The sequence below is a fragment of the Domibacillus indicus genome (assembly GCF_000970685.1).
Classification (GTDB): domain Bacteria; phylum Bacillota; class Bacilli; order Bacillales; family Domibacillaceae; genus Domibacillus; species Domibacillus indicus.
This window is the reverse complement of sequence record NZ_LAJB01000003.1, coordinates 230,687-346,029: the sequence shown is the minus strand read 5'-3', so window position 1 is coordinate 346,029 and position 115,343 is coordinate 230,687. Positions and strand designations below refer to the sequence as shown.

Below are 115,343 nucleotides of genomic sequence, written 5' to 3'. Positions count from 1 at the left end.
GCTCTTTTGGCATAATGGGAATGAAGGAACGTATTGACCTGCTGAATGGGGATATTACCATTCATTCAAAACCAAATAACGGGACCGCTGTTTTAATCAGTGTTCCGATAATCGAGCAGCCATTGACTTAGAGGAGGAAAGATAATGACAACGAAAATTATTATTATTGATGACCACCAGCTATTTCGTGAAGGGGTAAAACGCATTCTCGATTTTGAAGAAACGTTTGAAGTGCTGGCAGAAGGAGACGATGGCTCAGAAGCGCTTTCGCTTGTTGAAGAGTATAGCCCTGATGTTGTCATTATGGACATTAACATGCCGGATGTGAACGGTGTTGAAGCAACGCGCAAGCTTGTAGACAAGTATCCGGATACAAAAGTAATCATTTTATCTATTCATGATGATGAAAACTACGTGACACACGCATTGCAGTCCGGTGCTCTCGGGTACCTGCTGAAAGAAATGGATGCCGAGGAATTAGTAGAAGCAGTGAAAGTAGTGGCAGACGGAGGATCTTACCTGCATCCGCGCGTGACACATAACTTAATCGCTGATTACCGCCGCCTTTCCAGTGATGACGGAAAAGGAAAAGGGTTCCAGCAAACAGAGGTTGTCCGCCCGCTTCACTTGCTGACACGCCGTGAGTGTGAAGTGCTTCAGCTGCTGGCTGACGGAAAAAGCAACCGGGGTATCGGTGAAGCATTATATATTAGTGAAAAAACCGTTAAAAACCACGTAAGTAATATCTTGCAAAAAATGAACGTAAACGACCGCACGCAGGCTGTTGTTACCGCTATTAAAAAAGGCTGGGTAGAAGTTCGTTAAAAAAAAGCCCCTTTAGGGGGCTTTTTTTTATGAAGATGACCAGCACAGCGATAAATAAGCGGACGAAAAATGATTTCTCACCCTGTCTTCTTTCAGTGCATACACTACAGCGAAAGGAGAGATGTGTATGAGTCCGGTATACCCGCGTCCATATTATCCGTACCGACCTTATCGTCCATATTATCCGCCTCGGCCTCCTTACTTTTACGGCGGCTATCCAGGCCCGGGCCCGTTTTTGGGCGGATTTCTTGGCGGCCTGACAGGCGGTCTGCTGACCCCCATTTTTTACGGCCGTCCGCCTTACTATGGCTACTATTGAAAAAACGGTCCGTGCCGGTTGAGCGCGGACCATTTTTCTTTTACAATAAAAGCATATCCGAAAAAAGGACGTGCACATATTTTGACATATAAATGGGTATCTGCTTTTCTTATAACGAGCCTGTTATTGGCCGCTTGCAGTGAAGAGAAAAATAACGGAGCAGTGAACTCCGCATCAGACGGCGAACCGCAAAGCGCTGCTCAGGAAACGCATACCGCAGAAGAACGGGCAGCGGCAGTCAAAGCGCCGATCGAGGAAGCGGCGAATATACCGGCGGCAGAAAAAGAGGCAATTCTTGCTGTATTGGACAAGCAAATCCAGTCATTTAACGAGAAAAATCTGGAAACATATATGTCCACTATTTCCAAAAATCCTGAATCATTTGATTACGAGGAGGAAAAGGCTTACATCCAAAAAGTATTTCAAGCATTTGATGCTACAATGAAGCCGGTGAACGCTACCGTCATCCAGTATGATGAAAGCAAAATGACAGCCAATGTATTTATGAATATGGAATCTACCTCAAAAGATGTAAGCACAGGCAAGGAAGTAAGCCAGACAACGCGCCAGATTATGGTGTTCCAAAAAGAAGAAGACGGCTGGAAGCAAGTTTCCCTTTTTGCGATGGAATGATATAGTAAAAAGAAAAGAGGTTTTCAAAAATGACAAAAGAAATGAATGTAGAAAGCTTTAATTTAGATCACACAAAAGTAAAAGCACCCTATGTCCGCCTGGCGGGAATAAAAGAAGGACAGAACGGCGATAAAATTTTAAAATATGATATCCGTTTCTGCCAGCCGAATAAAGAACATATGGAGATGCCGGCGCTTCACTCACTGGAGCACATGATGGCGGAATTCAGCCGCAATCATTCCGATAAAATCGTCGACATCAGCCCGATGGGGTGCCAGACCGGTTATTACATCGCGGTGATCAACCATGAAGATTACGAGGATATTTTAAACATCATAGAAAAAACACTGCAGGATGTCCTGGAAGCAACAGAAGTGCCGGCATGCAACGAGGTACAATGCGGCTGGGCGGCAAGCCACAGCTTAGAAGGCGCGAAAGAAATTGCGCGCGATATGCTGGCCAAAAGAGACGAATGGACAGAAGTATTTGCCGGTTAAGCCATACGCCGACAAGCGGATAAAAGCACTCGCCTTTTATCCGTTTTTTTATTAGGAAAGAAAGTACAAGTCTAATCGCAGAAAATATCCGGGTTCAGATGCCTTGCGCTATTCTAATAAAAGGAGGCTTTTTTGTGATGAGTGAAACGGTGAAGCGTGATGTATGGCAGCGGTTTGTCAGGGAAGGGGTATTGGATGAAGCGCGTCTCCAAAAACGCATTGAGGAATCCTGGTACATATGCCAGAGAAAAGGCGTAAATCCGTATGACGGCAAAGGCAGCGACATTTTAACAGCTGAACAGCTGCGCCAGCGGCTTGAGAAAAATGACCGGCTGACATCGATTGCTGAACCGATTATGGAAAAAGTGATCAAGTCAATCCGCCAGGCTAATACAATAATTCTGCTCATTGATAACGAAGGCTATATATTAGCTGCGCGCGGCCCGGGCCAGACATTGAAAAGAGCGTCGGAAATTAACTTCGTGGAAGGCTCCAGATGGACAGAAGACGTCGTTGGCACAAATGCAGTTGGAACCGCTCTCAGAACAGGCGAAGCCATTACCGTTATTGGAACAGAGCACTATTCAGTCGCCTCTCAGCATTTTTCCTGCTCCGCGGCCCCGATCCATGCGCCGGATGGCACGCTTCTTGGTGTTCTCGATATGACAAGTGCGCTCGCCGATTCGCGCCATGAGCATATGCTGGCCGCTGTGTGTGCTGCCGCTTTTGCGATTGAACAGCAATGGGCCTCCATGGAGAAAATGGATGAGCAGTCTCTTATTATGGCGGCTTCTTTTTACCGCCAGCATCCGGTTCCAATGGCGGCTGTTTCCGCATCGGATTCGGTTGTGTGGATGAATGATGCAATGAAAGAGCAATGCCGGATGACTATCCCGTTTCCGCTGCAGGAGCTGCCGTCAAACGCCTGGAAGCAGGATGTGATGCGTGATGTTTTTAATGAAGCCGGTTCTTTTCAAATCGGCCGGCTTATCCAGTTTGTGCCTGTGAAAAAAACGCCGTCTTTAAATGGCTGGATCGACAGGTTTCATTACAATGGAGTGATCGGCACGGCGGAATCATTCCGGCACGCGCTCTGGCAGGCGGAGCGCGTGGCCAAAACAGATGCAGCTGTCCATATTTATGGTGAAACCGGTACTGGAAAAGAAATCCTGGCACGGGCTATTCATGAAAACAGCAGCCGGAAAAGAGGTCCGTTTATAGCGGTGAACTGCGGGGCCATTCCGGCGTCGCTGATGGAAAGTGAGCTGTTTGGCTATACAGCGGGCGCGTTTACCGGGGCGAGCCGGAGCGGCTATCAGGGGAAAATTCGTGATGCGGACGGAGGAACCCTGTTTTTAGATGAAATTGGCGACATCCCGGAGCAAATGCAAATCTCACTGCTGCGTGTTTTGCAGGAGCAGGAAGTGATGCCGGTCGGAGCGTCCAGGCCGGTTCCGATTAACATCCGCATTATTACGGCGACTCACCGCAATTTGCTTGAACTGGTCAACACCCGCAAGGTGCGGGAGGATTTATTTTACCGAATTTACGTATTTCCCATCCAGCTGCCTCCCCTCCGCCAGCGGCTTTGCGATATGGAAGAGTTTATTGCGGACTACAAAAAAAGAACCCACTGGAACGGCAGGCTGCCAGAATCATTGATTCATGTGTTTAAGCAGCACACATTCCCTGGCAATTTCCGTGAGCTGTTTAATATTTTGGACCGGGTCCGTATTTTATACGGTGACCATGTGCCGAAAGATCTCGCGCCGTCTGACTGCATGATTTCACTGGAGCAGGAAAGCGGCAGACAGTGGACAACCCGGCAGGAGCTGGAGCGGGAGGAGCTGATACGGGCTATGAAAGAAGCAAAAGGACATGCGCCGACCGCTGCCAGAAAAATGGGCATTCCGCGCAGCACCTTCTACCGTAAATTGAAACAATATGAGATGAATTGAGACATAACTGGGACAAACTCAGAAAGAAAAGAAAAAGAGAACGAAACCTTCCTGATTCCGCTTTCTTTTCAAGTTGGCACGCTGATTGCATTGTAAACATTGAAAGCGTTTACTAAATTACCAGCTGTGAAAAGGAGCGGATTATAATGTCACAAACGCAAACAAACCAGGCGGCTGTTTCAAAGAAAGAAGCAGAATGGATGTTTCAAAAAATGCTTGAGATTCGCCACTTTGAAGACCGGGTTCATGAGATTTTTGGGACAGGAATCCTGCCCGGCTTTGTGCATTTGTATGCAGGTGAAGAAGCGATTGCTGTAGGTCTTTGCACACATCTTAATGATCAGGATTATATTACGAGCACGCACCGTGGCCACGGGCATTGTATTGCCAAAGGCTGCGACCTGGACGGGATGATGGCGGAAATTTACGGAAGAGCGACCGGTCTTTGCAAGGGCAAAGGCGGCTCGATGCATATTGCCGATGTAGAAAAAGGCATGCTCGGGGCGAATGGGATTGTCGGCGGCGGTTTCCCGCTTGCGGTCGGAGCCGGGCTTACACACAAGCTCAAGAAAACAGGGGGCGTAGCGGTGTGCTTTTTCGGAGACGGAGCCAACAACCATGGCACCTTCCATGAAGGCATCAATATGGCGGCGATCTGGAAACTGCCGGTTATTTTCGTCGCGGAAAACAACGGCTTTGCGGAAGCAACTCCCTTCCATTATGCATCCAGCTGCAAATCAATAGCGGACCGGGCAATCGGCTACGATATTCCGGGAGAAAAAGTGGATGGAAAAGATGTTATAGCCGTCCGGGAAGCGGCAAAACGGGCCGTGGAGCGGGCACGGAATGGAGAAGGGCCGACTTTGATTGAATGTGTCACATACCGCAATTACGGCCACTTTGAAGGAGATGCCCAGACGTACAAAGGGGAAGAAAAAGTAAAGCATTTAAATGATCTTGATGCTATCAAGAAATTTTACACGTATTTAACCGGGCAGGGCATTATGACAGAGGAAGAACTCGACAAAATGGATGAAGAGGTACGGAGCGCGGTTGACCGGGCAGTGGAATTTGCCGAAAAAAGCCCGCACCCGCTTCCGGAGCAGCTGCTTGAAGATGTGTATGTTTCCTACAAAACAGATGGAGGTGCGGCATCATGACCCGTCAAATCACCTTTTCGCAGGCGATAAACGAAGCAATGGCTGTTTCAATGAGAGAGGACCAGGATGTTATTTTGCTTGGGGAAGATGTAGCGGGCGGCGCAGCGGTCGATCATCTGCGGGATGAAGAAGCATGGGGCGGCGTTATGGGTGTAACAAAAGGGCTCGTGCAGGAATTCGGAAGGGACCGGGTGATTGATACACCGATTGCGGAAGCCGGCTATGTCGGAGCCGCCGTTACAGCTGCCGCAACAGGCATGCGGCCGATTGCAGAACTCATGTTTAATGACTTTATCGGCAGCTGCCTGGACGAGGTCATGAACCAGGGAGCCAAGCTGCGGTATATGTTTGGCGGGAAAGCAAAAGTGCCGCTCACCATCCGGACGATGCACGGGGCCGGCTTCCGCGCGGCTGCCCAGCATTCTCAAAGCCTGTATTCATTTTTTACCCATATACCGGGCATCAAAGTCGTTATCCCATCAACGCCATACGATGCAAAAGGACTTTTGCTCCAGTCTATTTTTGACGATGACCTTGTTGTGTTCTTTGAAGACAAAACGCTTTACACAATGAAAGGCGAAGTGCCGGAAGGGTCGTACCGTATTCCGTTTGGCAAGGCGGATATTAAGCGAAGCGGTGAAGACGTAACCATTGTGGCGATCGGAAAAATGGTTCACACGGCAATGAAAGCAGCCGGAGAGCTTTCGAAAAATGGAGTGGAAGCAGAAATTATCGATCCGCGCACGCTGTCACCGCTTGATGAAGATACCATTTTAACCTCTGTGGAGAAAACAGGGCGTTTAGTTGTCGTCGATGAAGCGAATCCGCGCTGCAGCGCCGCCACGGATATTGCTGCGCTCGTGGCTGATAAAGGCTTTGACTACCTGGATGCGCCGGTAAAACTGGTGACGGCGCCGCATACGCCGGTTCCGTTTGCACCGTCGCTGGAAGATATTTATTTGCCGACACCGGAGAAAATCATGAAAGCTGTTCAGGAAATGACCGGCAGCGAACTTGTCATTTAAGGGGGGAGTTACAATGGCTGTAAAAGTGATTATGCCAAAGCTCGGTATGGGGATGGAAGAAGGAACGGTCGTCGAGTGGCTGAAGCAGGAAGGTGACGAAGTAAAAAAAGGAGATTCCGTTGCCGTAATCAGCTCCGACAAAATTGAAAAAGATGTAGAGGCGCCGGCAGACGGGGTGCTGCTGAAAATTCAGGCGTCTTCAGATGAAGTCGTAAAAGTAGGCGAAGCCATCGGGTTGGTCGGAGCGGCCGGGGAAGAGCCGGACGCAGTTCATGCGCCGCAGGCCGGGCTTCACGAAGAAGCGCCGGATATGCCCGCAGAAACACCGGCTTCCATTCAAAAAACGCTGGAGCCGGCTGCGGTAAAAGTTGAGAAAAACGGCGGCAGAACCCGCGTTTCGCCGGCTGCCCGCAAGCTGGCAAGAGAGCATAGTATTGACGTGACCGGAATACCGGGTACGGGACCAAATGGACGGATTACCCGGTCTGACGTGGAGCGCCATATCCAGCATAACGAGCAGCCGGCCGCTGCAGCCATATCGAGTCCGGCTCCGGAAGCAGATACGGAGCCGATGTCTTCCCGTTCATCCGCTTCTGGAAAGCCGCTTGCCGGCATGCGAAAAGTGATTGCAGAGCGCATGTATGACAGTCTGCAGAAAACGGCCCAGCTGACAATTACGATGAAGGCGGATGTGACCGATTTACTGGCCATCCGAAAACAACTGAACGAATCTCTTCAGGAAGACGGCGTGAAGCTGACACTAACGGATCTGGTCGCAAAAGCGGTGATTGTGTCCCTGAAAAAACATCCGATGATGAATGCGACACTTGAAGACGGCCGGCTCGCGCTGCATGACCGGGTTCACCTGGGCATAGCCGTGGCACTTGACGGCGGGCTTATGGTGCCGGTTATCAATGACGCGTGCCGCCTGCCGCTGAAAGGCCTGTCGGAACGGATCCGCTCAAGCGCCGATGATGTCCGGAGCGGCCGGGTACAGGCCGAGTCATTAAAAGGTTCAACCTTCACGATTACAAACCTGGGCAGCTATGAAATCGAATATTTCACGCCGGTTCTCAATCCGCCTGAAATCGGGATTCTCGGTCTTGGCCGGGCCATGCCGGAAGCGGTGTTTATCGGAGATGACCTCCAAAAGCGGATGATCCAGCCGCTCAGCCTGACCTTTGACCACAGGGCCATTGACGGCGCTCCGGCGGCCGAATTTTTGCAGACCGTAAAAACCATGCTTGAACAGCCATACCGGATGCTGGCTGAATAACAAAAAGAACCTCCTGCCTGCTGCAGGAGGTTTCGTGCTGTAAATAAATTATACTTATACTGGGTGACCGTGCACATAAAGAGGCCAAATTGACGGCGTCCGGGCAGCTCCGCTTTTCGTGGGGCAGGCCGCTAAGCCCGACTGCGCCTTACAGCTCCATCATCGGTCTCGGCTGCCCGCTAGTCCCACAGGAGTCTACGCTGCCCTCCCGCCGCCCAGGTAGCTTGCGCCAAGCGTGTGTAAGGACTAGCGCATTTTCTTTTTAAAGAGAAGAAAATAGTCATTTTATCTTTGCTTATTCATGTTCAAAACCACCTGCCTGCCAGTCCAGTCGAAGTCTGCGCTCCGCACCTGACGTCCTGCTAGGGAGGAATTTCAATCGGTAACACCCGGTTCGTATTTTTTCTGATGAGAAAGAGAAGAACAAATATGCTTTTTCGTGCCGTTTTTTTAGAAGCACAACGGGCGAAGGGCTGCCGGCGAAGACTCCCGCAGGACGAGCGGACGAGCTGAAACGGGCAGCGCGGAGCGATGACTGGTTCAGCGTTCGCCCTGCAGGAAAGCGCAGCCGGCAGACCGCAGCCCCTAATCTGCTTTTAGGAGAAAATAGCCCGTTTCTAACTGAAAAAAAGAAGGCGGATTTAGCTCAAAAACGAAGTCTCTTCTTGACGACCCTCTTTTTTAACACTAAGAGAACCTCCTGCGGTGTAAGCAGAAGGTTCACGTTGTACTTAGGAAGAAGCCTTAGCCCGCCGCTCGATTGTGAATAAAACGGCACCTAAAATACAGACAATTCCGGCGAGCTGCCAGCCGGTTAAGTGATCGCCAAAAACGAACACGCCGATCAAAATCGCAACAACCGGCTCGGCTGTTGCGAGAATCGAGGCGCGGCCGGACTCCATTTTTGCCAGGCCCGCCGTGTAAAAAACATAAGCCAAAACCGTGGACAGCAGGACAAGGCCGGCGCCGTTTACAAAAACATTCCAGTCAGCCAGCCGATCTGCTTTTTCAAACAGCCCGGACAGCGGTACGATGACGAGAGCCGCCATCAGCATTGAATAAGCGGTGATGGTGGCCGAATGGTACCGGTGCGCAACAAATTTGCCGAAAATAGAGTACAGGGCATAGAAAAAGCCGGACAGAAGCCCGATAAAAACCGTGTCCGCAGCGAGACCTGCACCACCTGACGGAAGGAGGCCGACCGTGAGTATGCAGCCGATCAGCGTCAAAAAAAGAGCGGTTATTTTGCCGCCCGTCAGCGGTTCTTTAAAAAACAGGCGTGACAGCAGCACGACGAACACAGGCCCTGTATACAGCAAAACCACCGCCAGCGAATTGGACGACCGCTCAATAACCGTAAAAAAGCATAAATTAAAAAAAGCGATGCTGGCAATGCCGCAGCCCGCAAAAAACGGCAGATCCTTCAGCCTGACAACAAGCAGATGCCGCTTAAAAGCAGCCAGAAAAAGAAACAGCACACAGGCCGAACCGAATGCCCGTATGGCAGTCACGTCAATCGGCGTAAAGGTGTGCTGATAAAGTCCCTGTACAAATAAGCCGATCATCCCCCATAACGAGGCGCCGATCAGCACAAGCAATGGAGCTTTCACGTTGATTCCCCCTATATTCCTCCATTTTATCCGAAAAATGATGCAAAACAACCTTTCTTCCGATAAAATGGAGAAAGTATAAATAAAAAAAAGGCAGGTATTTGAAGATGAAGACGGCCATATTGACTGACAGCACGGCTTATCTTCCGAAAGAGCTGCGCGACGAATTGGACATTTTTATGATCCCGCTCAGTGTTATTTTTGGCGAGGATGCATACCGTGAAGAACTGGATATTACGATGAAAGAGTTTTATGAAAAAGTCAACGAAGGCGGAAAACTCCCAACAACATCGCAGCCGGTTATCGGTCATTTCGTGGAAATGTACGAGCAGATTGCAAAGGATTATGATGCGGTTATCGGCATTTATTTATCGAGCGGACTCAGCGGCACATACCAGTCTTCGACAACAGCGGCGGGTATGGTGGAAGGGCTCAAGGTGTATTCCTTTGACACAGAAATAAGCTGTGCTCCGCAGGCTTTTTATGTGCTTCGCGCAGTAGAAATGGCCAGGGAGGGCAAGCACCCGGACGAAATTCTCGAAGTGCTGACGGAAATGAGAGAATGGACGAAAGCATACTTTATGGTGGATGACTTGAATCATTTAAAACGCGGCGGCCGTTTAAGCGGTGCGCAGGCATTCATCGGCGGGCTTCTGCAGGTCAAGCCGCTTCTGCGCATTGAGGACAAAATCATTACGCCATTCGAGAAAATCCGCACAAGCAAAAAAGCATTGAAGCGGATTGGGGATATCTTTGAAGAGGACTACAATAAAGGCGGCCAGTTTCAGGTATCCATCATTCATGCGAACCGGGAAGAGAATGCCCGGGCATGGATGGCTGACCTGAAAGAACGGTTCCCAAATGCAGAATTCGGCATTTCGAGCTTCGGTCCCGTTATTGCCACCCATTTGGGCGAAGGCGCACTCGCCATGGGCTGGACGAAAAAAATATAAAAAGGCTACGAATAGCCCAAAAAGCGCTCCGATACAGCCGGAGCGCTTTTTATTTCCATTTTATCTCAGGTGGTATATAATGGTCCCGAAAGGATGTGGCTTATGACAAATGCTTTCTTTTTCTCCGGACGAGAACTCACGGATGAAGAAATACTAAAACCTCTTGATCTCCACCATTTCACCGTCCGTCCCGGATTATCCGAAACCCCACAATGCCAGCGCTGCGGCAATACAACGAATTTTTCTTCCCATCCATGCGCCCGCTGCGGCAAAATCTGCACCTACTGCCGAAACTGCATCGAAATGGGCAAAATCTCCTCCTGCACAAAGCTTTACCGCTGGAATGGGCCTGAGCCGGCGCATTCCGAAAAAGCCGGCCGGCTCAATTGGTCCGGCACCCTGTCAGCCGGGCAGCACACTGCTTCCGAAAATGTCCTGCGCGCAATTCAAAATGGCAGTGAGCATACGGTCTGGGCAGTGGCCGGGGCAGGCAAAACAGAAGTGCTGTTTAAAGGAATGGCTGCTGCTTTGTCGGGAGGAAAACGTGTCTGCCTGGCTGCGCCGAGGGCGGATGTTGTACGGGAGCTTGCGCCGCGCCTGTCAGCCGTTTTTCCGGATACACCGCCTCCCGCTCTTTACGGAGGAAGCCCGGACCGCCATGTATACAGTCCGCTCATTGTTTCCACCACCCATCAGCTGTTCCGCTTTACGGAGGCTTTTGACGTGATGATTGTTGATGAAGTCGACGCTTTTCCGTACACCTTTGACCTATCCCTTCAGTACGCTGTTCAAAAAGCGCGCAAAAAGAAGTCTGCGCTTATTTATTTGACTGCCACTCCTGAACCCTCCTGGAAAGAAGATATCAAGTCCGGCAAAAGAGAAGCTACCCTTATTCCCGCCCGCTATCACCGCCATCCGCTTCCGGTGCCGAAAATGAGCTGGTGCGGCAACTGGAAAAAAACCATTGTGCCGGACCCTGTTCAAAAGTGGGTAAAAGAAAAACAGAAAGCTCTTTTGTTTTATCCGCATATTGAAACAATGGAAAAAGCCCTGTCCAGATTAAAAGAAGTGGATGAGCGCATTGAAAGCGTTCATGCGGGCGATCCGCTGCGAAAGGAAAAAGTGGAAGCGATGCGCCGGGGGAGCATTCCTGTGCTATTAACGACCACAATCCTTGAGAGAGGCGTTACATTCCCGGGTGTTGATGTAGCGGTTGTCGGCGCGGAAGACCGGGTCTTTACGGAAAGTGCACTCGTTCAAATCGCCGGACGCGCCGGACGGAGTGCAGCGTGCCCAACAGGTGATGTTGTTCTTTTCCACTACGGCAAAACAGAAGCGATGGTGCGTGCGGTCGAGCAAATCAAGCAAATGAACAGGCTTGGCAGAGACCGGGGGCTTTTAGACGGATGAGCCGCTGTCTTTTATGCGAAAACAGCACGGAAATCGACTCATGGCGCGCGTTTTTCGGTGCCAAACCGCCGCCTCTTTGCGAAGCCTGCCTGAGCACCCTGAAAAAAATAAGCGGACCCTCATGTAAAATATGTGCAAGGCCGATGGAAAAAGAAGCGGTCTGTCCGGATTGCCTGGCTTGGAGAAAAAGCACTTTTGTGACGAATGCTTCGCTGTATCACTACAATGATGCCATGCAGGCGCTAATTGCCCGGTTTAAATACCGGGGCGACTATGCGCTCGCCGATATTTTTGCGCAAGACATCCGCACAGCAGCCCAAAAAGCAGCCTGCGATCTCGTCTGCGCTGTGCCGCTCGCGCCATCGCGTCTGGCAGAACGACGGTTTAACCAGTCGGAGGCATTAATTGAACGGGCAGGGCTAACAGGCATGCCGCTGCTTGCACGAAAAGAATCGGACAAGCAATCGAAAAAATCGAGAAAAGAGCGGGTTGGCTCGAGGCAAACGTTTTATCCGATCGGAGATGCTGCGGGCAAGTCGGTGCTCCTTATTGACGACATTTACACAACGGGCGCAACGATCCGCCTGGCAGCCGATGCGCTTGAAGAGGCGGGGGCGCACTCCGTCAAAAGTATTACCGTTGCGCGAAGCGGTTCTTGACTTTTTTTCTATGCGCACTGAGAATGGATTTAAGAGAATGAGAGGCAAGGTGAAAAGCATGAACGAGATTGTAAACTGTCCCCGCTGCAATGAATTATATGCGAAAAATGCTTTCCGTGATGTTTGTCCAAAATGTTCGCGCTCGGAAGAAGAGCTTTATCAAAAAGCATATACATTTTTGCGCAAGCGGGAAAACCGCGCAGCAACGATGGAGCGGCTTGTAGAAGTAACGGGCGCTACCGAGGGAATGATTCATAACTGGATAAGAAAAGGCCGCCTGCAGCCAGCTCAATTTCCGAATCTTGGCTATCCATGCGACCGGTGCGGCACCATTATTCAAAAGGGCAAGCTGTGTGCAAGCTGTGTTGAGGAAATCGAAAAGGGACTGCAAAAGCATGAACGCGAGCAGGCTTTTTCCCAGGTGCGTGAAGAGCAGCACCAGCAGACATATTTGGGCAGGCGGAAGGATTAAACCCGCCAAAGGGCGGGTTTTTGTCTTAGAAAAAACACGCAAAATTACCCGTTAAACATTTTGGTTTTGGGGACGATATAATAAGTACATATAAAAAACAAGAAAGCGAGGATACGGACATGAAAATCAATCAGACACCAGGAGTGAATGGAATCAATCCGTATCAGAAGCAGCTGAAAAAAGTGGACACGGCCAAAGCAGCCAGCCCGACAACCGGCGACAAGCTTGAAATTTCAAGCGCCGCCAAAGAGATGCAGGACTCATCAAGAATACTAGCTGAACGCCGCGAAAAAATCGCGCTTCTGAAAGAAAAAATTGCCGATGGAACATACAAGCCGGATGCGAATGCAACGGCCAAAGCCATGCTTGACTTTTACGGAAAACTGTAACCGTAACCGGATCGCCCACGAGACTTCTCCGGGCGATTTTTCTTTATGTAAATAAAAAAAGAAAGGAGCCCGATTGATGAAAATCCAGTCACAAGCCTCGCCTGCTGCACCGATGCAGACCGCCGTCCTGCCCGCACAGGGAGAAACGGCCGCGCCTCTTGCTGAATCAGCCCTCCAAACGGCGACAAAAACAGAAAAGCAGCCGGCAGAACTCGCAGTGTTTTCCCAAAAAGGCCTCACGCTCACGAAAGAAGCCGCGCAGGCGGTGAAAACATTTATGGAAACCACTCCGGGAACAGAAGCGGAAAAGCTTGCCACAGTAAAGGTGCTCGCTGACAAAGGAATTATGCCCTCGGAAGCATCTTTAAAAGCCGTTCATGCTGCCCTGACAGGAACGCCGTTCGGGAAGCAGGCGGCTGAGTGGCTGGCTCAGTCGGGAATCGACTTTCCAGAAAATACACAGGCTGCGATTGAAAAAGCGCTGCAGCTTGGAAAAACACAGGAAGCCCTGCAGCTCATGAAAAGCAATGATCTTTTTAAAGCTGTTGAAGCACTGGTGAAGCAGCAAATGCCCCCTGCCCAGTCAACAGAAATAATGAAGGCACTCGAGCCGGTTTTAAAACAGGCAGACAGGCTGTCCCAGCAGGAGCTTCAAAGAGCTATTGAATCGGCTTTAAAGCCTTTTTCGGGAGGAGCGGAGCTGGCGAAAAGGATTCAGGAGCTCACCGAAGCACCCTCCATTTCGCAGGCCGAGAAATTATTAAAGACAGCGGCCAGCAAGCTGAGCAGCGCTGTTCAAGACTTGCTCAAGCAGCAGCCGGACGATCCGCTTTTGCAGGAATTAAGCCGCGGCATTCAAAACGGAGAGCCGGTTGAGAGAATGATCAAGGCTGTCCGGACCCTGTTTACGGGCGACAGAGCAGCCGTCTTAAAGCCGCTCGCCGAAGCTCTTCAGCTGGCGGATATGGCACAGGCAAAGACGTCCGCGCTGCTTCAGCCATCAGGCATTATCATGCCGGAAACCGAAGAAACCGAACCATCACTGCCGCAAAAAGCAGCCGCCATGATTCAAAAAGAACCGTCATTTGAGCGGATTGCATCGTTTATAAAAGAAACAATGCCTGAGTTAACGGAGGCAGTCGGAAAAGCAGAGGCTCTTATCGCATCCGGCAAAGAACTCGCGGCCCGAAGCGAGTTGATGAAAGCGATCGAGCCGCTCGTCCAGACACAGTCCTCAAGCAGTGAGCCGGTGATTCCGGATGAGTTGTTTGCCCATGTGCCGCCGGCTTCAAAAAATGTCATTATGACAACCATTACCGAAAAAATGTCGCAGTCCGCGATTGACTTTAAGCAGTTTAAGAGAGACATTCTGCGCAATCTGCAGACGGCGGAGTTTGTCATCAAAACGCCGCAGCAGGCAAAGCCGGTAGTTGAAACAGCCATTAAAACGCTCGACAATGCCATTTTAAAAGGCGACTTTATGCTGTACACGGATATGAAAACGGAAAAGCAGCTGATGCAGGCGTCCCAGCAGCTGGCGGATGCCCGCCGGTTTCTGGCGAAAGGAGACACGCAGGCAGCGGCCCGCATCGTAAAAGAGGTCCAGACGCTGATCGACAAAGTCACCTTTCAACCATCCGATTCAAAAGTGATGCATATGGTCACGAAGGAACTGGCTGAAACACCGCAGCGCCAGCTCGCCAGCGCCATGGCCGGCCTTTATGAAACGCCGGGTGCCCGCAACGCATTTGAACTGGTGAGAGCAGCCGGGCTCAACTACGAGCATGAGCAGGCCGCCTCTCTTTTAAAAGGAAAAGCGGAAGTGCCGAACGCCGTCAAGCAGGCACTGCTTGCATCAATGGGACAGCAGTCAGGAAACTCCGGTGAACAGGCGGCTGCCAATTTAACCGGTCAGCAGCTGTTAAGCAAGCCGGAATCCGGCCTGCAGTCGATGATGATGTCACTGCCATTTTTGCTCGGCGGCCAGGCGGAAAACGTCAACGTGTTTATCCGCTCGAAAAATGGCGGCCAGCAGGTGGACTGGGAAAACTGCTCGCTTCACTTTTTATTTGAAACGAAAAAACTCGGCCCGGTCGGGATGACGATTTCCTCTGCAGACCGCAACCTTTCCGTGAAAATCCAAAACGACCGGGAAGACTTTGCCCAAAAAATGGAGCCGCTGACCGTGGTGCTGAAAGAACGCCTGTCAGATGTCGGCTACCGTGTCGGTGCTGTACAATTCGGCACATTTGCCAGAAAAGACGAGCAGTCTGAAGCAAAAGCTGCAATGAATTCAACTTCATCATCGAAAGGGTTCGATTTTACAATATGAGCTATTACAACCAAATCAACCGCCGGAAGGTCAATGGGCCGTCCGCAGCCGTCATTCGTTACGAAGAAGGAAGCGCACCGACTGTGGTCGCTCAGGGAAAGGGCGCACTGGCGGCGAAAATTTTGGAGCTTGCCGGCCAGCACGGCATTCCGATGGAGAACGACTCCTCCCTTCTATCCGAGCTGCTCGATATTGATCTGGGCGATTCGATTCCGCCTCAATTGTATTCGGTGATCGCGGAAATGCTGATTTTAATCGAAGAAATGGAATCTTCGTATTAAAACCTGGCACATTCTGCCGATACAATCAAATGAGGTGACAAATATGATCACAAAAGAAATGATTTACCAAAAAACGCCGCAGCAAATTACGGCTCTTTTATATGAGGCCGGGCTCAATCAATTTGACCGGGCCAGTAAATGTTTACAAGAAGGCAATTTCGCAGAAGCCAATCAGTCCATGCAGAAAATCAATGATATTACCGAACGGCTCGGCGCCGGTTTAAATTATGATGCCGGCATTATCGCCGACCAGCTCGACCACGTATACAACTTCATTGCTGATACGGTGATCGAAGCGAATCTTTACAAAGACGCCAAACGGCTTGCCAATGCGCAGCAACTGTTCCAGATGATTGCGGATGCATGGAATGAAGCCATGAAAAACGCGCCCCAAAAGCCGATTTCACGCCGGAAAAACGCCTATGAGCAGAGTATTTTCATCGAAGACCAGCCGAAAAACACATTGGAAATGGGGAAATAAGAAATGAGAATCAATCATAACATCCAGGCATTGAATGCTTACCGCAACCTGGGCAACACAAATAATGCGACATCCAAAAGTCTGGAGAAGCTTTCTTCAGGTCTTCGGATTAACCGTGCAGCAGATGATGCGGCCGGTCTTGCTATCTCTGAAAAAATGCGCTCGCAGATCCGCGGTCTGGATATGGCGGAGCGCAACTCATTGGATGCAATCTCACTTATTCAAACAGCCGAAGGGGCACTTGCTTCAACACATGATATTCTGCAGCGGATGCGCGAATTGTCAGTACAAGCTGCAAATGGCACTCTTCAAAATGAAGATAGGGACGCAATTAAAGATGAGATTGATGAACTTACAAAAGAAATTGACAGAATAGCAAAAACTACGCAGTTTAACAACAAGGAATTATTAGATGGATCCCTTTCTAGTGGAGTCAATTTTCAAATCGGAGCAAATACCAGTCAAATGCTTTCAGTAACTATTGGGAATATGAAAGCTTCAAGTATCTTTCCTGCGACTCTGGACTATACATCCGCTTTAGGGTCAACTGTTACTATATCAGTAATTGACTCAGCGATTTTGACAGTGTCCCAGCAAAGAAGCAAGCTAGGAGCAATTCAAAACCGTCTTGAGCACACTGTAACAAATTTACAGACATCAAATGAAAATCTAACAGCAGCGGAATCACGCATCCGTGACCTCGATATGGCGGAGGAAATGACCCAGTTTACGAGAAACAATATTTTGAACCAGGCGGGCCAGGCGATGCTTGCACAGGCGAATCAGCTTCCGCAGGGTGTCCTGCAGCTTCTTCAATAAGCAAACGGAGTGAATCAGCATGGAAATACAGCGCGTAAATAAAGTTTCTACGTCCCGAACCGAGCGGAAGGAAGAAACAGCAAAAGCCTCTGTCTCTTTTACAGATGTGATTGCAAATAAGCGTCAAAACGCTGCTCTGGAAAAACTGAACGGCATGATGAAAGACATCGAAACGCAGGGCGAAAAACTCGCCGAACACCGGACGATTGATGATCTGCGGAAATATAAGAAAATGGTCAAGGAGTTTATGGAAGAAGCGGTCAACAGCGGTCTTCAGCTTGAGGAACAGCGCGGCTTTAACCGCCGCGGCCGGACAAAAGTCTATAAAATTGTAAAAGAAGTCGACAGCCGCTTAACCCAGCTGGCTAATGACGTCATCAATAGAGAAAAATCACAGCTTGATATTTTGGACAAAGTCGGCGAAATTCAAGGCTTATTAATTAATATTTATACGTAAGGAGAGTGGAGCGTCATGCTTATCGAAACGCTCGAAAAACAGCTGGCGCTTCATAAAAGCCTGCTGAGCCTGGCACATGCCAAAAAAGAGTCAATTAAAGAAAATAAAATGGACGAATTGAACCGGATTGTCCGCGAAGAGCAAAAGCATGTCAGTGCTATTACCATACTGGAAAAAAAACGGGCTGACCATTCTGATCAGCCATTGACAGAGCTTTTGCCATCTCTTGCACCAGAAGAACAAGAAAAAGCCGGCTTGCTTCGTGAACAGTTAGTAGAAACTCTGCAGCAACTACAGCAGGTAAACCGGTTAAATGAAGAGCTGCTGGACCAGTCGCTTCAATTCGTTCACTTGCAGCTAGATCTGCTTGCCCCGCCGGAAGCGGGAAATTATGCGCCGGACGGCGATTCGGAACGGCCGCCGTCAGCCGGACCTATTTTTGATTCGAAAGCATAGGAGAGGAAATAAATGAGATCAACATTTATGGGGCTTGAAACGGCCAAGCGAGGCATGTTTACACAGCAAAGTGCCCTTTATACAACAGGACATAATATTTCAAATGCAAACACACCTGGTTATTCACGACAACGTGTAAATTTCCAAACAACAATTCCTTATCCAGCTGTTGGCTTGAATCGGCCGAATATCCCTGGTCAGATAGGAACCGGTGTGGAGGCAGGATCTATTCAGCGCGTCCGAGATGCATTTATCGATGTACAGTACCGGAACGAAAATAATAAGCTCGGCTATTGGAGTGAGCGAGCGGATGCTTTCACCAAAGTGGAGGATATTGTAAATGAACCGTCTGAACAAGGCCTTGCTAAGACGTTTAACGAACTTTGGGATGCTTTGCAAGTTTTAGGTGCTTCACCAACAAACGACGGGGCTCGAAATGTTGTGATAGAACGACTTCAAGCCGTTACAGAAACTTTCAATTATATGAACGATTCCCTTCAAGCGATGAAAGATGACTATGGGAATCAGTTAGATGTAACAACTGAAGCTGTAAATTCAATTTTGTATCAAATTAATGATGTGAATCAGCAAATTAAAGAAATTGAGCCAAACGGTTATCTGCCAAATGATCTCTATGATAAACGCGATACTCTTATAGATGAGCTTTCCCAGTATATGAATATTTCTATAGAACGAGTTGATAATGGTGGTAATTCACTTCAAATTGCTGAAGGAACTTATAAGATTTCCATTTTAGATGAGCAAGGGATAAGCTATGAAATCTTGAATGGCGATGGGTATGTTCAACTAGCAGTAGAGAAAAATTTAGGTCAAGCAGTGCGAGTGAATTTTCAATCAGTTGATAAATATGGAACCAGAAATCCAGTTAATGGAATAACAATATCTTCCATTGATGCCGCCGATTTCTCAAGAGGAGAAATTAAGGCGCTAATTGAAGCGTATGGTTATAGTGATGCAGGGGGCAAAAAAGGTATTTATACAGAAATGATAAACGATCTAAATTTATTAGCTGAATCATTTAAAGATGAGTTTAATAGAGTAAATAGACAAGGATACAAATTTGATTCAAATGGAAGTATAGTTACAGGTAAAGATCTTTTGGCAGGGACAGGTGCAGGGGGTATTAGCTTAATAAATGGCATAACAGGAGCAGACATTGAAACATCGGCAGTAAACGGTGAACCAGGTGATGGATCCAACGCTTATAACTTAGGTAATGTATTTACAGCTAATATTATTACCACATCTTCTGGAGGTACAACTTCTATTAATAAATACTTTGAATCGGTTATAGGCAAACTAGGCGTAGATTCAAAGCAGGCAAGCAGGACCGCGTTGAATGTTGAAGTATTGCGGACATCGGTGGAAACAAACCGCAAAGCCGTTTCTTCGGTGTCACTCGATGAAGAAATGACAAATTTAATTCAATATCAGCATGCATATAATGGTGCTGCACGTATGATCACTGTAGTAGATGAAATGCTTGATAAAATTATCAATGGGATGGGTGTAGTAGGAAGATAAGAGAGGAAAGATAAATGATGCGTGTAACCCAATCAATGTTGTCTGGGAATTCTTTGAAAAATTTACAATCAAGTTTATTGCGTCTTGATAAATTAAATACACAGGTATCAACACAAAAGAAAATTACAAAACCTTCGGATGATCCAGTAGTAGCAATGAAAGGTATAGTTTACCGCCGCAGCCTTTCGGAAGTAGAACAATACCAGCGTAATTTTAGTGAAGCATATAACTGGATAGAAAATTCAGATTCTGCTTTGGACAAAGCAAAACTCGCACTAGACCGGATTCGCGAATTAACTGTTGAAGTGTCAAATGATACTTATGACGCTGAACAGCGTGCTGCAGCCAGTGCGGAAATTAATCAATTAAAAGAACACCTGGTAGGTATTTCTAATACAAAGTTTAACGATCAGTACTTATTTAACGGAACGAAAACAATAACGCAGCCATTTACGAGTACAGGTGCAATAAATGGGACCTTAAGCACAGGAAAAGTGGAGATTGAACTTTCAAATGGAGTAATGGTTCAGGTAAATACCGATGTAAGCAGTGTGTTCGGTGACAGAAATAGCATTGGAGGTACAGGGGAATCTGTATTTAAAACAATCGATGATCTTATTAATACATTGGAAGATGACCAAAAGGCAGGAATTGACATTACAAGCTACCTAGATAAATTGGATATCCACATTTCGGCCAATACAACTGCTCGTGCAGAAATTGGTGCCCGATTTAACCGGATCGAATTAATGGAAGCGCGTATAGCAGAACAAAAGATTGTATCATCGCGCATTATGTCGGAGAATGAAGATGTGGACTTTGAACAGGTTGTAACAGAGCTAACGACACAAGAAACAGTCCATAAAGCAGCTTTGTCTGTTGCTTCCCGTATTATTCAGCCAACATTAATAGACTATCTTCGTTGATAAGAGGAATAGGCAATGAAAATTACAACGCTGGACTATACGATTACAAATGCAAAAATCAGTATGAATACCTCTTCCGGAAAACTATCGATTCAGCAGCCGGGTGCTTCGGTGGATATTCGGCAGCCTAAAGCGGAAATGAGTATCCAGACAACACCGGGTAGGCTGCACATTGACCAGTCACAGGCATTTGCGGAGGCGGGACGGAAAGATGTGTTTCAGCTGACGCGTGAAAACGCAGCCACAGCGAGGCAAAAAGCGCTCGAAGGCACCGGCCGCCGCGCTATGGAAGGACGAGAGCTTGCGGACATCCATAAAGGAACAAATGCCATCCAGCAGCAGGCCCAGCGTGCCTCCATGCGCAATTTCGAAACAGGAATTGCCTGGATTCCTTCATACGGCAGTGTTAAAATTGATTATCAGGTGGGCGATGTTGCCATCAACGTGCAGACACACCAGGTTGAAAATAATACAAAAGCGAACAAGCCAATTATTCACTACCAGCCAAGCGATGTGAGCATTCAGATGAACCAGTATCCATCCGTCCGCTTTCAAGCGGTCAACAAAACGATTTAACAAAGGATGATCAACGTGAAAATCCAAACAAAATACCATGGTGAGAAAGAAATCGCGCAGGAAGATATCATTTCTTTCGCAAACGGTATCCCCGGCTTTGAAAGCGAAAAAGAATTTGTTCTGCTGGGTTTTCCTGACAATAATGTCTTTTTTGCGCTTCAATCGGTTTCAACACCTGATTTAAGCTTTGTTGTCACCGATCCTTTTTCCTTTTTTATCGACTACAATGTAAAAATTGATGACGCAACGATTGAAGCTCTGTCTATTGAAAAGGAAGAAGATGTAACCCTTTTAAATATCCTGACGGTGCGCGATCCGTTTGAAGAAACAACCGCCAACCTTCAGGCACCCCTCGTGATTAACAAAAAAACACACAGCGGCCGCCAGGTCATCTTAACCGGCACGCCGTATGAAACACGCCACAACCTGTTCCAGGCAAAGGAGGCGTAAACTGATGCTCGTTCTTACACGAAAACCAGGGGAATCATTAATGATTGGCGATGACATCGAAATTACAGTCGTTGCCGTTTCCGGTGACCAGGTGAAGCTGGGAATTAATGCGCCGAAGCATATTGACATCCATAGAAAAGAAATTTACGTACAGATCGGCAACGAAAACAAATCCGCTTCCACCGGTGTAACCGATTTGTCCGGTCTCTTTAAACTCCCTCCAACAAACTAATGGACGGGAGTTTTTTTCTTAAATCGGACTGTAGGCAGGCAAATTCCTATTAATCCATATTAAAAAAATTTAATTGTTGAAGAAAAAAACGAGAGGGGAGAGAACCAAGGATGTTTGTTAATTTTGGTCTTGTCGCTATGAATGCCTATCGAAATTACCAATCCGCACTCAGCCGGCAGGCGACCGCAATGGAACGCCTTTCATCCGGCCTTCGTATCAACCGGGCCGCCGACGATCCGGCGGGTCTTGCGATTTCCGAAAAAATGCGTGCGCAAATCCGCGGGCTGAATCAGGCGTCCCGCAATGCACAGGATGCCATTTCTATGATCCAGACCGGTGAAGGCGCACTGAATGAAACGCACTCCATTCTGCAGCGCATGCGTGAGCTGGCTGTTCAGGCTGCAAACGACACAAATACTGACAGCGACCGCCAGGCAATTCAGGAAGAAATCAATCAGCTCACCGAAGAAATTACCCGCATTGGCAACGATACCGAATTTAACACAATGAAGCTGCTCGATGGCTCCAAAACATCATTTCAAATTCAAATCGGAGCAAACACAGGCCAGACAATAACCATTGAAACGAGCGATATGCGTGCCGCCGCACTTGGTATTACGGGTATTGATGTAACAACGCAAAGCGGTGCCTCAAGTGCAATCGACTTATTCGATGATGCGATTGAAACCGTATCCCAACAACGATCTAAATTTGGTGCTTACTCTAACCGGTTGGAACACACCATTAATAATCTTGAAAACACAGCCGGAAACCTCACAGCAGCCGAGTCACGTATTCGTGATGCCGATATGGCAAAAGAGATGATGGAGCAAACAAAAGCATCGATTCTCGCCCAAGTCGCCATGGCGATGATGATACAGGCCAATCAGTCACAGCAGAATATTTTACAGCTGCTTAAATAAAAACACTCCTTTAACAATTCTTGCAAAAAAATATTAAAAAAAGAAAAAAATCTATTAAATATTTTTGAACCAGGACGATAATAGTAGTGTAAGCAAAAAGGAACAGGGCGGCCGACCTGGAACGGATTGCTGAACAAAAAGAAATCTGTTCACACGGATGTGAACAGCTATACTCAAGGAGGAAAATGAAATGATTATCAATCATAATATCGCAGCAATGAATACTCACCGTCAAATGGGAGCTGCTAATACTGGTCAAATGAAGTCAATGGAAAAACTGTCATCTGGGCTTCGTATTAACAAAGCAGGAGACGATGCAGCTGGTCTTGCTATTTCAGAAAAAATGCGTGGACAAATCCGCGGTTTAGACATGGCGTCTAAAAACTCTCAAGATGCTATTTCATTAATTCAAACGGCTGAAGGTGCATTGAATGAAACACATTCAATCCTACAGCGTATGCGTGAATTATCTGTTCAAGGTGCCAATGATACAAACACTGCAGAAGACCGTTTAGAAATTCAAAAAGAAGTAGATCAGCTTGTATCTGAAGTAGATCGTATTGCAAACACAACAGAATTCAATACACAAAAGTTGTTGAGTGGTGGTATTAGTAACACAATTTTCCAAGTGGGTGCAAACACTAGCCAAACAATTACACTTGAAATTAATGCTATGGATTCGGGTTCTCTTGGTGTTGATGCCTTGACAATTGATTCAAATGCAAATGCAAATACGGCTATTTCTAAAATTGATGCTGCTATTAGTTCTGTTTCCGCTGAACGTTCTAAACTTGGTGCTCTTCAAAACCGTTTAGAACACACAATTAACAACCTTGGTACATCTTCTGAAAACCTGTCTGCAGCCGAGTCTCGCATTCGTGACGTTGATATGGCGAAGGAAATGATGAATCAAACTAAGAATTCTATTCTTTCTCAAGCGGCACAGGCCATGCTTTCACAAGCAAACCAAGCTCCTCAAAACGTTCTTCAATTATTACGTTAAGAGGCTTTATGAGTAAAATAGATAACCGCTTGTCGGTTATCTATTTTTTATTATGGGGGGACTTTATTATGATATATGTAAATGGGCAACTCGTGACTACTTCAAAGAATAAAATAGAACGGAACGATAACTTAAAAACTTTTTTATATAAAGAAAAATTAGTGATTATTGATGATACAAACGTGCCTGTAAGTAGCAGTGGTATTAATGCTATTTGTGATAATTCAGAAGAAATATATCACTTAAAAGCTATTAAAACGAATAGCATACTAAGAGACTTCAAAGAAGAACTGGCTGTATATATTAATAAAGTAACTCATTTCGTTGATGAGACAAGAGAAACAGAAAACTATTCTTCTGTTCCAAATGCTTTTATTCAGGTTGCAGAGGCGTTAATTGAATTTAATAAAGTAGCTGACTATCTTCAAAAAGAACTAATTGATATTAACTCTTTAAACAATTTATCTGAGAAAGCTTTGATACAAACAGAATCTGGAAATATTGAATATGTTTTAGACTTGATTGAATACGAACTGCTGCCTATTCTGGAAGTTCTTTTAAAAGAAACAAATGAGGAAATATAAATGGACTATAAAATTTTATTGGAAACTTCTGATGAAGGAAAACCCATCTATATTTATGAAGACTCATATGGCAAAATTCCGCTTAATTCACTCTACTCTCCTCGCAAGGAAGCGGAGCGTTTTATAAGAAAAGTTGAAACAACTCAAAAAAAACTTCTTATAATAATTGGAGCAGGAAATGGTGAAGTAATTAAAACGATTTTAGACAAAAGATTTGAAAATTCACAAGCAGCTATCTATTTTATAGAGCCTCTTCAAAATATAAAGATAGATAAAGAGTTATCAAAGAGAATTTCAGATAATAATAAAGTAAGTTTATTTTATTTAGAAAATTTAAATTCACCTAGACTTTCTAAGGTGTTTTCTTCTTTTTCTGGTGTTCCAACAGAGATCTTAATTCATCCTAACTATAATAAGATCAATCAATCGTATATTAAAGAAACACTAGCGCTTATCAATGAATCTTTAATAACAAAACAAATTATGGCTAATACAGAGACTAAATTTGCCATTGACTGGCTGGTAGAACCGCTTCTTAATTTTAAAAACATTATTCAGTCAAACAATTTAGTAAACTTGAAAGGTAAATTTTCAGGAGAACGGGCGATCTTAATTGCCGCAGGTCCGTCTTTAAAAGAAAATGTGCCATTTCTAAAAGAAAGACAAACAGATTCATATTTGTTCTCCGTAGGATCAGCTTTAAAGTTTTTATTGTCTAACGATATCTCGCCAGATTATGTATTGAGTCTGGATACCAGTGAAACAAATTATGAGGCTCATTTCAGTGGAACTGAATTTGAAGGGTCATTAATTTATGAGACAATGTCTAATTCAAAGATACAAAATACACATAAAGGAAACTTGATTGTTTCCAGATCGTTAGATGATTTTATAACAAACAAGTATTATCCGGAACTGATCGCTTTTAGATATTCTTCTCCATCTGTTGCTGTGTATACGCTGCAAGTTATCGCTTATCTTGGATTCAAAGAAATCTATTTAGTTGGCCAAGACCTGGCACTTGTAGGAGGACGCTATTATGCAAAAGGAGTAACGGAGCATACAGGGTCTCAAGGTCTTCAAGATGAGTTGTTTGTGGAAGACAACAGCGGGGGAAAAGTAGGGACAACACGTCCTTTAAAGATTTTTTTGGATTCTTTTGAATCACTAATTGAATTTCTGTCGGAGGATATCGTTATTTACAACATTTCCGCAAAAGGAGCCAAAATTAAAGGGACTCATTTTATTGAAACTAGAGATATTAAAAGTTGGAAAAGAAATGAAGTGTGTATTGAAGAAAGAAAGGTAAGCGGCCGTTTAATGCCTGATGAAGCAATAGACTCATTTATTAATGACCTTAAAAAGTTAAAAAATGATGTCGAAAAAGCCAAATCTAAGTTAGAGACCTTAATATTAGTTAATGCTATGAATAAAAATGATATGGTTAAAGTAGTAAAAGAATTTCGGAAAGTATCGAAGAATTCTATTTTAGAAGAGGTAATCATGTCAAGAATGACTTTTGCCTTTGATCAGGTTATAAACAAATTTAAATATCTAGAAGAAAAAGATGCTTATAAAAGTGATGATTTATTAGCTATGTGTAGAGATTTAATGGATTTCTATTCTCTTATTTACTCTCTAGTTGAAAAAGTCTTAACTGATCAAAGAATCTCGGGTAATTAAAAAGGCGTGCCTTTTAAAGACACGCCTTTTTAATATAATTAATAGTAAGTATACATAATGGAACCTGTAGACCCATCTCGATCAACTTGAATAATTGCATCTCCTGGCGCTGAAGCAGCAGGCATTGCTATTCTAATACGGTTTGTCGCGAGATACGTGTAAGGAACTTTATTTCCATTAACTGTGACAGTCATCGCGTTGTTGAAATTTGTTCCATAAATGTAAACAAGATTGCCACCCTTAGTAGCACCACTGTAAACGGAAAGTTTCGTTACAGTAATTTTAAGCCCTTCATAAAAATAGCCGTCCGTTATTATTGTTTCCTGAAGATCAGGATTTACAACCCGGACTTCTGTTGAACCGGCATTCAAGCCTACAGGTGTATTAGCAACAATTTCGGTATCACTAATAGATGAAATGGCTGCTGTTCGTGTACCAATATAAACTTTTGCTCCCGACTGAAAGTTTTGGCCTGTAATAGTTATTGTTTCTCCGCCATTAATAGAGCCGATGGCAGGAGATATAGACGCAATTACAGGAGCAGGAAGTTTTACAGGTTCCGTATACGAAAAGCCGCCAGCCAAAGTTGCTTGTTGGCCATCTGGATTTGTCAATGTTACATCTTCAACAGATGGTGTGCTTGAAACCGGCACTTTTACTCTAATTTTACTGGCAGTAACAAATTCAATAGGTGCTTCCTGGCTGCCAATAAAGACTTTAGAAGAAGGTGAAATATTAGAACCAAATAAATAAATTGTTTTCGCTTCTCCTATTAAAACACTGTTTTCTGATAAATAACTAATAGAAGGAGCTGGAAGCGGTGGTGGTGTTAAATATTCATAAGCATTAACCAGTTCTGATACACTTCCATCCGGGTTTTCAGCTTTAACTGTTACAAATCCAGCTGTAGTAGCAGACGGAACCGTTACGCGTATTTTGCTGGAAGTTGCATAATAGTTTACGGGAGCCTGGACGTCCCCAAAATAAATTTTTACATCTTTGTGGAAATTGCTTCCGAATAAATAGATGGATTCTCCACCTGCTATTTGACCGGAAGAAGTTCCAAGACTAGTTAATTCAACTTTTGGTGGCGGTGCAGGTTGAGTATAGGTATATGCGTCTGTTTTTTCAGTTTCGGTTAAATCGGGATTGATTACTTTGACAGCGATAGGACCACTCGATGATGAAGAGGGGACGATAGCATAAAGTTTACTTGATGTTGAAAAAGTTGTTGAAGCTTCAATGCCATTAAAATAAACTTTTGCACCTCTCATAAAATTAGATCCAATAACTGACACATTATTTCCTCCTGCTATATCTCCCTGATTAGGAGTGACATAGCTTATTTCCGGGATTGCATAATAGTTGAAAGTTCCGCTAGCAAATTGATTATCTGGATTCACTACTTTTACAGCAGCTTCTCCTTGTGAACCAATGGGAGAGGTAACAATTATTTGTGAATCGGTTAACGATTGTACGGCAGCTTCATAGCTTCCAAAATAAACTTTTGCACCCGCTATAAAATTCTGTCCTGTAATCGTGACTTTTTCACCGCCAGTAGTTAATCCTTTGTTCGCTTCGATATTTGTGATCGAAGGAGGGAGGTTCTCTATAGTAATTATTGGGTTAGCACTGATAAAATTATAAGTAGATTGATTATAGTCTTCATAATCAACAACTGTTTTTCCCAGTGCATGTTTTCCAGCAGAAGCATCTGTTTTAGCTTTCACCTTATAGGTAAGCACTAAAGTTTTTGCTTTTAATTCCTCAATCTCCCAGATCAGATTGTTTCCACTTACCGTAGGAGGAGGAATATTATTATCATAAGAACCCGGTACAATTTCAAATTGTGGAGAAATTTCATCCGTTATTTTCACTTTATAAGCACTTGCCTGTCCGATTTCTTCTACTATTTTTTTGTAAACATCGGAAAGCCCCACTGAACCTAATACAAAATGGTGGTGTTCTGCGGATGTGGACATTTGTTTTAATAAGTCATTAGGAGCGCTAGTGTCCGGGTTTTCATTGGCTCCAAGCAGTGCAATTGAGTAAAATGTGATACCGGCATTCTTAGCAGCAGCAGCGCTGTTTAAAGCATCAGCAGTATCATTTGCTGCCCCATCAGTTAGGATAACGATAGTGGGCTGGGCTTCAGGCCGGTGATTGGACAGCATAGAAGTTGCTTGGCGGATAGCTGCTCCTGTGTTAGTGCTCCCGGCTAATTGGATCGTATCTACATATGCTTTAGCAGCAGAGGCATCATTCGTTAAAGGAAAAGATGAAACATACGAATCAAAGTCTACAATTCCAACCCTATGTTTAGATAAATCCATTAAATCAATAAATTCTTTTGTGGCTTCCTTTGCAGCGTTTAAACGATTATCAGTCCCCATACTACCTGATTTATCCACTATAAGAATAACATCATTAGGCTTCACATTAGTGGTATCTTGGGGTGTCCCGGTAACAGAAAGTGTAACGTCAATCACGTCACCTTTTATGACAGAAGATGAACTGACGGTCTTGTTTACTGAAACAAGAGAGTTAGCTAAGGCTTCTGAAAATGAAGCCATAGATATAAGTGAAAAAACAATTAGAATAATGAATCTTGAAAAAAAAGTCTTTTTGCTCAAATAGGTCTCCTCCATTCTAGGTGTTATGGTAATATGGTATCATAAGAGAGCCTTTTTTAATAGGTATATTGAGCACAAAGTATGAAAAAATATTAAATTTTCTATAAACTTTATTCTGATATAAAATAGAATTAAAGAAAGGTGGGTTTTGATTAAATGGCTTTAAAAATACTAGTTACGGGTGCAGACGGTTTTATTGGTTCACACTTAGCTGAAGAACTTATGCGCCAAGGGTATAATGTGCGGGCTTTCGTCTATTATAATTCATTCAATTCGTGGGGATGGCTTGATTCCGCACCGTCTGATGTTAAAGAAAATATAGAGGTCTTTTCCGGGGACATTCGAGATCCCCATGGCGTCAAACAAGCGGTAAAGGGATGTGATATTATCTTGCATCTTGCATCATTAATTGCAATTCCTTATTCGTATCATTCACCTGATACATATATAGATACAAATATAAAAGGAACGTTAAATATACTGCAGGCGGCACGCGAACTTGGTGTCTCAAAAGTAGTTCACACATCAACAAGCGAAGTGTACGGCACAGCGTTATATGTGCCGATTAATGAAGCTCATCCGTTGCAAGGACAGTCGCCTTATTCGGCTTCCAAAATTGGTGCGGACCAAATGGCGCTGTCGTTTTACCGTTCATTTGAAACACCGGTATCGATTATCCGCCCATTTAATACATATGGACCGCGCCAGTCTGCACGTGCCGTCATTCCAACAATCATTACACAATTGGCATCTGGCAAAGAAAAAATTAAACTTGGTGCTTTAAGCCCGACAAGAGACTTTAATTATGTAAAAGATACAGTCAACGGCTTTATCTCAATGATGAACAGTGAAAAAGCTGTTGGTGAAGTCATTAATATCGGAAGTAATTATGAAATCTCCATTGGTGATACTGCAAAAGTGATCGCAGAAGTAATGGGCAAGAAAATTGAAATTGAAACAGATGAAGTACGTTTTCGTCCAGAAAAAAGCGAAGTAGAACGCCTTTGGGCAGATAATGAAAAAGCAAGAAAACTGCTTGGCTGGGAGCCGTCATATGGTGGCATTGAAGGGTTTAAGCAGGGCATGAAAGAAACAGCTGAATGGTTTTCTAATCCGGTGAATTTATCGCTATATAAGGCAGATGTGTATAATATATGAGTGCAGATTGGAAAGACATTGCGCAAAAAATCAAAAAAATTCATAAGAATAAAGATTTCGTGCCGCTTCATGAGCCTTCTTTTACAGAGACCGAAGTAGAGTACGTGACTGACTGCATCCGGAGCGGCTGGGTATCTTCTGTTGGTAAGTATGTAGACCAGTTTGAGCGTGATTTGGCAGATTATACGGGTGTAAAAAGGGCGGTAGCGGTTGTAAATGGGACAGCTGCCTTGCATATTTCATTGAAAATTGCTGGCGTACAGGCAGGAGATGAGGTCATTATGCCAGCGCTCACATTTATCGCAACAGCTAATGCTGTTTCTTATTTAAATGCGGTACCACACTTTGCAGATGTATCAGAAACAACGCTTGGACTCGATCCGATTAAGCTTGAAACGTATCTGACTGAAATCGGTACAATGAAAAATGGAGTACTTGTTAACAAGCAAACGGACCGCATAATTCGAGCGGTAGTTCCAATGCATACATTTGGCCATCCCGTTGATCTTGACCCGCTTGTAGAACTGTGCGCGCGTTTCAACTTGGCATTAGTTGAAGATGCCGCTGAATCTCTTGGGTCGTTCTACAAGGGAAAACATACAGGTGGATTCGGCATTGCAGGCGCCCTAAGCTTTAATGGCAATAAAATTATAACAACGGGTGGCGGAGGAGTAATTTTGACGAATGATGACCAGTTCGCTGATTATGCAAAGCATATAACGACTACTGCTAAAATTCCGCATCCGTGGGAATACCGGCATGATGAAGTTGGCTATAATTACCGGATGCCGAATATTAATGCTGCGCTTGGCTGTGCACAGCTTGAAAAAATGGATTTGTTTTTGAATTCCAAACGGAAGACAACCGTAAAATATGCTGAGCTACTTGAACAGTTGGATGGGGTTAAGCTTTTTCAAGAACCGTCTTTTGCCCGTAGCAATTACTGGCTTCAGACAATGGTACTCGATGAAAAGTTTCACAATCGTAATTATGTTTTAGAGCAATTAAATGAAAAAGGTGCAATGGCTAGACCGATCTGGACACCAATAAATAGGTTGGAGCCATATAAAGACTGTCAGGCAATGGATTTAACTATAACAAATAACTTTAATGAACGTATTGTTAATATACCTTCTACCCCGTTGAAAGGAGACCCGCATGAATAAGCGGAAAATTTGCATTGTTACTGGTACGCGCGCAGAATACGGCCTTCTTTACTGGCTGATGAAAGAAATTCAAGCTGATAATGAATTAGAGTTGCAGGTTGTCGCAACTGGCATGCACTTGTCTCCAGAGTTCGGTCTGACCTATAAACAGATTGAAGCCGATGGCTTTGTGATTGATGAGAAGGTGGAGATATTATTGTCATCCGATACAGCAGTGGGTGTAGCTAAATCAATAGGTTTAGCGACAATTGGATTTGCTGATACCTTTGAGCGGTTAGAACCGGATTTATTGATCATACTAGGTGATCGATTTGAAATGCTCGCAGCCGCTCAGACAGCTTTGGTTCAGCAAATCCCCATCGCTCATATTCACGGCGGTGAATTAACACACGGTGCTTTTGATGATGCGATCCGACATTCCATCACAAAAATGGCGACTTGGCATTTTACTAGCACAGAAGAATACAGAAATCGTATTATCCAACTCGGTGAGTCTCCTGAACACGTCTGGAATGTTGGAGCGCTTGGGATTGAAAATATTTTAAAATTGCCACTTCTATCAAGGAAAGAATTGAATCTTGAACTGTCACTTCATCCGGCTTGGCCGATTTTTTTAATTACATATCATCCGGAAACAAATGGAGATCCCGATGGAATTTATCCTTTGTTACAAACACTGAAAAATTACCAAAAAGTCAATCTTGTTTTTACGAAATCCAATGCAGACAATGGTGGACGTCTTATTAATGAAGAGATTTATCAATTTACGCAACAACATGTTAATGCTCAATTATTTGATTCTTTAGGGCAGATTCGTTATTTAAGTACAGTTAAAGAATCTGCTATAGTTATTGGGAATTCATCCAGTGGGCTAATTGAAGTTCCGTACTTGCATACCCCAACGGTCAATTATGGGCGTCGGCAATCCGGAAGAATACGTCCGAATTCTGTTTTTGATAGCGACTTAACGGAAAATGCAATTGAAAAGGCGATTTCACAGGCTCAAGCTTTTTCTGCCCCCTTTGAACAACTATTTGGAGATGGGAAGGTCTCGGAAAAAGTTTTGATGATTTTGAAATCGATTCCTGTTTACTCTGTTCGAAAGGAGTTTCATGACTTATGAGTGCCCACACATATATTATTGCTGAAGCAGGTGTCAATCATAATGGTTCTTTTGAATTGGCACGTGTGTTAGTGGACGCAGCAAAAGCAGCTGGTGCAGATGCGGTTAAATTCCAAACGTTTAAGGCTGAAAACCTTGTGACAAAACAAGCAAGACAAGCTGAATACCAAGTAGCGAATATAGGCGAAGAAACATCACAGTTTTATATGCTGAAAAGGTTGGAACTGTCATTTAATGAATTTGTCCAACTGAAGAATTATTGCGACCAACGGGAAATTGAATTTTTATCGACACCTTTTGACAAGGAAAGTGTCGATTTTTTATTAGATGAACTGAAAATTCAAACGGTAAAGATTCCATCCGGTGAGTTGACAAATGTTCCATTCATTCATTATATAGCCACAAAACAAAAACCGATGATTCTTTCCACTGGAATGGCGGATATGGAAGATATTCATTCAGCACTTGCTTTTATAGCGTATGGACTTGTTTTTCCTGAAAAAGAAGTGAATGTAACAGAAGTTCAGACATTTTATAACGAAGAAGAAGCAAAAAGAATATTAAAGAAGTATGTCACTGTGCTTCACTGCACAACGGAATACCCTGTACCAATTGAAGAGGTGAATTTGCGGGCGATGGATTATTTGCAGCACGAACTGCAGGTGGATATTGGACTTTCTGATCATTCTGAAGGTATTTACGTGCCAATTTCTGCAACAGCAAGAGGAGCAAAAGTCATCGAGAAGCACTTTACGATCAGCCGGATGCTCCCGGGTCCTGATCACCAAGCTTCACTGGAGCCGCACGAACTGACAGAAATGGTAAAAGCGATCCGTGCGGCTGAGCAATCACTTGGTCAGGCGGAAAAAAAACCGACAAAAAGTGAACAGAAAAACCGGGTTGCTGCACGAAAGAGTTTGACGGCTGCCTGCTCGATTAAAAAAGGTGAATTCTTTTCAAAAGAGAATCTTGTCATCAAGCGTCCTGGCAGTGGAATGGCACCAGCTTTTTATTGGTCACTGCTCGGCACAGAAGCATCAAAAGACTACGAAGCTGAAGATTTAATCGATGAATAAGCCAATCATTTTACTTGGTAATGGAGGACATGCTTCTGTATTAACAGACATATTGCTTCAACAAAGGCGAGAGATAATCGGATTTACTGCACCAGTAGAAGAACCAAATCACTTTAATCTTTCCTATCTTGGTACAGATGAAGAAATTGATTCGTACTCTTCGGATGAAGTTAAACTTGTTCTTGCAATAGGTTCAATTCGTGTCTCACCAATAAGAGCAATGATCTTTCAGAAAATGAAGGAAAAAGGCTATTTGTTTGCCTCGGTTATTCATCCATCAGCCATTATTTCCTCTTATGCAGAAATTGGTGAAGGTGTTCAAATAATGGCAGGTACTGTTGTTCAAGCTTTTGCGAAAATTGCCGATAATACAATTGTAAATACTTCTTCAGTTATCGAACATGACTGCGAAATTGGCGAACATTGTCACATTGCGCCAGGGGTAACACTATCAGGAAATGTGAGAGTAGGAAGAGGAACACATATTGGTATAGGGACGTCTGTTATTCAGAACACGAGAATTGGCAGCAATGCGCTAGTTGGTGCTGGTTCAATCGTATTGAAGGAAGTTAAAGAGAATCAAACAGTGTATGGCGTCCCGGCAAAGGAAGTGACGAAATGGAACGATGGAAACAGATTTTAATTTCTCCAGATTCATCTATTCTTGAAACGATGAGAATCATTGATAAATCAACTCTGCAATTTGCGGCTGTAGTAGATGAATCTAAGAATCTTTTAGGAACTGTAACAGATGGCGATATTCGGCGAGGAATTTTAAAAGGCACATCTCTTGAAAGCCAGATCACAAGTGTAATGAATACAAAACCCGTCTTTGAAAAAGAAGGAAAAAAGGCTTTTTATTATAAACAAGTAATGAGAAAAAGAAAGCTCAAGCAATTACCTATTATAAATGAACAGCATAAAGTAGTCCGTATTCTGTTTAGTGATGATGTTGATCAGGCACTACAGAAAGAAAATGTTGTCATCTTAATGGCAGGCGGGCTTGGAACCAGACTACGTCCGTTAACGGATAATATTCCAAAACCAATGTTAAAAGTCGGTGACAAGCCGATTTTGGAAACGATTATTGAAAGCTTCAAAAACTTCGGTTTTTCTAACTTTATTTTATGTGTCAATTATAAGAAAGAATTGATTCAAGATTATTTTCAAGAGGGTACAGCTCTAGGAGTTAACATTACATATGTGGAAGAGACGAAACGTCTTGGTACAGCAGGTGCTCTTTCACTATTGAAAGAGAAACCGAAAGTACCTTTTTTTGTGATGAACGGCGACCTTTTGACGAAAATTAATTTTGAACAGCTGCTTGATTTTCATCTTGAATCGAACGCTCAGGCAACAATGTGCGTGAGAGAATACGAATACCAAATTCCATATGGGGTTATTGAAACAGATCATCGCAAGCTGCTTTCTATTGTCGAAAAACCAGTTCACAAAAGTTTTGTCAATGCGGGCATTTATATGCTAAATCCAGATACGCTAAATCATGTGCCGGCAGGTGAATTTTTTGATATGCCGGATTTGTTCAAAAAAGTAATGGAAACAGAAAAAGCAGCTGCGTTTCCTTTGAGAGAGTATTGGCTTGATATTGGTCGTATAGCCGATTATGAAAAAGCGAATGGTGATTTTAGAGGAGTATTTTTATGATTGAAAACAAAAAGATACTGGCAATCATTCCGGCACGTGGAGGCTCTAAAGGAGTCCCACGCAAAAATATCCGTGAGTTGGCTGGCAAGCCGCTGATTGCATGGACAATAGAAGCAGCGAAACAGTCAGTCTATATCGACCGCTGTATCATATCTTCAGATGATGAAGAAATTATCGAGATTGCAAGGCAATATGAGTGTGAAGTACCGTTTGTACGTCCCGCTGCTTTAGCACAAGATGATACGCCGGGTATTGAACCGATTCTTCACGCGCTGTCTGAATTAGCAGGCTATGACATCGTTATGCTGCTACAGCCGACATCCCCGCTCCGGACAACAGAAGATATCGACCGTTGTATTGAAACGATGATCATAAATGAAGCATCAGTTTGTGTTAGTGTAACGGAGCCGGATAAGTCTCCTTTCTGGATGTATACCACGACAGACGATAATCAAATGAGGCCGCTGATTCCGCAAGAAAATCCGGCTGTAAGAAGACAAGACTTGTCGGCTGTTTATGTCTTAAACGGAGCTGTCTATGTAGCGGAAACAGACTGGTTAATCAAAACAAAATCTTTTTTAACTGATGAGACAACAGCATATCTCATGCCGAAGCAGCGTTCTTTTGATATTGACACAGATGAAGATTTTTTGCTCTGTGAGTTTATGATAAACAGAAACTAATGTATATAGCATAAAAGTCTTAATAATAGGCTGAGCATATAAGAGACACAATGCTAAAATCTTCGTTTTAAGGTCAAAGTTGAAATTTAGTATGGAAGTTATAAAAATGCTGGCTAAGAATTCCGAATACTTCATGCGCTTTTTTCGTTGTTTGCTGAGAGGGAAAGCTTAAATTTACGCTCCAGTTCATGCGGTTTATCGCAATTACTTACACCAATCTGTCCATTTCACTCTCCGCTCTCAGCCAGTGCTGCTGGACATGTGCCCGACAGTTGGGAAACGGGGGACCGTCAAGTTTATCATGCATTACTTTGACCAGTATGCGAGGGTTGTGTGGATATGGCCAAGGAAGTTATGAATATGACGCGTCTGCAAATTCTTACTCAAGCGCAGCAGGCAATGGCATTATAGGGCAGGCAGTCAAGAGAGCAGGTATTAAAATTATTGCAAACGTAAATTAACTGGCTGAATAAGGACAAGACCGCTATTTGTTTGAAGTGGTCTTGTCCTTTTATTTTTTCACTCTTGTTCCTTGAAATACAGCTGTCACTAGCAATGAAACAAGCAAAAACAGTTCAAAAAGATTTGTCACCGCTCCGCTCTCCACAGGAAGCTGCACCGCACTTCCTATAATCATCACAAGCGAGCCAACAAAAAACCAGATCCATTTCTGCTTCCGCCAGATCACAACCGACGCAGCAAGCAGCACAGCGGAAACAACCAATACCATGATCGGAGGCCCGCTTTGAGGCTCGGCACTGCTGTAGCTCAGCACGCCATATTCCCGTTCTGGCTCAAGTGTCAGACCGAAAACTTCAGTGAAAAGCTCCAGCAGAATAAGAGCGAGTGTAAGCAGGAAAGCAGTCAGGTGACACCATGACTGCTGCGCCCAGTGAACACGGGCCTGCTTTAATGTCACCCAGGCATATAACACAAGGAGCGGCGTGAACAAAGTATGCAGCCAGAAGCGGGCATAATTAAGGTTTTCTAAAAGCGGACCTTCTCCGATAAAACGGCCGGCTGCCAGGATGCTGTTATCGTAAACTAACCCCGCGATTACCGGAAGCAGGAATAAGGCACTCGGGATGCGCTGATTTTGGAATAGCCGAATGGCAAGTATAAATAAAACAAAATAAGCGAGAGCAAATAAGCTAAAAAGAATGGTATCCATGATGGCTCCTTTCATTCGTTTCTTTCCTTTACCCTTACCCTATTTATTCATTTTTGAACTATTTGTGAAATGTTGAGCAAAGTGTAGTCAATTCGAAGAAATCAGTGTATGATAAGAGTATAAATTAAATGTGAATTATTTCACAAATGGAGTTCAGTAAATGATTTGAAGTGAAGTGGTTCACAAAAATCAAAGGAGTGTTCGAAATGAACAGCAAAATGATGGCGGCGGTATGGACTGTGCTTCGGGTATGGCTCGGTGTTCAATGGATTCAGGCGGGCTGGCATAAGGTGGCGGACGGGTTTGATGCATCAGGCTTCTTATACGGAGCGATTGAAAAAGCATCCGGCGATATGCCGGCGGTCAGCGGGTGGTATGCAGGCTTTTTGGAAAATGCGGCGCTGCCAAATGTAAGTATCATTAATGTCCTTGTTCCGTGGGGTGAATTGCTTGTCGGAATTGCGCTGATCGCCGGGGTATTCACAGTGCCGGCACTTATCGCCGGAGCGTTTATGAACCTGAACTTCTTATGGGCCGGCACAGTCAGCACAAACCCGACATTGCTTCTAGCAGCGGTAGTTCTGCTGTTTGCGGCTAAAGGAGCGATGTATTACGGCGGAGACCGGTTCTTACTTCCGGTGCTGGCGAAAAAAATGAACGAGTGGAAGAACAATCATCCACGTAAGCACATACCGAAAAGTGCTTAATGAGAAAAGAGTCCGTTCAGGGCTCTTTTTCTATTGCATTTTTAGTGATTATACACAATGACATTCCTTTATTTACCGATTATACTTCTTTTAATTGAATGTAATGAATAGTTACATAAGTGGATGGAGGAATGGACATGTATGATTTCATTATTCGAAATGGCACGGTTGTTACTTCCCATGCAGAACGAAAAGCCGATATTGGTGTGCGGAACGGTGTGATAAAAGAAGTATCGGCATCTATCGGAGTAAGTGCGGAAAAAGAGATCGATGCATCGGGACTGCACGTGTTTCCAGGTGCGGTGGATATCCATGTTCATTTCAGCGAGCCGGGCCGTGCGGAGTGGGAGGGGTTCCGGACCGGTTCACGAATGCTTGCATCAGGCGGTATTACCACGTTTGCGGATATGCCGCTCAATGGAATTCCATCAACGGTAGATGAAGCAGCACTTCTTCAAAAAGCGAGGGTTGGCGAGGGAAAATCCATTGTTGACTTTGCGCTCTGGGGCGGGCTTGTGCCCGGGAACTTGCGGGAGCTTGACAGCCTGGCGAAAGCGGGTGCCATGGCGTTTAAAGCGTTTATGTCGCCGTCCGGCAATCCGGAATTTGAAGCGGTCGGTGATTTGGATCTGCTGGAAGGGATGAAGCGGATTGCGGAAACGGGCAAGGTGCTGGCGCTGCATGCGGAAAGCGGCCCGGTGACAACCTTCCTGGCAGAACAAAAGCGGCTTGCCGGACGTGTAGGAGCAGACGACTATCTGTCGACCCGGCCGGTTTCGGTGGAAGTGGAAGCGGTGGAACGGGCGCTTTATTATGCGGCGCTGACCGGCTGCCCGCTTCATTTTGTTCATATCAGCAGTGCGGAAGCTGTGGCGGTGATTCAAGACGCGCGTGCCGCCGGGATCAACGTGACGCTTGAGACATGCCCGCATTATTTATTGTTTTCACATGAAACATTAAAAGAAAAAGGGGCAGTGGCAAAATGTGCCCCGCCGCTCCGGGAAAAGCCGGATCAGGAAAAGCTCCGGAAAGCCATGGAACTGGGCAGAATTGACTTTTTGGCCTCGGACCATTCACCCTGCACACCCGACCTGAAAGAAATGAAAAAAGGGAACGTTTTGGATGCGTGGGGCGGAATCAGCGGCGGGGGGATGACCCTTCTGGCGGCGCTTCGCTTTGCGCAGGAAGAAGAAATTCCGCTGACCGAAGCCGTAAAATGGACTGCGGAAAAGCCGGCGGAGCGGTTCGGACTGGCGCACCGGAAAGGGCGGATTGAGCCGGGAATGGATGCCGATCTGGCGATTTTATCACTGAATCAGCCTCATAGGGTAACACCGGAAAATTTCTATGCGAAGCATCCGGTCAGTGTGTATATGGACGAGAGCTTTCCAGCTTCCGTCCAGGCTGTATATGTTCGCGGAAAAGAAGTGTTTACGAAAGAAGCGGGACCGGTTGAAGGCCAGAGCGGAAAGTGGCTATCCGAAAATGTCAGTCCTCCGGTGATTTAGTGAGGCATCATATGGTATGCTTTTTGAAAAAAGGAGTTTTTCAATATGATTTACCTTGTCCGGCACGGAGAATCGGAATGGAATGCGCTCGGACGCCTCCAGGGCCAGATGGATATCGGGCTGAGCGAGGAAGGGCGCAAGCAGGCAGCATTGCTTGGGGCGTATTTTGAAAAGCAGGGCATTTCTTTTGACTATGTTTTTTCCAGTGACCTGGACCGAGCCTTTCAAACCGCCAAGCGTGCGACTGCCTGGATGCCGGTGGAAACAATTACCGCAAGCCGGCTGCTCCGTGAACGGTTTTACGGCGAGCTGCAGGGACAGCTGCTGGCGGAAATTATCCAGAACGTGCCGAATTATGCAGAAAATTTTGGTTTGACGATGACGCATGGAATGGAATCTCTTGAAGAAATGCAGGAGCGGATGGTTAAAGTGCTTACGTCGATCTCTAAGGAAACAAACGGGGCACCGGCACTGGTAGTCACACACGGCGGGGCTGTAAATGCGCTACTCCATAAACTGTCGAACGGCCAGGCTGGCACAGGAAACGGAAAAATCGACAACACGTCGATTACCCGTTTAGCGTGGGATGGAGACAAACTGACGATCGTGTCTATCAACGAAACGCCGCATTTACAAAATATAAAAGATACGTTTGAAGGATAAAAGGCTGCCATATGTAATAGAAAAGCGTTCAAGGAAACAGCTTCCCTGAACGCTTTTCTATTAAGCTCTCGCCCATTCAGCAATCGTCTGGATATCTGATGGCTTCGTGCGGCAGCAGCCGCCAATCAGCCGGGCGCCGCATTCGTGCCAGTAGCGGGTATGCCGGCTGTACGCCTCCATATCGGGCGCGCCGGACCATGCTTTCGTTTCGGCAGCCGAGGTTTGGGTACACGATCACTGGCTTTGCGGTTTCGCGCTTTGTTTCCTGAATCCTGCAGGAAGCCGTTGACCGCTTTCGCTTATAACACAAAAAAGGCTGCCATCTGTGTGAGGGCAGCCTTTTTGTATTCAATTCCTGTTTTATGAGCCAATTGAATGGTCAGCGCGGATTCTTTCGAGCAGCGCTTCGCAGCCGTCTTTCACCAGATCGTAAGTTTCCTGGAAATCACCTGTGTAATAAGGGTCCGGTACGTCTTTTTGATGAGGCGTCAGGTCAAGAAAACGCATAATTTTTGAATGGTCGGGCTGGCCGAGCATCTCACGGATATTGGCGATATTGCTTCGGTCCATGCCAATAATATAATCAAACTTTTCAAAGTCGGCCCCGTCCAGCTGGCGCCCTGACAGCCCTTCGGAAGAAATATTATATTCCTTCAGTTTAGCCAGTGTGCCTTTATGCGGCGGCGAGCCGATATGCCAGGAGCTTGTAGCGGCGGAATCCACCTCGATGTGGCCGATCAGGCTTTCTTTTTCGATTAAATCACGGAACATGGCTTCGGCCATAGGTGACCGGCAAATATTGCCGAGGCAGACAAATAAAACGTGAATCATCTTTTCATCTCCTTTCGACCCTCATTATAGCATCAATGCCAGTTCCTTTTCATAAGCTGCAAATCAATATAAAGCTGGCAGCGTGCATGAAAATCACACTAACGAGAGGGTTTTTTCAAGCGGCCGGGTTAAATCCATGATGGACTTCCTTATTTTGATTCGTTTAACGTGCGTTCAAATTCATCAAAGCGCTGAGCTGTTCCTTCAGACGGTTTTGTCAGCAGGCTGACCACAACAATCGCGAGTAAGCTTGCGGCAAAACCAGGAATCATTTCGTAAACTGTATCCGCCCAAGGGGTTTTCGTCCAAACGATCACCGTGACGGCGCCGGCGATCATGCCGGCAAGCGCTCCCCAGTGTGTCATCCGTTTCCAGTACAGGCTGAGCAGAATCGTCGGGCCGAATGAAGATCCAAATCCTGCCCATGCATAGCCGACGAGCGCCAGAATGGTCTTGTTTTGTTCCCATGACAGGAGCAGGGCGACAATTGAGACAATTAAAACAGCCAGGCGTCCTAAGAATACAAGCTCGCGGTCCGAAGCGTCGCGGCGGAAAAACGTTTTATATAAATCTTCTGTCAGCGAACTTGACGTAACAAGCAGCTGTGACGAAATCGTACTCATGATCGCGGCCAAAATAGCGGAAATCAGGAAGCCGGTAATGATCGGGTGAAACAAAATATCACCCAGTTCAATGAAAATTGTTTCCGGATCGCCAATTTTCATATTGTTGCTTGTATAATAAGCGAGTCCTACAAAACCGGTTACCATAGCGCCGACAACGGAGAATATCATCCAGCTCATGCCGATGCGGCGTGCTTTTTTAATTTCTTTCACTGATGTAATCGCCATAAAGCGGACGATAATGTGCGGCTGGCCGAAGTAGCCAAGCCCCCAGGCAAAAAGAGATATGATGCCGATAAAGCTTGTCCCTGTAAAAATGTTTAAAAGAGCCGGGTCCACCGAACGAACCGTGTCAAGAGACGGGCCGATCCCGCCGACATGCATAATGGTTACAATCGGAACGAGTACAAGTGCCAGCACCATAATAATCCCCTGTACAAAGTCGGTCCAGCTCACCGCTAAAAATCCGCCGAACAGTGTGTAAGCAATGACAACACCGGCAACAATCCACAGGCCGATATGGTAATCAAGGCCGAAAGTGCTCTCGAATAAAACGCCGCCGGACACCATACCTGATGAAATGTAAAACGTGAAAAAGATGATAATCACAAGACTGGAAACAAGACGGATAACTCTAGAACGGTCTTGAAACCGGTTTTCAAGATATGATGGAATCGTAATAGAGTCTTCAGCAATTTCCGTGTACATGCGCAGGCGGGGTGCCACGTACAGCCAGTTTGCCCAGGCGCCGAGCGTTAAACCGATCGCAATCCACGAAGCGCTGAACCCGCTTACGTACATGGCACCAGGCAGTCCCATCATCAGCCAGCCGCTCATGTCAGAAGCGCCGGCAGAAAGGGCTGTAACCGCAGGGCCGAGTCCGCGTCCTCCGAGCATATAATCAGATAAATTCGATGTTCGTTTGTATGCATACCAGCCGATCAAAAGCATACCGGTCATGTAGATAACAATAGAGACAATTAAGGAAGTGTCGACCAAATAAATCCCTTCTTTCAAATGGTAATAGTAAAAAAGCGAATAATGTTGCAATAATCAACAAAAGTGGCGCGTTTTCCGGCCGGAATGGCGCGATTTGGACTTTATCGCGCCATAGCGGCTGGAAAACACGCCGAAATGCAGGAAATCGCGCCGCTTTTATATAAAAACGCGCCGTCCATTTAAACAAGAGGCGCCCTTTAAGCCGGGTGATTCGGCTTAAAGGACCGCCTCCTTTTAAAGCATTTCTGATGTTGTTTTTGCCTGCATGTGAAGCTGAAGGTAATCGGGACCGCCGGCTTTTGAATCGGTACCGGACATATTAAAGCCGCCAAATGGCTGGTAGCCGACAATGGCGCCGGTGCAGCCGCGGTTAAAGTACAGGTTGCCGACATGGAAATCCTCACGCGCTTTTTCCATGTTAAACCGGTTCGTTGTAATGACAGCGCCGGTTAAGCCGTAATCGGTGTTGTTGGCAATCTCAATCGCTTCCTCGAAATCCTTCGCTTTTGAAAAGGCAACAACCGGACCGAAAATTTCTTCCTGCATCAAACGGGCATCCGGCGCAACATCAGCAACGATGGTCGGCTGAATAAAATAGCCGGTTGTGCTGTCGCCCGTTCCTCCAGTCACAATGCGTCCTTCTTCCTCTCCGATTTTAACATAATTCATGATTTTTTGATACGCTGCTTCATCAATAACGGGGCCGACGAAGTGGTTGTCAGCCGGGTTGCCCACCGTTACATTCTTCGTTAAAGCAATGGCTTTTTCAAGTACCCGGTCATACACATCTTCCACAATGACCGCACGTGAGCAGGCCGAGCATTTTTGGCCGGCAAAACCAAAGGCGGACTGAACGATCGACTCGGCAGCGAGATCCAAATCCGCTTCTTTATCCACAACAATCGTATCCTTGCCGCCCATTTCTGCGATCAGCCGCTTCATCCATTTCTGGCCAACGTGAACTTTTGATGCCCGTTCAAAAATACGCAGGCCGACATCGCGCGAGCCGGTAAAGGTGATAAAGCGTGTTTGCGGATGGTCCACCAGGTAGTCGCCGACTTCCGCGCCGCTGCCCGGAATAAAATTCACAACCCCTGGCGGAAGGCCCGCTTCTTCCAGTACCCCGACAAAGCGTGCCGCGACAACCGGCGTTGTAGAAGCCGGCTTCAATAAAACGGTATTGCCGGTCACAATGGAAGCTACTGTTGTGCCGGCCATAATCGCAAACGGGAAGTTCCATGGTGAAATCACGATGCCGACACCGAGCGGAATGTAGCTGTACCGGTTAAATTCGCCCGGGCGGCTCAGTAACGGTGCGCCTTTTTTTAATTCGAGCATTTGCCGTGCGTAATACTCCATAAAGTCAATCGCTTCTGCTGTATCAATATCCGCTTCCCGCCACGGCTTGCCGGCTTCCTTTGTCAGCAGGGCGGAAAATTCATGGCGGCGCCTGCGGACAATGGCAGCTGCTTTAAACAGCACATCGGCGCGAATGTCCGGCGATACTTTTTTCCATGTTTGAAAGGCTTCGAGTGCAGCCTGCATCGCTTTTTCGGCCAGCACCCGGTCCGCTTTTGAAACAGAGCCGATCACCTGCTGCTTATCCGCCGGGTTATAAGAAATGATTTTTTCTTCCGTTGAAATGCGTTCACCGCCAATAACAAGCGGATAATGCCCGCCAAGCCCGCTTTCCACTTTTTTTAGGGCTTTTTGATAAGCGGCCTGATTGGCTTCTTTCGAAAAGTCAGTAAAAGGTTCATGCTTGTATGGGATCATGAAAAACACTCCTCGTTTTGTTATTTTTGGGTGAAGCCTTTGAACGCAAAGGAAATATTCGCCGGCCGTTCTGCGAGCCGCCTCATAAAGTAACCGTACCAGTCCCGGCCGTAAGGAACATATACACGGACCCGGTAGCCCTGCTTGACGAGTTCCTGCTGCAAATTGGTGCGCATTCCGTAGAGCATTTGAAATTCAAATTGGTTCATGGAAATAAGATGCTTTCGCTGGACCGCTTTGGCAAATTCAATAATATTTTCATCATGGGTGGCAATGCCGGTATAATTGCCGGCCAGCAGGCTTTGTTCAATCAGCTTCATGTAATTGGTATCCACGTCTGCTTTATTGTGGAATGCATGCCTGGCGCTTTCCTTGTAAGCCCCTTTAACAAGCCGGAGAAACGGCTTCATTTTGCTCAGCCGGGCGAGATCCTGCTCTGTCCGGTATAAATAAGCCTGAAGCACGGTACTGACATGTTCGAATTGTTCCTTAAACTGCTTGAACAGCTCAAGTGTTGCCTGGCAACGGGTGAAGTCTTCCATATCAATCGTAACCATAATGCCGTACTGGTCGGCTTTCTCGAGAATCCGCGTCATGTTTTCAACGACGAGCTCCCGGTCAATATCAAGTCCGAGTGACGTCAGCTTTAGTGAAACATGTGAATCGAGCCCTTCATCGTGAATTGTTTTAATTGTTTCGATGCATTCCTCGGTCCGTTCGGCTGCGATCGCGGGAGAGTCAACAAATTCACCGAGGTGGTCGACCGTAACAGACAGGCCCTGCGCATTTAATGCTTTGATACAGGCAATCGAACTGCGGAAATCCATACCGCCAATAATTTTGCCGGCCGCAAAGCCGCTGCCCCTGGTTCTGGCCAGCTGGTTCAATCGCCTGCTGTTAGAAAGAAACAAAAAGAAACCTTTTGTAATCGCTTCCATAAACTGTCCCTCCCAATGCAATGATTATCTTATTCATAGTGTATGCCGGCCGCCTTTTATTCACAATGTCTCCAAAAACCGAAAATGTAAGCGTTTTATTTATGGTGAGCAACAATACCTTGGATTGGCTTCTTCGTTTTTCGATCATATGTGCTACAATGAAAGAAAAAAACAGAGAGGTGTTTGCATGCTGGATCAGGCACGCGGCTTTTTGCAGTCGCATTTCGGCTATGATTCATTCCGGACGGGCCAGGAGCAGGCAATTTCGCAGGTACTCAGCGGCGAAAACACGATTTGTGTCATGCCGACAGGCGGCGGAAAGTCGATTTGTTATCAAATTCCGGCGCTTGTTTTAGAAGGAACAACGATCGTGGTTTCACCGCTTATTTCTTTGATGAAAGACCAGGTTGATACATTGCTTGAAGCGGGAATTCCAGCGGCCTACATTAACAGCTCACTGAGCGGAGCAGAAATGTATGAAACGATGAGATCAGCGCGGAATGGCGAGTTTAAGCTGCTGTATATTGCGCCGGAGCGACTTGAATCGTATTCATTTGTCGAGCAGCTGAAGCAGCTGTCCGTGCCGCTTATTGCTGTTGATGAGGCTCACTGCATTTCCCAGTGGGGACATGATTTCCGGCCGAGCTACCGCCATATTCAGCGCATGACGGAGCTGTTTCCGGGAAGCCCGGCCATACTGGCTTTAACCGCAACCGCTACCCCGCACGTACGCGAAGACATTTGCCGCCTTCTTTCCATTGATGAAAAAAATACGATTATTACCGGATTTGAACGGAAAAATTTATCTTTCTCTGTTATTCAGGGTCAGGACCGCCAGAGCTTTTTAAAGGAATACTTGAAGAAAAATCAAAAAGAATCCGGCATTATTTATGCCGCCACCCGCAAAACGGTCGATCAGTTATATGAACGTCTGCAAAAAGCCGGCATTTCTGCAGCACGCTATCACGGAGGCATGGGGGATGCTGACCGGGTTCGTGAGCAGGACCGGTTTTTAACCGATGAAGCGACGGTAATGGTGGCGACGAATGCCTTTGGAATGGGGATTGATAAGTCCAATATCCGTTATGTGATTCACTATCAGCTGCCGAAAAACATGGAAAGCTATTACCAGGAGGCCGGCCGTGCGGGGCGGGATGGGCTTGACAGTGAATGTATTGTTTTGTATTCCTCGCAGGATGTGCAGACGCAGCGCTTTTTAATTGACCAGTCACTGGAGCGTGACCGCATTCCGCAGGAGCTTGAGAAGCTGCAGGGGATGGTGGATTACTGCCATACGGAAAGGTGCCTGCAGCAGTTTATCGTTTCGTACTTTGGCGAAAAGAATTCAAAGCCGTGCGGGCGCTGCGGCAACTGCACCGATTCACGCGACAGCGTTGATGTCACAAAAGAAGCACAGATGGTTCTTTCCTGTGTGATCCGGATGGGCCAGCGGTTTGGCAAAGCCATGACAGCGCAGGTACTGACGGGATCGCGCAATAAAAAGCTGATGGAATTCGGCTTTCATGAATTGTCCACCTATGGCATTTTAAAAAAACAAAGCGTCAAAGAGGTAACAAACTTTATTGAATTTTTAATTTCACAGGAGCTGCTCGGAGTGGAGCAAAAACAGTACCCGACGATTTTTGTGACGGAACAGGGGCGGGACGTGTTGCTTGGCAGCCATACGGTTATGCGCAAGGAAGCGGTCCGGACGAAAAGCATTGCTGCAGATGATCCATTATTTGATATTCTGCGGGCGCTGCGAAAAGAAATTGCTGAAGAAGCGGGTGTGCCGCCGTTTGTTATTTTTTCTGATACGACACTTCATGATATGTGTGCGAAGCTCCCGGAGGATGAAGAGGATTTCTTGGCAGTGAGCGGCGTAGGCCAGAGCAAACTGAAAAAATATGGAGATGCCTTTTTAAAGGAAATTCAAGCTTATAGAGAAGCAAACCCGGACCGGCAAAAGAATCTGGCGGCTGAACCGGCCGCAGCTGCCCCGAAGAAAAAGTCGGTGAATTCGTATTTGGATACCCTGGAGCTGCATCAAAAAGGCCTGAGTATAGACGCTATCGCGGCTGAGCGGGAGCTGACAGCCAGCACCGTCGAAAACCATCTGACTCAGTGCATGGAAGAGGGGCTGGAAGTGAATCTTGAGCGGCTTGTGCCGGAGCAGTACAGAGAAGTACTGGAACAGGCAGTAGAAGCAGCGGGAGCAGACCGGCTGAAGCCGATCAAGGAACGGGTGCCGGAAGAAGTCACCTACGGGATGATTAAAGTATTTTTAGAGATGCGGAGACGGAATCATGTTTGAGGCAAAACAATTTCCCGAGTTTTCCTGGTCGTTCTCGCGCCACAAAACCTTAATGACGTGTGCGCGAAAATATGGATATGATTATTATGCCGGACATAACGGCTGGCTGTATGATGCCGATGAATCGGTGAAGCATGTGTACCGTCTGAAAAAGCTGTCTAACCTGCCGGTTGCCTTCGGGAAAATTGTGCACGAGCTGGCCGAAAAAGCGGTCCGGCTTTTTCTCGGCCACGGTTATGTGATGAGCGAAACGGAATTAATCGGGCAGGCACGGGAAATGCTGAACCGGGCGTATACCGATTCGCGTGACCGCAAGCCGCAGTGGATGCAGAAGCCGGCCCGTTTTAAAATGCTTTATGATATGTATTATGAAGGCGAGCTTAATCGGATGGAGGCGGAAGAATACAAACGGCGCCTGCAAATCGTTTTTAAGAATCTGCTGAAGAGCGGGTCTTTTCGTGATATTACTGAGCGCCCGCAGACAATGCAGTTCCAGCAGGCCGAGGAATTCCGGTTTATGGCTGTGGACGGCGTGAAAATTTTTGTGGTGATGGATTTGCTGTACCGCGATTTAAAAGCGGACAAGTGGATCATTGTCGACTGGAAAACAGGGAAAGAAGCAGAGGATGACCGGAGTCAGCTGGCATTGTACGCCTACTACCTTATGCAAAAATACGGAGCGCGCGTCGAAGAAATTGAGATTCGCAACGAATACGTTTTAACAGGCGTGCAAAAATCTTATCAGCTCGAAGAAGCAGACATTCAGTTGATGCTTCAAAAAATGAAGCAAAGCATTCACATCATGCGCCGCTACCAGCTTGATATCATTTCGAATGAGCCGGTTGAGCTGGAGGACTTTCCAAAAACGGAACACGAACGCCGCTGTGAGGCATGTAATTATAAAGAGATTTGCCGGGTATCGTCTTAGGGCGGTGCCCTTTTTGTTTTAAAAGGAAGAAGGGTGGAAAAATAACAAATAAATGAAGAAAGGAGTTTTTCGATGAACGTCTTAAACAGAAAAAAGCTGGCAACAAGCCTTCTTGTGCCGGTCGTTGGCGGCTCGGTTATCGGAGCGATTGCCAATAAAGGCTCGCGTGAAGAATACAGGGGGCTGAAAAAGCCGTTCTTTTCCCCGCCGGGCTGGGTATTTCCAGTGGTATGGACGAGTCTTTACACCGCAATGGGCGCGGCCAAATACCGGGCTTCGATAAAAAAGCCCGAAACCGCCGTTCCTTACAATATTCAGCTTGGTCTGAACTTTCTGTGGTCTTTTTTGTTTTTCAAATGGAACCTTCGCGGCACCGCTTTTGTCGAGATCGCCGTGCTGCTCGGCATGATTACATGGACGACATATGAATTTTACCAGGCCGATGCAGCAGCCGGTACCTTAATGCTGCCTTACGCCGCCTGGGTCGCTTTTGCGCTTGGCTTGAACTATTCCATTTGGTCATTGAACAAAGCCCGTTCTTGAAAAGCAAGCGATCAAGAGAGCAGGTTAAATGATCTTTTTTAGCAGCCGGAAATGTGCTGTTTTCTTTCAAAGACAGGGTCAGGTGCTGCGGTCGGCCGGTTCCGCTTTCCTATGGGGCGAACGGTGAACCAGCCATCGCTTCGCGCTGTCTGTTTCACCTGTCCGCTCGTCCCATGGGAGTCTCCACCGGCCGCCCTCCGCCTGTTATGTTTCTAAAAAAGCAAGCATGAAAACATATTTGTCTTTTTTTATTTCCATTAATAAACAGAATGAAAGCCTGCTCTTGAAAAACAGCAGGCTTTTTCTTTGCCTTCTTATTCATTTGCTATTACACTCACAGCATTATCATACCTGCAGGAAGAAGGAGGAAACGGAAATGGACTTCAAAGGGATACACCACGTATCGGCTATTACGGCCAATGCAGCTGAAAATGTGAAATTTTATACGGAAATAATGGGTATGCGGCTGATCAAAAAAACGGTCAATCAGGATGAAACATCCATGTACCACCTGTTTTACGGCGATGAAAAAGGCAATCCAGGCACGGAATTGACGTTTTTTGAAATTCAGAGGGCTGCCCGCAACCGCCCAGGAAACAATTCAATCTCAGGTCTTTCACTCCGCGTGCCGAACGATGCGGCGCTTGATTATTGGAAAAATCGTTTTCAAGAATTCGGTGTATCATGTCAAGATATGATCAACCAGGGCGGACGAAAAGTGCTGCCGTTTCAGGATTTTGAAGGGCAGCGCTTTTTCCTTGTTTCTGATGAAAAAGATACTGGTGTAAAAGGCGGCACGCCGTGGTCAAAAAGCCCGGTTCCCGCTGAAGCAGGCATTATTGGACTTGGACCCGTTCATTTAACAGTGCCGGATGCCGGTCTGACCGCCGCTGTTTTAACAGAAGTAATGGGCTTCCGCGAAGCAAACCGCTATCCGTCGCCGACAGCAGGGCAGCCGGATGTGATTGTGTTTGAAACGGGTGAGGGAGGCACGGGAGCGGAAGTGCATGTAGAAGAACGAAGTGATCTTCCGCCGGAGCGGCCGGGACGCGGCAGTGTCCATCACGTCGCCTTCCGTGTGGAAAATGAGAAGGAACTGCACAAATGGATTGCCCGTCTTCAGGAAAAGAGAATCGCAAGTTCCGGCTTCGTTGATCGGTTTTATTTCAAATCGTTATATTTCCGCGAAGCAAACCGCATCCTGTTTGAAGTGGCAACAGACGGCCCGGGCTTTGATACCGATGAAGAGCTGGAGCACCTTGGCGAATCACTCGCCCTGCCGCCTTTTTTGGAGCCGCAGCGAGCGGAGATTGAAGCCCGCTTAAAACCGCTGCCGACAAGATTTTAACTAAATACTTTAAGCAGATACCAAAACCGCTCTCTTCTTTTTCAAAAGCTGGAGAGCGGTTTTTTCGTATAATACTAGTTCCACTCGAACTTATAATTTTTTGTAAAATCATGCGAATTGCCCAAATTTTGCTTAACAAACAAAAGAACGGACCGATATAAATGAAGAAAAAAGTGTGCGAAGGGGGCAAAACGATGATTGATCGTATAGGAGAAAGTGCAGTGCCAGCAATCACCAAACCGCTTGAAGCAACAGAAGCAAAAACAATGGAAGCAGAACAAAAGCCAGCCGTAGAAACGGCCGAGCAGGGTATTCCACTACAAGAAGAGGAGCTGCAGAAATTCACCGACCAGGTCAACACGTTTTTGCAGCCGACCCAGACACACATTCAATTTGAATACCATGAAGATTTGCAGGAATATTATGCAGTCATCGTAGACAATAACTCGGAAGAAATTATTAAAGAAATCCCATCAAAAAAAATCCTCGATATGTATGCGGCAATGACCGAATTTATCGGGTTCTTTTTTGATAAAAAGGCGTAGGGAGGACAAAGACTATGGTGCTTCGCGTAGGCGGAATGGCAAGTGGAATGGACACCGAGTCCATTATTAAAGATTTAATGAAAGCGGAACGGATGCCGCTTGATAAATTAAAACAAAAGAAACAAACATTAGAATGGCAGCGGGACCAGTACCGGGAAATGAATATCCTGTTGCAGGATTTCAGAAGTTTAGTGTCATCAACGGGAATGAAACGAACACAAAATTATCGGGCGAGTGCGGCAGCTTCTTCAAATGAGGGGCTTGTTACAGCAACTGCATCTACAGCGGCTACGCCAGGTTCATATAACATCTCTAATGTAACATTAGCAAAAGCTGAGACGTGGGTAACTGCTTCTTTAAAAGCTGGTGGAGGCCTCGATGCTTCAAAGTCCTTTACAGATTCAAGCAATGCATTTGATGGGGCTTTTTGGGATACCGTTGATAATGTAAATGTAAAAAACGGGAAGGTTGGCAGTGTAACCTTAAAAGGTAACGGCAGTACCACTGGATTAAATGTTGGAGCAACCGATATTAAAATAGATGCAGCAGCAGACATGTCTGTAAAGGTAAATGGCGTAACGTATAAGGTAGTGAGCGAAGCACCGGCTGAAGATGATCAAGTTCAAATTACTAGCACGGGAGATTTAATTTTCAAAACTCCTGTAGCGGCAGATGCTTCTATTAAAGTCGATTACATTACTAACTCCTCAACAGAAAAGTACACTAATTTTTCTATTAATACCTTTTCTTCAACAGGGGAAAATATTGAAAACTTTTTAGTAAGTTCAACAGATAGCTTAAATAGTGTTATTAGCAAAGTTAATGTCTCTAAAGCAGGCGTAACTTTGTTTTATGATTCCGTAACTGGAAAAATGTCTATGACGCAAAAAGAGACGGGGAGTCATAATCCATCAGGCGGGGGAAACATTTCAGTTACCGGGCTTTTTGCTACTAGTGTCTTAAAGCTTGATGTGACAAATGCAGATCCTGCAGATCCTGATAAACCAAAACTTATTCAAGGAACAGATGCTTCCGTTACAATAAATGGATTAACTACAACCCGTAAATCTAATACATTTGAGATGAACGGTGTAACCTTCACGTTGAAAAAGGAAAGTACTACGGAAACAGCATCCTTAAACGTTACAAAAGACACCGACCAAGTGTATAACAATATTAAAGACTTCGTTGAGAAATACAATACGTTAATTGCGGCAATCAGTAAAAAAACGTCCGAAGAGCGTTACCGTTCATATACACCGTTAACGGATGATCAGCGTGAACAATTGTCCGATAAGCAGCAGGAACAGTGGGAAGAAAAAGCGAAAAGCGGCTTACTGCGTCGGGATACAGTACTATCCGGTGTACTTACTTCAATGAGAAGCAACTTTTCTCAGGCAGTTATAAACAGCAGTACCAACGCCGCTTATAACCAGCTGGCGGAAATCGGAATTACCACCTCAAAGAACTATCTTGAAGGCGGTAAGCTTGAAATTGATGAAACGAAGCTGAAAAAAGCCCTGGCTGAAAATCCAGAAGCAGTTGAAGCCCTGTTCATTGGCGGCGGTGATTCAACATCTGTTAGTGAACAGGGAATTATTCACCGGTTATATGACACTGTTGGCAAAACAATGGATCAGTTAAAAGAGCGTGCTGGAAGTGCCGGATATACGAATCAAAAATTTGCGATCGGCCGTCAGCTTACAGATATCGACAGCAGTATCAGCCGTTTTGAAGACCGGTTGCTTCAAGTAGAAGACCGCTACTGGAAGCAGTTTACCGCGATGGAAAAAGCAATGCAGCAGGCCAACTCACAGTCTGCTTATTTGATGCAGCAATTCAGCATGTAATTATATATTTAAAAAGGAGTGTTCTTTTAGTGGCAATTAATAATCCACAGCAGGCATATGCAAACAACTCTGTCACAACAGCGTCTCCAGGAGAATTAACCTTAATGCTTTATAACGGATGCATTAAATTCATCCGTCTGGCTGAACGGGCGATGGCAGATAATAATATTGAGCAGAAAAACATCAATGTCCAAAAAGCACAGGCGATTATTCGCGAGCTGAGCATTACGTTAAAAACTGATACAGATCTGGCGAAGAACATGCTGGCTCTTTATGAATTTCTTCATGAGCGGCTCGTTGAGGCAAATATTAAAAATGACCCCGCTATTTTAAAAGAAGTAGAGGGATTTGTCACAGAGTTCCGGGATACATGGAAACAGGTTATTCAGGAAAACCGCCGCATTCAGCAAGTCGGTGCCGGCGGCCGGGTATAATGGCGCCGGTTTATGACTGTCACAGGATGACAAAAAGGCTGCTGGATTTGCTTGAAGCAGCCAATCAGGATCGTGACAGTCAAATTGAGCAGGCAGAGAAGCTGCTGGATGAGCGCGGGGAAATTCTGCCGCGTATCCAGCCTCCTTTTACAGAAGAAGAGCAGCAGCTTGGCCGTGAAATCAACTTAATGAACCAGGAAATTGAAACCCGTCTTCAGAAGCTGAGCCAGTCGGTTAAGGAAGATTTACGTGAAATCAATGTAAAGAAGCAGTCAATGGACAAATATTCGAATCCATATGAATCGCTTCAAACCGATGGCGTATTTTATGATAAACGAAATTAAAAAAATCCGGTTTTCAAACCGGATTTTTGCTTATTTAAAAATCGCTAAAACACCTTTAGCCAATTCATTTGTATCATGAATGAAAAGATGGTCTGCCTGCTGGCGGATACCGGCAATGGCCAATTCAATGACTTCTCTGCCGACTTGTGTATCTTCAATCTTTGAAAGACCTTTGGTCAGGTTTTCTCCTAGAACAGAATTTCTTTCCATTTCATGCTCAATCGTCTCATAATATGAACCTATTTTTGTGAGCTGATGAGTTGTTTGCAAGACGGCATCCTGGATCTTTGGAAAAAGAGCACGCGCATCATCAGATGTCTCAATACTTGCGCCTGTTAAACCAAGTGCATCAACATTCAGCTTTTCAAGATCAATGGAAAGTGATTTTCCAGAAGCACTTCCCGCCAGATGAAGCACTTTGTCATTACCAAATAGATTGATCGTGTTAAACTCCAAATATTCAGCCGTGTCGTTAATGGAGTCCATTATTTCATCTAATTCTTTTTGAGCGCTTTTCCGGTCTCCATCTGTCAGCGTGTCATTTGCACTCATAACAGCTAATTCGTATCCGCGGTGAAGCTGTTTGGTTACATGATTTAATCCTTCATCTGCGGCACTCAAAAGAGACAGGCCATCCTGTAAATTGCGCTGTCCGCGTTCCAGTCCCCTGACCTGTGCACGAATTGTTTCTGAAATAGCAACATTTGCCGGATTTTGGCTTGCTCTGCTGATCTGGGAGCCTGTTGAAATTTTTTCCATTGATTTTTTTGCTTTTAGATTGTTTTGATCATACCGTGCCATTGAATAACTAAAGCTTTGTAATCTCACTCTTATTCACCCTCTATCGTTATGTATAGTCTATTGTTATATCGGTTTCATTTGCTTAATGTTAATATATGGACGGTATAAAAAGGAAGTGGAGTATATGAATGTAAATGAAGCGAAGCGAGAATACAGAAAGCAGTTCATTTCAACTGCCTCTCCTGCTGAGATTGAAATTATGCTGCTTCAGGAGAGTATTCTTTCCCTGAAAAAAGCAAAGGCAGCCAGAGGCCATTTTGAAAGAAATGACTTCTTTCAAAAAGCGCAGCAATATTTGCTGGAAATCATTCCTTTTATTAATCAAGAAATAAAAGAAGGGGAGGCAGCCGTGCATGCTTATTTGCATGTAAACAACCTCTTGATTGAAGCAAACATTGAAAAAAATGAACAAAGTTGTGAAGAGGCGTTATTGCTTTTACACGAATTGTTATATGCATGGAAAGAAAGCATATTAAAATAATTTTTTTGAAAATTCGACAAATTTTTTTCGAGATTAAGAAGGATTATGAAGGGTATGTAAAGAATATTAAGATTATAGCAATTAGTTGAAGGAGGAGTTCCGCATGATGAATTATAACATTCGTGGTGAAAACATTGAAGTTACTCCAGCAATCCGTGAGCACGTTGAAAAGAAGATTAGCAAGCTGGAGCGTTATTTCACCGAAACTCCTAATGCGAATGTGCATGTTAATTTAAAAACGTACAATAACACAAATGCAAAAGTGGAAGTAACGATTCCAATGAAAAATCTCGTGCTCCGCGCTGAGGAACGCAATCCAGACTTATACGCAGCTGTCGACTTGATTACAGATAAATTGGAGCGCCAGATCCGCAAGCATAAAACAAAAGTAAACCGCAAATTCCGTGAAAAAGGCGAGCCGCAGGATTATTTTGCGGTGCAGGCTGACAACGGGGCAGCGGATGATGAAAACGAAGAGCTGCAAGTGGTGCGTACCAAGCAGTTCGATTTAAAACCAATGGATTCCGAGGAAGCAATTCTTCAAATGAATCTGCTGGGCCACGATTTCTTTATTTACACAGATGCCGAAACAGACGGAACAAATATTGTGTATAAACGAAGCGATGGAAAATACGGCTTAATTGAAACAACATAAATAAATGCACTGGAAGCCTGCAGAAAACGCAGGCTTCTTTTTTGTGTCCGCGTTTCATGATATGATAGAGAGCGTGATTTTGCACGAGGAGGAAATAATACATGTCAATTGGACGAAATGATCCGTGCCTATGCGGCAGCGGAAAAAAATATAAAAAATGCTGCGGAAAAAGAGAAGGAGCCGCGATTACAGCGGTGCTCGTTGAAGAATCCAGTACGATTCAGCGGGAATTGATTGATTATGCGATGGAACGCCACTCGGCTATGCTGAAAAAAGAATTCCAGCCGCTTTTAAAATCGAACGAAACGTTGCGCCAGAATGAGCAGGTATTCTTAGTAACCTTTGAAATTTGGGCGATTTTAACCCGTACGATTAAAGAAAATGAAACAATCTTAACAGAGTTTGTGAAAAAGCGTGTGCCTTCTATTTCACGCCAGCGCACGGCAGAAATTGTGGCGTCCTGGGTTGATTATCATTTTATGGCGGGCGTGATTGAATCCTGCGACGGACCGGTTTATGAGGTGCGCGACATTTTAACAAATGAAATGTACTCTGTCCGCGCTTTACGAAGCGTTGATCTTGTTGGAGCGTTTGTGATCGGTGCTCTTTTGCCGCATGAATCCGACTATACCTTCTTTATGACGGATTTCCATTTTGAAGCAGAGCATGCACAGGCGATGGCCAGGGCGGTTCAGGAGATGTTTGGCGATTCACCGTTCGAGGATCCGCAGGCCTTCTTTACGCATGATTTTGCGGCGGTGATGGATACGCTGTTTGCCGTTTATGAAAAAGGGCATGCAGCGGTTGATTTAACGTCATTAGTCTGGACAAAAGACGCACACCGGGAAACAGCGGAGCATATTGAGGCTTCTTTTGAACAGGAGCAGCTTGGGCAGCCCATTACACAAATGGCTGTACTGCTCTGGAATTATTACTGTACAAAAGAAGATCCGGCAGTCCGGAAGCCGGAAGTGTTTACCGCTTCTTTAATCGGGCTTTTGCAGGCGCACGGCTTGATCGAAAGAAAAGAATCAAAAGCGGCGATTGCCGGACGGTATGCGATTTCGGCTGCAACGCTGTCCAAGCGCCAGAAAGAAATGGAAGCGGTGCTTGAGGAAAAGCTGCAGGCGGCTGACGGCGCTCAAAAATAAACCGTATGAGTATACGCGCTTCCTTAGAAATGGTACTATTAAATAGGAAAAATGCGAAGGTTTCGCCCTGTTGAACCTGAAAAGGAGCGTTTTAAATGGGTTTATTAAATAAAGTATTTGATGCAAATAAAAAAGAAGTAAAAAAGCTTGAAAAAATGGCTGCAAAAGTAGAAGCGCTGGCTGATGAAACAGCGGCGCTTTCTGATGCGGCGTTAAAAGATAAAACGGAAGAGTTTAAGCAGCGGTACCAAAAAGGCGAGTCGCTGGATGATTTGCTGACGGAAGCATTCGCGGTTGTACGGGAAGCGGCAAAGCGCGTGCTTGGTCTTTATCCGTACCAGGTGCAGCTTATGGGGGGGATTGCCCTTCATGACGGCAACATTTCCGAAATGAAAACCGGTGAAGGGAAAACGCTGACGGCAACCATGCCGGTTTATTTAAACGCGCTTTCCGGCAAAGGGGTTCATGTTATCACGGTCAATGAATACCTGGCATCCCGCGATGCGGAAGAAATGGGCCGGCTTTATGAATTTCTCGGCCTGACGGTTGGGCTGAATTTAAACAGCCTGTCCAAAGAGCAGAAAAAAGAAGCCTATGAAGCAGATATTACGTACGGAACAAATAATGAGTTCGGCTTCGATTACCTGCGCGACAACATGGTGCTGTACAAAGAACATAAAGTGCAGCGGCCGCTTCACTATGCGGTTATTGATGAAGTCGATTCTATTTTGGTCGATGAAGCGCGCACGCCGCTTATTATTTCCGGCCAGGCGGCCAAATCCACGCAGCTGTACATTCATGCTTTTGCGTTTGTACGCACCTTAAAAGAGGAAGAAGATTTTACGGTTGATATTAAAACGAAAAACGTGCTTTTAACAGAAGAAGGGATGACGAAAGCGGAAAAAGCATTCGGCATTGAAAACCTGTTTGACTTAAAGCATGTTGGACTGAATCACCATATTACGCAGGCATTAAAGGCGCGCGTCACGATGCACCGTGATGTGGATTATGTGGTGCAGGACGGCGAAGTGGTTATTGTTGATCAGTTTACCGGCCGGTTAATGAAAGGGCGCCGCTATTCGGACGGGCTTCACCAGGCAATCGAAGCAAAAGAAGGCGTTCAGATTCAAAATGAAAGCATGACGATGGCCACAATCACCTTTCAGAACTATTTCCGGATGTATGAAAAGCTGTCAGGGATGACGGGTACAGCGAAAACGGAGGAAGAAGAATTCCGCAACATTTACAATATGCGGGTTATTGCGATTCCGACGAACCGCCCTATTGCCCGTGATGACCGCCCGGATTTAATTTATGCGTCGATGAACGGCAAGTTTATGGCTGTTGTAGAAGATATTCACGAGCGCCATCAGAAAAAACAGCCGGTTCTGGTCGGGACCGTTGCAATTGAAACGTCTGAGCTGATTTCTGCTCATTTAACAAAAAGAGGCGTTCCGCATAACGTATTGAATGCGAAAAACCATGAGCGCGAAGCGGAAATTATTCAAAATGCCGGACAGCCGGGCGCGGTGACAATCGCTACAAACATGGCCGGCCGCGGAACGGATATTAAACTCGGCGAGGGTGTCAAGGAATTGGGCGGTTTAGCCGTTATCGGCACAGAGCGCCATGAATCACGCCGGATTGACAACCAGCTTCGCGGACGTTCCGGGCGCCAGGGCGACCCGGGCGTAACACAGTTTTATTTGTCAATGGAAGATGAATTAATGCGCCGTTTCGGCTCGGATAATATGAAGTCGATGATGTCGAAGCTCGGCATGGATGATTCACAGCCTATTCAAAGCAAAATGGTTTCCCGTGCAGTAGAATCCGCACAGAAACGCGTAGAAGGAAATAACTTTGACGCACGGAAGCGGCTCCTTGAATATGATGATGTACTGCGCCAGCAGCGTGAGATTATTTACAAGCAGCGTGATGAAGTGCTTGAATCAGAAAACCTGCGCGGTATTTTAGAAGATATGGTCACAAAGTCGGTTGCGGGTATTATTGCAGCACATGCCAATGATGAAGATGCAGCCCAGCCGTTTAACGCGGACGGCATTGCCGAATCCGTGAATGCCAATCTGCTTGAAGAGGGTGCCGTTTCAGCGGATGAGCTTCGCGGCCAGAATCTGGATGCAATCAGCGGCTTGATTATGGAAAAAGTAACAGAGCGCTACAATGAGCGTGAAGAACAGCTCGGTGAAGAGCAAATGCGTGAATTTGAAAAAGTTGTACTGCTTCGTGCGGTTGATTCGAAATGGATTAACCATATCGATGCAATGGACCAGCTTCGCCAGGGTATTCATTTGCGTGCATACGGACAAATTGATCCGCTTCGCGAGTATCAAAATGAAGGCTTTGCGATGTTTGAGCAAATGGTTGCGGCGATAAACGAAGAAGCGTCCAAATATGTGATGAAAGCGGAAATCCGCAGCAACCTGGAACGCCAGGAAGTCGCAAAAGGCCAGGCGGTCAATCCAAAAGAAGAAGCGCCGAAAAAGAAAAAACCGCTTCGCAAAGCACCGGAAATCGGCCGCAATGAGCCCTGCCCGTGCGGAAGCGGCAAAAAGTATAAAAACTGTCACGGACTTCAAGAGTAAAAGGGCAATTAAAAGGCCCTGCTCTTTTATAAAATTAACCCGAGGTGGATCAGATGGAACTATTTGAAATTCGCAACACGCTTGACAATTCAGCCGAGAAATTGGCGGACTTCAGGGGGTCTCTTTGACTTAGAAAACAAAGAGGCACGAATGGCGGAACTTGAAGACCGCATGCTTGACCCTGATTTCTGGAATGACCAGCAGGGCGCACAGACGGTTATTAATGAGTCAAATGCGCTGAAGGAACTGGTGAATGAATATAAAGATCTTGTTGAAACACAGGAAAACCTGGAAATGACGCATGAGCTGTTAAAAGAAGAACATGACGCTGATCTGCATGAAGAGCTGTCGGGCGAAACGAAAGAATTTATGAAGCGCCTTGGAGACTTTGAGCTGCAGCTGCTGCTGAGTGAGCAGCACGATAAAAACAATGCCATTCTTGAACTGCATCCGGGCGCCGGCGGCACCGAGTCGCAGGACTGGGCATCCCTGCTGCTTCGCATGTATACACGCTGGGCGGAAAAGCGCGGCTTTAAAGTGGAAACGATCGATTACCTGCCGGGTGATGAAGCAGGTGTCAAGAGTGTCACACTGCTGATTAAAGGCCATAATGCATACGGCTACTTAAAAGCGGAAAAAGGTGTTCACCGCCTTGTGCGAATTTCACCGTTTGATTCATCAGGACGCCGCCATACGTCTTTTGTATCGTGTGAAGTAATGCCGGAATTCAATGAAGAAATTGAAATCGACATCCGCACCGAAGATTTGAAAATTGATACGTACCGGGCAAGCGGCGCCGGCGGCCAGCACATTAATACGACCGACTCGGCTGTCCGGATTACCCATATCCCGACAGGTGTGGTTGTCACATGCCAGACGGAGCGTTCACAGATTAAAAACCGCGAACACGCGATGAAAATGCTGAAAGGGAAGCTTTACCAGCGCCGTCTCGAGGAGCAGGAAGCAGAGCTTGCTGAAATTCGCGGCGAACAAAAAGAAATCGGCTGGGGAAGCCAGATTCGTTCATACGTTTTCCATCCATATTCTATGGTGAAAGATCACCGTACGAATGAAGAAACCGGAAACATTCAAGCGGTGATGGACGGCGACCTGGACGCCTTTATTAACGCGTATCTTCGTTCCCGCCTGTAAATAAAAAACGCTGTCTCAGCCGAGGCAGCGTTTTTGTTGATTTATAAGGGCGGAAAAACCGCAGCAGATAACGAAAAGCATGGATTTAATTCTCTTTCTGCCGTTCCGCCTGCTCCCAGTGGGAAAGAGACGGATAAGGATCAAACGCCCATTCATGACGGCCATTGTATTTATACATGCCGTAGTGAAGATGAGGCGGAAACTTGCCCGATGTTCCGGCTTTCCCATAGCCCGAGCTGCCGACGTAGCCGACAACAGTGCCGGGTTTCACAATCATGCCTTCTTCGATTCCTTTTTCAAAGCCCGACAGGTGGGCAAAGTAGTGGTATACATTGTGAATATCCCGAATGCCGACCCGCCAGCCGCCGTATTCATTCCAGCCCTTTATTTCAATGATCCCGTATGTGGTTGCCCGGACGGGGACACCATAGGAAGCAAACAAATCGGTTCCTTCATGCATGCGCCGTCCGCCCCAGCCGCGCTTATCGCCCCAGGTGCTTCGGTAGCTGAAATCATGTCCAAGCGGCAGCGGGAAAGCATGATCATCAAGCTCGATTGTGTCAAAACGGTGGTAAAGGGCCGCAATGGTCATAACCTGGTTAACGGTTTCGTCTTTCTTATAATAGCTTTTCAATGACTTCTTAATATCTTTTTCTGTGTAGCCGTTTTTCGTTAATACATGTGCCATCGTATAAAAAACATCATCCGGATCGTTCGGATCTGCTTTTCCATCACCGTCTCCATCCTGGCCCTGGCCGCCAAAAAAAGAAATAAGGGCGGGTCTTGTTGTTTTTTTCGCCGGATTCAGCTTGCCGGCCCAAAACGACCGTGAAAAGTGAATGGCGGCTGGCCCGTCTTTATCCGGAATATCGTCACGCACAGCCTGGATGTTTCGCTCGTATTGGTCGACAGCCGCCAGATAGTACCACGGCAGCGTAGTCATTCGTTCATTTTTTTCATAATAAGCCATCCGTTCATTCAGCTGCTGTTCTGCTGAAACGTGCACTGCACTGAAAAAATAAAGGATGAGGCATGCCACTGGCAGCCGGCTCCACTTGGACATTTACACCCCTCCGTTCTTTTACTTCCTTTATCGTACCCATCTCGATATAAACCTTTCCTGTTACTTGCTGGATGAATAAATATGGCTTTTTTCTGCCACGCTACAACTGTTTAAAGAAAAGGAGGAAGAAGCCATGACGGTTATTAGCGATGTGAAGAAAACAATGGCCAGCCTTAAAACCGTACAGGCCAGTTTTGAAACTTTTTCCCTCAGTACAAAAAACCAGCAGGCAAAAAAGCTATACGAGGACGCGGCCAGGCAGACACAGATGATTATTGACCAATTGGGCCCGCGTATTGAACAAATGATGCAGGAAGAGCCGCAATATCAACAATGACAAGGATGAGACAATATGGCGAACAATAAAAAAAAGAACCAGTCTTCCGCCCAGCAGGAATACCAGGCATTGCAAAAAAAGCGTGAAACGAAGCGGCCGGTGCTTCAAAACTGTATAAAAGCTTTTCTTATTGGCGGCTTGATTTGTGCAGTGGGCCAGGCGGTGCAGTACTTTTTTATTTACTTTTTTAACTTTACCGAGCAGACAGCCGGCAATCCCACAGCCGGCACCATGATTTTTATTGCGATGCTGCTGACCGGGTTCGGTGTATATGACCGCATTGCCCAGTTTGCGGGTGCGGGCTCTGCTGTCCCGCTGACCGGATTCGGCAATGCTGTTATTTCAGCTGCTATTGAGCACCGGACCGAAGGATTTGTCCTGGGTGTTGGCGGCAATATGTTTAAACTGGCCGGTTCAGTTATTTTATTTGGAGTATTCTCTGCTTTTATCGTGGCAACCATTAAAACATTATTGACGCAGTGGGGTGGCTTTTAATGCTGGCTGGACATCGTACATGGGAATTTGACCGCAAACCAGTCATACTGGCAGCAGGAACAGTCGGAGGGCCCTTTGAAGCAGCGGGCATGCTGTCGGACGATTTTGATATTCTTCATGAGGATTTATGGATTGGACAGGACTCGTATGAAAAAGCGCACCGGCTTTTATTTGAGGAAGCATGCACCAAAGCAATCGAAAAAGGCGGGCTTCAAAAAGAGCAGGTGCAGTTTATTCTAGGGGGCGACCTTATTAACCAGATTACCCCGACGAGCCTTGCCTGCCGGACAATCGGCGCTCCGTATCTTGGCTTGTTCGGCGCCTGCTCGACATCTATGGAGGGGCTTGCCCTTGCTGCCATGATCATTAACGGGCAGGGAGCGAAGTATGTGCTGACCGGCGCATCAAGCCATAATGCGGCTGTTGAAAAGCAGTTCCGGTATCCGACTGAGTATGGCGGGCAAAAGCCGCCGACATCGCAGTGGACCATAACCGGGGCAGGAGCGGCACTGTTAAGCAGTGAAGGAAGCGGGCCGCGTGTAACTTCCGCTACAATCGGGCGCGTCATCGACCTGGGCTTAACGGATCCCTTCAACATGGGCGGGGCGATGGCGCCGGCGGCCGTAGACACAATTGAAGCTCATTTGACAGATCGAAATATTGATCCGTCTTACTATGATTTGATTGTTACCGGGGATCTGGGTGAAATCGGGCATAATATTTCACTCGACTTGTTTGAAAAAAACAATACCCCTATCCAGAACACTGAATATAAAGACTGCGGAGTTATGATTTACCGAAAAGGCCAGCCGGTTTTCTCGGGCGGAAGTGGTGCAGGCTGTTCAGCCGTTGTAGCATATGGACATTTATTAAATCAAATGCAAAAAGGGGAAATAAAACGGATGCTTGTGGTCGCCACGGGCGCTCTTTTATCGCCGCTTACGTATCAGCAGAAAGAAAGCATTCCTTGTATTGCCCACGCTGTATCCATTGAAGCAGAAGGAGAGGAATCAGCATGACAGTTGCAGCAGAAGTGAAACAGTGTCTTGCCAGCTTGAGGAGTATTGAAGCGAGTCTTTCGTCGCTTGCCATTCTGTCACAGGATGACAAAGCACGCCAGACAATTCATGAAGCGATGATGACGGTCAGTGAAACAGCAGCGGATGTGCAAAAACGGGCCGGGGAACTGGAACGGGAAGAAGCACAGTATCAAAGATATTAACCGGCAGGAGGTGGCGCCGTGCCAGAGTGGTTTGAAGTAGCGCTGCGCGGATTGCTGTTTTTAGGTGTATTATTTATTATGACAAAAATTCTCGGAAAAAAGCAGCTGTCTCAGCTGTCTTTTTTTGAATATGTAGCGGGCATTACAATCGGAAGCATTGGAGCAGAAGTCGTAACGGGCCTCGACCGTAATATTTTTCATGGGGTGGTCGGCATCATCGTCTTTACGCTGGTTCCATTCCTGGTTGCCGTGTTATCAATGAAAAGCAAAAAGTTCCGTACGCTGGTTGAAGGAGAAGGGGTTCCTTTCATTCAAAACGGAAAAGTCCTGGAAGATAATTTAAAGAAAGAACGGTATTCAACGGATGAATTGCTGGAGCTTCTTCGGAAAAAAGATGTATTCCGGGTGGCCGATGTGGAATTTGCGGTGCTAGAGGCAACGGGTGATTTAAGTGTAATGCTGAAAAAAGAACATCAGCCGTTAACCCCGAATATGCTTGGTGTAACTGTTGCTCCGGTTAAGGAGCCGCAGACAGTCATTATGGATGGAAAGGTGCTGGATGAGCCGCTTGCTTCGATGAACCTGAACCGTGGGTGGCTGAAAGGCGAACTTGATAAAATCGGTGTGACTATTGAAAATGTGTTTCTCGGACAGGTGGATTCATCAGGGCAGCTGACGGTTGACTTATTTAACGATAAGCTTCAGGTTCCTCCACCTCAGGAAAAACCGATGCTGCTGGCGGCAATGAAAAAATGCCAGGCGGATTTAGAATTATTTGCCCTCGCAACAGAAGCGGAAGAAGCAAAAGCAATGTACGCAAAAAACAGTGAAAAGCTGAAAAAAACGATTGAGCAGGTTACTCCTTTTTTAAAAAGCTAGTCCGGCGTTTTTTTTCAACGGACAAAATCTGATATACTAATGGTAGATTTCATTCAGCTAAAGAGGGGGACCACCAGATGGAATGGAAAAAGTCATTGCTGGCACTCTTGCTTGGCTCGTCAGTCGCACTGGCAGCATGCGGCGGCGGGGAAGAAGAAAATGCAGCGAATGATGCACCGGCTTCTGATGAGGGCACAGAAGAAACAGCCGCTTCCGCCGGTGAAGAAGTATATCAGCAAAACTGCTTAAGCTGCCATGGCGGCAATCTTGAAGGCTCATTTGGGCCGGCACTTGATAAAATTGGATCTGAACTCAGTGAAGAAGGAATTTTAAGCGTTATTGAAAACGGACAGGGGCAAATGCCGCCAAACATAGTGGAAGGCGAAGACGCGCAGGCTGTTGCCGCCTGGCTGGCAGAAAAAAAATAATCTTGTAAAAAAAGCGGGCATGCTTGCCTGCTTTTTTTTGTATAAAACCTGTTCTTTTTCACTTTTTTTACATAAACTGAACATATTGGTTTATTATGAAGGACGGTACAGCAGCTAAAGAAGCTGGCAAAACGGGTTTAAAAATGTCACGAATATGTTACGCCCTGACATGATTCTGTAACACATTTTTTTCATTGTGACAAAACAAAGAATGCTATAATGTTTTCTGTGCAATAAAATCGGGTAAATAAGACGCCTGAATTGGAAGAAACAAGGTGATGCAATGATAGATATGCAAGGCGTGACAAAAAAATACCCAAACGGGGTCACAGCGCTGTCAGGCGTGAATGTCACGATAAAACAGGGTGAGTTCGTGTATATTGTCGGTCCAAGCGGCGCCGGCAAATCAACATTTATTAAATTAATTTATCGTGAAGAAAAACCGTCCAGCGGTACTGTTATGGTAGGCGGGATCAATACCGCTTCTCTTAAGCAGCGGCTGGTTCCAGCGCTGCGACGCAAAGTAGGGGTCGTGTTTCAGGATTTTAAGCTTCTGCCGCTTTTGAATATTTACGAGAATGTGGCTTTTGCGCTTGAAGTAATTGAAGAAGACCCGGCTGTTATCCGTAAACGAGTCATGGAAGTACTCGATTTAGTAGGGTTAAAGCATAAAGCGCGCATGCTGCCGACAGAGTTATCCGGCGGTGAACAGCAGCGTATTGCCATTGCCCGGTCCATTGTCAATAACCCGAAAGTGGTAATTGCGGATGAGCCAACCGGCAATTTGGATCCGGATACATCGTGGGATATTATGCGGCTGTTTGAGACAATTAATGAGCGGGGAACCACCATTGTCATGGCGACCCACAATAAAGATATTGTCAATACGATTCGCCGCCGGGTGATTGCCATTGAAAATGGGCGGATTGTCCGCGATGAACTGCGGGGTGAGTACGGATATGAAGCCTAGAACGCTGCGCCGCCATTTCAGAGAGAGCTTTAAAAATCTCCGCCGCAACGGCTGGATGACCTTTGCATCCGTATCTGCTGTTACAGTGACGCTTATGTTAACAGGTATTTTCCTTGTTATCATGCTTAATTTAAATAAAATCGGCACCGATATTGAAAATGATGTAGAAGTGCGTGTTCATGTGAAGCTGGAGACGACAGAAGCGGAGAAGGATCAGCTGAAGGCCCAAATTGAAAACCTCCCCGAGGTAGAAGGCGTCGAATATTCCTCCAAGGAACAGGAGCTGCAAAATCTGATCAACGATATGGGCAGCGACTATACTTTGTTTGAACAAAGCAATCCGCTGTACGATGTGTTTATTGTGAAAACAGCTCGCCCTCAGGATACACCGGATGCGGCCCGGAAAATTGAGCAGTTTTCCCAGACAGAAAAAGCGGTGTATGGAGAAGGAAAAGTCGAAAATTTATTCAGCTTTATGAAAACAGCCCGCAATATCGGAATGATTCTGGTAGCCGGCCTTTTATTTACAGCTATGTTTTTAATCTCGAATACAATTAAAATCACTATTTTTGCCCGCCGGAAAGAAATTGAAATTATGAAGCTCGTCGGTGCAACAAACTGGTTTATTCGCTGGCCGTTTTTACTGGAAGGATTGTGGATCGGATTGCTTGGCTCTATTATCCCGATTGCCGCCATTGCAGTCGGCTATTACTATGCGGAGCAGGAAGCTTCAGAGAGGTTTGCTTCTCATTTTATTGACTTTATCGGCTACATTCCACTGATAGTGCCAGTGACGCTTCTTATGCTTGTTATTGCTGTTTTTATTGGCATTTGGGGCAGCTTTATTTCAGTCAGACGCTTTTTGAATGTATAAAGGAAAATAGATACAGGGATGAGAGGGATGGATCAGTTGAAAAAACGTTCTTATATGGCGCTTGCAGTAGCAGCGTCACTTGGATTTAGTTTTACAGGGGGGGCTTCCGCAGAGAGCTTATCTGACCTTCAAAAGCGCCAGCAGGAAATTCAATCGCAAAAGTCCGGGTTAGAAACGGACATTACTGAGAAAGAACAAACGATTACTGACCTTCAGAAGCAGCAGGACAGCGTAACAGCTGAAATCCGCAAGCTTGACGGCGCGATTACGGAATCGGAAGCGAAAATTAGAAAAAAAGAAAACGAGATTGCCGAAACAAAAGCAGAGATTGAAAGGCTTCAAGCGGAAATCGAAGAATTGAAGATTCGAATCGAAGAGCGTACCGTTGTATTAGAAGACCGTGCCCGTTCGATTCAGCAAAGCGGCGGCTCGGCGAGCTATCTTGATGTGTTGCTTGGCGCAGAAAGCTTTAGCGATTTTATTAACCGCGCTACAGCTGTAACAACAATCGTCAATGCAGATAAAGAGATTTTGCAGGAGCAGGAAAACGACAAAAAGCAGCTTGAAGCAAACGAACAGGAAGTAAAAGAAAAGCTTGCGAGTTTGGAAGAGATGCTTGCAGAGTTAGAAGAAATAAAAGCAGAGCTTGAGCAGCAGCGCACGGCCAAAAATGAGGTAATGAAAGGCCTTGTGGCTGATGAAGAGGAAGCTCACGACCACAAGCTGAGCCTTGAAGAAGAGCAAAGCCTGCTCGCTTCACAGGAAGCAGCCATTCAAGCGGCCATTCAGGCAGAGAAAGAGCGCATAGCCGAGCAGGAGCGCCTGGCGGCTGAAGCAGCGAAAAGAAAAGCCGAGCAGGAAGCCGCGGCAAAAGCAGCCGCCGCTGCAGCAAAAGCTGAAGCCGAAAAAGCAGCAAAACAGCCAAGCGAATCAAAAGCGGCAGCACCGGCTGTTCAAGAAGAAGCGACTGACTCACAGTCTTCAAACTCAGAGCCGGCTGTCCATTCAACGGCAGCACCGTCTGATTCAGGCGGTATGTTCATGCGGCCGGCACAGGGAACATTTACTTCGGGATTTGGCCAGCGCTCATTGGGGGACCATAAAGGAGTCGATATTGCCAATAGTGCAAGTGTGCCGATTGTGGCGGCGGCAGATGGGGTAGTCAGCCGTTCTTATTATTCGGACACGTACGGAAATGCGATTTTTATTTCCCACTCGATTAACGGGAAAGTTTATACAACCGTATATGCTCATATGTCAGAGCGTCTTGTAAATGGCGGAAGTGTATCGAAAGGCCAGACAATCGGCTACATGGGCAATACAGGCCGCTCGTATGGCCAGCATCTTCATTTTGAAATTCATGAAGGCCCGTGGACGCTTGGAAAAGAAAATGCCGTAGACCCGGCCAGCTATATTAGCTTTTAAATGAGAAGTGTCTGTCCACTGTTTCCATGGGCAGACACTTTTTTCTTTGTATAGGCGGCATGCTCTTCCGTCTTTTTTCTTCCTGCATACGCTGTAAGTGTAACGAGCAAGGAGGTGGATTAGCATGAGCGAATACAAAGGTAACGGTGGCTACGGCAGCGGCTTCGCGTTGGTAGTCGTATTGTTCATTTTGCTTATCATCGTAGGCGCCGCTTATATCGGCTGGGGCTATTAATGAAAGAAAAGCCGCTGTATAAGCGGCTTTTTTTGTTTTATACCCGGCTATGTATATAATGAACAGAAGGCAATCATATGCTATGATAGAAAAGAAAAAGTAAAGGGAAAGCATGCCGATATTTGAGCTTTGCAGAGACAGGCAGTCTGGGCCGGCAGCAGCTTATCTTGGTCATTTGGAGGAAAAAAATATATGGGCAAAAAGTGGTTTGGCATCTTGCTGCTTGCTTTGTTGATTGGAATCGCCGGCTTTAATTTGTACGATGACCGTAAAGAGGTCATAGATATTGGCGAAACGGGCATAGCAGTGAATGATGACCAAAATGGAATCGCAGTCGGCAGCCAGGCACCGGACTTCTTGGTGCAAAGAATGGATGGAAAAGAAGTGAGGTTGTCCGATTACAAAGGGAAAAAAGTATTTTTAAACTTCTGGGCAACCTGGTGTCCGCCGTGTAAGCAGGAAATGCCGCATATGCAGTCCTTTTATGAAGAGAATGAAGGGAAGGCTGAAATTTTAGCGGTCAATTTAGAGGAAAGCAAGACGAAAGCAAAAGATTTTGCGGATCAATATCATTTAACTTTTCCTGTTTTAATGGACAAAAACGGGGAAGTGGCGGAAAAATATGAAATCTACACCATGCCGACGACTTATGTGCTGAATGAAGATGGAACAGTGTATCAAAAAATCGTTGGGCCAATGGATGAGAAGATGATGAAGGATCTGATCAAGTAATCCGCCTCCCAACAGGCGGATTTGTTTTTGGTCAATTTTCGGAATATAATGAACATGTGAAAAGGAGTGAAGAACGATGGATTCATTTAATACAAAAGCAGTACATGGCGAGAAGCTGCCGAAATTTATTCAAAGCAAAGTAACGCCGATTTATCAAACCTCGGTGTTTTCATTTGACAGTTTAGAAGAAATGGAGGGCTACTATAACGGTGAGTCCCCATACTTATATACGCGTACGGGCAACCCGAACTCGGATGAACTGGCGAATGTAACCTCCCGTCTTGAAGGGGCGCCGGCTGGCGTTGCAGCATCTTCAGGGCTCGGTGCCATTATGGCTGCCGTGCTTGCTGTTGCAAAAAATGGAGATCATATTCTGGCTGCCCGGGACGTGTACGGGGGCACGTTTTATATGCTGAAGGAAGAATTGGCGCGTATGGGCATTGAAACGTCTTTTGTTGACTTTGAAGATCAAGAAGCTGTTGAAGCAGCTATCCGCCCGGAAACAGTGATTTTATACACGGAATCCATTACAAATCCATTTTTGCGTGTGGAAAATCTTGAAAAAATGGCTGATCTGGCAAAGCAAAAGAAATTGGTTTTTATTGTAGATAATACCTTTGCCACGCCGTTTCTAGTTAAGCCTTATGAATTTGGTGCTGATATGGTCGTTCATTCCGCGACAAAATATATCGGCGGGCACAGCGATGTTTCAGCGGGAGTAGTCGTTGGAAAGAAGGAATACATAGCTGCCGCGCGCAGCCGCGTAGTCAATATTGGCTTAAATTTAAGCCCGTTTGAATCATGGCTTGCCTGCCGGGGCGCAAAAACGCTCGGGCTGCGGATGGAGCGCCAGTCTGCAAATGCACAAAAGGTTTCAGAATGGCTCCGCATGCAGCCAAAGGTGAAGGATGTCTTTTATCCAAAAGGCGTTTCTGAAAAAGGCAACGGCGCCATTGTAACAATTCATCTGGCGGATCATACAGATGAAGCGGCTTTTTTCCGCTCACTTGGCTGGATTCAAATTGTTCCTTCACTGGCGGGTGTTGAAACAACGGTTTCCTGGCCTTTCGGTACATCACATCGTTCTCTGAACGCTGAAGAAAAAGCAGCAGTTGGCGTTTCTGAAAAAACGGTCCGCATTTCCATTGGGATCGAGGAAGCTGACGATATTATTGGGGAGCTTGAAAAAGCGCTCGCCAAAGCGTAACGAAAAAGAGCCGTAAGTCTGTTAACGATTGCGCAGGCTTTCTGATACAATAAAGAGAAAGACTTTTGTGCAATGCTCTGGAGGGACTTTTATGGCTTTGGACTGGTTAACGCAGCTCGCAATTGCTGCAGGGAAATTATTTCTTCATCCGATCTTTTATTTTTCATTTGTCTTGGCTTTTGTGGTGGGCATGTTTCGCGTCACGCGTGAACGCAAGGATTTTGGTACGCGTGTATATGATATATATCAAGAAATTCGATTTATTCTGCCATCCAGCCTGGCGGTCGGGTTAGTTCTGTCAGTCATTGCCCTGCTGCTGGGACTGGCGATTCCGGCTGACCTGCTGAGTTTTATTGCGGCTCTGCTTATTATTTTCAGTATCGGGGGCTTTTTTCTTCTGTCACCGGCCTGGACACTCGCGGCATCCTACGGTGTATTTTTGCTGTCGGAGCAGCTCGGTTATTCGTTTATATCATATGAATCTATGAACAGAAATGCCATCTTGACGATTTTGGCTGTTCTAACCGCACTCCTTGTGATAGCGGAAGGCATCCTTATCCGAAAGCGCGGCTATCAGGGAACATCCCCGCGTATCGAAACAAGCAAGCGGGGGCTGAAAACGGCCGTGCATCTTGCCCGGCGCCTCTGGCTCATTCCTGTATTTTTACCGGTGCCGGCAGATGGTCCTCTTACGGCATTTGCGGATTGGTGGCCTGTTATTCCTCTTGGAGCAGAAGGCTATTCTCTTATTTGGTTTCCTTTTTTAATAGGATTCTCCATGGTCGTCCGCAGTACGCTGCCGTCGCTTGCGGTACAGGCAACGGGAAAAAGTGTTATTTGGGCAGGAATGCTTACGCTGGCCATTGCTGCCGGCTCTTATTGGATGTGGCAGCTGTCAGCTGCTGCCGTCGGTTTTGCCGCTGTTGCTCGAGTTGCTATTATCCGCCGCCATTACAGCTACGAAATACACCGCCCCTATTTCTTCACTACGCAGTCCAAAGGGGTTATGATCGTAGGCGTACTGCCCGGAGCTCCTGCCCGGAAAATGGGGCTTGAAATTGGCGAAATTGTCACGAAGGTAAACGGGATACCGGTGCAGACAGAATCTGAATTTTATAAAGCGCTGCAGAAAAACGCGGCATACTGCAAGCTTGAAGTAATAGGCACAAACGGCCAGCTGCGTTTTACACAGGGTTCAATCTATGAAAATGAACACCACGAACTCGGCCTATTGTTTGCACCTGAAGAAAAAGAGTATTTAGATGACTCCGTGTTTTCCGACTGACGGTTCGATTTGTAAAACTATGAAACATTCTCTTTAAAGAGAGTGTTTTTTTTTTTGCTTACGCTCATTTGAAAAAGCCGGAGCAAGATCCGGCTTTTTTGCTCAATAAGAGATATTTCTGATCAACGGCTACACAATCCTCTTTCCGCTTTTTCCTAATGCATAGTAAATGCCATGCTGAAGCGTTTGCAGGCATTCGAATCTTCTTAAATTAGGCAGTGTTTGAGTAATAATTACTGCCAGTTCCGCTGAAATTCCCACTAAAATCACTTCTGTACCAAACAGGCTGGCACTCGCCCCTAATTTGTCAATTAAGTCGGCCGTATGTTCAGAAAGGTCTTTATTCAGCCCGGTTAAATCCAATAAAAGATAATTCGCTTGATATTTCGGCAGCCTGCTTAGTGTATTGGCAAGCAAATCCCCTGTTCGTTCCATATCGTATTTCCCAATTAAGGGAAGAACCACAATGCCATCAAGAACAGGAATCAACGGTGAAGAAAGTTCTTTAACCAGCTCCTGTAATATCTTTGTTTTTTCTTCTACTAAGATTTCAAGCCGCTGAATTTGTTCCGCTTCCTGCTTGCGGGCCAGTTTGTGAATATTTTGCTGGATAGTCACAGCCGCTGGAAAGTATTCAACGATGCTGTATGGATTTTCTTTGCTCTGGTTCTGGATCATCTTATACCAATAGTTTTGGCCAAATAAGCCATTAAACACTCCTGCATAGTGGGAAGGCACAAAAACCCCTTCTGTTTTCTGGCCATCCAGCTGGTTCATTTTGTATTCCCAGTCATCTTGAATGCGCAAAACAAACGAATTTTTTTCTTTATCCATTTCTTTAATTTGGACTTTGCCCCAGCCGGCAGCTGCGTAAGTGCTGTAGAGCCATTCAGCAACATTTGAAGTGTCGATGTTTTTCATTTCCCGAAATCCTTCACCAACGATTATTCCCTGGCGGTAACCCGTTGTTTCAAGAACAAGATTTGCCGCTTCCAGCCCTGAAATTTCTTTAATGGTATTAAAAAAGGTTTTCATGGCAGAAATCCAAAAAAAGACAACGTCTCCTCCTTCAAATAGAACGTTTCCTGTGTCTAGATCCCATTTTAATTCTATCCCGCCAACGGTGATGTCTGTTTGTTTTATCATTCTCGTTTCTCCTCTTTTAGTAAAATAATCATTTTATTATACAGGATAATTTTTGAAAATTCAGTCGGGTTATGTAACCCTCAATATCATTCTGTGCCAGCCGGAGCCGGGTATATTCTTTAATAAGATTTTTTAAAAATATTATATAACAGATGTTGACTTATTAAATCTGTTATAATACAATGAATTCACCAGCAGGATAATAAAAAATTAAAGGAGGAAATAACAATGATGCCTTTAGAATTTTATCGCAATATCCCTAAGAAAGAGTGCTCGCAGTGCGGTGCGCAAATAACGGAGCAGCATGAATCCTATCACAGCGAGTGTGAACGCTGCTTAAGCAAAGTAGAGGAGTAACTGAAATTGAATGATATAGCCGAACTTATCTGAAAAATCCGTCTGTTTGTCCTACAACAGAGCGGATTTTTCTTTTTTTTCTGCTAATTTGTCGATACAATAGCTTATACAATAATCTTCAATGATGCGGGTATGTTTCTTGTGAAAGAAAAGACAAGCATAGGAGGCGCATGTTCTGGAAGATGATCATTAAACAAGAAGGAGTGAAGATATGGGGGTTCATACATATTTTAAAACATTGTCAGATCTTGAACATTTATACCGGCTGCCGGGGAAGTTTAAATTCCAGTCCCACAATGTTGCAGCTCATTCATTCAAGGTAACGAAAATTGCTCAATTCCTGGGAACAGTCGAGGAAATGAACGGTGAAAAAGTAAACTGGCGTGCGCTGTATGAAAAAGCACTTAATCACGACTATGCAGAATTATTTACGGGTGATATTAAAACGCCGGTCAAGTATGCGACAGTTGAATTAAAAGAGCTTTTTTCACAGGTGGAGGAAAAAATGGCCCGCCGCTTTATTGAAGCAGAGTTCCCGCCGGAATTTCATGAAGCATACTTCCGCCGTTTAAAGGAAGGGAAAGACAGTACGCTTGAAGGCAGAATTTTATCTGTGGCAGACAAAGTAGATTTATTATACGAGGCATACGGCGAAATTCTAAAGCGCAATCCTGATCCGCTTTTCTTCGAAATTTATGAAGAAGCATTAAACACCATTTTAAAATTCCAGCAATTGCATTGTGTACAATACTTTATTAATCATATTATGCCGGATATGCTGGCAGAAAAATTCATGCCGCACAGCGAGCTGCGGGATTTAACCGAGCGGATTATCAGCCGTTCAGAATAAAATGCAGCCTTTTCGAATAAAAGAAAATCCAGTATGATAAAAGAAAACAATTAGGAGGAAGATGATGGTTGATAAGATGATTCTGGCGCTGTTTATGCCTGCTTTGCTTGTGCTGCTTTTTTCCCGCGTAACATACAACCAGTTTCTCGGTCTTATTTTAACGGTCGCACTTATTGCCGCATCCGCCTATAAGGGATACACCCATACATGGAATATCATTATTATTGATGCTTTTTCGCTGACAGTCGGCCTCTGGTTATCAAACCGGATGATGAAGCGGCTGAAAGTAAAGCTTAATTAACACCGAAATAAAATTCGGTGTTTTTTTGTGCTGCTTTAAAAAAGGGAATCGTTTATTTACCGATGCTGAATGTAAAGAAAGTCTGACATATCGCACGGTCCGAACAGGTGTGTGCTTTTTGCTGGCTTTTTTTGTTTTGATCGTGATAAAATGGGAAGTATAAAAGAAAGAAGAACGGATACGAGACAGGAGGCCTATGTGTTGGCGCAGGAATTTAACTTAGTTTCTAAATATAAACCAGAGGGCGATCAGCCGGCTGCAATTGCGGAGCTTGTAAAAGGGATTCAAAGCGGCAAAAAACACCAGACGCTGCTCGGTGCAACAGGAACGGGAAAAACCTTTACCGTTTCAAATGTCATACAGGAAGTGAAAAAGCCGACACTGGTGATTGCTCATAATAAGACGCTAGCCGGACAGCTTTACAGTGAATTTAAAGAATTTTTTCCAAATAATGCGGTCGAGTATTTTGTCAGCTATTACGACTATTATCAGCCGGAGGCATATGTGCCGCAGACAGATACCTTCATTGAAAAAGACGCCAGCATCAACGATGAAATTGATAAGCTCCGCCACTCGGCGACATCGGCTTTGTTTGAACGCGATGATGTGATTATTATTGCATCCGTCTCATGTATTTATGGCCTCGGTTCACCGGAGGAATACAAAGAAATGGTTATCTCCCTTCGAAATGGAATGGAGATTGCCCGCAATGATTTGCTGCGGCGCCTTGTAGATATCCAGTATGAACGCAATGATATTGATTTTAAGCGGGGCACATTCCGCGTACGCGGCGATGTAGTGGAAATCTTTCCGGCGTCACGCGATGAGCATTGCATTCGTGTTGAGTTTTTTGGCGACGATATTGACCGCATCCGCGAAGTTGACGCGCTTACGGGAGAAATTTTAGGTGACCGTGACCATGTAGCGATTTTCCCGGCAAGCCACTTCGTTACCAGGGAAGAAAAGATGAACATTGCGATCGGGAACATTGAAAAAGAGCTTGAGGAGCGGCTTGCCGAGCTGCGCGCCGAAGAAAAGCTGCTTGAAGCGCAGCGCCTGGAGCAGCGGACACGGTATGATCTGGAAATGATGAGAGAAATGGGCTTTTGTTCAGGAATTGAAAACTACTCACGTCATTTAACTCTTCGTCCTCCCGGTTCAACACCGTATACACTGCTTGATTATTTTCCGGATGACTTTTTAATGATCATCGATGAATCGCACGTCACTCTGCCGCAGGTACGGGGAATGTATAATGGTGACCAGGCGCGCAAACAGGTACTGGTTGACCATGGTTTTCGTCTGCCATCGGCCAAGGACAACCGGCCGCTCACGTTCACCGAGTTTGAGGAACATATTAACCAGATTATTTATGTATCAGCCACGCCAGGACCGTATGAACTTGAACATACACCGGAAATGACCCAGCAGATTATCCGTCCGACCGGCCTGCTTGATCCAACAATTGATGTTCGGCCGATTGAAGGGCAGATTGATGATTTACTTGGGGAAATTAACGAGCGGATCGAAAAAAATGAGCGCGTTCTCGTTACCACGCTAACCAAAAAAATGTCCGAGGACCTCACGGATTATTTAAAAGAACTCGGCGTTAAAGTACAGTATCTGCACTCGGAAATTAAAACGCTTGAACGGATTGAGATTATCCGAGACCTGCGGCTTGGCAAATATGACGTACTTGTCGGCATTAACCTGCTCCGGGAAGGGCTTGATATTCCAGAAGTCTCTTTAGTAGCTATTTTAGATGCGGATAAAGAAGGATTCCTTCGTTCCGAGCGTTCCCTAATTCAAACAATCGGGCGCGCTGCACGGAATTCAGAAGGAAAAGTAATTATGTACGCAGATAAGATAACCGATTCGATGGAAAAAGCACTCAGTGAAACGAAACGCCGCCGCGAAATTCAAGAAGCTTATAACGAAAAGCATGGTGTAACGCCAATCACGATTCAAAAAGATATTCGTGATGTTATCCGGGCTACACAGGCGGCCGAGGAAGTCGAAACGTATGGATCAAAAGCAGCCGGCAGGAAATTGCCGAAGCAGGAAAAACAAAAACTTATTGCGAATCTCGAAGCGGAGATGAAGGAAGCAGCCAAAGCACTCGACTTCGAACGGGCTGCCGAGCTTCGTGATGCGCTGTTTGAGCTTAAATCAGAATAGAGGTGTTTATATGGCTATTGATCATATATCAGTAAAAGGGGCACGTGCCCATAACCTGAAGAATATAGATATTACCATTCCGCGTGACCAGCTTGTTGTGTTAACCGGGCTGTCCGGGTCTGGGAAATCATCACTTGCATTTGACACAATTTACGCAGAAGGACAGCGCCGCTATGTGGAATCGCTGTCTGCTTATGCCCGCCAGTTCCTGGGGCAAATGGATAAGCCGGACGTTGATTCTATTGAAGGGCTGTCGCCGGCGATCTCGATCGACCAGAAAACGACAAGCCGCAACCCGCGTTCAACCGTCGGGACTGTAACAGAAATTTATGATTACTTGCGGCTTTTATATGCACGGGTCGGCCGCCCCGTCTGCCCGATTCACGGAATTGAGATTACCTCCCAGACAATCGGCCAGATGGTTGACCGTGTGATGGAGCTCGAGGAGCGCACAAAAATCCAGGTGCTGGCCCCGATTGTCTCAGGCCGGAAAGGCACCCATGCCAAAGTGTTTGAAGATGTAAAGCGGCAGGGATATGTGCGGGTTCGGGTAAATGGCGAGATGCGTGACCTGGAAGAAGAGATTGAACTTGAAAAAAATAAAAAGCATTCTATTGAAGTCATTATTGACCGGATTGTCGTAAAAGAAGGCGTTGAAGCACGTCTGGCGGATTCTCTTGAGACAGCTCTTCGCCTGGGCGAAGGAAATGCGATTATTGATGTGATCGGCGCGGAAGAGATGCTGTTCAGTGAACATCACGCCTGCCCGTACTGCGGCTTTTCAGTTGGAGAGCTTGAGCCGCGCATGTTTTCATTTAACAGCCCGTTCGGTGCCTGCCCGACATGCGACGGCCTTGGCATGAAGAAAAAAGTCGATGCAGATCTTGTTGTTCCAGATAAAGATTTGTCTTTAAACGACCATGCGATTGCTCCGTGGGAACCGGTCAGCTCTCAATATTATCCGCAGCTGTTAAGAGCGGTTTGCACTCATTACGGGATTGATATGGATACTCCCTGGAAGGAACTGCCGGCCGACCAGAGAGACAAATTACTGAATGGTTCAGGGAAAGACAGAATTTATTTCCGGTACGAAAATGATTTTGGACAGATTCGGGAAAATCATATTTACTTTGAAGGAGTGCTCAGTAATGTCGAGCGCCGTTACAAGGAAACAAGTTCTGACTACATCCGTGACCAGATGGAAAAATACATGGGCGAATCGAAATGCCCGACATGTAAAGGCCAGCGTTTAAAAAAGGAAACCCTTGCTGTGAAAATTGACAGCCTGAATATCTCTGAAGTAACCGGCTTTTCTATTCAGGAAGCAGCTGATTTCTTTAAAAATATTATCCTGACGGAAAAAGAAATGCAGATTGCCCGGCTTGTCCTGCGGGAAATTTGCGAGCGGCTTGGCTTTTTAATCGATGTTGGCCTGGATTATTTAACATTAAGCCGGGCAGCCGGCACGCTCTCCGGCGGTGAAGCGCAGCGGATTCGTCTCGCTACCCAGATCGGTTCGCGCCTGACCGGTGTCCTCTATATTCTGGATGAGCCGTCGATTGGGCTTCATCAGCGTGACAATGACCGTTTAATCCGGACGATGCAGAATATGCGTGATATCGGCAATACCCTCATTGTAGTCGAACATGACGAAGATACGATGATTGCGGCGGATTATCTTATTGATATTGGGCCGGGGGCCGGTGTTCACGGCGGCGAAGTAATCGCAGCCGGCACCCCGGAAGAAGTAATGAACGATAAAAATTCTTTGACCGGACAATATCTATCCGGAGAGAAATACATTCCACTGCCTGAAGAACGGCGTAAGCCGGATGGGCGATGGATTGAAGTCATCGGTGCGAAAGAAAATAACTTAAAAAATGTCAAAGCGAAATTTCCGCTTGGCCTGTTTACCGCTGTTACCGGTGTATCCGGCTCCGGCAAAAGTACACTCGTCAATGAAATTTTGTATAAGACGCTTGCACAAAAGCTGAACAGGTCAAAAGTGCGGCCGGGGAACCATAAAGAAGTCAAAGGAATCGATCAGCTGGAGAAAGTAATTGATATTGACCAGTCACCAATTGGACGGACTCCGCGCTCCAACCCGGCTACCTACACAGGGGTGTTCGACGATATTCGCGATGTGTTTGCCCAGACAAATGAAGCGAAAGTACGTGGATACAAAAAAGGCCGCTTCAGCTTTAACGTAAAAGGCGGCCGCTGTGAAGCATGCCGGGGAGACGGAATTATCAAAATCGAAATGCATTTTCTTCCGGATGTGTACGTACCTTGTGAAGTATGCCACGGCAAGCGGTATAACCGGGAAACACTTGAAGTAAAATACAAGGGCCAAAACATTTCGGATGTACTCGAAATGACAGTTGACGATGCTCTTGTGTTCTTTGAAAACATCCCGAAAATCAGCCGGAAGCTTCAAACCATTGCAGATGTAGGGCTTGGGTATATTACACTTGGACAGCCGGCCACGACTCTGTCAGGAGGAGAAGCCCAGCGGGTAAAACTTGCATCTGAACTTCACCGCCGCTCTAACGGCCGTTCGTTTTACATTTTGGATGAGCCGACAACCGGTCTTCATACAGACGATATTGCCCGGCTGCTTGGCGTATTGCAGCGTCTTGTGGAAAATGGCGATACAGTGCTTGTGATTGAGCATAACCTTGATGTCATTAAAGCAGCCGACTATCTTGTAGATCTCGGGCCAGAAGGCGGAGACAAGGGAGGCACCATTGTCGCATCCGGCACACCGGAAGATATTGCGAATACGGAAGGCTCGCATACCGGGCATTATTTAAAGAAAATTTTGGAGCGTGACCGGGAACGAATGGCTGTCCAGGCAAAATAAAAATGAAACCTTTTGACGACGGTTCCGTATAATTGGGCAGGAAGTAAAAACGGGAGGTTCAAAGATCATGAGCGAAGAAAAACTGCGAATTTTAAAAATGGTGGAGTCGGGTATTATTTCAGCGGATGAAGCAGTGAAATTGATTGAGGCACTGGAGAAAAACGGTACATCTTCAAACGCAGATACCCACTCTTCGTCAGCAAAATCCTCTGAAAGCTCAAAAGGCTTTGGCAGCCTTTTTGAAGAGCTTGAGAAATTCGGCCAGAAACTGGCCGGCCAGCGTCCGAAAGCAGAAACCGTCACTCAGTCAAAAGATAAATTGTTTGAATTTATGCAGTCAGCTGTGCAGCGTTTAAAAGATGTGGAAGTACCGTTTGTCGGCAAAGGAGCAGAGTTTACGCATGTATTTCATGAGCCGGAAGTACAGCCAGGCCGCCTGAAGCTTGAAACAGCTAACGGGGCAGTGACGATTCGTCCATGGGATGGCGAAGGAGTAAAAGCGGAATGCCAGGTCAAAGTCTTTGGTGCAGCGACAGAAGAAGAAGCCAGAGAGTCTTTCTTAAAAAACAGTATCTTTTATGCACGCGAAGATAAACTGTCTTTCTCGGTCGGTCTGAAACTGATGAAAACTGATGTAACGCTTTATATTCCTTCCCGTCAATTAGATGATATTTCAGTGAAGCTGTTTAACGGTGCATTTGATATGCGTGATGTGAAAGCGGAAAAATGTGAAGTACGGTCCGGGAACGGGAAAATTGAGTTGAAAAACAGCCAGATTACAACGATTGACGCCGAAACAGGAAATGGTCCAATCCGTATTATTGATTGTGAAGGGGAACGGGCTGAACTCAACACGTTTAACGGTGCTATTCATATGGTAGGTACGTATCGTTTCGCAGATTTGCAGACGTTTAACGGAAATTTATTATACGATGCAAAAGCGGATCAGGCAGAAGCGGTTCGTGCAGAATCCATGACCGGAAATATTGAATTATATGTGCCGGGCGAACTGGCGGTAAAAGGAGAAATGCGGACAACTGCAGGCCGTTTAACTCTTCCGGAGACCGGGATGGCCAGCGTAACGGAAAAAGACGAGCGCATTCAAAAGTCATTGAAATTTGAAAGTGCCGGGCAGCCGGAGGGACGCCAGCTTGTCATCGACGCAGAAACGAAAACAGGCTCTGTTACATTACGGATGTCCTCTTTACGCCAGGAACCGCCTGCGACAGGTTCCGATTCCGGTGATTCATTTGAATCAGGAATGTAATTAACGAAGCAAGGGAGTTTTTATGATGGGCTGGATGTTGGGCGTGCTCATTAATGCAGTGTTGTTTATTGCACTGGCCGGCTATTTTCCAGGTTTACATGTGGACAGCTTCTTTTATGCTGTTATTGCCAGCCTTGTTCTATCGGTTTTAAATTTGATTGTCCGGCCGGTGCTCGTTGTTTTAACACTGCCGATCACCATGATCTCACTCGGTCTCTTTTTATTTGTCATTAATGCTCTTACCCTGCTGATGACCGACAGCATTATGGGCTACGCCTTCGAAATTGAAAGCTTTGGCCTCGCCCTGGTCATTGCGGTTATTATGGCACTGGTTAATATGATTCTGCAGATGACCATTATTCGGAGAAAGTAAATGTTTGAGCGTGTGAACAGAGCTAGAACTCAGACTGATTGAAAGCGGGCGTTTATTAACAGCCTGAAACAGGAAGCATCGAATTGCTTCCTGTTTTTTTATGATTACAAACATGTTTTTTGGATTGCGGAAGCGATCGCAGCTGCACATGTTTTCCGATAAGCAGCAGTGGCCAGCAGTGCGGCTTCTTCCCGGTTCGTCATAAAGCCGGCTTCAATTAAAAGAGCGGGCATGTTTGTTTTACGAAGTACATAGAAATCAGCTGTTTTCACACCCCGGTCGCGCCGGCCGGTTTTTTGGACCAGCTCCTGCTGGACGGCTAAAGCAATGGCGAGTGCTTTCGCCGGCCGGGAAGAATGCACATATGTTTCAATTCCATTCGGTTCGGACCATCCTTCGCCAAATGCATTCGCGTGAATGGATACGTATAAGCCGATACCGGATGTGTTTGCTTTTTGAACGCGTTCCGCTAACGGCACATCTCTTTGGTCATGATGAACAAAGAGAACCTCTGCTGTCAGCTGTTCACGCAGAAAAAGAGCGGTTGCCCGGTTAAACTCAAATTCTTTCATGCCTTCCGGCGTTTGTTTTCCCGGCGTATTCCAGCCATGTCCCGCATCAATCGCTATTTTCATTCGTTTTCCTCCTTTCTTTCATTACGTACAGCCTGTCTGTGAAAATCGATACCGAAGCAGCAGTTTTGTGTGGAAACATGGTACAATGGAGGCAATTCGTTTAGCGAGAAGAGGAGGTAGCACAATGCCAAAAGTGCGTGCAGTTGATCTTTTAGAAAAATTTGATTTAGAGCTTGTCAGCGGTGAAGAAGGTCTTCACCGCCCGATAAAAATAAGTGATTTATCACGGCCGGGTTTGGAAATCGCCGGATTCTTTGATTATTATCCAGCTGAACGCGTGCAGTTAATCGGGATGACAGAGCTGTCTTTTTTTCAACGGCTCAGCCCAAGTGAAAAAAAAGAGCGGATGGATAAGCTGTGCGATTATGAAACGCCTGCCATTATTGTCTCACGCAACTTGAGTGTTCCTGTTGAATTGATTGAAGCGTCAGAAGCGTATTCGGTGCCGGTTATGCGTTCAAAAATGACCACTACCAAATTTTCAAGCCAGCTGACAAACTATTTAGAGTCGATGCTGGCGCCAACCACAGCGATTCATGGTGTCCTGGTCGATATTTATGGCATTGGTGTGCTTATTACAGGCCAGAGCGGGGTCGGGAAAAGTGAAACTGCCCTGGAGCTTGTTAAAAGAGGCCACCGTCTTGTAGCAGATGACTGTGTAGAAATCCGTCAGGAAGACATCGGCCGCCTGGTCGGAAACTCGCCGGAATTAATTGAGCATTTGCTTGAAATCCGCGGACTGGGCATTATTAATGTCATGACGCTGTTTGGAGCGGGGGCGGTTCGCTCGCATAAAATCATTACGTTAAATGTGAATCTTGAGCTCTGGGATCCGGAGAAGCAATATGACCGTCTCGGCATTGAAGAAGATAAGCTGCCAATTCTGGATTCGGAAATTACCAAGATCACACTGCCGGTTCGTCCTGGCCGAAACCTGGCTGTTATTATTGAGGTAGCGGCCATGAATTTCCGGTTAAAACGGATGGGCGTGAATGCCGCACAGGAATTCACGGATAAACTGGCGGGTGCCATTAACGAGGCGGGTATTGATGAAAAGCAATAAGGAGTGGGAAAAACGTGGACTATCCATTAAATCCAATCGCTTTTGAGCTTGGCAGTTTTCAAGTTCACTGGTATGGCATTATCATTGGAATCGGCATTGCGCTTGGCTTTTACCTGGCGTCAAAAGAAAGCGACCGCCTTGGCATGCCCAAGGAAACATTTTCTGATTTGCTCATATGGGCGATTCCAATCGCGTTAATTTCGGCGCGGGCGTATTATGTGCTGTTTGAATGGGATTACTATTCTCAAAACCCAGGGGCGATTGTTCAAATTTGGAATGGCGGTATTGCCATTCATGGTGCGCTTATCGGCTCTGTTATCACAGCGGTTATTTTTACTCGGAAGCGGAATATATCTTTTTGGAAGCTGGCCGATATAGCAGCGCCGTCGATTATTTTAGGGCAGGCGATCGGCCGCTGGGGCAATTTTATGAACCAGGAAGCACATGGAGAAGAAGTGGCTCGTTCTTTTCTGGAAAACCTGCAGCTTCCGGACTTTATCATCAATCAAATGAACATTGATGGTGTGTATTACCACCCGACATTTTTGTATGAATCCATCTGGAATTTTATCGGGCTTGCGCTTTTGCTTTTCATGCGGAGAGTGAATCCGAAGCGCGGGGAGATCTTTTTGTCATATGTGATCTGGTACTCAATTGGACGCTTCTTTATCGAAGGAATGCGTACGGACAGCTTAATGCTGCCGGGTGAGTTCCTGCGGATTGCCCAGGTACTGTCTTTATCGCTTATTGTGGCCGCTGCAGCAATCCTTTTATACCGCCGGATGAAGTATAAGCTCCCACGCTATGCAGACCAGACGAATGAAGGGAAGATCGCATCGTGAAGCAAACTGTTTTTAAAGGGCTGCAAAATGGCCTGCATACAACGTGGACACTTGGAAAAGTCATTTTTCCCATTACGTTGATTGTAACTATTTTACAGTTCACTCCTGTACTGCCCTGGATTATTCAATTAATCAGCCCGGTTATGGGTGTTTTTGGATTATCCGGCGATGCGGCCATCCCGCTTGTTATTGGAAATGTCTTGAACCTGTATGCCGCAATTGGAGCGATTTTATCACTGGATTTAACCGTAAAAGAAGTATTCATTCTGGCGATGATGCTGTCGTTTTCCCATAATCTATTTGTAGAATCGACCGTTGCGATGAAAGTCGGCGTGAAGATATGGATCATTCTGGCGGTTCGTATTGGGCTGGCCATTACGGCAGGTATTGTGATTAACCTTGTCTGGCAGGGCGGCGGAGACATCGCCCAGTATGGAATGGTTCCAGAAGCTGCGGCGGAGCCTGAAACATGGGGAGCCATTGTTCTGCTGGGCCTGCAAAAAGCCGTTTTCGGTGTTTTGCAGCTGGCCATGATTGTGATTCCGCTTATGGTGATCATTCAAATTGCGAAAGACTTAAAATGGCTTGATGCTTTTTCAAATGCCGTTGCCCCTGTTACACGTTTTCTTGGAATGAAAGAAAACACATCCATGACGCTGGCATCCGGCCTGCTGATCGGCCTTGCGATGGGATCGGCTGTGATGATTCAGGCTGTAGAAGAAGACGGGGTAAGCAGACGCGATGTTACACTGGCGTTTATTTTCCTTGTTGCCTGCCATGCTGTTATTGAAGATACACTTATTTTTATCCCACTTGGTATTTCTGTTTGGCCGCTGTTCCTGATTCGAGTTGTTACGGCTGTCGTTTTGACGATTGTCGTTGCACGACTCTGGGGGCGCCCTGAACAGGTAAGAAGAAAGGAAGCTGTACATTCATGAATAACATTACAACATTGCTGTTTGATTTAGATGGTACGTTAATTAACACAAATGACTTAATTGTGGAGTCGTTCCTTCACACATTAAATCATTATTTTCCCGGACAGTACGAGCGGGAAGATGTTTATCCATTTATGGGGCCGCCGCTTATTGACACGTTTGAAGCTCTTGATAAAGAACGGACCGAGGAAATGGTTGCGCATTACCGGGCGTTTAATCTTGAAAAGCATGACTCGCTTGTAACAGAGTTTGAAGGGGTTTATGAAACCATTCGGACTCTGCATGAAAACGGCTTTAAGATGGCGATTGTTTCGACAAAAATTCGAGAAACGATTATAAAAGGATTAAACCTGGCCAATCTCGATCCGTTTTTTGATGTGATTGTTGGACTGGATGACGTGGAAAATGCCAAGCCGCATCCGGAGCCGGTTCAAAAAGCGCTCGCCGCTCTGAATGCTTCACCGGAAGAAGCCATGATGATTGGCGACAACTACCATGACATTGAAGGAGGGCAAAACGCCGGTGTAAAAACAGCGGGTGTTGCCTGGTCTTTAAAAGGGCGCGACTTTTTGAATACGTTCAACCCGGATTATATGCTCGAATCGATGGCAGACCTGCTTGACATTCTACAAGTGGGAACAAGTCAGAAATGAGAAGGACGAAACGGTATACATTAAAAGGAGGAGCCAACCCGCTTTTTCATATATATAAAACCGTTTCGTTCTGGAAGACGTTTAAAAACACAGCAGTCATTGAAGCCGGCCGGTTTGTTCCATTTGTCCGCTGGAAAAATGCGCTGTACCGCCGCCTGCTGGGGATGGAGATCGGCGAAGGAACGGCATTTGCTTATAAGGTGGTGCCGGATATTATGTTTCCCGAACAGATTTCAGTCGGAAAAAACACAATCATCGGCTATAATACAACCATTCTGGCGCATGAATATTTAACGGATGAATACCGGATTGGCCCGGTGGTAATCGGCGATAATGTCATGATCGGCGCGAACTGCACGATTTTGCCCGGTGTTGAAATCGGCAGCGGCGCGATCGTCTCGGCAATGACACTTGTAAATAAAGACGTACCGCCGGGTGCATTTGCCGGCGGAAATCCGATGGTGATTAAACCAGCATCAGCAAAAAGCTGATGCTGGTTTTTACAGTGTTGAAAACAAACCTGCCAAGAGCCATTTCATTCATTTTTGAAGAATTTTTGGATAAAAAATTTATAAATCGGTCATTTATTAAGTGAAACCAGCGATAGTACTAACCCCTTTAAAAAATGTTGAAGAACAGCGCTTGGTCCAGGCAAGACACGGCGGCATTCGCAGAGCTCCGCGTTCCATGGGGCAGGCGATAAGCCCGGCTTGTCCCATTGGAGTCTACGCCCCGCACCTGCCGCCCTGATGGGGAGGAAAATAGCAGGATTTGTTTTGCTTCTCCTGTTAAAAGGAAAAGGGTCCTATTGTTCATGCATAGCTGTTTTTTTTTGAAACGGAACGGGCGAAGCCGCCAGCACGCAGCCATTATGCTGCTTTTTTAAAAGAAATAGCTGTATGATTGGAAACAATGGAAGAAAAGTCTTAGTCCAATTCTGTTGTTCTAAGAAAAGCTGTGCTTTTATGGCGTTATTGCGATTGACAGTCTTTTTTTTAAGACCATGAAAACCAGCATCAGCAAAAAGGGGATGCTGGTTTTTTTGTTTTGCTATTGTGAAATAAAATACAAAAATAATTTCGTAAATAAAAAAAGCGATAAATAAACAGATTTTTTTAAAAATAGGTTGTATTTTAATTTTTCAGAATATAAAATAAAAAGCACTAATTGGTTACACCAGGAGGTTATACATATATGTTTACATTTTTATCAGCTATTCTTCTTCTTTTATGCGGGTATCTTTTTTATGCGAAATTTGTTGAGCGTGTATTTGTCATTAATGATGCACAGCCAACGCCGGCTTATGAAAAAACAGATGGCCTTGATTACGTGCCGATGCCATGGTGGAAGGGCTGGTTTATTCAGTTATTAAATATCGCCGGGCTCGGGCCGATTTTTGGGGCAGTGTCAGGCGCTTTATATGGACCGGCTGCTTTCATCTGGATTGTAGCAGGATGTATTTTTGCAGGCGCTGTGCATGATTATTTTTCAGGCATGCTTTCATTACGCCATGGGGGCGCCCAATTTCCAGCGTTAGTTTCAAAGTATTTAGGAAAAACGGTAAAATCTGCGGTTAATGTTCTTTCTCTTATCTTGATGATTTTAGTAGCGGCTGCTTTTACAGCTGGTCCGGCACAGCTATTAACGCAGTTAACACCGCTTAGCTTTATGGCTGCTCTTATTGTTGTTTTTACTTACTTTTTATTGGCCGCTGTGCTGCCGGTCAATCAAATTATCGGAAAAATTTATCCGATTTTTGGAGTTATTTTGGTAGTAATGGCTGCCGCTGTCGGCGTGGCTCTCCTATTTGGCGGCAAGCCGATTCCTGAGCTGACACTTGCCAACCTTCATCCAGGTGAGCTGCCGATCTGGCCTCTTATCATGGTGACTATTTCATGCGGCGCTATTTCCGGGTTTCACTGTACACAAAGCCCGATTATTTCACGGACGCTGAAGAAGGAGTCGGAAGGGCGTAAAGTATTTTACGGAGCTATGGTTGGCGAAGGAGTAATCGCCCTAATCTGGGCGGCGGCAGGCATGACGTTCTTTGGCAGCACCGCAGGCCTTCAGGAAGCCCTGGCAGCGGGAGGGCCTGCAGGAGTGGTAAATGAAATTTCTGTTTCACTGCTTGGTTCGTTTGGCGGCATCCTTGCCATTCTTGGGGTTATCATCCTGCCGATTACAACAGGCGATACAGCACTTCGTTCATCGCGGATGATTTTATCAGACTGGCTTTCCAGTTTTATGAATATGGAAAGAAAAGGCATGGTTTTTATAATGACCATTGTTGTCAGCGTGCCGGCGTTCTACTTATCAACAATTGATTATTCGTTTCTCTGGCGGTACGTAGGCTGGACAAACCAGGTGGTAGCTACTGTGATGCTCTGGACGGCGGTCTCCTACCTGCTGAAAGAAGGGAAAAATCACTGGATCGCCGGAGTACCGGCAATGTTTATGACCGGCGTGGTCTGCACCTATATTTTTTATGCGCCAGAGGGATTTGGAATGGCATACGGAGTATCAATGGCTATCGGCTTTACGCTTGCCGCGGCTGTGATTGCTTTGTATATCAGACAGATTCTGCGTTATAAACGAATGGAAACTGAACTGCCGGTTTCAGCGTCTTAATTGAAAAAAGCATTCTGCATCCGCAGAATGCTTTTTTGTCGCTTTTATAAGCAGTCCAGAAAACTGCAATACTTTTAAATTTTTCTTGCGGCTAAATCGAAAATCTGCCACGCTTAATAGAGCAGGAGGTACGAAAAGATGATTCGAAAAATTACGCTTCAGGCGTTAATTGTTTTCCTGGTTATTATTGTGGTAACCTTTGCACTCGGTGTTACAAACTGGCTGATCGCCAATGATGTAGCCGAGTCAAAAAAAGCGGAATTAACCAAAACCGTTCAGACGGCATCACAATTAATGGCGGAATCTTATATTATACAAAATGGACTGGCCGGCGGGGACCGGGCCGCTGTGCAACAATTTGCCGAGAAAACGAGAAAACAAATCGGCGTCGACTATATTACGGTATTTGACCAGAATGGAATTCGACTGTCCCATCCAAATCCTGATTTAATTGGCCAGCGCTTTCAGGGAGGAGATGAGGGTCCGGCACTTGACGGAAAAGAGCATCTTTCAACAGCAGAAGGGTCGCTGGGAGTATCTGTCCGCTATTTCACTCCTGTTTTTTCAGCCGAAGGGAAACAAGTCGGGGCAGTGGCGGCAGGAATTACCCTGGAAAAGATTCATGAAGCAGTAGTGGACAGCCGGCGGATGATTTACGCGGGCCTGGCTGCCGGTCTTACTGTCGGGCTGGCGGGAGCATTGTTTTTAGGCCAGCGTGTTCGGAAGGTTATGTTTGGGCTTGAACCGGTAGAGATTGCCAGACTGCTGGAGGAACGAAGTGTAATGCTTGCCTCCACTCATGAAGGAATTTTGGCTGTAGACCGAAATGAGACGATTACCCTGCTTAACGAAGCAGCCGCTTCACTTCTGCAAAAAACAGGCTTGGCCGGGCCGTTCGAAGGGAAAAAAGCAGGAACTATTATGCCGAAGATTCCCTTTTATGATGTGCTCGAGCAGGGCAGCCATTTAGTAGATGAAGAGCTTGAAATTAATGGAACCCTTTTTTTTATTAACAGTTCCCCGTTAATTGTAAAAGGAAAAGTGATTGGAGCCGTTACTACGATAAGAGACCGCACTGAAATAAAAAAATTGGCAGAGCGTTTAAGCGGGACAGAAATGTACGCAGAGGCGCTGCGGGCCCAGACTCATGAATTTATGAACCGGCTGCACGTTATATTGGGAATGGTGCATATTAAACAGTATGATGCACTGCCTTCTTATATTCAGGAGATAAACATTCGCTATCAGGATAGTATCGGATACTTGTCTAAGCGAATTGCCGATCCGGTCATTGCCGGGTTTTTACTGGCAAAAATGAGCTTTGCGGCTGAACAGGGAAAGGAAGTTGTGCTGGCGGAAGAATCCTTTCTCCCGGACCAGAAAAACAGCCGTATGGCACATGAGTTAATTACGATATTAGGAAATTTAATTGATAATGCATTAGAAGCAACGGAGCAAAAAGGGAGGCCGGTAACAGTTTTAATTGATTCAGATGAGGAAAATATGATCATTGAAGTAAAAGATCATGGAAAAGGAATGGAATCAACAGATGGCATTTTTGAAAAAGGCCGTTCCGAAAAAGGAAGCGGACGGGGATATGGATTATTTCTTGTTCAAGAAAGCGTGAAGCAGCTGAATGGTTCTATTCAAATTATGTCGAAAAAAAACAAAGGAACAATTGTAGAAGTGGTGATACCGCTTGATTGAAAGGGCTGACGATGATGATTCGTGTGTTAATTGCAGAGGATGATCCAATGGTGGCGGAATTAAACCGCCGGTACGTTGAATCAGTTGCCGGATTTGAACCGGCAGGCACAGCAAGCATGCCGGAAGAAGTGCTCGCTAAAGCGCTGGCCGATAAGCCGGATTTAATTTTGCTTGATATTTATATGCCGGGGATGACTGGCTTACAGGTGCTTGAAAAACTTCGGACATCCGGTTCCAGGGCGGATGTGATTATGATCAGCGCCGCCAACGACATGCACAGCGTACAAAAAGCGATGCAGCTTGGAGCAGTGGATTATTTAATCAAGCCTTTCCATTTTGAACGCTTCCAGCAGGCGCTTCTTGCTTATGCGCAGCGGCGCCGCTTTTTCAATGAGTCAGCGGATATGAAGCAAAGCGATATTGATGCAATGCTGTTTCATACAGAACAAGCCCTGCCGCCGCGTGAACTGCCAAAAGGACTGACGAAGGAAACACTATCTATTGTGTGGGGAGCAATTAATGAAGCAGGGCAGGAGGACTTCTCAGCAGAAGATATCGCATTTGCCACGGGGGTTTCCCGTGTATCAGTGCGGAAATACTTATCTTTTTTGCAGGAAACAGGCCTGCTGACATCCGATGTTTCATATGGCTCAGTAGGACGTCCGCAATCCCGGTATCAGGTTCAGGAATCGGAAAAAGACCGGATTTTCCTGTATATATGATAAAAAGAAAACGCAAGCACCCTGCTTTCAAAATGGCTGTATTCTGAACTCGTTTGCCGATTTCTCTTGTTGAAAGCGCTTGCTTTTTTTATTTACAAAACTCTTTCTTTTCTTTTTTAATCTCTTTCTCGTTTGCTGATCGTTTACACTTCAGTTATGAACAAAATGTGACAATGAAAAGGGAGGGTTTTGAATGCAGCAATTTGCCGCAAACGTATGGAATGAGTGTTGGAACGCACACGATAAAATAAAGCAGCTTTTGTTTTTTGCTTTGCCGAAGAAAGCGGATTCAAAATTAGGACAGACGAATGAAGACGCTGCAACAGGCGCCAATGGGCCGAACGATCCAAAAAAGCGATATATGAAGCCGGCACAGTGGGTTGGATTCCTGCTTGGTCCTTTATTGTTTTTAGCTATTTTATTATTTTTCTCACCGGCTGGCTTGAACCCTGAAGCAAAGGCGGTTCTGGCTGTAACAGTCTGGGTGGCAACCTGGTGGATTACCGAAGCAATCCCGATTCCGGTTACATCGCTTTTGCCAATTATCTTATTGCCGCTTACAGGTGCGCTTGATGGTGATACGGTTACTGCAGCTTACGGAGATCCAATCATTTTCTTGTTTCTTGGCGGTTTTGTGATCGCTATAGCGATGGAAAAATGGGATCTTCACAAACGGATTGCCATGAATATTGTTTCCGTACTCGGTACAGGCTCAAAAAGAATTGTTCTTGGTTTTATGATTGCTACTGGATTTTTATCGATGTGGGTATCAAATACGGCAGCGGTTATGATGATGGTGCCGATTGGAACTGCTATCACTTACCAGGCGGCTCAAATCGTAAAAAAATCAGGGGACAAGTCAATTGATATTCACAGCTTTGAAAAAACGGTTATTTTTGGAATCGGCTTTGCCGGCACGATCGGCGGGCTTGGAACATTGATTGGTACCCCGCCGAATATTATTATGGCGGCGGCAGTGAAAAACTTATACGGTGTTACAGTTGGATTCGCTGACTGGATGTTTGTAGCTGCACCTGTTGTATTTATTTTGTTAATTGTTTCCTGGCTGTACCTTGTAAATATTGCATTCCCAATAAAGTTTAAAGAGCTTCCGGGCGGAATGGAACTAATTCGCTCTGAGAAGAAAAAGCTTGGAAAAATGAGCTCAGAAGAAGGACTCGTTCTTGCTGTATTTATTTTCGCAGCTTTTATGTGGATTACCCGGACATTTATCTGGACAGATATTATTCCTATCCCTGGCATTAGTGATGCTATGATTGCCATCACAGCAGCGGTTCTGCTGTTTATTCTTCCTTCAAAAAACAAAGGCGGCGCTCTGCTGGACTGGTCCATTGCACGCGATCTGCCATGGGGAGTACTCCTTTTATTCGGAGGCGGCCTTGCAATCGCATCTGGTTTTGGTGAAACAGGACTGGCAGAATGGATTGGAGATCAATTAACAGTTCTTGATGGCTTATCGATGTTCCTTGTCGTCGTCTGTGTGACAACATTTGTTTTATTCTTAACCGAAATTACATCAAATACAGCAACAGCAACCATGATTATGCCTGTACTGGCTGCACTTGCTCTTGCGTTAAACGTTCACCCATTCATTTTAATGATGCCGGCTGCTATGGCAGCGAACTGTGCTTTTATGCTTCCGGTAGGCACGCCGCCAAATGCGATTATTTTCGCGACTGGCAAAATCACCATTCCGGAAATGGTAAAAGCGGGCTTTTGGATCAACATGTTCGCCATTGTCATGATTGTCGGTGCGATGTACTTGATTATGCCGGCTGTCTTTGGAGTAGATATTTCCGTGTTCCCGGCAGATTTTAAATAAGTTTTAAAAAGACCGTCTTCCACCTGCCAGGAAGACGGTCTTTTTACAGTTTTGAAAAATAGAATTGTTTTCTTTCAAAAGCAGGGTCAGGGGCTACGGGCGGCCGGTTCCGCTTTCCTATGGGGCGAACGCTGAACCAGCCATCGCTTCGCGCTGCCTGTTTCAGCCTGTCCGCTCGTCCCATGGGAGTCTCCACCGGCCACCCTTCGCCCGTTGTTTTTCTGAAAAAGCGGGATTGAAAAGTATGTTTGTTCTTCCCTTTCTTATTCGCAAAAGAAGATCAGCCGGATTAAACCTGGAGATCTTCACAGAATGAGAAGACTGCCTTCACCTATTAGGAGGACGATCCTTATTGAAACTTTTTACAGGTTCATTCGTAGAAAGTAAGAAACAAAAACGGGGGAATGGCAATGAATATAACGATGCTGGAGCAAAATACGGATGTGCTGCGCCGGACAGCGGGAAAATGGATTGATAAGCGTCTTGTTTTATTAACGGCAGCACAGTTTGCCGCCAGACAGAAAGAGATTGACGAAAAAGAATTTATCGAGATGTCGAGCAGGTTAAAAAAATCGGGTTCCGTTTTTTCTCCATTGCGGACCATTCATTTTCCAATGGCGGGCTTGCTTCTATCAGCAGAAAGGGAACAGGACGAGGTGATTGCGGAACTGCAGAGAAAGTATGATACGCTCCGTTCAGCCGGTCTCCGCTCTTCTCCGTATACGTACATTGCCGCTTTTTTGCTGAATCCATCCACGCGGCCCGAACGGATTAAGGAAATTTACACGGAAATGCGGCGGTATCATGCGTTTTTAACCTCTCATGAGGATTATCCGGCCTCTGTTATTATGGCGAACCGTCCGGAAAGCGTAACGGAGCTTGTCGATGCGTCTGAAAGCTATTACCGTTTTTTGAATGAAAATGGCTTTTGGAAAGGAAACGATCTTCAGTTTTTAGCGAATATGCTTGTTATGAATGGCTTATATGAGGAAAATACCGCACAGGCTGTTTTGAATGCAAAAAGGGAATTTGAAAGCAGCGGACTAAAAATAAAAGGAATGCATTATCCTGCTCTTGGCATCGCGGCTTTATCAGGAAATATAAAGGAGTGTGTCGGGGCAGCAATCGAATTAAGGAACTCTCCTGTTTTAAAATGGTCAAAGGATATGGCTGTCACGCTTGCATCGATTTTTGCCTCTCAAGCGATGATTGAATCATCAGCCGGTTTAACAGCAGCTGTTCAAGCGATGATTCAAGCGCAGCAGGCAGTAATGGCAGCTTCAACGGCCGGAGCAGTAACGGCCTCGTCGTCAAGCGGCTGAAACCGGGAATACCCGGTTTTTTTTATGTAATAAAAGCAATAAAGGCTGCAGAGGCTTACACGGTGCCTGCCGGAATACTTTCATTTTTCTTACTTGACGCGAATTGTCAGAAACGTTAAACTACAAATAACTTACCTTTAGTACATTAGCGAACTAAAGCAAAATATATACGATCGGGTGATAAAAGATGTCGAAGCTGTTAATGTTTGAAAAGCCAGTTGGAATGCGGGATACATTGCCGCACATTTATGAAACGAAGCGGAAATTAAAAGAGGCCGCTGAAGGTGCGATGAGAAGCTGGGGATACCGCTTTATTGAGACACCGGCGCTTGAATATTCTGAAACAGTCGGGGAGGCATCGGCTATTTTGGACCGCCAGCTGTTTAAGCTTCTTGACCAGCAGGGGAATACGCTTGTGCTGCGTCCTGACATGACAGCGCCTATTGCACGTGTGGCGGCGGCGAAGCTGTTGAAAGAGCGCGTGCCGCTCCGCCTGGCTTACTCTGCAAACGTCTACCGTGCCCAGCAGCGCGAAGGCGGGCGGGCTGCTGAATTTGAGCAGATCGGTGTTGAAATGATCGGTGATGACACGATTAGTGCAGATGCAGAAGTGATTGCACTGCTTGTATCGGTTATGAAGCAGGCAGGACTCGAAAAATTTCAGATCTCTCTCGGCCATATCCGATTTACAGATGAACTGTTCCGCCAAATTCTAGGAACCGAAGAACGGTCTGAGCAGCTGCGCCGGTTTTTATATGAGAAAAATTATGTTGGCTACCGCGAGCATGTGAAAAACCTGCCGTTATCGTCAATTGATAAACAGCGTCTTCTTCAATTTTTAAGCTTGTCAGGAAGTATAAACTGCCTGGACGAAGCGGCAAAGCTGGTAGAAGGAAGTGCAGGAGCCGAGGCGCTGGATGAACTTAAAACGGTATTCAGCCGCCTGCAGGAATACGGCGTTGACCAGTATGTAACATTTGACCTGCCGCTGGTCAGCCATATGAGCTATTATACAGGCCTTTTATTTGAAGTATACGCAGACGGTGTCGGAGCACCAGTTGGCAACGGCGGCCGCTATGACGACTTGCTTGAGAAATTTGGCCGCCCGGCTGGCGCTACTGGATTTGGCCTTCGTGTTGACTTCCTGCTGGAGGCGCTGGAGCAGCTTGAAGACGAAGCCGGTGTGCACTGCGTTCTGTTCAGCAATGAACGCCGTCTTGAAGCGATACAGGAAGCGCAAAAGCGCCGTGCAGCGGGCGAGTGTGTCCTGCTTCAGGACGTAGCAGGTGTAAAAGATGTTGATAAATTTACTGAGACGTGCAAAAGCGTCACATTTTTTGTTGGAAAAGCAACAGGGGGGAACGCGTAATGTCGATGTTAACCATTGCGATGCCGAAAGGCCGGATATTTGAAGAAGCGGCAGCTCTTATGCAGGAAGCGGGCTATAAGCTTCCGCCAGAGCTGGATGAATCACGCAAATTGATTATTGAAGTGCCGGAGGAAAACATGCGCTTTTTCCTGGCAAAGCCGATGGACGTTGCCACGTATGTTGAACACGGTGTAGCCGATATCGGTATTGCCGGCAAAGATGTCCTTCTGGAGGAAGAGCGCGATGTCTACGAGGTGCTTGATTTGAAAATCAGCCCATGCTACCTCGCCGTGGCAGGGCTTCCTGATACATCGCTCAACGAAGTGGCACCTAGAATTGCCACAAAATATCCAACAGTCGCCTCTGCTTATTTCCGTGAAAAAGGCGAGCAGGTAGAAATCATTAAATTGAATGGTTCCATCGAGCTTGCGCCTTTAATCGGCTTATCTGACCGGATTGTAGACATTGTTTCCACCGGCCAGACCCTGCGCGAAAATGGGCTTGTTGAATATGAAACTATTGTCGGCATCACATCCCGGCTGATTGTCAATCCGGTCAGCTACCGAATGAAAAACGAGGAGATTTCAGCGCTTGTCAGCCGGCTTACGGAGACAATCGAAGAAAAGGCGGTGCAGTAATCGATGATCAAAATCGAACAGGTGACAGAAGGGCTTTCCATTAAGCGGTCTGTTGACGCTGGAACAGAAGAACAGCAGCGCATCGTGTGTGACATTATTCAGGATGTGCGCGAAAACGGAGATCAGGCGCTTTTTGCGTATACGGAAAAGTTTGACGGAGCCAAATTGTACAGCTTAAAAGTAAACCAGGATGAAATCAATGATGCATACGCTGAGCTTGATGACGAGATGATTAAAATTATTCAGGAAGCGGCGGAGAATATAGCCGCTTTTCACGCAAAGCAAAAGCGGGAAACATGGCTTTATACGAATGCGGATGGTTCCATCCTGGGCCAGAAACTGACGCCGCTTGACTCAGCTGGTGTTTACGTGCCGGGCGGTACAGCCGCTTATCCATCCTCTGTTTTAATGAATGTAATGCCGGCAAAAACGGCCGGTGTCGAGCGGATTGTGATGGTTACGCCGCCAGGAAAAGACGGGCGTATTCCGGCGGGTGTTCTTGTCGCAGCTGATATCGCCGGAGTGAAAGACATTTTTAAAGTTGGCGGAGCTCAGGCCGTTGCGGCTCTTGCTTATGGAACTGAATCCATTAAGCCGGTCGACAAAATTACCGGCCCGGGCAATATTTTTGTGGCGCTCGCCAAACGGGAAGTATTCGGAGATGTAGACATTGATATGATTGCCGGCCCAAGCGAAATCGCCGTACTGGCGGATGAGACAGCATCAGCCAGAGAAGTAGCCGCTGATATGCTCTCTCAGGCAGAGCATGACACGCGTGCGTCAGCCGTATTAGTGACAACGTCACAAACGCTTGCCCTGGAAGTGGCGGCTGAAATTGAACGGCAGCTCTCTACATTGCCGCGTGAAAACATTGCCCGGCCATCGATTGAAGAGCACGGCGCTATTTATATTGCATCAACAATGAAAGAAGCGGTGCAGACGATTAACCGCATTGCCCCGGAACACCTGGAGATTATTACAGAAAATGCGCTTGAAAGAGCGAAAGACATTAAGCATGCCGGCGCTATTTTTGTCGGACGCTATTCATCCGAGCCGGTCGGCGACTACTTTGCCGGCCCGAATCACGTACTGCCGACAAATGGCACGGCCCGCTTTTCAAGTCCGCTTACTGTTGATGACTTTATGAAAAAATCGAGCATTATTATGTACAGCAAAGAAGCGTTTGACAGGCACGGCGGCAAGATTGCTGCATTTGCCCGCCTTGAGGGGCTGGAGGCACACGCCCGCGCGATTGAAGCGCGTAAAGAATAAAAGAGGAGAGAGCTGAACAATGGGAAACCGGAATGCAGAATTGCAGCGTTATACAGGCGAAACAAAAATTGATCTTGCGTTTGAAATAGATGGAGAAGGAAAGTCTGATATAAAAACAGGCGTGCCGTTCATGGATCATATGCTCGATTTGTTTACGCGCCACGGCCACTTTGATTTAACGGTAAAAGCAGACGGCGATGTGGAGGTCGACGATCACCATACAACAGAAGACATCGGCATTGTGCTTGGCATGGCGTTAAAAGAAGCACTTGGGGATAAAAAAGGCATTAAACGGTATGGAAATTTCTTTGTGCCAATGGATGATACACTGGCGCAGGTAGTGGTGGACTTAAGCAACCGCCCGCATTTTGAAATTCGCGGAGCGGACTTTCCTTCTCAAAAAGTCGGCACGTTTGACACAGAGCTTGTGCATGAATTTTTATGGAAATTTGCTCTGGAAGCCCGCATAAATCTGCATGTGATCATTCACTATGGGACGAATACGCACCACATGATTGAAGCGGTCTTTAAAGCAATGGCCCGCGCGATTGATGAGGCGGTCACGATTGACCCGCGTGTAAAGGGTGTACCATCAACGAAGGGGATGTTGTAAATGATCGGCATTATCGATTATGGCATGGGCAATCTGTTCAGCGTGTCCAAGGCGCTGGAGCGGATTGGCATCCCTTATATCATTAGTGAATCACCGGAAGAATTAAACAGCACAATAGGCGTTATCCTGCCGGGCGTCGGCGCATTTAAAGATGCAATGGCTCGCCTTCGTGAAAAAGAGCTTGACCAGTTTATTTATCAGTACGTCGAAAGCGGCCGTCCGCTTTTAGGCATTTGCCTCGGAATGCAGCTTTTATTTGAAGAAAGCGAAGAAAACGGCTTGTTTGAAGGCCTTGGACTGTTAAAAGGCCGCATTGTCCGTATTCCGGACCGCGATCAAAGTGGCGACCGGCTGAAGGTGCCGCATATGGGCTGGAACAAGCTGCATTTTCACCAGGATGCGCCTGTACTTGAAGGAATTGAAGACGGCTATGTTTATTTTGTTCATTCGTACTATGCGGATGGAGTGGAGGACAGCGCTCTTCTCGCCAGTGCGGAATACGGGGTGCCGGTACCGGCCGTTGTCGGGCAGGATAACGTATCCGGCATGCAGTTCCACCCGGAAAAAAGCAGTGCAACCGGAATGCAGCTGTTAACAAACTTTGCAAAAGCGATGGAACGATCGGAGGAAATACTATGAGTTTTACAATTTACCCGGCAATCGACATGCGCGGCGGCAAATGCGTCCGCCTTGTGCAGGGAGATTATGACCAGGAAACGGTCTACGGGGATTCACCGTTTGATATGGCAAAATCGTTCGTAGAGCAGGGTGCGGAGTGGATTCATATGGTGGACCTTGACGGTGCAAAGGACGGTCAGCGTGTAAATGACCAGTATGTTATCCAGGCAGCCCGGGAGCTTGATGCAAAAGTCCAGATCGGCGGCGGTATCCGGACGGAGGAAGACGTGAAGCATTATTTGGATAATGGGGTAGACCGGGTTATTATTGGCAGTCTCGCAGTGAAAGAGCCGGAACTTGTTAAGAGCTGGCTTCGTACATATGGAAGTAAAATTGCCATTGGGCTTGATGCGAAAAACGGCTATGTAGCAACCCATGGCTGGCTTGAAACCTCTTCTGTCAAAGCGGTTGACCTTGCAAAGGAATTTGCTGAAGCTGGCGCAGAAACATTTATTTTCACTGATATTGCCAATGACGGCATGCTGTCAGGCCCAAATACGGAAGCAACAGCTGAACTTGCCCGTGCAACCGGCAAAAGTGTTATTGCTTCAGGCGGTGTCAGTTCACTGGATGATCTGCGTGAGCTGGCTGAATGGAAGCAGGATGGACTGTCCGGTGCGATCTGCGGGAAGTCCATTTACACGGGCCGCTTTACCGTTAAAGAAGCGCTGGAGGTGGCAGGCGAATGATGACAAAACGGATTATCCCGTGCCTTGATGTAAAAGAAGGACGGGTTGTCAAAGGCATTCAATTTGTCGAACTGCGTGATGCGGGGGACCCGGTCGAGCTTGCCCGCGTTTATGATGAGCAGGGGGCAGACGAATTAGTTTTCCTGGATATTTCCGCATCAGTGGAAGGAAGAAAAACAATGGTCGATGTTGTCCAGGCCGTGGCTTCAGAGCTGGCGATTCCTTTTACGGTCGGCGGCGGCATTAACGCACTTGAAGACATGAAACGTATTTTACGTGCGGGCGCAGATAAAGTATCATTAAATACAGCGGCTGTAAACAATCCAGATTTAATCAGCGAAGGAGCTGCCTTTTTTGGATCGCAGTGTATTGTCATTGCGATTGATGCAAAATACGATGAATCCATTGGCACATGGCGTGTTTATACACACGGCGGGCGCACACCGACAGAGCGGACAGTCATTGACTGGGCGAAAGAAGCGGTTGAACGCGGAGCCGGTGAAATTTTGCTGACAAGCATGGATGAAGACGGAAGCAAGCAGGGCTTCGATATTGCGCTGACAAAAGCGGTCGGCGAGGCTGTCTCCGTTCCAGTGATTGCTTCAGGCGGCGCAGGGAATGCGGAGCATTTTATGGATGTGTTTACAAAAGCGAAAGCCGATGCAGCGCTTGCCGCTTCTATTTTTCACTATAAAGAAACGGGCGTTGGAGAGGTAAAACAATTTTTGCGAAATGCAGAGGTGAACGTCAGATGATTGACGAAGTGAAATTTGATGAAAAAGGGCTCGTTCCTGCCATTGTGCAGGATGCGACTACGTATGAAGTACTAACGCTCGCTTATATGAACAAAGAATCTCTTCAAAAAACGATGGAAACAGGGGAAACCTGGTTTTACAGCCGGTCCCGCCAGGAACTCTGGAACAAAGGGGCAACAAGCGGAAACAAACAGAAAGTCGTCTCCATGCAGTTTGACTGCGATAAAGATGCCATCGTTGTTAAAGTAGAGCCGGCCGGCCCTGCCTGCCACCGTGGTACAACAAGCTGTTTTGATGAACCGTTTTACGGAGAAGACAGTGCGTCATTGCCATATTCTATTTTGCAGCAGCTGGAGCAGGTGATTGCCGACCGCGAGCAAAATCGTCCGGAAGGGGCATATACGACATACCTGTTTGAAAAAGGTGTCGATAAAATTTTGAAAAAAGTCGGCGAAGAAGCGGCAGAAGTGATCATTGCCGCGAAAAACCGCGACAAGGAAGAGCTTCAATGGGAAGCAGCAGATCTTTTATACCATCTGCTTGTCCTGCTGCGTGAGCAGGATCTGGCGCTGGATGATGTCCTGTCTGTCCTTGCACGCAGACATGAAGGAAAAAACAAAGAGTAATAGAAAGCCGGCCCATTTTTGGTCCGGCTTTTTATCTATTTTTCTGTGAATACGTGTGATATACTACATAAGTTAAACATTTAGAACGCACGGAGGATTTTCATGGAAAATGACTCAATTCGCCGGAAACAAAAAGAGAACATTGTCTCCTTTTTTCCGACAGGAGAGTTTTATTATATAAAAGGAATGAAAGCACTCGAAAAAAGAGAGCTTTTAAAAGCGAAAAAGTATTTTTCGCGGGCAATGGATCTCGAGCCGCTGGAACCCATTATCGCCTGCCAGCTGGCGATTGTAGAAACCGAGCTAGGGCATTATGAACAGTCGAATGGCCTGCTTCATTTCGTACTGGATGATCTTGATCCCCAAATGACGGAATGCCACTATTTTCTGGCAAATAATTATGCGCACCTTGGTTCCTTTAAAGAAGCGTTCCGCCATGCACAGAAGTATTTAGAGTCAGACAAACAGGGCGAATACAAAGAAGATGCCGAGGACCTGCTTGATTTAATCACTCTCGACAGTGAAGAAGCATTTGATGATTTATCAGAGCAGGATGATATGATGGAGATGCAGGAACAATCACGCTATCTGCTTGAAAGCGGTCATTTTGCAAAAGCAGCCTCTCACCTGGAAAAAACAGTGGAAAAATACCCGGACTTTTGGGCAGCCTACAACAATCTTGCCCTGGCGTATTTCTACCTGGGCCAGTCGGAAAAAGCACACAATGTGCTTGAAGATGTGCTGGAACGCAACACCGGCAATCTGCACGCGCTCTGCAACAAAATCGTTTTTTATTTTTATGAAAAGAAGCAGGACTCTCTTAATGATCTAGCGGATAAGCTGGCGAAAATCCAGCCGCTTATTCCGGACCAGCAGTTTAAAATCGGGGCCACGTTTGCTTTAATCGGGCGTTATGAAGAGGCATACCGCTGGCTGAAAAAACTGCAGAAAAGCGGATTCGAAGGAGATACAGGATTTTACTACTGGCTGGCATACGCCGCCCATTATACAGGACGGCCGCAAACAGCAAGGTCTGCCTGGAAGCAGGTTCTCCGGGAAAGTCCGGAAAAAGAAGGTCTTGAGCCGTGGAATTCTGCCAGAGCTGAAAGTGACATAGAGCGCAATCCCGAGGCAATCACCGGATATTTGAATGGGGAGCGCGAAGAAGAGCGTTTGTTTGGAATTTTTTTGCTGTCGCTTGCAGGCGATCATAAAGAAGTGATGACCCATCCTGATTTTTGTGATATTGACCATTTGCAGCCGCATGAAAAAATTTACATGGCTGATATTCTCGGAATGCCGGTGGACAGCTCGCTTTTAACGGAAATGAACACGCGCCTTGCGCATGAAACAGCCCTTGTTCTGTATCGCCATTTTCGGCCGCTTGGTCCGGAGGAAGCGGGCCTGTTTCTTATGTGGTTTTCGGTTTTTCTTGAGCTGCAGTATCAGAAAGCCGCTCTTTCAAAGCCGGCCGGCCTCGCAGCGGCAATGGAATATGTCTGGCGGAAACTGCGCGGGGAATCGTTTAGCCAGGCAGAAGCCGGGGAAAAATACAGTGTATCGGCTTCTACGGTAAGAAAGTATGCGAAGTTTATTCGTGAGCACCTTTTTTGAGCAGAATAATAGACGTAATAACTGAAATTAAGTACGATAAATGTATTATTATAAGAATACGATTAAGGGTATCCATTTTGATGATAAAGGAGAATTTAATATGACGGCTGAAGAAAAAATTTACGATGTCATTATTATCGGTGCCGGGCCTGCGGGCATGACGGCAGCCGTTTATACGTCACGTGCCAACCTTTCCACGTTGATGATTGAGCGCGGCGTTCCGGGCGGACAGATGGCAAATACAGAAGAAGTAGAAAATTATCCGGGGTATGACCATATTTTAGGCCCTGAGCTCTCCACAAAAATGTTCGACCATTCGAAACGATTTGGAGCGGAATATGCGTACGGCGATATTAAATCCATTACCGATGGGAAAGAGTACAAAACAATTGATGCAGGCTCTAAACAATATAAAGCGCGTGCTGTCATTATTACTACAGGCGCCCAATATAAAAAAATCGGGGTTCCAGGCGAAACGGAGCTTGGAGGACGCGGTGTGTCATATTGTGCGGTTTGCGACGGTGCGTTTTTTAAAGAAAAAGATCTTGTCGTTGTCGGCGGCGGCGACTCTGCGGTAGAAGAGGGTGTTTATTTAACGCGCTTCGCGAAAAAGGTGACGATCGTTCACCGTCGTGATGAGCTCCGGGCGCAAAAGATTTTGCAGGACCGTGCATTTGCGAACGATAAAGTTGATTTTATTTGGAGTCATACCGTTAAACAAATCAACGAAAAAGATGGCAAGGTCGGCGGTGTAACCCTTGTTTCAACGAAAAACGGCGAAGAGCGCGAATTCCCGGCTGATGGGGTGTTTATTTATATCGGCATGGTGCCGCTCACTAAACCATTTTTAGACCTTGGCATTACAAATGATGAGGGCTATATTGTAACGAATGAAAAAATGGAAACAAAAATCCCGGGTATTTATGCGGCTGGTGATGTTCGTGAAAAAATGCTTCGCCAGATTGTTACAGCGACAGGCGATGGAAGCATTGCAGCCCAGGCGGCCCAGCATTTTGTTGAAGAGTTAAAAGAAGAAATCGGCGTTAAAGCGTAATCAGATTTTTATATGTTCGTCATCATTTTGAAATATGCGGGTGGTATAGTAGAACTGTAATCAAACTGCCCCCTGCAGCTTTTTTACATGCGTCCGGTGTTTCAAACACCGGGCGCTTTTTTTTATGAGGCCCACAGGATGTGGGTCACGAAGGCGTTGCCACAGGACGTGGCGTTCTAGCTTTTGTTCCTCGGGAGGGTCACGAAGGCGTTGCCACAGGACGTCGCATTCTTAGCCTTTGTTCTTTTATGATTTCCCGGGTCACAAAAGTGCTGCCAGAGGATGCAGCGTTTTTAGCTTTCTTTTGGGGGTTATAAAGATGCTGCAGCATGGTGCAGTTAAGACTTTAATCATAAAAAACACCCGGCAGCGTTGCACTTCTTCCAGTGTAGCTTTATAATAAAGGAAATATCTGTTGGCAGTTTAATGGGGGTGTCATTGTGCAGCGTGTCACAAATTGTGTGTTGATGAGAGATGGACAGGTGCTTTTAATGCAAAAGCCCCGCCGAAACTGGTGGGTGGCGCCCGGTGGAAAAATGGAGCCGGGTGAATCCGTCAGAGATGCGGTCATTCGGGAATACCGGGAGGAAACAGGTCTTTACCTGCGGAATCCGAATGTAAAAGGAATTTTCACATTCATTATTAAAGAAGGCGAAAAAGTAATGGATGAATGGATGATGTTTACTTTTTTCGCCGATCAGGCAGATGGCAGCCCATTAACTGTAACGAGAGAAGGCGACTTGTACTGGAAGCCTGTTGAAGAGTTAAAAGAGCTTCCAATGGCGGAGGGAGACCGTCACTTGCTGGAGTATATGGTGCATGGAACAGGAATTTTATACGGGGCGTTTACCTATACTCCGGATTTTGAATTGATTTCTTACCGTCTTGACCCAAGCTGAACAGAGAGAAAGGAGAATGAATGATGGCGAATGACGTACAGCTTGTTATTATCACAGGCATGTCCGGAGCAGGTAAAACCGTAGCTGTTCAAAGCTTTGAGGACCTTGGCTTTTACTGCATGGATAATTTGCCCCCAACGCTGCTGCAGCCGTTTTTGGCGCTTATGAAGGATTCAGGCCAAAAGCTGAAAAAAGTGGCAATCGTAATGGATATGCGCGGGCGTGAATTTTTTGACCATTTGCAGACAGCACTTGATGAGGCGGCTGAAACGCTGAACACTGCCCCGCGCGTCCTGTTCCTGGATGCAGAGGATGAGGTGCTTGTACGCCGGTATAAAGAGACGCGGCGCACACATCCACTATCGCGAGATGACCGGCCGCTTGACGGCATTCATCAGGAACGCGAGCTTTTAAATGATTTACGCGGCCGGGCCAATATGATTTTAAATACGTCAGAGATGAAGCCTAAAGATTTGCGGGAAAGCATCATGAAAGAATTTTCGCCCAATAAGCAGGCTTCGTTTACAGTAAATGTGATGTCCTTTGGCTTTAAGCATGGCTTGCCGATTGATGCAGACCTTGTTTTTGATGTGCGTTTTTTGCCTAACCCCCATTATATCGAACACATGCGTCCAAGAACCGGCCTGGAGCCTGATGTGTCCGAGTATGTAATGAAATGGAACGATACGCAAAAATTCCTGGAGAAAGTGACGGATTTGCTTGCGTTTATGCTTCCCCATTACAAAATGGAAGGGAAATCGCAGCTTGTAATCGCCATTGGCTGTACGGGAGGCCAGCATCGCTCTGTTGCTTTAGCGGAGTATTTGGCCAACTATTTTAAAGACGGCTACAAAACACGTGTCACTCATCGTGATATCGATAAACGAAAGGCTGCGAAGGCATGACTGCCGCGTCACAGCCGAAAGTAGTCATCATTGGAGGCGGAACCGGCCTGTCCGTTTTGCTGCGGGGACTCAAGCGCCATCCGATTGACTTGACTGCGATTGTCACAGTTGCCGATGATGGGGGCAGTTCAGGAAGGCTGCGGACAGAATTAAATATTCCGCCCCCGGGTGATATTCGAAATGTTCTTGCTGCGCTGTCCGATGTAGAGCCATTGCTTGAATCGTTGTTTCAGCATCGATTTTCAACAAACAATGAATTGTCCGGGCATGCGCTTGGCAATTTGATGATTGCGGCGCTTTCTTCTATTACTGGCGATTTTGGGCATGCCGTGCAGGAGATGAGCAAAGTGTTAAACGTTCGTGGAAAAGTGCTGCCGGCGGCCAATCAAAGTGTGATTCTGCATGCGGAAATGGAAGATGGCACCATTGTTTCGGGAGAATCGAAAATTCCGTATTCGGGCAAAAAAATCCGGCGTGTATTTTTAACGCCTGGCAAAATTGAGCCGCTTCCTGAAACCATCCGTTCGATCCGGGAAGCGGACATGATTATTCTTGGACCGGGAAGTCTCTATACGAGCATTCTTCCAAACTTGCTTGTTCCGGGAATTGGGGAAGAAGTATGCATATCCAGCGCAAAAAAGGTCTATATTTGCAATTTAATGACACAGGCGGGTGAAACACTTGATTTCACTGCCTCGGACCATGTACGGGCTATTTATGATCATATGAAGTGTGCGTTTATGGATACGATATTAGTAAATAAAGAGCCTGTTCCAGCCGACATACAGGAGCTTTACAAGGAAGAAATGGCGAAACCGGTCATTTATGATGTGGATAAATTAAAAGAGCTGGGCCTGGATGCTATTTTTGATGATATTCTCACCTTTGAAAACTCCACAATCCGCCACAATACGGCGAAGGTCGCTGAAATACTAGTACGTCTCATCCCGAAACGGTAAGCGGACATCATGAGAGGAGTAGATAATGATGTCTTTTGCATCAGAAACAAAAAAAGAACTAACAACGATTGATACAGATGGCTGCTGCGCGAAAGCAGAATTATCCGCACTTATTCGAATGAACGGCTCCCTGTCTTTTTCTAACCGGCAGCTTGTCGTAAACATTCAAACAGAAAATGCGGCTATCGCAAGGCGTATTTATGTGTTAATTAAGCGCAATTTCGACGCGGCTGTTGAATTGCTTGTCCGCAAAAAAATGCGTTTGAAAAAAAACAATGTGTATATTGTACGGCTAAAAGAAAACGCTCAGACCATTCTCGATCACCTTGGTATTATTGAAGAAGGATTTTCATTTGTCCATCATATTTCCAGCCGTATTACTGCCAGGGACTGCTGCCGGCGCTCCTATTTACGCGGAGCATTTTTAGCGGGCGGATCCGTCAATAATCCCGAAACGTCTTCTTATCATCTGGAAGTGTTTTCTTTGTATCAGGAGCATAATGAAGCGCTGTGCTCACTGATGAATATGTTTGGCTTAAATGCAAAAACACTGGAACGGAAAAAAGGGTTTATTACGTATTTAAAAGAAGCGGAAAAAATTTCGGATTTCTTTAATATTGCAGGGGCCCATAACGCGCTGATGAGGTTCGAGGATGTCCGGATTGTCCGTGATATGAGAAACTCGGTCAACCGGCTTGTAAACTGTGAAACTGCAAACTTGAATAAAACGATCGGTGCGGCTTTGCGCCAGGTCGAAAATATAAAGTTTATTGATGAAACGGTTGGCCTTGGCATTTTGCCGGACCGGCTGCGTGAGATTGCTGAGCTCCGTGTTCTCCATCAGGATGTGACCTTAAAAGAGCTTGGTGAAATGGTTTCAGGCACTGCGATCAGTAAATCAGGCATCAATCATCGCCTGCGTAAAATAGATGAAATCGCAGACAAACTACGAGCCGGCGAAATGGCTCTGGAAAAATAAAAAAGGAAGTGGCGGACATGGCAGAAAAAACGGTAAGCGTAAAGTTAAAATCCGGTTTACAGGCAAGACCAGCCGCATTATTTGTGCAGGAGGCCAACCGGTTTAATTCGGAAATTTTTCTTGAAAAAGACGGCAAAAAAATTAATGCCAAAAGCATTATGGGAATTATGAGCTTTGCGCTCAGCAACGGAGAAGAAGTAACAATCAGCGCAGAAGGCCGTGACAGCGAAGAAGCTGTTGAAACAATGGCTTCGCTTGTTGAACAGGAAGAATGGTCATAAGAAACGATGAAGCGCCCTGCCATATTGGCGGGGTGCTTTTATGCGGTTAGGAGTCAATCTGATGAACTTAATAAAAAAGGCCTGAAAATACTGTCATTCTTTGAACAACAGAAGTGAAACAACGCTTTTGTCTTCGCCGTTTTCGATCATGTAAGAATTCTTTTTAAAAAGCAGTGTAATGGGCTGCAGGCTGGCGGCTTCGCTTTCCGGCAGGGCGAACGCTGGACCAGCTACCGCTTCACGCTGCCTGTTTCAGTCCGTCCGCTCGTCCTGCGGGAGTCTCCGCAGCCAGCCCTCCGCCCGTTCCGTTTCAGGAAAAAACAAATAATAGGACTTTCTTTCCCGCGAATGCCGCTTTGCTTACCAGGGCTAAGCGCTGTTCCTTTGCGTTTTTTCTGGGGGCCGTATGTAAAGTTATTTGGTCAACTAATTAGTAAATGACATTGTCTACAAGCTGGAAAGAGATAGAGTTTCTTCTTCAATGAACGGGGCAGGAAGGTTCAATAAGATACAGAATATAGGTAATAATCTATTTGAAAGGTGTGAGTGCCGTGGAGTCCGCTAAAAACAATTAAATAGGCGGCAACGTAAAGGTTAACCGCCAATTCCATAAGAAAGTATGATGGTTAATATAACAAACGCAAATTATAAAATCCAAGAACGTATACCATCTGTCTCGGAACACAGGTTTCTATGGGGATCAGTTGGCTGGGGCAATATTAATACAGAAGTATCCAGAGGTTCATTAAATAATTCTCTTTATTGGGTTGTGGCAACAGTCAATGATGAACCTGTTGGAATGGGGCGCATAGTTGGGGATGACATTATGTTTTTTTATATCCAAGATGTAGCTGCTCTACCTGCTTATCAAAATTTAGGGTTAGGAAAAGAAATCCTAAAGTATTTACTTGCTTACATCAAAAAGCGTAACGGAACTTTTGGCGGACTGTTTGCATCAGAAGGTAAAGATGCTTTTTACGAGAAGTTTGGATTTAAAAACCACGCTCCCCATCTGACAGGGATGTTTACCGTATTTGATAATTAATTTTCCTTTTCATCCTGGAGAGTAAAGGGAACAGGCAAAATGTAAGAAAAGAAAGGAAGCAGGACATAATAAAAACCAGCGGCTTTAAAAAAAGCCGCTGGTTTCTGGTACGTCCTCGGCAGGAATCGAACCTGCATTTCAAGCTTCGGAGGCTTGCGTGCTATCCGTTGCACCACGAGGACATGTGATTTACAGTACAATTTAAGATTATAGAGTAAATTTGAAAGAAATGCAATAGCTTTTTTAGAAAATATTCTTGAAAAGAAAAAGCGGCCTGTTTAGCAGGATTTTCGCAGGGGAAAGAAGAAAACGTACAGGACAGAAAGCATAATGTTTGACCTTCATTGACCTTGAATTGTATGATGGTTATACAATACAGTTATTCATTAAGGAGGAAATGCAGTATGAATTTAATTCCTACAGTTATTGAACAAACAAACCGCGGTGAACGCGCGTACGACATTTATTCCCGTTTGCTAAAAGACCGCATCATTATGCTTGGAAGCGGCATTGATGATAATGTGGCAAACTCAATCGTTGCCCAGCTTTTGTTCCTTGAAGCGGAAAACCCGGAGAAAGACATCTCTATCTATATTAACAGCCCTGGCGGCAGCATTACGGCAGGTATGGCGATTTACGATACAATGCAGTTTATTAAGCCGGACGTACAGACAATCTGCATCGGGATGGCTGCATCAATGGGTGCGTTCCTTCTTGCAGCCGGTACAAAAGGCAAGCGCTACGCCCTTCCAAACAGTGAAGTTATGATTCACCAGCCGCTTGGCGGAGCGCAGGGACAGGCGACTGAAATTGAAATCGCCGCAAAACGTATTTTATTCCTTCGCGAAAAATTAAACGGCATCCTGTCTGAGCGTACAGGCCAGCCGCTTGAAGTTATCGCGCGCGACACAGACCGCGACAACTTTATGACAGCAGAACGTGCGAAAGAGTACGGCCTGGTTGATCATATTGTGACACGCAACGAAGTAACAAACAAAGAAGAAAAGTAAGACACCAAAGACCTGCGAAAGCGGGTCTTTTTTTTCATGCCCACAGTCTGTATAATAACAGCAAGGGGGAGATGCGATGAATATGCAGATGAAGCCGGGTCTGTGGCAGCAGCAAACAATGAAGCTTGCGATGACCCAGGAATTAACCCAGGCAATTACACTGCTTCAATACTCGGCGCAAGAGCTGGCGGCATTTCTAGAAACCAAGTCCGCTGAAAACCCATTCATCCAGTTAGAGGCGCCTGATTTGAAAGCGCTTTATAAAAAAGAGCGTTCTCGTTCAAAAGAAGGGCCGCCCGAAGAGAAAAATTGGATTGAGCACATAGCCGATTCTTCTTATACAATAACTGATTACGTGCAGGCGCAATTTCAATTAAAAAAACTGACTGCGGTCCAAAAGCGCATTTTACATTTTTTATTAAATAATATGGACGAAAATGGCTATATGGCCATTGGCCGGAGGGAAGCGGCTGAACTGCTTGGTGAAAGCGAAGGAGAAATCCAGGTAATGCTGAATATGATCAAGTGGATGGAGCCGGCAGGAGTCGGGGCAGGCAGCCTGCAGGAATGCCTGCTTTTGCAAGTGGAGCGGCGGCTGGATGCTCCCTTTTTGGCTGAAGTCATTCTTCGCCGCCATTTTACCGAGTTTGCGAATAAAACGTGGAAGCCGCTCGCCAGGCAGCTTGGCGTGGAGCTGAAGGACATTCAGCAGGCAGCGGACTTTATTAAAACCTTAAACCCAAAGCCCGGTGCTTCCTTTCAGCACAACTCATCCTCCTGTTACGTGCGCCCGGATGTCAGTGTAGCAGTTGCCGGCAATTTTATTGAAGTTCACCTGCTGGATGATGATCTTCCAAAAGTGGTGTTTGAAAAGAAATACTTTAACGAAATGTCTTCCTACGAAGACAAAGAAATAAAGCGGTTCATACGGGAGCAGGAGAAGGATTATCAATGGCTGATGAGAAGTCTTGAACAGCGGCGGCAGACTATCGAGCGTGTGGCTCTTAAAATCGTTGAGAAACAGCGGGCCTTTTTCTTTCAGGGACCGGATGCGCTGCAGCCGCTGACGATGAAAGAAATTGCCGATGAGCTGTCGGTTCATGAATCTACAGTCAGCCGGACAGTACGCGGAAAATACATGCAGACGCCGTTTGGCACCTGTGAGCTGAAATCCTTTTTTCCATCCGGCATGGCAGCTTCTCAAACAACCGGCGAAACGGCTTCTTCTAATCAAGTGAAATCACGTATTCAAACCCTTGTCTCGGCGGAAGATAAGCGAAAGCCCCTCTCAGACCAGGCGATTTGTTCAGCGCTTCTCGAAGAAGGCATAAGCGTTTCAAGAAGAACTGTGGCAAAATATAGAGAACAATTAAATATCCCCTCTTCATCCAAGAGGAGACGATACGAATAAAGGAGAAAAAATGAAGGTTTATTTTTATACAAGGCAGGGCTGCCATTTATGTGAGGACGCCTGGCTGATTGTAAATATAGCTGCTGAAGAGCTCGGCCTTGTAGTCATGGAGCGGAATATTGAAGAAAAAGATGAATGGATGGAGGAATACGGGCTAATGATACCTGTTGTGGAAGCGTCCGGTGAGGTTATCGCTTATGGCCAGGTAGATTATGCTGCCTTGTTTACAAAGCTGAAAGAAAAGTTAACAAACAATTTAAAAAAATAACGGGCTCTTTTCGTTGATTTTTAAATAATGCCCTGCTACAATAAGTCTGTAAGCAGGGAAAAATTTTTTTCAACCGGGTGGGACGTTCGACGTTTTACTTGGGACAAAAACAACCCCAAGAGACCGAAGAGGAGCGCAGGATATGAAACCGATCTTGAATATTCAACAGCAGCTCGTACCGGACCTGCTTGACATCATGCAAAAACGCTATCGTCTTTTGCAGGCGGTCAGAATTGCCGGAACGGCTGGAAGGCGCACGCTTGCACAGTCATTAGGCATGACAGAGCGCGTTGTAAGAAGCGAAGCGGAGTTTTTGAAAGAGCGCGGACTGCTTGATTTCAGTGCATCAGGAATGAAATTAACAGAAACGGGTATGGATGTTGTGAGAGAACTGGAAGAATTGATGCTGGAACTTAAAGGTATTGATTCAATGGCTGAAGAGCTGAAAGCCCGCTTCAAGTTAAAAGAAGCTATTATTATTCCTGGCAATTGCGACGAATCGGCATTCGTGAAAAAAGCAATCGGTGAGGCGTGCGTAAGCCGCATAAAGAGCCACCTTAGCGGAAAGACTATCATCGCTGTTACAGGCGGTTCGACAATGGCAGACGCGGCCAGAACAATGAAACCGGATTTTGCAGAAGGAAAGCATGTATTATTTGTGCCGGCCCGGGGCGGTATTGGGGATGATGTCCGCAATGAAGCAAACACGGTGGCAGCGTTAATGGCACAAAATACAAACGGGTCACACCGTGTTTTATACGCACCGGAGCGGATCAGCCCGGACGTACGCGAATCTCTTCTTCAAGAGCCGGCTATCAAAGAAGCCGTCAGCATGATTCAATCGGCTGACATTGTTCTGCATGGAGTCGGAAATGCGATCTCCATGGCGAAACGCCGAAAAACGCCGGATGCGGAGCTTTCATTGCTGGAACAAAATGAGGCGGTGGCCGAAGCTTTTGGCTACTATTTCAACAAGGAAGGCGAAGTGATTCAAAAATTATCGACAATCGGCTTAAAACTGGAAGATTTGCAGCATGCAAAAGTCGTTATTGCGGCAGCAGGCGGCGCATCAAAAGGAAAAGCGATTCGTTCATACTTAAACGGATCACCAAAGCTTGATATTCTTGTGACAGATGAAGCAGCCGCACGGGAATTGCTTGAAGAATTATAATGCGAACATCCCGCCGTTCAAAAGAACTGGCGGTTTGATAAACAATTTTGAGGAGGAAACACTCATGGCAGTAAAAATTGGTATTAATGGTTTTGGACGTATTGGACGTAACGTATTCCGCGCAGCACTTAAAAATCCGGAAGTTGATGTAGTAGCAATCAACGACCTTACAGATGCGAATATGCTTGCACACCTTTTAAAATACGATACAGTTCACGGCACACTTGACGCAGACGTAACAGTTGACGGCGACACAATCGTTGTTAACGGCGAGCGCGTAAAAGTAACAGCTGAACGCGATCCAGCACAAATTCCTTGGGCTTCTAACGGTGCGGAAGTAGTTGTTGAATCAACTGGCCGTTTCACAAAGCGTGCAGACGCGGCGAAACACCTTGAAGGCGGCGCGAAAAAAGTTATCATCTCTGCTCCGGCCTCTGATGAAGATATCACAATTGTTATGGGTGTTAACGAAGATAAATATGATGCAGGAAGCCATCAGGTTATTTCAAATGCATCTTGTACAACAAACTGCCTGGCTCCATTTGCAAAAGTCTTGAACGAAAAATTTGGAATCGTACGCGGTATGATGACAACTGTTCACTCTTACACAAATGACCAGCAAATCCTTGACCTGCCGCACTCTGACTACCGTCGTGCACGTGCAGCAGCAGAAAACATGATCCCAACTTCTACAGGTGCAGCGAAAGCCGTTTCTCTTGTTCTTCCAGAATTGAAAGGCAAATTAAACGGTATGGCAATGCGTGTTCCAACACCAAACGTTTCTGTAGTTGACCTTGTAGCTGAATTGAAGCAGGATGTAACAGCTGAAGAAGTGAACGAAGCGCTAAAAGCAGCAGCTGAAGGCGACCTTAAAGGCATTCTTGCTTACAATGAGCTTCCGCTTGTATCTTCTGACTACAATGGCTCAACAGCATCTTCAACAATTGACGCTCTTTCAACAATGGTTATGGAAGGCAACATGGTAAAAGTTCTTTCTTGGTACGATAACGAGAACGGCTACTCAAACCGTGTCGTTGACCTTGTTCAATATATCGCGTCAAAAGGTCTTTAATTAAACAAGCTGTTTTTCAGGCTATAGCTTGGAAATCAATAGTTCACCATCTATAATGAAAAGGTGAAACGGGGAGCGGGATTGAATCCCCGCTCCCTTTTTTTGTGTTTAAACCGTTTCATGCTTTTTAATTACACTGGGAGGTCTGCTCAATGAACAAAAAAACGATTAAGGATCTGGAGCTGAAAGGAAAACGCGTATTTTGCCGCGTTGATTTCAATGTTCCGATGCAGGACGGCAAAATTACGGATGACACACGGATTCGTGCTGCGATTCCGACAATTGAGTACCTGTCTGAACAGGGAGCCATCGTTCTTCTGGCAAGCCACCTTGGCCGTCCAAAAGGAGAAGTAAACGAAGACATGCGCCTGACTGAAGCTGGCCGCCGCCTGGCTGAGCTTACAGGCAAACAAATCGCCAAAGTAGACGAAGCATACGGCGACAGTGTGAAAGAAGCGATTTCCGGCATGAAAGAAGGCGACATTCTTCTTCTTGAAAATGTCCGTTTCTATCCGGGAGAAGAAAAGAATGATCAGGAGCTGGCAAAAGAATTTGCTTCGCTTGCAGATATCTATGTAAATGATGCGTTCGGTGCGGCTCACCGTGCTCACGCTTCAACAGAAGGTATTGCTCATCTTCTTCCATCTGCTTCCGGCTTCTTGATGCAAAAAGAACTGGACGTGCTTGGAAAAGCGTTGTCTGAGCCAGATCGTCCGTTTACAGCAATTGTTGGCGGTGCGAAAGTAAGAGACAAAATCGGTGTAATTGATCACCTGCTTGATAAAGTAGATAACTTGATCATCGGCGGCGGTCTTGCATATACGTTTGTGAAAGCACTTGGGCATGAAATTGGAAAATCTCTTTTAGAAGAAGATAAAATGGACCTGGCCAAAGAATTTATGAAAAAAGCCGAAGAAAAAGGCGTGAAGTTCTTAATGCCGGTTGATGTTACGGTAGCAGATGATTTCGGTGAGCATGCGAATACAAAAATCGTGCCAATCGACCAGATTCCGGCTGATTGGGAAGCTCTTGATATCGGCCCGAAAACAATCGAGCTTTATGCAGAAACAATTAAAAATTCAAAACTTGTTATCTGGAATGGCCCAATGGGTGTATTCGAACTTGATAAGTTTTCGAAAGGAACACGAGGTGTGGCACAGGCACTGGCTGATTCCGATGCGTATTCTGTTATCGGCGGCGGCGATTCGGCGGCGGCTGTTGAAAAGTTCGATCTTGCTGATAAAATGAGCCATATTTCAACGGGCGGCGGAGCCAGCCTTGAGTTTATGGAAGGCAAAGAGCTTCCAGGCGTAACTGCACTGGACGACAAGTAATTCATAAGAAGTAGAAAGGGGATTTATTCATGCGCAAACCTATTATTGCAGGGAACTGGAAAATGAATAAAACGCTTGGCGAAGCGATCGAATTCGCAAATGATGTAAAAGGAAAAGTGCCATCATCAGAACAAGTGGACAGCGTGATCGGCGCACCGGCTTTGTTTCTTGGCCAGCTTGTTGAAGCGGTAAAAGGAACAGATGTTAAAATCAGCGCGCAAAACGCTCACTTTGAGGACAATGGTGCCTACACAGGTGAAACAAGCCCGAAAGCACTCGCCGATCTTGGTGTTGAATACGTGATTATCGGCCATTCAGAGCGCCGTGAAATGTTTAATGAAACAGATGAGGCTGTTAACAAAAAAGCAAAAGCGATCTTTAACCATGGCATGACACCAATTATCTGCTGCGGTGAAACACTTGAGCAGCGTGAAGCAGGCGAAACGAATGAATTCGTTGCCGGCCAGATTAAAGCGGCACTTGAAGGATTGTCAGAAGAGCAGGTTTCAAAATCTGTCATCGCTTACGAGCCAATCTGGGCAATCGGCACAGGCAAATCATCTTCATCAAACGATGCAAACGAAGTATGTGCGGAAATCCGTGAAACGGTTCGCGGCCTTTATTCTGATGCAGCGGCTGATTCTGTCCGCATTCAATACGGCGGCAGCGTAAAGCCGGAAAACATTGCTGAATATATGGCACAGCCGGATATCGACGGCGCACTTGTCGGCGGCGCAAGCCTGGATGCGGCATCGTATCTTGCGCTTTTGGAGGCTGTAAACAATGGCTAAAGGACCGGTTGCGCTCATTATTCTCGACGGGTTCGCCTGCCGGGCTGAAACGAGCGGAAATGCGGTGGCACAGGCAAATAAGCCAAATTTCGACCTTTACTGGAAGCAATTCCCTCATGCGCAGCTGACAGCAAGCGGAGAAGCAGTCGGCCTGCCAGAGGGGCAAATGGGCAACTCAGAAGTCGGCCATATGAATATCGGTGCCGGCCGCATTGTATATCAAAGTTTAACACGCATTAATATTGCGATTCGCGACGGTGAGTTTTACGAGAATGAACAATTCTTAAAGGCCGCTGCTCACGCGAAAGCAAATGGAACGGCTTTGCACTTGTTCGGTCTTTTATCAGATGGCGGCGTACATAGCCATATTGACCATTTAAAAGCATTGCTTGAATTTGCAAAGCGCCAGGGCCTTGAAAAAGTGTTCGTTCACGCGTTCCTTGATGGACGTGATGTAGGCCCGAAAACAGCAAAAGGCTATATTGAAGATGTCCAGGCGAAGATGAATGAACTTGGTATCGGCCAGTTTGCAACACTTTCCGGCCGTTACTATGCAATGGACCGAGATAACCGCTGGGAACGTGTGCAAAAAGCATATGATGCCATTGCGCAAAATGATGCACCAAAGTTTGCTGATCCGATTGAGGCACTTGAAGCATCTTATGCAGCAGATGTTGTTGATGAGTTTTTCATGCCGGCCGTTATGACTGATAAAAATGGCGTGCCGATTGCGAAAGTACAGGACAACGATGCAGTGATTTTCTTTAATTTCCGTCCGGACCGTGCGATTCAATTGGCAAATGTGTTTACAAATGAGGATTTCATGGGATTTGACCGCGGCGAATTCCGTCCGAAAAACTTATTTTTTGTCTGCATGACACCATATTCTGAAACAGTGAAAGGTGTTATTGCGTATAACAAAACAGATTTATCAAATACTGTCGGAGAAGTATTGGCCAACAACAACCTTCGCCAGCTCCGCATTGCGGAAACGGAAAAATACCCGCACGTTACGTTCTTTATGAGCGGTGGACGTGAAGGAGAGTTCCCTGGTGAAAAGCGGATCCTGGTAAACTCACCGAAAGTGGCAACCTATGATTTGCAGCCGGAAATGAGCGCTTATGAAGTGACGGACGCGTTGCTTGCGGAAATCGAAGGCGACAGACAGGATGCCATTATCTTAAACTTTGCAAATCCGGATATGGTTGGACACTCAGGGCTTCTTGAGCCGACAATTAAAGCAGTAGAGGCAGTTGATGAATGCCTG

At 45.9% G+C, this 115,343-nt stretch carries 119 protein-coding genes, 1 tRNA gene and 1 pseudogene (2 of these 121 running past the window's edge); 108 read left to right on the top strand and 13 right to left on the bottom strand.

Annotated features, from left to right (window positions below; genetic code table 11):
- The 9 genes from VP98_RS06080 to VP98_RS06040 form a co-directional block, all read left to right on the top strand.
- A protein-coding gene (locus tag VP98_RS06080; protein ID WP_046174448.1) for a sensor histidine kinase crosses the window boundary here: on the top strand, window positions 1–131 show its 3' portion. It extends 1,036 nt beyond the left edge of the window; the window shows 131 of its 1,167 coding nt (coding positions 1,037–1,167); its start codon lies off the left edge, out of view; it ends in the stop codon at window positions 129–131.
- A 13-nt stretch (window positions 132–144) separates the two neighbouring features.
- Window positions 145–825, top strand: coding sequence for a response regulator (locus VP98_RS06075; RefSeq protein WP_046174447.1), 681 nt, complete (start codon window positions 145–147; stop codon window positions 823–825).
- 127 nt (window positions 826–952) lie between these two features.
- On the top strand, window positions 953–1,144 hold the full coding sequence (locus tag VP98_RS06070) for a hypothetical protein (RefSeq protein WP_052712150.1): 192 nt from the start codon (window positions 953–955) through the stop codon (window positions 1,142–1,144).
- Between the two features lie 81 nt (window positions 1,145–1,225).
- Window positions 1,226–1,777: a Cif family virulence factor gene (locus VP98_RS18240; RefSeq protein ID WP_156151325.1), complete on the top strand. Its 552-nt coding sequence runs from the start codon at window positions 1,226–1,228 to the stop codon at window positions 1,775–1,777.
- Window positions 1,778–1,806: 29 nt separating this feature from the next.
- Window positions 1,807–2,274: an S-ribosylhomocysteine lyase gene (locus VP98_RS06060; RefSeq protein ID WP_046174445.1), complete on the top strand. Its 468-nt coding sequence runs from the start codon at window positions 1,807–1,809 to the stop codon at window positions 2,272–2,274.
- A gap of 137 nt (window positions 2,275–2,411) precedes the next feature.
- Window positions 2,412–4,232, top strand: a complete 1,821-nt coding sequence (locus tag VP98_RS06055) for a sigma-54-dependent Fis family transcriptional regulator (RefSeq protein WP_046174444.1) — start codon at window positions 2,412–2,414, stop codon at window positions 4,230–4,232.
- A 146-nt stretch (window positions 4,233–4,378) separates the two neighbouring features.
- On the top strand, window positions 4,379–5,392 hold the full coding sequence (locus tag VP98_RS06050) for a thiamine pyrophosphate-dependent dehydrogenase E1 component subunit alpha (protein WP_046174443.1): 1,014 nt from the start codon (window positions 4,379–4,381) through the stop codon (window positions 5,390–5,392).
- Window positions 5,389–6,417 (top strand): alpha-ketoacid dehydrogenase subunit beta, encoded by a 1,029-nt coding sequence (locus tag VP98_RS06045; protein WP_046174442.1) that lies wholly within the window; start codon window positions 5,389–5,391, stop codon window positions 6,415–6,417. The genes VP98_RS06050 and VP98_RS06045 overlap by 4 nt, the downstream gene beginning before the upstream one ends.
- Before the next feature lie 13 nt (window positions 6,418–6,430).
- Window positions 6,431–7,693 (top strand): dihydrolipoamide acetyltransferase family protein, encoded by a 1,263-nt coding sequence (locus tag VP98_RS06040; protein WP_046174441.1) that lies wholly within the window; start codon window positions 6,431–6,433, stop codon window positions 7,691–7,693.
- Window positions 7,694–8,424: 731 nt separating this feature from the next.
- Here the strand turns inward: VP98_RS06040 and VP98_RS06035 are convergent.
- A complete protein-coding gene (locus VP98_RS06035; protein WP_231584128.1) occupies window positions 8,425–9,303 on the bottom strand; it encodes an EamA family transporter in 879 nt (292 codons plus the stop codon).
- A gap of 107 nt (window positions 9,304–9,410) precedes the next feature.
- Between VP98_RS06035 and VP98_RS06030 the strand changes: the two genes are divergently transcribed.
- The 21 genes and pseudogenes from VP98_RS06030 (at window position 9,411) to VP98_RS05935 (ending at window position 25,934) form a co-directional block, all read left to right on the top strand.
- Window positions 9,411–10,256: a DegV family protein gene (locus VP98_RS06030; protein ID WP_046174440.1), complete on the top strand. Its 846-nt coding sequence runs from the start codon at window positions 9,411–9,413 to the stop codon at window positions 10,254–10,256.
- A 102-nt stretch (window positions 10,257–10,358) separates the two neighbouring features.
- Window positions 10,359–11,666, top strand: coding sequence for a DEAD/DEAH box helicase (locus tag VP98_RS06025; RefSeq protein WP_046174674.1), 1,308 nt, complete (start codon window positions 10,359–10,361; stop codon window positions 11,664–11,666).
- A pseudogene (locus VP98_RS19420) lies at window positions 11,663–11,830 on the top strand (double zinc ribbon domain-containing protein); the annotation flags it as partial. The gene VP98_RS06025 and the pseudogene VP98_RS19420, both read left to right, overlap by 4 nt.
- Window positions 11,831–11,863: 33 nt before the next feature.
- Window positions 11,864–12,325: a ComF family protein gene (locus VP98_RS06020; RefSeq protein ID WP_197076558.1), complete on the top strand. Its 462-nt coding sequence runs from the start codon at window positions 11,864–11,866 to the stop codon at window positions 12,323–12,325.
- Between the two features lie 58 nt (window positions 12,326–12,383).
- Window positions 12,384–12,797, top strand: coding sequence for a TIGR03826 family flagellar region protein (locus tag VP98_RS06015; RefSeq protein ID WP_046174439.1), 414 nt, complete (start codon window positions 12,384–12,386; stop codon window positions 12,795–12,797).
- Window positions 12,798–12,916: 119 nt separating this feature from the next.
- Complete coding sequence (flgM, locus tag VP98_RS06010; protein ID WP_046174438.1) at window positions 12,917–13,186, top strand: flagellar biosynthesis anti-sigma factor FlgM; 270 nt, start codon at window positions 12,917–12,919, stop codon at window positions 13,184–13,186.
- Window positions 13,187–13,262: 76 nt separating this feature from the next.
- Complete coding sequence (locus VP98_RS06005) at window positions 13,263–15,518, top strand: hypothetical protein (RefSeq protein WP_046174437.1); 2,256 nt, start codon at window positions 13,263–13,265, stop codon at window positions 15,516–15,518.
- A complete protein-coding gene (locus VP98_RS06000) occupies window positions 15,515–15,799 on the top strand; it encodes an EscU/YscU/HrcU family type III secretion system export apparatus switch protein (RefSeq protein WP_046174436.1) in 285 nt (94 codons plus the stop codon). The genes VP98_RS06005 and VP98_RS06000 overlap by 4 nt, the downstream gene beginning before the upstream one ends.
- A 43-nt stretch (window positions 15,800–15,842) precedes the next feature.
- On the top strand, window positions 15,843–16,280 hold the full coding sequence (fliS, locus tag VP98_RS05995) for a flagellar export chaperone FliS (RefSeq protein ID WP_046174435.1): 438 nt from the start codon (window positions 15,843–15,845) through the stop codon (window positions 16,278–16,280).
- 3 nt (window positions 16,281–16,283) lie between these two features.
- Complete coding sequence (locus tag VP98_RS05990) at window positions 16,284–17,099, top strand: flagellin N-terminal helical domain-containing protein (protein ID WP_046174434.1); 816 nt, start codon at window positions 16,284–16,286, stop codon at window positions 17,097–17,099.
- Between the two features lie 19 nt (window positions 17,100–17,118).
- The gene (locus tag VP98_RS05985; RefSeq protein WP_046174433.1) at window positions 17,119–17,556 is read left to right on the top strand and encodes a YaaR family protein; all 438 of its coding nucleotides are present in this window, start codon (window positions 17,119–17,121) and stop codon (window positions 17,554–17,556) included.
- Window positions 17,557–17,571: 15 nt separating this feature from the next.
- On the top strand, window positions 17,572–18,012 hold the full coding sequence (locus VP98_RS05980; RefSeq protein ID WP_046174432.1) for a flagellar protein FlgN: 441 nt from the start codon (window positions 17,572–17,574) through the stop codon (window positions 18,010–18,012).
- A gap of 12 nt (window positions 18,013–18,024) precedes the next feature.
- Window positions 18,025–19,557, top strand: coding sequence for a flagellar hook-associated protein FlgK (gene flgK, locus VP98_RS05975; RefSeq protein ID WP_046174431.1), 1,533 nt, complete (start codon window positions 18,025–18,027; stop codon window positions 19,555–19,557).
- A 17-nt stretch (window positions 19,558–19,574) separates the two neighbouring features.
- Entirely contained in the window at window positions 19,575–20,483 is a 909-nt protein-coding gene (gene flgL / locus VP98_RS05970; protein ID WP_046174672.1) for a flagellar hook-associated protein FlgL, read from the top strand.
- 15 nt (window positions 20,484–20,498) lie between these two features.
- Window positions 20,499–21,059 (top strand): DUF6470 family protein, encoded by a 561-nt coding sequence (locus VP98_RS05965; protein ID WP_046174430.1) that lies wholly within the window; start codon window positions 20,499–20,501, stop codon window positions 21,057–21,059.
- A gap of 6 nt (window positions 21,060–21,065) precedes the next feature.
- On the top strand, window positions 21,066–21,509 hold the full coding sequence (fliW, locus tag VP98_RS05960) for a flagellar assembly protein FliW (protein WP_082087853.1): 444 nt from the start codon (window positions 21,066–21,068) through the stop codon (window positions 21,507–21,509).
- Between the two features lie 4 nt (window positions 21,510–21,513).
- On the top strand, window positions 21,514–21,741 hold the full coding sequence (csrA, locus tag VP98_RS05955) for a carbon storage regulator CsrA (RefSeq protein ID WP_046174428.1): 228 nt from the start codon (window positions 21,514–21,516) through the stop codon (window positions 21,739–21,741).
- Between the two features lie 110 nt (window positions 21,742–21,851).
- The gene (locus tag VP98_RS05950) at window positions 21,852–22,664 is read left to right on the top strand and encodes a flagellin N-terminal helical domain-containing protein (RefSeq protein WP_046174427.1); all 813 of its coding nucleotides are present in this window, start codon (window positions 21,852–21,854) and stop codon (window positions 22,662–22,664) included.
- 190 nt (window positions 22,665–22,854) lie between these two features.
- Entirely contained in the window at window positions 22,855–23,667 is an 813-nt protein-coding gene (locus VP98_RS05945; protein ID WP_046174426.1) for a flagellin N-terminal helical domain-containing protein, read from the top strand.
- A 68-nt stretch (window positions 23,668–23,735) separates the two neighbouring features.
- Window positions 23,736–24,251, top strand: a complete 516-nt coding sequence (locus VP98_RS05940) for a hypothetical protein (RefSeq protein ID WP_046174425.1) — start codon at window positions 23,736–23,738, stop codon at window positions 24,249–24,251.
- A complete protein-coding gene (locus tag VP98_RS05935; RefSeq protein ID WP_046174424.1) occupies window positions 24,252–25,934 on the top strand; it encodes a motility associated factor glycosyltransferase family protein in 1,683 nt (560 codons plus the stop codon). It abuts the gene before it with no gap.
- Window positions 25,935–25,972: 38 nt separating this feature from the next.
- On the opposite strand, the gene VP98_RS05930 is transcribed toward VP98_RS05935, so the two are convergent.
- Window positions 25,973–28,567 carry an IPT/TIG domain-containing protein gene (locus tag VP98_RS05930; RefSeq protein WP_046174423.1) on the bottom strand — a complete coding sequence of 865 codons (2,595 nt, stop codon included), beginning with the start codon at window positions 28,565–28,567 and terminating at the stop codon, window positions 25,973–25,975.
- 156 nt (window positions 28,568–28,723) lie between these two features.
- On the opposite strand from VP98_RS05930, the gene VP98_RS05925 reads away from it, so the two are divergent.
- The 8 genes from VP98_RS05925 (at window position 28,724) to VP98_RS19415 (ending at window position 35,849) form a co-directional block, all read left to right on the top strand.
- Complete coding sequence (locus tag VP98_RS05925; protein ID WP_046174422.1) at window positions 28,724–29,725, top strand: NAD-dependent 4,6-dehydratase LegB; 1,002 nt, start codon at window positions 28,724–28,726, stop codon at window positions 29,723–29,725.
- Entirely contained in the window at window positions 29,722–30,891 is a 1,170-nt protein-coding gene (locus VP98_RS05920; protein ID WP_046174421.1) for a LegC family aminotransferase, read from the top strand. Before VP98_RS05925 ends, VP98_RS05920 begins: the two co-directional genes overlap by 4 nt.
- Window positions 30,884–32,014 (top strand): UDP-N-acetylglucosamine 2-epimerase, encoded by a 1,131-nt coding sequence (gene neuC / locus VP98_RS05915; RefSeq protein WP_046174420.1) that lies wholly within the window; start codon window positions 30,884–30,886, stop codon window positions 32,012–32,014. The genes VP98_RS05920 and neuC overlap by 8 nt, the downstream gene beginning before the upstream one ends.
- Entirely contained in the window at window positions 32,011–33,090 is a 1,080-nt protein-coding gene (gene neuB / locus VP98_RS05910; RefSeq protein ID WP_046174419.1) for an N-acetylneuraminate synthase, read from the top strand. Before neuC ends, neuB begins: the two co-directional genes overlap by 4 nt.
- Window positions 33,083–33,733, top strand: a complete 651-nt coding sequence (locus VP98_RS05905) for an acetyltransferase (RefSeq protein ID WP_046174418.1) — start codon at window positions 33,083–33,085, stop codon at window positions 33,731–33,733. The genes neuB and VP98_RS05905 overlap by 8 nt, the downstream gene beginning before the upstream one ends.
- Window positions 33,709–34,755: a nucleotidyltransferase family protein gene (locus VP98_RS05900; protein ID WP_046174417.1), complete on the top strand. Its 1,047-nt coding sequence runs from the start codon at window positions 33,709–33,711 to the stop codon at window positions 34,753–34,755. The genes VP98_RS05905 and VP98_RS05900 overlap by 25 nt, the downstream gene beginning before the upstream one ends.
- The gene (locus tag VP98_RS05895) at window positions 34,752–35,438 is read left to right on the top strand and encodes an acylneuraminate cytidylyltransferase family protein (protein WP_046174416.1); all 687 of its coding nucleotides are present in this window, start codon (window positions 34,752–34,754) and stop codon (window positions 35,436–35,438) included. The genes VP98_RS05900 and VP98_RS05895 overlap by 4 nt, the downstream gene beginning before the upstream one ends.
- A gap of 339 nt (window positions 35,439–35,777) precedes the next feature.
- Complete coding sequence (locus VP98_RS19415) at window positions 35,778–35,849, top strand: hypothetical protein (RefSeq protein WP_407919206.1); 72 nt, start codon at window positions 35,778–35,780, stop codon at window positions 35,847–35,849.
- A 100-nt stretch (window positions 35,850–35,949) separates the two neighbouring features.
- Here VP98_RS19415 and VP98_RS05890 read toward each other — a convergent pair whose 3' ends face one another.
- On the bottom strand, window positions 35,950–36,624 hold the full coding sequence (locus VP98_RS05890; RefSeq protein ID WP_231584127.1) for a hypothetical protein: 675 nt from the start codon (window positions 36,622–36,624) through the stop codon (window positions 35,950–35,952).
- Window positions 36,625–36,815: 191 nt separating this feature from the next.
- Here VP98_RS05890 and VP98_RS05885 point away from each other — a divergent pair, with 191 nt between their 5' ends.
- From VP98_RS05885 to VP98_RS05875, 3 genes are all read left to right on the top strand, one after another.
- Window positions 36,816–37,316, top strand: coding sequence for a DoxX family protein (locus tag VP98_RS05885; protein ID WP_046174415.1), 501 nt, complete (start codon window positions 36,816–36,818; stop codon window positions 37,314–37,316).
- Window positions 37,317–37,453: 137 nt separating this feature from the next.
- The gene (gene allB / locus VP98_RS05880; protein ID WP_231584126.1) at window positions 37,454–38,824 is read left to right on the top strand and encodes an allantoinase AllB; all 1,371 of its coding nucleotides are present in this window, start codon (window positions 37,454–37,456) and stop codon (window positions 38,822–38,824) included.
- Between the two features lie 45 nt (window positions 38,825–38,869).
- The gene (locus VP98_RS05875) at window positions 38,870–39,487 is read left to right on the top strand and encodes a histidine phosphatase family protein (protein ID WP_046174413.1); all 618 of its coding nucleotides are present in this window, start codon (window positions 38,870–38,872) and stop codon (window positions 39,485–39,487) included.
- 60 nt (window positions 39,488–39,547) lie between these two features.
- On the opposite strand, the gene VP98_RS19200 is transcribed toward VP98_RS05875, so the two are convergent.
- The 5 genes from VP98_RS19200 to VP98_RS05855 all read right to left on the bottom strand — a co-directional run bounded on the left by VP98_RS19200 (window position 39,548) and on the right by VP98_RS05855 (window position 44,654).
- Window positions 39,548–39,667, bottom strand: a complete 120-nt coding sequence (locus VP98_RS19200) for a homocysteine S-methyltransferase family protein (RefSeq protein WP_156151324.1) — start codon at window positions 39,665–39,667, stop codon at window positions 39,548–39,550.
- 180 nt (window positions 39,668–39,847) lie between these two features.
- Window positions 39,848–40,318: a low molecular weight protein-tyrosine-phosphatase gene (locus VP98_RS05870; RefSeq protein WP_046174412.1), complete on the bottom strand. Its 471-nt coding sequence runs from the start codon at window positions 40,316–40,318 to the stop codon at window positions 39,848–39,850.
- A gap of 149 nt (window positions 40,319–40,467) precedes the next feature.
- Window positions 40,468–41,940 (bottom strand): sodium/proline symporter PutP, encoded by a 1,473-nt coding sequence (putP, locus tag VP98_RS05865; protein ID WP_082087851.1) that lies wholly within the window; start codon window positions 41,938–41,940, stop codon window positions 40,468–40,470.
- Between the two features lie 234 nt (window positions 41,941–42,174).
- The gene (pruA, locus tag VP98_RS05860; protein ID WP_046174411.1) at window positions 42,175–43,716 is read right to left on the bottom strand and encodes an L-glutamate gamma-semialdehyde dehydrogenase; all 1,542 of its coding nucleotides are present in this window, start codon (window positions 43,714–43,716) and stop codon (window positions 42,175–42,177) included.
- A 20-nt stretch (window positions 43,717–43,736) separates the two neighbouring features.
- Window positions 43,737–44,654 carry a proline dehydrogenase family protein gene (locus VP98_RS05855; RefSeq protein WP_046174410.1) on the bottom strand — a complete coding sequence of 306 codons (918 nt, stop codon included), beginning with the start codon at window positions 44,652–44,654 and terminating at the stop codon, window positions 43,737–43,739.
- Between the two features lie 187 nt (window positions 44,655–44,841).
- Here VP98_RS05855 and recQ point away from each other — a divergent pair, with 187 nt between their 5' ends.
- From recQ to VP98_RS05815, 8 genes are all read left to right on the top strand, one after another.
- Window positions 44,842–46,968, top strand: coding sequence for a DNA helicase RecQ (recQ, locus tag VP98_RS05850; protein ID WP_046174409.1), 2,127 nt, complete (start codon window positions 44,842–44,844; stop codon window positions 46,966–46,968).
- Window positions 46,961–47,896, top strand: a complete 936-nt coding sequence (locus VP98_RS05845) for a RecB family exonuclease (protein ID WP_052712147.1) — start codon at window positions 46,961–46,963, stop codon at window positions 47,894–47,896. The genes recQ and VP98_RS05845 overlap by 8 nt, the downstream gene beginning before the upstream one ends.
- A gap of 72 nt (window positions 47,897–47,968) precedes the next feature.
- Window positions 47,969–48,439, top strand: coding sequence for a TspO/MBR family protein (locus VP98_RS05840; RefSeq protein ID WP_046174408.1), 471 nt, complete (start codon window positions 47,969–47,971; stop codon window positions 48,437–48,439).
- 376 nt (window positions 48,440–48,815) lie between these two features.
- On the top strand, window positions 48,816–49,787 hold the full coding sequence (locus VP98_RS05835; RefSeq protein ID WP_046174407.1) for a ring-cleaving dioxygenase: 972 nt from the start codon (window positions 48,816–48,818) through the stop codon (window positions 49,785–49,787).
- Between the two features lie 194 nt (window positions 49,788–49,981).
- Window positions 49,982–50,332 carry a flagellar protein FlaG gene (flaG, locus tag VP98_RS05830; RefSeq protein ID WP_046174406.1) on the top strand — a complete coding sequence of 117 codons (351 nt, stop codon included), beginning with the start codon at window positions 49,982–49,984 and terminating at the stop codon, window positions 50,330–50,332.
- A gap of 14 nt (window positions 50,333–50,346) precedes the next feature.
- Window positions 50,347–52,182 (top strand): flagellar filament capping protein FliD, encoded by a 1,836-nt coding sequence (gene fliD / locus VP98_RS05825; protein WP_052712146.1) that lies wholly within the window; start codon window positions 50,347–50,349, stop codon window positions 52,180–52,182.
- Window positions 52,183–52,211: 29 nt separating this feature from the next.
- Window positions 52,212–52,616, top strand: a complete 405-nt coding sequence (gene fliS / locus VP98_RS05820; RefSeq protein ID WP_046174405.1) for a flagellar export chaperone FliS — start codon at window positions 52,212–52,214, stop codon at window positions 52,614–52,616.
- Window positions 52,616–52,960 carry a flagellar protein FliT gene (locus VP98_RS05815; RefSeq protein WP_046174404.1) on the top strand — a complete coding sequence of 115 codons (345 nt, stop codon included), beginning with the start codon at window positions 52,616–52,618 and terminating at the stop codon, window positions 52,958–52,960. Before fliS (VP98_RS05820) ends, VP98_RS05815 begins: the two co-directional genes overlap by 1 nt.
- Before the next feature lie 30 nt (window positions 52,961–52,990).
- Here VP98_RS05815 and VP98_RS05810 read toward each other — a convergent pair whose 3' ends face one another.
- Window positions 52,991–53,788: a flagellin gene (locus VP98_RS05810; protein WP_156151323.1), complete on the bottom strand. Its 798-nt coding sequence runs from the start codon at window positions 53,786–53,788 to the stop codon at window positions 52,991–52,993.
- Window positions 53,789–53,885: 97 nt separating this feature from the next.
- Here VP98_RS05810 and VP98_RS05805 point away from each other — a divergent pair, with 97 nt between their 5' ends.
- The 5 genes from VP98_RS05805 to prfB all read left to right on the top strand — a co-directional run bounded on the left by VP98_RS05805 (window position 53,886) and on the right by prfB (window position 59,803).
- Complete coding sequence (locus VP98_RS05805; RefSeq protein ID WP_046174402.1) at window positions 53,886–54,242, top strand: flagellar protein FliS; 357 nt, start codon at window positions 53,886–53,888, stop codon at window positions 54,240–54,242.
- 103 nt (window positions 54,243–54,345) lie between these two features.
- Window positions 54,346–54,897 (top strand): ribosome hibernation-promoting factor, HPF/YfiA family, encoded by a 552-nt coding sequence (gene hpf / locus VP98_RS05800; protein WP_046174401.1) that lies wholly within the window; start codon window positions 54,346–54,348, stop codon window positions 54,895–54,897.
- 101 nt (window positions 54,898–54,998) lie between these two features.
- The gene (locus VP98_RS05795) at window positions 54,999–56,048 is read left to right on the top strand and encodes an SEC-C metal-binding domain-containing protein (protein ID WP_046174400.1); all 1,050 of its coding nucleotides are present in this window, start codon (window positions 54,999–55,001) and stop codon (window positions 56,046–56,048) included.
- Window positions 56,049–56,143: 95 nt separating this feature from the next.
- On the top strand, window positions 56,144–58,651 hold the full coding sequence (gene secA / locus VP98_RS05790) for a preprotein translocase subunit SecA (protein WP_046174399.1): 2,508 nt from the start codon (window positions 56,144–56,146) through the stop codon (window positions 58,649–58,651).
- 53 nt (window positions 58,652–58,704) lie between these two features.
- A protein-coding gene (gene prfB / locus VP98_RS05785) for a peptide chain release factor 2 (RefSeq protein ID WP_156151322.1) occupies window positions 58,705–59,803 on the top strand; the annotation gives its coding sequence in 2 pieces (ribosomal slippage) (window positions 58,705–58,776 and window positions 58,778–59,803; 1,098 coding nt in all).
- A gap of 85 nt (window positions 59,804–59,888) precedes the next feature.
- Here prfB and VP98_RS05780 read toward each other — a convergent pair.
- Entirely contained in the window at window positions 59,889–60,866 is a 978-nt protein-coding gene (locus VP98_RS05780) for a M23 family metallopeptidase (protein ID WP_046174398.1), read from the bottom strand.
- 133 nt (window positions 60,867–60,999) lie between these two features.
- On the opposite strand from VP98_RS05780, the gene VP98_RS05775 reads away from it, so the two are divergent.
- The 13 genes from VP98_RS05775 (at window position 61,000) to VP98_RS05715 (ending at window position 70,955) form a co-directional block, all read left to right on the top strand.
- Entirely contained in the window at window positions 61,000–61,203 is a 204-nt protein-coding gene (locus VP98_RS05775; RefSeq protein ID WP_046174397.1) for a DUF1657 domain-containing protein, read from the top strand.
- A gap of 15 nt (window positions 61,204–61,218) precedes the next feature.
- The gene (gene spoVAC, locus VP98_RS05770; RefSeq protein ID WP_046174396.1) at window positions 61,219–61,698 is read left to right on the top strand and encodes a stage V sporulation protein AC; all 480 of its coding nucleotides are present in this window, start codon (window positions 61,219–61,221) and stop codon (window positions 61,696–61,698) included.
- The gene (gene spoVAD / locus VP98_RS05765) at window positions 61,698–62,717 is read left to right on the top strand and encodes a stage V sporulation protein AD (RefSeq protein WP_046174395.1); all 1,020 of its coding nucleotides are present in this window, start codon (window positions 61,698–61,700) and stop codon (window positions 62,715–62,717) included. Before spoVAC ends, spoVAD begins: the two co-directional genes overlap by 1 nt.
- Window positions 62,714–62,920 carry a DUF1657 domain-containing protein gene (locus VP98_RS05760; RefSeq protein ID WP_046174394.1) on the top strand — a complete coding sequence of 69 codons (207 nt, stop codon included), beginning with the start codon at window positions 62,714–62,716 and terminating at the stop codon, window positions 62,918–62,920. The genes spoVAD and VP98_RS05760 overlap by 4 nt, the downstream gene beginning before the upstream one ends.
- A gap of 18 nt (window positions 62,921–62,938) precedes the next feature.
- Complete coding sequence (locus tag VP98_RS05755; RefSeq protein WP_046174393.1) at window positions 62,939–63,799, top strand: DUF421 domain-containing protein; 861 nt, start codon at window positions 62,939–62,941, stop codon at window positions 63,797–63,799.
- Between the two features lie 77 nt (window positions 63,800–63,876).
- Window positions 63,877–64,227 carry a cytochrome c551 gene (gene cccB, locus VP98_RS05750; protein ID WP_046174392.1) on the top strand — a complete coding sequence of 117 codons (351 nt, stop codon included), beginning with the start codon at window positions 63,877–63,879 and terminating at the stop codon, window positions 64,225–64,227.
- A gap of 283 nt (window positions 64,228–64,510) precedes the next feature.
- Complete coding sequence (ftsE, locus tag VP98_RS05745) at window positions 64,511–65,197, top strand: cell division ATP-binding protein FtsE (protein ID WP_046174391.1); 687 nt, start codon at window positions 64,511–64,513, stop codon at window positions 65,195–65,197.
- Complete coding sequence (gene ftsX, locus VP98_RS05740) at window positions 65,187–66,071, top strand: permease-like cell division protein FtsX (RefSeq protein ID WP_046174390.1); 885 nt, start codon at window positions 65,187–65,189, stop codon at window positions 66,069–66,071. Before ftsE ends, ftsX begins: the two co-directional genes overlap by 11 nt.
- Before the next feature lie 36 nt (window positions 66,072–66,107).
- Entirely contained in the window at window positions 66,108–67,496 is a 1,389-nt protein-coding gene (locus VP98_RS05735; RefSeq protein WP_046174666.1) for a murein hydrolase activator EnvC family protein, read from the top strand.
- Between the two features lie 124 nt (window positions 67,497–67,620).
- Entirely contained in the window at window positions 67,621–67,731 is a 111-nt protein-coding gene (locus VP98_RS18500) for a YjcZ family sporulation protein (protein WP_046174389.1), read from the top strand.
- A gap of 192 nt (window positions 67,732–67,923) precedes the next feature.
- Window positions 67,924–68,463, top strand: coding sequence for a redoxin domain-containing protein (locus VP98_RS05725; RefSeq protein ID WP_046174388.1), 540 nt, complete (start codon window positions 67,924–67,926; stop codon window positions 68,461–68,463).
- A 76-nt stretch (window positions 68,464–68,539) separates the two neighbouring features.
- Window positions 68,540–69,670: a trans-sulfuration enzyme family protein gene (locus VP98_RS05720; RefSeq protein WP_046174387.1), complete on the top strand. Its 1,131-nt coding sequence runs from the start codon at window positions 68,540–68,542 to the stop codon at window positions 69,668–69,670.
- Window positions 69,671–69,761: 91 nt separating this feature from the next.
- Entirely contained in the window at window positions 69,762–70,955 is a 1,194-nt protein-coding gene (locus tag VP98_RS05715) for a PDZ domain-containing protein (protein WP_046174386.1), read from the top strand.
- Window positions 70,956–71,084: 129 nt separating this feature from the next.
- Here the strand turns inward: VP98_RS05715 and VP98_RS05710 are convergent, their stop codons facing one another.
- Complete coding sequence (locus VP98_RS05710) at window positions 71,085–72,101, bottom strand: STAS domain-containing protein (protein ID WP_046174385.1); 1,017 nt, start codon at window positions 72,099–72,101, stop codon at window positions 71,085–71,087.
- Window positions 72,102–72,329: 228 nt separating this feature from the next.
- On the opposite strand from VP98_RS05710, the gene yhfH reads away from it, so the two are divergent.
- From yhfH to VP98_RS05680, 7 genes are all read left to right on the top strand, one after another.
- A complete protein-coding gene (yhfH, locus tag VP98_RS18495) occupies window positions 72,330–72,458 on the top strand; it encodes a protein YhfH (protein WP_082087848.1) in 129 nt (42 codons plus the stop codon).
- A gap of 211 nt (window positions 72,459–72,669) precedes the next feature.
- Entirely contained in the window at window positions 72,670–73,308 is a 639-nt protein-coding gene (locus VP98_RS05705) for a YfbR-like 5'-deoxynucleotidase (RefSeq protein WP_046174384.1), read from the top strand.
- Between the two features lie 64 nt (window positions 73,309–73,372).
- Complete coding sequence (locus tag VP98_RS05700) at window positions 73,373–73,609, top strand: CsbA family protein (RefSeq protein WP_046174383.1); 237 nt, start codon at window positions 73,373–73,375, stop codon at window positions 73,607–73,609.
- A 201-nt stretch (window positions 73,610–73,810) separates the two neighbouring features.
- Window positions 73,811–75,787 (top strand): excinuclease ABC subunit UvrB, encoded by a 1,977-nt coding sequence (uvrB, locus tag VP98_RS05695; RefSeq protein WP_046174382.1) that lies wholly within the window; start codon window positions 73,811–73,813, stop codon window positions 75,785–75,787.
- A 10-nt stretch (window positions 75,788–75,797) separates the two neighbouring features.
- Complete coding sequence (gene uvrA, locus VP98_RS05690) at window positions 75,798–78,650, top strand: excinuclease ABC subunit UvrA (protein ID WP_046174381.1); 2,853 nt, start codon at window positions 75,798–75,800, stop codon at window positions 78,648–78,650.
- Between the two features lie 67 nt (window positions 78,651–78,717).
- Complete coding sequence (locus tag VP98_RS05685; protein ID WP_046174380.1) at window positions 78,718–79,917, top strand: DUF4097 family beta strand repeat-containing protein; 1,200 nt, start codon at window positions 78,718–78,720, stop codon at window positions 79,915–79,917.
- A 25-nt stretch (window positions 79,918–79,942) separates the two neighbouring features.
- A complete protein-coding gene (locus tag VP98_RS05680; RefSeq protein ID WP_046174379.1) occupies window positions 79,943–80,290 on the top strand; it encodes a phage holin family protein in 348 nt (115 codons plus the stop codon).
- A 104-nt stretch (window positions 80,291–80,394) separates the two neighbouring features.
- On the opposite strand, the gene VP98_RS05675 is transcribed toward VP98_RS05680, so the two are convergent.
- Window positions 80,395–80,925 carry an N-acetylmuramoyl-L-alanine amidase gene (locus VP98_RS05675; protein ID WP_046174378.1) on the bottom strand — a complete coding sequence of 177 codons (531 nt, stop codon included), beginning with the start codon at window positions 80,923–80,925 and terminating at the stop codon, window positions 80,395–80,397.
- A 124-nt stretch (window positions 80,926–81,049) separates the two neighbouring features.
- Here VP98_RS05675 and hprK point away from each other — a divergent pair, with 124 nt between their 5' ends.
- The 26 genes from hprK (at window position 81,050) to VP98_RS05545 (ending at window position 107,019) form a co-directional block, all read left to right on the top strand.
- Window positions 81,050–81,988 (top strand): HPr(Ser) kinase/phosphatase, encoded by a 939-nt coding sequence (gene hprK, locus VP98_RS05670; RefSeq protein WP_046174377.1) that lies wholly within the window; start codon window positions 81,050–81,052, stop codon window positions 81,986–81,988.
- A 14-nt stretch (window positions 81,989–82,002) separates the two neighbouring features.
- Window positions 82,003–82,830: a prolipoprotein diacylglyceryl transferase gene (gene lgt, locus VP98_RS05665; RefSeq protein ID WP_082087847.1), complete on the top strand. Its 828-nt coding sequence runs from the start codon at window positions 82,003–82,005 to the stop codon at window positions 82,828–82,830.
- Window positions 82,827–83,768 carry a nucleoside recognition domain-containing protein gene (locus VP98_RS05660; protein ID WP_046174375.1) on the top strand — a complete coding sequence of 314 codons (942 nt, stop codon included), beginning with the start codon at window positions 82,827–82,829 and terminating at the stop codon, window positions 83,766–83,768. Before lgt ends, VP98_RS05660 begins: the two co-directional genes overlap by 4 nt.
- Window positions 83,765–84,421, top strand: coding sequence for a pyrophosphatase PpaX (gene ppaX / locus VP98_RS05655; RefSeq protein WP_046174374.1), 657 nt, complete (start codon window positions 83,765–83,767; stop codon window positions 84,419–84,421). The genes VP98_RS05660 and ppaX overlap by 4 nt, the downstream gene beginning before the upstream one ends.
- Window positions 84,418–84,912, top strand: coding sequence for an acyltransferase (locus VP98_RS05650; protein ID WP_046174373.1), 495 nt, complete (start codon window positions 84,418–84,420; stop codon window positions 84,910–84,912). The genes ppaX and VP98_RS05650 overlap by 4 nt, the downstream gene beginning before the upstream one ends.
- A 703-nt stretch (window positions 84,913–85,615) precedes the next feature.
- A complete protein-coding gene (locus VP98_RS05645; RefSeq protein WP_046174372.1) occupies window positions 85,616–87,049 on the top strand; it encodes a carbon starvation CstA family protein in 1,434 nt (477 codons plus the stop codon).
- A gap of 138 nt (window positions 87,050–87,187) precedes the next feature.
- Entirely contained in the window at window positions 87,188–88,756 is a 1,569-nt protein-coding gene (gene dcuS, locus VP98_RS05640) for a DcuS/MalK family sensor histidine kinase (protein ID WP_046174371.1), read from the top strand.
- A gap of 11 nt (window positions 88,757–88,767) precedes the next feature.
- On the top strand, window positions 88,768–89,478 hold the full coding sequence (locus tag VP98_RS05635; protein ID WP_231584125.1) for a response regulator: 711 nt from the start codon (window positions 88,768–88,770) through the stop codon (window positions 89,476–89,478).
- A 193-nt stretch (window positions 89,479–89,671) separates the two neighbouring features.
- Window positions 89,672–91,321: an SLC13 family permease gene (locus VP98_RS05630; RefSeq protein ID WP_046174370.1), complete on the top strand. Its 1,650-nt coding sequence runs from the start codon at window positions 89,672–89,674 to the stop codon at window positions 91,319–91,321.
- Between the two features lie 410 nt (window positions 91,322–91,731).
- A complete protein-coding gene (locus VP98_RS05625) occupies window positions 91,732–92,643 on the top strand; it encodes a DUF4003 family protein (protein ID WP_046174369.1) in 912 nt (303 codons plus the stop codon).
- Window positions 92,644–92,830: 187 nt separating this feature from the next.
- Window positions 92,831–94,012, top strand: coding sequence for an ATP phosphoribosyltransferase regulatory subunit (locus VP98_RS05620; RefSeq protein WP_046174368.1), 1,182 nt, complete (start codon window positions 92,831–92,833; stop codon window positions 94,010–94,012).
- The gene (gene hisG, locus VP98_RS05615; protein WP_046174367.1) at window positions 94,012–94,650 is read left to right on the top strand and encodes an ATP phosphoribosyltransferase; all 639 of its coding nucleotides are present in this window, start codon (window positions 94,012–94,014) and stop codon (window positions 94,648–94,650) included. The genes VP98_RS05620 and hisG overlap by 1 nt, the downstream gene beginning before the upstream one ends.
- A gap of 6 nt (window positions 94,651–94,656) precedes the next feature.
- The gene (gene hisD, locus VP98_RS05610) at window positions 94,657–95,922 is read left to right on the top strand and encodes a histidinol dehydrogenase (RefSeq protein ID WP_046174664.1); all 1,266 of its coding nucleotides are present in this window, start codon (window positions 94,657–94,659) and stop codon (window positions 95,920–95,922) included.
- A gap of 19 nt (window positions 95,923–95,941) precedes the next feature.
- On the top strand, window positions 95,942–96,535 hold the full coding sequence (gene hisB, locus VP98_RS05605) for an imidazoleglycerol-phosphate dehydratase HisB (RefSeq protein ID WP_046174366.1): 594 nt from the start codon (window positions 95,942–95,944) through the stop codon (window positions 96,533–96,535).
- Window positions 96,536–97,174, top strand: a complete 639-nt coding sequence (gene hisH, locus VP98_RS05600; RefSeq protein ID WP_046174365.1) for an imidazole glycerol phosphate synthase subunit HisH — start codon at window positions 96,536–96,538, stop codon at window positions 97,172–97,174.
- A complete protein-coding gene (hisA, locus tag VP98_RS05595) occupies window positions 97,171–97,902 on the top strand; it encodes a 1-(5-phosphoribosyl)-5-[(5-phosphoribosylamino)methylideneamino]imidazole-4-carboxamide isomerase (RefSeq protein ID WP_046174364.1) in 732 nt (243 codons plus the stop codon). Before hisH ends, hisA begins: the two co-directional genes overlap by 4 nt.
- A complete protein-coding gene (hisF, locus tag VP98_RS05590) occupies window positions 97,899–98,657 on the top strand; it encodes an imidazole glycerol phosphate synthase subunit HisF (protein WP_046174363.1) in 759 nt (252 codons plus the stop codon). The genes hisA and hisF overlap by 4 nt, the downstream gene beginning before the upstream one ends.
- Window positions 98,654–99,283, top strand: a complete 630-nt coding sequence (gene hisIE / locus VP98_RS05585) for a bifunctional phosphoribosyl-AMP cyclohydrolase/phosphoribosyl-ATP diphosphatase HisIE (RefSeq protein ID WP_046174362.1) — start codon at window positions 98,654–98,656, stop codon at window positions 99,281–99,283. Before hisF ends, hisIE begins: the two co-directional genes overlap by 4 nt.
- Window positions 99,284–99,385: 102 nt before the next feature.
- A complete protein-coding gene (locus VP98_RS05580; protein ID WP_046174361.1) occupies window positions 99,386–100,897 on the top strand; it encodes a tetratricopeptide repeat protein in 1,512 nt (503 codons plus the stop codon).
- A 100-nt stretch (window positions 100,898–100,997) separates the two neighbouring features.
- Entirely contained in the window at window positions 100,998–101,951 is a 954-nt protein-coding gene (gene trxB, locus VP98_RS05575) for a thioredoxin-disulfide reductase (protein WP_046174360.1), read from the top strand.
- A gap of 440 nt (window positions 101,952–102,391) precedes the next feature.
- Window positions 102,392–102,850 (top strand): NUDIX hydrolase, encoded by a 459-nt coding sequence (locus VP98_RS05570; RefSeq protein ID WP_046174359.1) that lies wholly within the window; start codon window positions 102,392–102,394, stop codon window positions 102,848–102,850.
- Window positions 102,851–102,873: 23 nt separating this feature from the next.
- Complete coding sequence (gene rapZ / locus VP98_RS05565) at window positions 102,874–103,755, top strand: RNase adapter RapZ (RefSeq protein WP_046174358.1); 882 nt, start codon at window positions 102,874–102,876, stop codon at window positions 103,753–103,755.
- Window positions 103,752–104,714, top strand: coding sequence for a gluconeogenesis factor YvcK family protein (locus VP98_RS05560; RefSeq protein ID WP_046174357.1), 963 nt, complete (start codon window positions 103,752–103,754; stop codon window positions 104,712–104,714). The genes rapZ and VP98_RS05560 overlap by 4 nt, the downstream gene beginning before the upstream one ends.
- Window positions 104,715–104,742: 28 nt before the next feature.
- Window positions 104,743–105,693, top strand: coding sequence for a DNA-binding protein WhiA (gene whiA / locus VP98_RS05555; RefSeq protein WP_046174356.1), 951 nt, complete (start codon window positions 104,743–104,745; stop codon window positions 105,691–105,693).
- 17 nt (window positions 105,694–105,710) lie between these two features.
- Window positions 105,711–105,974 carry an HPr family phosphocarrier protein gene (locus VP98_RS05550; RefSeq protein ID WP_046174355.1) on the top strand — a complete coding sequence of 88 codons (264 nt, stop codon included), beginning with the start codon at window positions 105,711–105,713 and terminating at the stop codon, window positions 105,972–105,974.
- Window positions 105,975–106,593: 619 nt separating this feature from the next.
- Entirely contained in the window at window positions 106,594–107,019 is a 426-nt protein-coding gene (locus tag VP98_RS05545; RefSeq protein ID WP_231584124.1) for a GNAT family N-acetyltransferase, read from the top strand.
- A 110-nt stretch (window positions 107,020–107,129) separates the two neighbouring features.
- Here the strand turns inward: VP98_RS05545 and VP98_RS05540 are convergent.
- Window positions 107,130–107,201, bottom strand: a tRNA-Arg gene (locus VP98_RS05540).
- Window positions 107,202–107,423: 222 nt separating this feature from the next.
- Between VP98_RS05540 and clpP the strand changes: the two genes are divergently transcribed.
- The 8 genes from clpP to gpmI all read left to right on the top strand — a co-directional run.
- A complete protein-coding gene (gene clpP, locus VP98_RS05535; RefSeq protein WP_046174353.1) occupies window positions 107,424–108,029 on the top strand; it encodes an ATP-dependent Clp endopeptidase proteolytic subunit ClpP in 606 nt (201 codons plus the stop codon).
- Window positions 108,030–108,105: 76 nt separating this feature from the next.
- A complete protein-coding gene (rpoN, locus tag VP98_RS05530; protein WP_231584123.1) occupies window positions 108,106–109,440 on the top strand; it encodes an RNA polymerase factor sigma-54 in 1,335 nt (444 codons plus the stop codon).
- A gap of 10 nt (window positions 109,441–109,450) precedes the next feature.
- Window positions 109,451–109,708, top strand: a complete 258-nt coding sequence (locus tag VP98_RS05525) for a glutaredoxin family protein (protein WP_046174352.1) — start codon at window positions 109,451–109,453, stop codon at window positions 109,706–109,708.
- A 142-nt stretch (window positions 109,709–109,850) separates the two neighbouring features.
- Window positions 109,851–110,879, top strand: a complete 1,029-nt coding sequence (locus VP98_RS05520) for a sugar-binding transcriptional regulator (RefSeq protein ID WP_046174351.1) — start codon at window positions 109,851–109,853, stop codon at window positions 110,877–110,879.
- 64 nt (window positions 110,880–110,943) lie between these two features.
- Window positions 110,944–111,951 (top strand): type I glyceraldehyde-3-phosphate dehydrogenase, encoded by a 1,008-nt coding sequence (gene gap / locus VP98_RS05515; protein WP_046174350.1) that lies wholly within the window; start codon window positions 110,944–110,946, stop codon window positions 111,949–111,951.
- 152 nt (window positions 111,952–112,103) lie between these two features.
- Window positions 112,104–113,285, top strand: a complete 1,182-nt coding sequence (locus VP98_RS05510; protein ID WP_046174349.1) for a phosphoglycerate kinase — start codon at window positions 112,104–112,106, stop codon at window positions 113,283–113,285.
- A gap of 29 nt (window positions 113,286–113,314) precedes the next feature.
- Window positions 113,315–114,076 (top strand): triose-phosphate isomerase, encoded by a 762-nt coding sequence (tpiA, locus tag VP98_RS05505; RefSeq protein ID WP_046174348.1) that lies wholly within the window; start codon window positions 113,315–113,317, stop codon window positions 114,074–114,076.
- Window positions 114,069–115,343: the 5' portion of a 2,3-bisphosphoglycerate-independent phosphoglycerate mutase gene (gene gpmI / locus VP98_RS05500; protein WP_046174347.1), read on the top strand. Its footprint extends 261 nt past the window's final position; the window shows 1,275 of its 1,536 coding nt (coding positions 1–1,275); it begins with the start codon at window positions 114,069–114,071; the stop codon falls past the right edge of the window. The genes tpiA and gpmI overlap by 8 nt, the downstream gene beginning before the upstream one ends.

Bases quoted from the DNA above. Each gene is read 5' to 3' on its own strand.
- whiA (WP_046174356.1), top strand. From the start codon at position 104,743: ATGTCTTTTGCATCAGAAACAAAAAAAGAACTAACAACGATTGATACA.
- VP98_RS05835 (WP_046174407.1), top strand. From the start codon at position 48,816: ATGGACTTCAAAGGGATACACCACGTATCGGCTATTACGGCCAATGCA.
- VP98_RS05675 (WP_046174378.1), bottom strand. From the start codon at position 80,925: ATGAAAATAGCGATTGATGCGGGACATGGCTGGAATACGCCGGGAAAA.
- VP98_RS05905 (WP_046174418.1), top strand. From the start codon at position 33,083: ATGAATAAGCCAATCATTTTACTTGGTAATGGAGGACATGCTTCTGTA.
- VP98_RS05705 (WP_046174384.1), top strand. From the start codon at position 72,670: ATGGGGGTTCATACATATTTTAAAACATTGTCAGATCTTGAACATTTA.
- VP98_RS05725 (WP_046174388.1), top strand. From the start codon at position 67,924: ATGGGCAAAAAGTGGTTTGGCATCTTGCTGCTTGCTTTGTTGATTGGA.
- VP98_RS05795 (WP_046174400.1), top strand. From the start codon at position 54,999: ATGTCAATTGGACGAAATGATCCGTGCCTATGCGGCAGCGGAAAAAAA.
- trxB (WP_046174360.1), top strand. From the start codon at position 100,998: ATGACGGCTGAAGAAAAAATTTACGATGTCATTATTATCGGTGCCGGG.
- hisB (WP_046174366.1), top strand. From the start codon at position 95,942: ATGGGAAACCGGAATGCAGAATTGCAGCGTTATACAGGCGAAACAAAA.
- VP98_RS05510 (WP_046174349.1), top strand. From the start codon at position 112,104: ATGAACAAAAAAACGATTAAGGATCTGGAGCTGAAAGGAAAACGCGTA.
- VP98_RS06055 (WP_046174444.1), top strand. From the start codon at position 2,412: ATGAGTGAAACGGTGAAGCGTGATGTATGGCAGCGGTTTGTCAGGGAA.
- csrA (WP_046174428.1), top strand. From the start codon at position 21,514: ATGCTCGTTCTTACACGAAAACCAGGGGAATCATTAATGATTGGCGAT.
- VP98_RS05680 (WP_046174379.1), top strand. From the start codon at position 79,943: ATGGGCTGGATGTTGGGCGTGCTCATTAATGCAGTGTTGTTTATTGCA.
- VP98_RS05650 (WP_046174373.1), top strand. From the start codon at position 84,418: ATGAGAAGGACGAAACGGTATACATTAAAAGGAGGAGCCAACCCGCTT.
- VP98_RS05840 (WP_046174408.1), top strand. From the start codon at position 47,969: ATGAACGTCTTAAACAGAAAAAAGCTGGCAACAAGCCTTCTTGTGCCG.
- VP98_RS05805 (WP_046174402.1), top strand. From the start codon at position 53,886: ATGAATGTAAATGAAGCGAAGCGAGAATACAGAAAGCAGTTCATTTCA.
- tpiA (WP_046174348.1), top strand. From the start codon at position 113,315: ATGCGCAAACCTATTATTGCAGGGAACTGGAAAATGAATAAAACGCTT.
- VP98_RS06060 (WP_046174445.1), top strand. From the start codon at position 1,807: ATGACAAAAGAAATGAATGTAGAAAGCTTTAATTTAGATCACACAAAA.
- VP98_RS05720 (WP_046174387.1), top strand. From the start codon at position 68,540: ATGGATTCATTTAATACAAAAGCAGTACATGGCGAGAAGCTGCCGAAA.
- fliW (WP_082087853.1), top strand. From the start codon at position 21,066: ATGATCAACGTGAAAATCCAAACAAAATACCATGGTGAGAAAGAAATC.
- VP98_RS05775 (WP_046174397.1), top strand. From the start codon at position 61,000: ATGACGGTTATTAGCGATGTGAAGAAAACAATGGCCAGCCTTAAAACC.
- VP98_RS06030 (WP_046174440.1), top strand. From the start codon at position 9,411: ATGAAGACGGCCATATTGACTGACAGCACGGCTTATCTTCCGAAAGAG.
- ppaX (WP_046174374.1), top strand. From the start codon at position 83,765: ATGAATAACATTACAACATTGCTGTTTGATTTAGATGGTACGTTAATT.
- fliS (WP_046174435.1), top strand. From the start codon at position 15,843: ATGATCACAAAAGAAATGATTTACCAAAAAACGCCGCAGCAAATTACG.
- VP98_RS05710 (WP_046174385.1), bottom strand. From the start codon at position 72,101: ATGATAAAACAAACAGACATCACCGTTGGCGGGATAGAATTAAAATGG.
- VP98_RS05620 (WP_046174368.1), top strand. From the start codon at position 92,831: ATGTCGAAGCTGTTAATGTTTGAAAAGCCAGTTGGAATGCGGGATACA.
- VP98_RS06045 (WP_046174442.1), top strand. From the start codon at position 5,389: ATGACCCGTCAAATCACCTTTTCGCAGGCGATAAACGAAGCAATGGCT.
- flaG (WP_046174406.1), top strand. From the start codon at position 49,982: ATGATTGATCGTATAGGAGAAAGTGCAGTGCCAGCAATCACCAAACCG.
- VP98_RS05885 (WP_046174415.1), top strand. From the start codon at position 36,816: ATGAACAGCAAAATGATGGCGGCGGTATGGACTGTGCTTCGGGTATGG.
- VP98_RS05580 (WP_046174361.1), top strand. From the start codon at position 99,386: ATGGAAAATGACTCAATTCGCCGGAAACAAAAAGAGAACATTGTCTCC.
- VP98_RS05935 (WP_046174424.1), top strand. From the start codon at position 24,252: ATGGACTATAAAATTTTATTGGAAACTTCTGATGAAGGAAAACCCATC.
- VP98_RS06050 (WP_046174443.1), top strand. From the start codon at position 4,379: ATGTCACAAACGCAAACAAACCAGGCGGCTGTTTCAAAGAAAGAAGCA.
- secA (WP_046174399.1), top strand. From the start codon at position 56,144: ATGGGTTTATTAAATAAAGTATTTGATGCAAATAAAAAAGAAGTAAAA.
- VP98_RS05625 (WP_046174369.1), top strand. From the start codon at position 91,732: ATGAATATAACGATGCTGGAGCAAAATACGGATGTGCTGCGCCGGACA.
- flgL (WP_046174672.1), top strand. From the start codon at position 19,575: ATGCGTGTAACCCAATCAATGTTGTCTGGGAATTCTTTGAAAAATTTA.
- spoVAC (WP_046174396.1), top strand. From the start codon at position 61,219: ATGGCGAACAATAAAAAAAAGAACCAGTCTTCCGCCCAGCAGGAATAC.
- VP98_RS05940 (WP_046174425.1), top strand. From the start codon at position 23,736: ATGATATATGTAAATGGGCAACTCGTGACTACTTCAAAGAATAAAATA.
- rapZ (WP_046174358.1), top strand. From the start codon at position 102,874: ATGGCGAATGACGTACAGCTTGTTATTATCACAGGCATGTCCGGAGCA.
- VP98_RS06005 (WP_046174437.1), top strand. From the start codon at position 13,263: ATGAAAATCCAGTCACAAGCCTCGCCTGCTGCACCGATGCAGACCGCC.
- flgM (WP_046174438.1), top strand. From the start codon at position 12,917: ATGAAAATCAATCAGACACCAGGAGTGAATGGAATCAATCCGTATCAG.
- clpP (WP_046174353.1), top strand. From the start codon at position 107,424: ATGAATTTAATTCCTACAGTTATTGAACAAACAAACCGCGGTGAACGC.
- VP98_RS05870 (WP_046174412.1), bottom strand. From the start codon at position 40,318: ATGATTCACGTTTTATTTGTCTGCCTCGGCAATATTTGCCGGTCACCT.
- fliD (WP_052712146.1), top strand. From the start codon at position 50,347: ATGGTGCTTCGCGTAGGCGGAATGGCAAGTGGAATGGACACCGAGTCC.
- VP98_RS05815 (WP_046174404.1), top strand. From the start codon at position 52,616: ATGGCGCCGGTTTATGACTGTCACAGGATGACAAAAAGGCTGCTGGAT.
- VP98_RS06075 (WP_046174447.1), top strand. From the start codon at position 145: ATGACAACGAAAATTATTATTATTGATGACCACCAGCTATTTCGTGAA.
- VP98_RS05855 (WP_046174410.1), bottom strand. From the start codon at position 44,654: ATGGAAGCGATTACAAAAGGTTTCTTTTTGTTTCTTTCTAACAGCAGG.
- uvrA (WP_046174381.1), top strand. From the start codon at position 75,798: ATGGCTATTGATCATATATCAGTAAAAGGGGCACGTGCCCATAACCTG.
- gap (WP_046174350.1), top strand. From the start codon at position 110,944: ATGGCAGTAAAAATTGGTATTAATGGTTTTGGACGTATTGGACGTAAC.
- VP98_RS06040 (WP_046174441.1), top strand. From the start codon at position 6,431: ATGGCTGTAAAAGTGATTATGCCAAAGCTCGGTATGGGGATGGAAGAA.
- VP98_RS06070 (WP_052712150.1), top strand. From the start codon at position 953: ATGAGTCCGGTATACCCGCGTCCATATTATCCGTACCGACCTTATCGT.
- pruA (WP_046174411.1), bottom strand. From the start codon at position 43,716: ATGATCCCATACAAGCATGAACCTTTTACTGACTTTTCGAAAGAAGCC.
- VP98_RS05685 (WP_046174380.1), top strand. From the start codon at position 78,718: ATGAGCGAAGAAAAACTGCGAATTTTAAAAATGGTGGAGTCGGGTATT.
- VP98_RS05520 (WP_046174351.1), top strand. From the start codon at position 109,851: ATGAAACCGATCTTGAATATTCAACAGCAGCTCGTACCGGACCTGCTT.
- hisF (WP_046174363.1), top strand. From the start codon at position 97,899: ATGATGACAAAACGGATTATCCCGTGCCTTGATGTAAAAGAAGGACGG.
- VP98_RS05700 (WP_046174383.1), top strand. From the start codon at position 73,373: ATGGTTGATAAGATGATTCTGGCGCTGTTTATGCCTGCTTTGCTTGTG.
- VP98_RS05990 (WP_046174434.1), top strand. From the start codon at position 16,284: ATGAGAATCAATCATAACATCCAGGCATTGAATGCTTACCGCAACCTG.
- cccB (WP_046174392.1), top strand. From the start codon at position 63,877: ATGGAATGGAAAAAGTCATTGCTGGCACTCTTGCTTGGCTCGTCAGTC.
- VP98_RS05920 (WP_046174421.1), top strand. From the start codon at position 29,722: ATGAGTGCAGATTGGAAAGACATTGCGCAAAAAATCAAAAAAATTCAT.
- VP98_RS05545 (WP_231584124.1), top strand. From the start codon at position 106,594: ATGATGGTTAATATAACAAACGCAAATTATAAAATCCAAGAACGTATA.
- hprK (WP_046174377.1), top strand. From the start codon at position 81,050: ATGCCAAAAGTGCGTGCAGTTGATCTTTTAGAAAAATTTGATTTAGAG.
- VP98_RS05890 (WP_231584127.1), bottom strand. From the start codon at position 36,624: ATGAAAGGAGCCATCATGGATACCATTCTTTTTAGCTTATTTGCTCTC.
- hpf (WP_046174401.1), top strand. From the start codon at position 54,346: ATGATGAATTATAACATTCGTGGTGAAAACATTGAAGTTACTCCAGCA.
- allB (WP_231584126.1), top strand. From the start codon at position 37,454: ATGTATGATTTCATTATTCGAAATGGCACGGTTGTTACTTCCCATGCA.
- VP98_RS05635 (WP_231584125.1), top strand. From the start codon at position 88,768: ATGATGATTCGTGTGTTAATTGCAGAGGATGATCCAATGGTGGCGGAA.
- spoVAD (WP_046174395.1), top strand. From the start codon at position 61,698: ATGCTGGCTGGACATCGTACATGGGAATTTGACCGCAAACCAGTCATA.
- VP98_RS05630 (WP_046174370.1), top strand. From the start codon at position 89,672: ATGCAGCAATTTGCCGCAAACGTATGGAATGAGTGTTGGAACGCACAC.
- neuB (WP_046174419.1), top strand. From the start codon at position 32,011: ATGAGTGCCCACACATATATTATTGCTGAAGCAGGTGTCAATCATAAT.
- flgK (WP_046174431.1), top strand. From the start codon at position 18,025: ATGAGATCAACATTTATGGGGCTTGAAACGGCCAAGCGAGGCATGTTT.
- VP98_RS05780 (WP_046174398.1), bottom strand. From the start codon at position 60,866: ATGTCCAAGTGGAGCCGGCTGCCAGTGGCATGCCTCATCCTTTATTTT.
- VP98_RS05845 (WP_052712147.1), top strand. From the start codon at position 46,961: ATGTTTGAGGCAAAACAATTTCCCGAGTTTTCCTGGTCGTTCTCGCGC.
- hisH (WP_046174365.1), top strand. From the start codon at position 96,536: ATGATCGGCATTATCGATTATGGCATGGGCAATCTGTTCAGCGTGTCC.
- VP98_RS05525 (WP_046174352.1), top strand. From the start codon at position 109,451: ATGAAGGTTTATTTTTATACAAGGCAGGGCTGCCATTTATGTGAGGAC.
- VP98_RS06025 (WP_046174674.1), top strand. From the start codon at position 10,359: ATGACAAATGCTTTCTTTTTCTCCGGACGAGAACTCACGGATGAAGAA.
- dcuS (WP_046174371.1), top strand. From the start codon at position 87,188: ATGATTCGAAAAATTACGCTTCAGGCGTTAATTGTTTTCCTGGTTATT.
- VP98_RS05895 (WP_046174416.1), top strand. From the start codon at position 34,752: ATGATTGAAAACAAAAAGATACTGGCAATCATTCCGGCACGTGGAGGC.
- hisA (WP_046174364.1), top strand. From the start codon at position 97,171: ATGAGTTTTACAATTTACCCGGCAATCGACATGCGCGGCGGCAAATGC.
- VP98_RS05715 (WP_046174386.1), top strand. From the start codon at position 69,762: ATGGCTTTGGACTGGTTAACGCAGCTCGCAATTGCTGCAGGGAAATTA.
- VP98_RS05900 (WP_046174417.1), top strand. From the start codon at position 33,709: ATGGAACGATGGAAACAGATTTTAATTTCTCCAGATTCATCTATTCTT.
- ftsX (WP_046174390.1), top strand. From the start codon at position 65,187: ATGAAGCCTAGAACGCTGCGCCGCCATTTCAGAGAGAGCTTTAAAAAT.
- VP98_RS05925 (WP_046174422.1), top strand. From the start codon at position 28,724: ATGGCTTTAAAAATACTAGTTACGGGTGCAGACGGTTTTATTGGTTCA.
- VP98_RS18500 (WP_046174389.1), top strand. From the start codon at position 67,621: ATGAGCGAATACAAAGGTAACGGTGGCTACGGCAGCGGCTTCGCGTTG.
- hisIE (WP_046174362.1), top strand. From the start codon at position 98,654: ATGATTGACGAAGTGAAATTTGATGAAAAAGGGCTCGTTCCTGCCATT.
- VP98_RS05950 (WP_046174427.1), top strand. From the start codon at position 21,852: ATGTTTGTTAATTTTGGTCTTGTCGCTATGAATGCCTATCGAAATTAC.
- VP98_RS05875 (WP_046174413.1), top strand. From the start codon at position 38,870: ATGATTTACCTTGTCCGGCACGGAGAATCGGAATGGAATGCGCTCGGA.
- rpoN (WP_231584123.1), top strand. From the start codon at position 108,106: ATGAATATGCAGATGAAGCCGGGTCTGTGGCAGCAGCAAACAATGAAG.
- VP98_RS19200 (WP_156151324.1), bottom strand. From the start codon at position 39,667: ATGGAGGCGTACAGCCGGCATACCCGCTACTGGCACGAATGCGGCGCC.
- VP98_RS05760 (WP_046174394.1), top strand. From the start codon at position 62,714: ATGACAGTTGCAGCAGAAGTGAAACAGTGTCTTGCCAGCTTGAGGAGT.
- yhfH (WP_082087848.1), top strand. From the start codon at position 72,330: ATGATGCCTTTAGAATTTTATCGCAATATCCCTAAGAAAGAGTGCTCG.
- VP98_RS05645 (WP_046174372.1), top strand. From the start codon at position 85,616: ATGTTTACATTTTTATCAGCTATTCTTCTTCTTTTATGCGGGTATCTT.
- VP98_RS06015 (WP_046174439.1), top strand. From the start codon at position 12,384: ATGAACGAGATTGTAAACTGTCCCCGCTGCAATGAATTATATGCGAAA.
- hisG (WP_046174367.1), top strand. From the start codon at position 94,012: ATGTCGATGTTAACCATTGCGATGCCGAAAGGCCGGATATTTGAAGAA.
- VP98_RS06000 (WP_046174436.1), top strand. From the start codon at position 15,515: ATGAGCTATTACAACCAAATCAACCGCCGGAAGGTCAATGGGCCGTCC.
- VP98_RS05985 (WP_046174433.1), top strand. From the start codon at position 17,119: ATGGAAATACAGCGCGTAAATAAAGTTTCTACGTCCCGAACCGAGCGG.
- VP98_RS05560 (WP_046174357.1), top strand. From the start codon at position 103,752: ATGACTGCCGCGTCACAGCCGAAAGTAGTCATCATTGGAGGCGGAACC.
- neuC (WP_046174420.1), top strand. From the start codon at position 30,884: ATGAATAAGCGGAAAATTTGCATTGTTACTGGTACGCGCGCAGAATAC.
- VP98_RS05965 (WP_046174430.1), top strand. From the start codon at position 20,499: ATGAAAATTACAACGCTGGACTATACGATTACAAATGCAAAAATCAGT.
- VP98_RS05550 (WP_046174355.1), top strand. From the start codon at position 105,711: ATGGCAGAAAAAACGGTAAGCGTAAAGTTAAAATCCGGTTTACAGGCA.
- VP98_RS05980 (WP_046174432.1), top strand. From the start codon at position 17,572: ATGCTTATCGAAACGCTCGAAAAACAGCTGGCGCTTCATAAAAGCCTG.
- recQ (WP_046174409.1), top strand. From the start codon at position 44,842: ATGCTGGATCAGGCACGCGGCTTTTTGCAGTCGCATTTCGGCTATGAT.
- VP98_RS05945 (WP_046174426.1), top strand. From the start codon at position 22,855: ATGATTATCAATCATAATATCGCAGCAATGAATACTCACCGTCAAATG.
- ftsE (WP_046174391.1), top strand. From the start codon at position 64,511: ATGATAGATATGCAAGGCGTGACAAAAAAATACCCAAACGGGGTCACA.